General features: G+C 59.8%; 108 protein-coding genes and 3 tRNA genes (2 of these 111 only partly in view). 87 read left to right on the top strand and 24 right to left on the bottom strand.

Annotation, left to right across the window (positions count from 1 at the left end; genetic code table 11):
- Together S7S_RS10910 and S7S_RS20115 are read right to left on the bottom strand one after the other, a co-directional pair.
- On the bottom strand, positions 1 to 747 hold the 5' portion of the coding sequence (locus tag S7S_RS10910; protein WP_008735019.1) for an SMP-30/gluconolactonase/LRE family protein. The gene continues 336 nt to the left of window position 1, outside the view; the window shows 747 of its 1083 coding nt (coding positions 1-747); its start codon is at positions 745 to 747; its stop codon lies beyond the left edge, outside the window.
- Positions 748 to 842: 95 nt separating this feature from the next.
- Entirely contained in the window at positions 843 to 974 is a 132-nt protein-coding gene (locus S7S_RS20115) for a hypothetical protein (protein WP_268891054.1), read from the bottom strand.
- Between the two features lie 69 nt (positions 975 to 1043).
- Here S7S_RS20115 and rnd point away from each other — a divergent pair, with 69 nt between their 5' ends.
- The 5 genes from rnd to S7S_RS10885 all read left to right on the top strand — a co-directional run bounded on the left by rnd (position 1044) and on the right by S7S_RS10885 (position 3697).
- Complete coding sequence (rnd, locus tag S7S_RS10905; RefSeq protein ID WP_008735022.1) at positions 1044 to 2129, top strand: ribonuclease D; 1086 nt, start codon at positions 1044 to 1046, stop codon at positions 2127 to 2129.
- A complete protein-coding gene (locus tag S7S_RS10900) occupies positions 2122 to 2421 on the top strand; it encodes a YcgL domain-containing protein (protein ID WP_008735024.1) in 300 nt (99 codons plus the stop codon). Before rnd ends, S7S_RS10900 begins: the two co-directional genes overlap by 8 nt.
- Positions 2411 to 2851, top strand: coding sequence for a YcgN family cysteine cluster protein (locus S7S_RS10895; RefSeq protein WP_008735026.1), 441 nt, complete (start codon positions 2411 to 2413; stop codon positions 2849 to 2851). The genes S7S_RS10900 and S7S_RS10895 overlap by 11 nt, the downstream gene beginning before the upstream one ends.
- 61 nt (positions 2852 to 2912) lie before the next feature.
- The gene (locus tag S7S_RS10890; protein ID WP_008735031.1) at positions 2913 to 3236 is read left to right on the top strand and encodes a hypothetical protein; all 324 of its coding nucleotides are present in this window, start codon (positions 2913 to 2915) and stop codon (positions 3234 to 3236) included.
- A complete protein-coding gene (locus S7S_RS10885; RefSeq protein WP_008735033.1) occupies positions 3233 to 3697 on the top strand; it encodes an HIT family protein in 465 nt (154 codons plus the stop codon). Before S7S_RS10890 ends, S7S_RS10885 begins: the two co-directional genes overlap by 4 nt.
- Positions 3698 to 3747: 50 nt before the next feature.
- Here S7S_RS10885 and S7S_RS10880 read toward each other — a convergent pair whose 3' ends face one another.
- The 6 genes from S7S_RS10880 to S7S_RS10860 all read right to left on the bottom strand — a co-directional run bounded on the left by S7S_RS10880 (position 3748) and on the right by S7S_RS10860 (position 11768).
- Complete coding sequence (locus tag S7S_RS10880; protein WP_008735035.1) at positions 3748 to 4494, bottom strand: class I SAM-dependent methyltransferase; 747 nt, start codon at positions 4492 to 4494, stop codon at positions 3748 to 3750.
- Between the two features lie 59 nt (positions 4495 to 4553).
- The gene (locus S7S_RS10875) at positions 4554 to 6710 is read right to left on the bottom strand and encodes a TRAP transporter large permease subunit (protein ID WP_008735037.1); all 2157 of its coding nucleotides are present in this window, start codon (positions 6708 to 6710) and stop codon (positions 4554 to 4556) included.
- A gap of 237 nt (positions 6711 to 6947) precedes the next feature.
- Entirely contained in the window at positions 6948 to 7118 is a 171-nt protein-coding gene (locus S7S_RS19855) for a hypothetical protein (protein WP_159558538.1), read from the bottom strand.
- A 193-nt stretch (positions 7119 to 7311) separates the two neighbouring features.
- Positions 7312 to 9468 carry a TRAP transporter large permease subunit gene (locus S7S_RS10870; protein ID WP_035203861.1) on the bottom strand — a complete coding sequence of 719 codons (2157 nt, stop codon included), beginning with the start codon at positions 9466 to 9468 and terminating at the stop codon, positions 7312 to 7314.
- 270 nt (positions 9469 to 9738) lie between these two features.
- Positions 9739 to 10758: a putative solute-binding protein gene (locus S7S_RS10865; RefSeq protein WP_008735041.1), complete on the bottom strand. Its 1020-nt coding sequence runs from the start codon at positions 10756 to 10758 to the stop codon at positions 9739 to 9741.
- Between the two features lie 65 nt (positions 10759 to 10823).
- Positions 10824 to 11768, bottom strand: coding sequence for a hypothetical protein (locus S7S_RS10860; RefSeq protein ID WP_008735043.1), 945 nt, complete (start codon positions 11766 to 11768; stop codon positions 10824 to 10826).
- A 331-nt stretch (positions 11769 to 12099) separates the two neighbouring features.
- On the opposite strand from S7S_RS10860, the gene S7S_RS10855 reads away from it, so the two are divergent.
- The gene (locus S7S_RS10855; RefSeq protein ID WP_082027699.1) at positions 12100 to 13446 is read left to right on the top strand and encodes an ABC1 kinase family protein; all 1347 of its coding nucleotides are present in this window, start codon (positions 12100 to 12102) and stop codon (positions 13444 to 13446) included.
- 187 nt (positions 13447 to 13633) lie between these two features.
- Here the strand turns inward: S7S_RS10855 and S7S_RS10850 are convergent, their stop codons facing one another.
- The 6 genes from S7S_RS10850 to S7S_RS10825 all read right to left on the bottom strand — a co-directional run bounded on the left by S7S_RS10850 (position 13634) and on the right by S7S_RS10825 (position 19834).
- A complete protein-coding gene (locus S7S_RS10850) occupies positions 13634 to 14797 on the bottom strand; it encodes a putative solute-binding protein (protein ID WP_008735047.1) in 1164 nt (387 codons plus the stop codon).
- A gap of 85 nt (positions 14798 to 14882) precedes the next feature.
- Complete coding sequence (locus tag S7S_RS10845; RefSeq protein ID WP_008735049.1) at positions 14883 to 16067, bottom strand: putative solute-binding protein; 1185 nt, start codon at positions 16065 to 16067, stop codon at positions 14883 to 14885.
- A 270-nt stretch (positions 16068 to 16337) separates the two neighbouring features.
- Positions 16338 to 17126, bottom strand: a complete 789-nt coding sequence (locus S7S_RS10840; RefSeq protein WP_008735051.1) for a YciK family oxidoreductase — start codon at positions 17124 to 17126, stop codon at positions 16338 to 16340.
- The gene (locus tag S7S_RS10835) at positions 17123 to 17794 is read right to left on the bottom strand and encodes an HAD-IA family hydrolase (RefSeq protein WP_008735052.1); all 672 of its coding nucleotides are present in this window, start codon (positions 17792 to 17794) and stop codon (positions 17123 to 17125) included. Before S7S_RS10835 ends, S7S_RS10840 begins: the two co-directional genes overlap by 4 nt.
- Positions 17791 to 18516, bottom strand: a complete 726-nt coding sequence (gene ubiG / locus S7S_RS10830) for a bifunctional 2-polyprenyl-6-hydroxyphenol methylase/3-demethylubiquinol 3-O-methyltransferase UbiG (RefSeq protein ID WP_008735054.1) — start codon at positions 18514 to 18516, stop codon at positions 17791 to 17793. The genes S7S_RS10835 and ubiG overlap by 4 nt, the downstream gene beginning before the upstream one ends.
- Positions 18509 to 19834 carry a TRZ/ATZ family hydrolase gene (locus tag S7S_RS10825; protein WP_008735057.1) on the bottom strand — a complete coding sequence of 442 codons (1326 nt, stop codon included), beginning with the start codon at positions 19832 to 19834 and terminating at the stop codon, positions 18509 to 18511. Before S7S_RS10825 ends, ubiG begins: the two co-directional genes overlap by 8 nt.
- A 340-nt stretch (positions 19835 to 20174) precedes the next feature.
- Between S7S_RS10825 and gyrA the strand changes: the two genes are divergently transcribed.
- The 14 genes from gyrA to S7S_RS10755 all read left to right on the top strand — a co-directional run bounded on the left by gyrA (position 20175) and on the right by S7S_RS10755 (position 35290).
- Entirely contained in the window at positions 20175 to 22895 is a 2721-nt protein-coding gene (gene gyrA / locus S7S_RS10820; protein ID WP_008735060.1) for a DNA gyrase subunit A, read from the top strand.
- Between the two features lie 84 nt (positions 22896 to 22979).
- Positions 22980 to 24059, top strand: a complete 1080-nt coding sequence (gene serC, locus S7S_RS10815; RefSeq protein WP_008735063.1) for a 3-phosphoserine/phosphohydroxythreonine transaminase — start codon at positions 22980 to 22982, stop codon at positions 24057 to 24059.
- Positions 24052 to 25137: a prephenate dehydratase gene (gene pheA, locus S7S_RS10810; RefSeq protein ID WP_008735065.1), complete on the top strand. Its 1086-nt coding sequence runs from the start codon at positions 24052 to 24054 to the stop codon at positions 25135 to 25137. The genes serC and pheA overlap by 8 nt, the downstream gene beginning before the upstream one ends.
- Before the next feature lie 268 nt (positions 25138 to 25405).
- Positions 25406 to 26506: a histidinol-phosphate transaminase gene (gene hisC, locus S7S_RS10805; RefSeq protein WP_008735067.1), complete on the top strand. Its 1101-nt coding sequence runs from the start codon at positions 25406 to 25408 to the stop codon at positions 26504 to 26506.
- Positions 26507 to 26509: 3 nt separating this feature from the next.
- Positions 26510 to 28792, top strand: coding sequence for a bifunctional prephenate dehydrogenase/3-phosphoshikimate 1-carboxyvinyltransferase (locus tag S7S_RS10800; RefSeq protein ID WP_035203865.1), 2283 nt, complete (start codon positions 26510 to 26512; stop codon positions 28790 to 28792).
- Positions 28792 to 29484, top strand: coding sequence for a (d)CMP kinase (gene cmk / locus S7S_RS10795; RefSeq protein ID WP_008735072.1), 693 nt, complete (start codon positions 28792 to 28794; stop codon positions 29482 to 29484). The genes S7S_RS10800 and cmk overlap by 1 nt, the downstream gene beginning before the upstream one ends.
- 137 nt (positions 29485 to 29621) lie before the next feature.
- The gene (rpsA, locus tag S7S_RS10790; RefSeq protein WP_008735074.1) at positions 29622 to 31298 is read left to right on the top strand and encodes a 30S ribosomal protein S1; all 1677 of its coding nucleotides are present in this window, start codon (positions 29622 to 29624) and stop codon (positions 31296 to 31298) included.
- A gap of 70 nt (positions 31299 to 31368) precedes the next feature.
- Positions 31369 to 31737: an integration host factor subunit beta gene (gene ihfB / locus S7S_RS10785; RefSeq protein ID WP_082027799.1), complete on the top strand. Its 369-nt coding sequence runs from the start codon at positions 31369 to 31371 to the stop codon at positions 31735 to 31737.
- Between the two features lie 14 nt (positions 31738 to 31751).
- Positions 31752 to 31991: a hypothetical protein gene (locus S7S_RS10780; protein ID WP_008735078.1), complete on the top strand. Its 240-nt coding sequence runs from the start codon at positions 31752 to 31754 to the stop codon at positions 31989 to 31991.
- Between the two features lie 2 nt (positions 31992 to 31993).
- Complete coding sequence (gene lapB, locus S7S_RS10775) at positions 31994 to 33148, top strand: lipopolysaccharide assembly protein LapB (RefSeq protein WP_008735080.1); 1155 nt, start codon at positions 31994 to 31996, stop codon at positions 33146 to 33148.
- A 48-nt stretch (positions 33149 to 33196) separates the two neighbouring features.
- Positions 33197 to 33892, top strand: a complete 696-nt coding sequence (gene pyrF / locus S7S_RS10770) for an orotidine-5'-phosphate decarboxylase (protein ID WP_008735082.1) — start codon at positions 33197 to 33199, stop codon at positions 33890 to 33892.
- A gap of 96 nt (positions 33893 to 33988) precedes the next feature.
- Entirely contained in the window at positions 33989 to 34285 is a 297-nt protein-coding gene (locus S7S_RS10765) for a ComEA family DNA-binding protein (protein WP_008735084.1), read from the top strand.
- A gap of 194 nt (positions 34286 to 34479) precedes the next feature.
- On the top strand, positions 34480 to 34809 hold the full coding sequence (locus S7S_RS10760) for a type II toxin-antitoxin system TacA family antitoxin (RefSeq protein ID WP_008735085.1): 330 nt from the start codon (positions 34480 to 34482) through the stop codon (positions 34807 to 34809).
- Position 34810: 1 nt separating this feature from the next.
- Positions 34811 to 35290 carry a GNAT family N-acetyltransferase gene (locus tag S7S_RS10755; protein ID WP_008735086.1) on the top strand — a complete coding sequence of 160 codons (480 nt, stop codon included), beginning with the start codon at positions 34811 to 34813 and terminating at the stop codon, positions 35288 to 35290.
- A 51-nt stretch (positions 35291 to 35341) separates the two neighbouring features.
- Here S7S_RS10755 and S7S_RS10750 read toward each other — a convergent pair whose 3' ends face one another.
- Together S7S_RS10750 and S7S_RS10745 are read right to left on the bottom strand one after the other, a co-directional pair.
- Positions 35342 to 36676, bottom strand: coding sequence for a type II toxin-antitoxin system HipA family toxin (locus S7S_RS10750; protein WP_008735091.1), 1335 nt, complete (start codon positions 36674 to 36676; stop codon positions 35342 to 35344).
- Positions 36677 to 36777: 101 nt separating this feature from the next.
- The gene (locus S7S_RS10745) at positions 36778 to 37119 is read right to left on the bottom strand and encodes a helix-turn-helix domain-containing protein (protein WP_008735092.1); all 342 of its coding nucleotides are present in this window, start codon (positions 37117 to 37119) and stop codon (positions 36778 to 36780) included.
- 740 nt (positions 37120 to 37859) lie between these two features.
- On the opposite strand from S7S_RS10745, the gene S7S_RS10740 reads away from it, so the two are divergent.
- The 41 genes from S7S_RS10740 to S7S_RS10560 all read left to right on the top strand — a co-directional run bounded on the left by S7S_RS10740 (position 37860) and on the right by S7S_RS10560 (position 75858).
- Entirely contained in the window at positions 37860 to 39353 is a 1494-nt protein-coding gene (locus tag S7S_RS10740; RefSeq protein WP_035203867.1) for a capsule assembly Wzi family protein, read from the top strand.
- Between the two features lie 22 nt (positions 39354 to 39375).
- Positions 39376 to 40536, top strand: a complete 1161-nt coding sequence (locus S7S_RS10735; RefSeq protein WP_052269242.1) for a polysaccharide export protein — start codon at positions 39376 to 39378, stop codon at positions 40534 to 40536.
- Positions 40536 to 40964 carry a low molecular weight protein-tyrosine-phosphatase gene (locus tag S7S_RS10730; RefSeq protein ID WP_008735095.1) on the top strand — a complete coding sequence of 143 codons (429 nt, stop codon included), beginning with the start codon at positions 40536 to 40538 and terminating at the stop codon, positions 40962 to 40964. Before S7S_RS10735 ends, S7S_RS10730 begins: the two co-directional genes overlap by 1 nt.
- A gap of 13 nt (positions 40965 to 40977) precedes the next feature.
- Entirely contained in the window at positions 40978 to 43179 is a 2202-nt protein-coding gene (locus tag S7S_RS10725) for a polysaccharide biosynthesis tyrosine autokinase (protein WP_052269241.1), read from the top strand.
- A 143-nt stretch (positions 43180 to 43322) separates the two neighbouring features.
- Complete coding sequence (rfaH, locus tag S7S_RS10720; RefSeq protein WP_008735097.1) at positions 43323 to 43853, top strand: transcription/translation regulatory transformer protein RfaH; 531 nt, start codon at positions 43323 to 43325, stop codon at positions 43851 to 43853.
- 73 nt (positions 43854 to 43926) lie between these two features.
- Positions 43927 to 44277: a MarR family EPS-associated transcriptional regulator gene (locus S7S_RS10715; RefSeq protein WP_008735098.1), complete on the top strand. Its 351-nt coding sequence runs from the start codon at positions 43927 to 43929 to the stop codon at positions 44275 to 44277.
- 397 nt (positions 44278 to 44674) lie between these two features.
- Positions 44675 to 45076 carry a type VII toxin-antitoxin system MntA family adenylyltransferase antitoxin gene (gene mntA / locus S7S_RS10710; protein WP_008735100.1) on the top strand — a complete coding sequence of 134 codons (402 nt, stop codon included), beginning with the start codon at positions 44675 to 44677 and terminating at the stop codon, positions 45074 to 45076.
- Positions 45066 to 45479, top strand: a complete 414-nt coding sequence (gene hepT / locus S7S_RS10705) for a type VII toxin-antitoxin system HepT family RNase toxin (RefSeq protein ID WP_008735101.1) — start codon at positions 45066 to 45068, stop codon at positions 45477 to 45479. Before mntA (S7S_RS10710) ends, hepT (S7S_RS10705) begins: the two co-directional genes overlap by 11 nt.
- A gap of 89 nt (positions 45480 to 45568) precedes the next feature.
- Complete coding sequence (locus S7S_RS18870; RefSeq protein ID WP_008735102.1) at positions 45569 to 46030, top strand: phosphatase PAP2 family protein; 462 nt, start codon at positions 45569 to 45571, stop codon at positions 46028 to 46030.
- A 135-nt stretch (positions 46031 to 46165) separates the two neighbouring features.
- On the top strand, positions 46166 to 46591 hold the full coding sequence (mntA, locus tag S7S_RS10695; protein ID WP_144401644.1) for a type VII toxin-antitoxin system MntA family adenylyltransferase antitoxin: 426 nt from the start codon (positions 46166 to 46168) through the stop codon (positions 46589 to 46591).
- Positions 46579 to 46992 carry a type VII toxin-antitoxin system HepT family RNase toxin gene (gene hepT, locus S7S_RS10690; protein ID WP_008735104.1) on the top strand — a complete coding sequence of 138 codons (414 nt, stop codon included), beginning with the start codon at positions 46579 to 46581 and terminating at the stop codon, positions 46990 to 46992. The genes mntA (S7S_RS10695) and hepT (S7S_RS10690) overlap by 13 nt, the downstream gene beginning before the upstream one ends.
- A 154-nt stretch (positions 46993 to 47146) precedes the next feature.
- Positions 47147 to 48598, top strand: a complete 1452-nt coding sequence (locus S7S_RS10685; protein ID WP_008735105.1) for an MBL fold metallo-hydrolase RNA specificity domain-containing protein — start codon at positions 47147 to 47149, stop codon at positions 48596 to 48598.
- Positions 48599 to 48694: 96 nt separating this feature from the next.
- Positions 48695 to 49237, top strand: a complete 543-nt coding sequence (abiEi, locus tag S7S_RS10680) for a type IV toxin-antitoxin system AbiEi family antitoxin (RefSeq protein ID WP_008735106.1) — start codon at positions 48695 to 48697, stop codon at positions 49235 to 49237.
- Positions 49227 to 50135 carry a nucleotidyl transferase AbiEii/AbiGii toxin family protein gene (locus S7S_RS10675; protein WP_008735107.1) on the top strand — a complete coding sequence of 303 codons (909 nt, stop codon included), beginning with the start codon at positions 49227 to 49229 and terminating at the stop codon, positions 50133 to 50135. The genes abiEi and S7S_RS10675 overlap by 11 nt, the downstream gene beginning before the upstream one ends.
- Positions 50136 to 50169: 34 nt before the next feature.
- A complete protein-coding gene (locus tag S7S_RS10670) occupies positions 50170 to 50538 on the top strand; it encodes a helix-turn-helix domain-containing protein (RefSeq protein ID WP_008735108.1) in 369 nt (122 codons plus the stop codon).
- A 216-nt stretch (positions 50539 to 50754) separates the two neighbouring features.
- Positions 50755 to 51765 carry an HD domain-containing protein gene (locus S7S_RS10665; RefSeq protein WP_169745564.1) on the top strand — a complete coding sequence of 337 codons (1011 nt, stop codon included), beginning with the start codon at positions 50755 to 50757 and terminating at the stop codon, positions 51763 to 51765.
- Complete coding sequence (locus S7S_RS10660) at positions 51728 to 52687, top strand: nucleotidyltransferase domain-containing protein (RefSeq protein ID WP_082027694.1); 960 nt, start codon at positions 51728 to 51730, stop codon at positions 52685 to 52687. Before S7S_RS10665 ends, S7S_RS10660 begins: the two co-directional genes overlap by 38 nt.
- 245 nt (positions 52688 to 52932) lie before the next feature.
- Positions 52933 to 54072: a non-hydrolyzing UDP-N-acetylglucosamine 2-epimerase gene (gene wecB, locus S7S_RS10655; RefSeq protein WP_008735112.1), complete on the top strand. Its 1140-nt coding sequence runs from the start codon at positions 52933 to 52935 to the stop codon at positions 54070 to 54072.
- A 184-nt stretch (positions 54073 to 54256) separates the two neighbouring features.
- Positions 54257 to 55534, top strand: coding sequence for a Vi polysaccharide biosynthesis UDP-N-acetylglucosamine C-6 dehydrogenase TviB (gene tviB, locus S7S_RS10650; RefSeq protein ID WP_008735113.1), 1278 nt, complete (start codon positions 54257 to 54259; stop codon positions 55532 to 55534).
- An 84-nt stretch (positions 55535 to 55618) separates the two neighbouring features.
- Positions 55619 to 56809, top strand: coding sequence for a polysaccharide biosynthesis protein (locus S7S_RS10645; RefSeq protein ID WP_008735114.1), 1191 nt, complete (start codon positions 55619 to 55621; stop codon positions 56807 to 56809).
- Positions 56796 to 57539, top strand: coding sequence for an SGNH/GDSL hydrolase family protein (locus tag S7S_RS19610; RefSeq protein WP_144401643.1), 744 nt, complete (start codon positions 56796 to 56798; stop codon positions 57537 to 57539). The genes S7S_RS10645 and S7S_RS19610 overlap by 14 nt, the downstream gene beginning before the upstream one ends.
- Positions 57539 to 58375 (top strand): sulfotransferase domain-containing protein, encoded by an 837-nt coding sequence (locus S7S_RS19605; protein ID WP_144401642.1) that lies wholly within the window; start codon positions 57539 to 57541, stop codon positions 58373 to 58375. Before S7S_RS19610 ends, S7S_RS19605 begins: the two co-directional genes overlap by 1 nt.
- The gene (locus tag S7S_RS19310) at positions 58356 to 58883 is read left to right on the top strand and encodes an acyltransferase (RefSeq protein WP_169745563.1); all 528 of its coding nucleotides are present in this window, start codon (positions 58356 to 58358) and stop codon (positions 58881 to 58883) included. The genes S7S_RS19605 and S7S_RS19310 overlap by 20 nt, the downstream gene beginning before the upstream one ends.
- A gap of 106 nt (positions 58884 to 58989) precedes the next feature.
- Entirely contained in the window at positions 58990 to 60204 is a 1215-nt protein-coding gene (locus S7S_RS19305) for an O-antigen ligase family protein (RefSeq protein WP_169745562.1), read from the top strand.
- A complete protein-coding gene (locus tag S7S_RS19300) occupies positions 60201 to 61253 on the top strand; it encodes a glycosyltransferase (protein ID WP_082027691.1) in 1053 nt (350 codons plus the stop codon). Before S7S_RS19305 ends, S7S_RS19300 begins: the two co-directional genes overlap by 4 nt.
- Before the next feature lie 5 nt (positions 61254 to 61258).
- A complete protein-coding gene (locus S7S_RS19295; RefSeq protein ID WP_169745561.1) occupies positions 61259 to 62398 on the top strand; it encodes a glycosyltransferase family 4 protein in 1140 nt (379 codons plus the stop codon).
- Positions 62399 to 62485: 87 nt separating this feature from the next.
- Positions 62486 to 63526 (top strand): polysaccharide biosynthesis protein, encoded by a 1041-nt coding sequence (locus S7S_RS10625; RefSeq protein ID WP_008735129.1) that lies wholly within the window; start codon positions 62486 to 62488, stop codon positions 63524 to 63526.
- A 19-nt stretch (positions 63527 to 63545) separates the two neighbouring features.
- Entirely contained in the window at positions 63546 to 64658 is a 1113-nt protein-coding gene (gene wbjC, locus S7S_RS10620) for a UDP-2-acetamido-2,6-beta-L-arabino-hexul-4-ose reductase (RefSeq protein ID WP_008735130.1), read from the top strand.
- Positions 64659 to 64677: 19 nt separating this feature from the next.
- Entirely contained in the window at positions 64678 to 65799 is a 1122-nt protein-coding gene (gene wecB, locus S7S_RS10615; RefSeq protein WP_238582967.1) for a non-hydrolyzing UDP-N-acetylglucosamine 2-epimerase, read from the top strand.
- Complete coding sequence (locus S7S_RS19290) at positions 65796 to 67013, top strand: glycosyltransferase family 4 protein (RefSeq protein ID WP_008735132.1); 1218 nt, start codon at positions 65796 to 65798, stop codon at positions 67011 to 67013. Before wecB (S7S_RS10615) ends, S7S_RS19290 begins: the two co-directional genes overlap by 4 nt.
- 81 nt (positions 67014 to 67094) lie before the next feature.
- On the top strand, positions 67095 to 67718 hold the full coding sequence (locus tag S7S_RS19285; protein WP_082027689.1) for an acetyltransferase: 624 nt from the start codon (positions 67095 to 67097) through the stop codon (positions 67716 to 67718).
- A 29-nt stretch (positions 67719 to 67747) separates the two neighbouring features.
- Positions 67748 to 68359, top strand: a complete 612-nt coding sequence (locus S7S_RS10600; RefSeq protein WP_035203880.1) for a sugar transferase — start codon at positions 67748 to 67750, stop codon at positions 68357 to 68359.
- A gap of 139 nt (positions 68360 to 68498) precedes the next feature.
- Entirely contained in the window at positions 68499 to 69152 is a 654-nt protein-coding gene (locus tag S7S_RS18865; RefSeq protein WP_008735136.1) for a type II toxin-antitoxin system MqsA family antitoxin, read from the top strand.
- Positions 69152 to 69577 (top strand): hypothetical protein, encoded by a 426-nt coding sequence (locus S7S_RS10590; RefSeq protein ID WP_008735137.1) that lies wholly within the window; start codon positions 69152 to 69154, stop codon positions 69575 to 69577. The genes S7S_RS18865 and S7S_RS10590 overlap by 1 nt, the downstream gene beginning before the upstream one ends.
- A 549-nt stretch (positions 69578 to 70126) precedes the next feature.
- Entirely contained in the window at positions 70127 to 70330 is a 204-nt protein-coding gene (locus S7S_RS20190; RefSeq protein ID WP_008735138.1) for an addiction module protein, read from the top strand.
- Positions 70291 to 70626, top strand: a complete 336-nt coding sequence (locus S7S_RS19280; protein ID WP_236555921.1) for a type II toxin-antitoxin system RelE/ParE family toxin — start codon at positions 70291 to 70293, stop codon at positions 70624 to 70626. The genes S7S_RS20190 and S7S_RS19280 overlap by 40 nt, the downstream gene beginning before the upstream one ends.
- Positions 70627 to 70812: 186 nt before the next feature.
- Entirely contained in the window at positions 70813 to 71985 is a 1173-nt protein-coding gene (locus S7S_RS10580; protein ID WP_008735140.1) for a DegT/DnrJ/EryC1/StrS family aminotransferase, read from the top strand.
- A 15-nt stretch (positions 71986 to 72000) separates the two neighbouring features.
- Positions 72001 to 73776 (top strand): SLC13 family permease, encoded by a 1776-nt coding sequence (locus S7S_RS10575; protein ID WP_008735141.1) that lies wholly within the window; start codon positions 72001 to 72003, stop codon positions 73774 to 73776.
- A 58-nt stretch (positions 73777 to 73834) separates the two neighbouring features.
- Positions 73835 to 74473, top strand: a complete 639-nt coding sequence (cysC, locus tag S7S_RS10570; RefSeq protein ID WP_008735142.1) for an adenylyl-sulfate kinase — start codon at positions 73835 to 73837, stop codon at positions 74471 to 74473.
- A gap of 150 nt (positions 74474 to 74623) precedes the next feature.
- Positions 74624 to 75211: an Rpn family recombination-promoting nuclease/putative transposase gene (locus tag S7S_RS10565; protein WP_420795635.1), complete on the top strand. Its 588-nt coding sequence runs from the start codon at positions 74624 to 74626 to the stop codon at positions 75209 to 75211.
- 395 nt (positions 75212 to 75606) lie between these two features.
- Positions 75607 to 75858 (top strand): DUF4351 domain-containing protein, encoded by a 252-nt coding sequence (locus S7S_RS10560; protein WP_035203985.1) that lies wholly within the window; start codon positions 75607 to 75609, stop codon positions 75856 to 75858.
- A 97-nt stretch (positions 75859 to 75955) separates the two neighbouring features.
- Here the strand turns inward: S7S_RS10560 and S7S_RS10555 are convergent, their stop codons facing one another.
- Positions 75956 to 78049 (bottom strand): TonB-dependent siderophore receptor, encoded by a 2094-nt coding sequence (locus S7S_RS10555; RefSeq protein WP_008735143.1) that lies wholly within the window; start codon positions 78047 to 78049, stop codon positions 75956 to 75958.
- Between the two features lie 651 nt (positions 78050 to 78700).
- Here S7S_RS10555 and S7S_RS10550 point away from each other — a divergent pair.
- Positions 78701 to 79669, top strand: a complete 969-nt coding sequence (locus S7S_RS10550; protein WP_008735144.1) for an Rpn family recombination-promoting nuclease/putative transposase — start codon at positions 78701 to 78703, stop codon at positions 79667 to 79669.
- A 154-nt stretch (positions 79670 to 79823) separates the two neighbouring features.
- Here S7S_RS10550 and S7S_RS10545 read toward each other — a convergent pair whose 3' ends face one another.
- Together S7S_RS10545 and S7S_RS10540 are read right to left on the bottom strand one after the other, a co-directional pair.
- Positions 79824 to 81179, bottom strand: coding sequence for a PepSY-associated TM helix domain-containing protein (locus S7S_RS10545; protein WP_008735145.1), 1356 nt, complete (start codon positions 81177 to 81179; stop codon positions 79824 to 79826).
- Positions 81180 to 81181: 2 nt separating this feature from the next.
- Positions 81182 to 83335: a TonB-dependent receptor gene (locus S7S_RS10540; RefSeq protein ID WP_008735146.1), complete on the bottom strand. Its 2154-nt coding sequence runs from the start codon at positions 83333 to 83335 to the stop codon at positions 81182 to 81184.
- A gap of 377 nt (positions 83336 to 83712) precedes the next feature.
- On the opposite strand from S7S_RS10540, the gene galU reads away from it, so the two are divergent.
- From galU to S7S_RS10505, 7 genes are all read left to right on the top strand, one after another.
- Complete coding sequence (gene galU, locus S7S_RS10535; RefSeq protein ID WP_008735147.1) at positions 83713 to 84612, top strand: UTP--glucose-1-phosphate uridylyltransferase GalU; 900 nt, start codon at positions 83713 to 83715, stop codon at positions 84610 to 84612.
- 29 nt (positions 84613 to 84641) lie between these two features.
- Positions 84642 to 85913, top strand: coding sequence for a nucleotide sugar dehydrogenase (locus S7S_RS10530; RefSeq protein ID WP_008735148.1), 1272 nt, complete (start codon positions 84642 to 84644; stop codon positions 85911 to 85913).
- Positions 85914 to 85941: 28 nt separating this feature from the next.
- Complete coding sequence (gene pgi / locus S7S_RS10525; protein WP_008735150.1) at positions 85942 to 87618, top strand: glucose-6-phosphate isomerase; 1677 nt, start codon at positions 85942 to 85944, stop codon at positions 87616 to 87618.
- A gap of 27 nt (positions 87619 to 87645) precedes the next feature.
- On the top strand, positions 87646 to 89016 hold the full coding sequence (locus S7S_RS10520; protein WP_008735152.1) for a phosphomannomutase/phosphoglucomutase: 1371 nt from the start codon (positions 87646 to 87648) through the stop codon (positions 89014 to 89016).
- 536 nt (positions 89017 to 89552) lie between these two features.
- Positions 89553 to 90467, top strand: a complete 915-nt coding sequence (gene cysD, locus S7S_RS10515; RefSeq protein ID WP_008735154.1) for a sulfate adenylyltransferase subunit CysD — start codon at positions 89553 to 89555, stop codon at positions 90465 to 90467.
- A 96-nt stretch (positions 90468 to 90563) separates the two neighbouring features.
- Positions 90564 to 92231 (top strand): sulfate adenylyltransferase subunit CysN, encoded by a 1668-nt coding sequence (cysN, locus tag S7S_RS10510; protein ID WP_008735156.1) that lies wholly within the window; start codon positions 90564 to 90566, stop codon positions 92229 to 92231.
- A 227-nt stretch (positions 92232 to 92458) separates the two neighbouring features.
- On the top strand, positions 92459 to 94387 hold the full coding sequence (locus S7S_RS10505; RefSeq protein ID WP_008735158.1) for a polysaccharide biosynthesis protein: 1929 nt from the start codon (positions 92459 to 92461) through the stop codon (positions 94385 to 94387).
- A gap of 106 nt (positions 94388 to 94493) precedes the next feature.
- Here the strand turns inward: S7S_RS10505 and S7S_RS10500 are convergent.
- Together S7S_RS10500 and S7S_RS10495 are read right to left on the bottom strand one after the other, a co-directional pair.
- Positions 94494 to 94569, bottom strand: a tRNA-Asn gene (locus tag S7S_RS10500).
- 70 nt (positions 94570 to 94639) lie between these two features.
- On the bottom strand, positions 94640 to 95824 hold the full coding sequence (locus tag S7S_RS10495) for a pyridoxal phosphate-dependent aminotransferase (protein WP_008735159.1): 1185 nt from the start codon (positions 95822 to 95824) through the stop codon (positions 94640 to 94642).
- 89 nt (positions 95825 to 95913) lie between these two features.
- Here S7S_RS10495 and uvrB point away from each other — a divergent pair, with 89 nt between their 5' ends.
- The 14 genes from uvrB to S7S_RS10425 all read left to right on the top strand — a co-directional run bounded on the left by uvrB (position 95914) and on the right by S7S_RS10425 (position 108620).
- Positions 95914 to 97989, top strand: a complete 2076-nt coding sequence (gene uvrB / locus S7S_RS10490; protein WP_008735161.1) for an excinuclease ABC subunit UvrB — start codon at positions 95914 to 95916, stop codon at positions 97987 to 97989.
- 125 nt (positions 97990 to 98114) lie between these two features.
- Complete coding sequence (locus S7S_RS10485; RefSeq protein WP_008735162.1) at positions 98115 to 99653, top strand: hypothetical protein; 1539 nt, start codon at positions 98115 to 98117, stop codon at positions 99651 to 99653.
- Between the two features lie 71 nt (positions 99654 to 99724).
- Positions 99725 to 99801: transfer RNA gene (locus tag S7S_RS10480), tRNA-Val, on the top strand.
- A 149-nt stretch (positions 99802 to 99950) separates the two neighbouring features.
- Positions 99951 to 100571: a translation initiation factor IF-3 gene (gene infC, locus S7S_RS10475; protein WP_082027688.1), complete on the top strand. Its 621-nt coding sequence runs from the start codon at positions 99951 to 99953 to the stop codon at positions 100569 to 100571.
- Between the two features lie 52 nt (positions 100572 to 100623).
- On the top strand, positions 100624 to 100818 hold the full coding sequence (gene rpmI, locus S7S_RS10470; RefSeq protein ID WP_008735164.1) for a 50S ribosomal protein L35: 195 nt from the start codon (positions 100624 to 100626) through the stop codon (positions 100816 to 100818).
- A gap of 50 nt (positions 100819 to 100868) precedes the next feature.
- Positions 100869 to 101228: a 50S ribosomal protein L20 gene (rplT, locus tag S7S_RS10465; protein ID WP_008735165.1), complete on the top strand. Its 360-nt coding sequence runs from the start codon at positions 100869 to 100871 to the stop codon at positions 101226 to 101228.
- Positions 101229 to 101419: 191 nt separating this feature from the next.
- Positions 101420 to 102439, top strand: coding sequence for a phenylalanine--tRNA ligase subunit alpha (pheS, locus tag S7S_RS10460; protein WP_008735166.1), 1020 nt, complete (start codon positions 101420 to 101422; stop codon positions 102437 to 102439).
- A 98-nt stretch (positions 102440 to 102537) separates the two neighbouring features.
- Positions 102538 to 104916, top strand: coding sequence for a phenylalanine--tRNA ligase subunit beta (gene pheT, locus S7S_RS10455; protein WP_008735169.1), 2379 nt, complete (start codon positions 102538 to 102540; stop codon positions 104914 to 104916).
- A 15-nt stretch (positions 104917 to 104931) separates the two neighbouring features.
- Positions 104932 to 105234, top strand: a complete 303-nt coding sequence (gene ihfA, locus S7S_RS10450; RefSeq protein ID WP_008735171.1) for an integration host factor subunit alpha — start codon at positions 104932 to 104934, stop codon at positions 105232 to 105234.
- On the top strand, positions 105215 to 105571 hold the full coding sequence (locus S7S_RS10445) for a MerR family transcriptional regulator (protein ID WP_008735173.1): 357 nt from the start codon (positions 105215 to 105217) through the stop codon (positions 105569 to 105571). Before ihfA ends, S7S_RS10445 begins: the two co-directional genes overlap by 20 nt.
- Before the next feature lie 83 nt (positions 105572 to 105654).
- A tRNA-Pro gene (locus tag S7S_RS10440) sits at positions 105655 to 105731 on the top strand.
- A 165-nt stretch (positions 105732 to 105896) separates the two neighbouring features.
- On the top strand, positions 105897 to 106619 hold the full coding sequence (gene cmoA / locus S7S_RS10435) for a carboxy-S-adenosyl-L-methionine synthase CmoA (protein WP_052269239.1): 723 nt from the start codon (positions 105897 to 105899) through the stop codon (positions 106617 to 106619).
- On the top strand, positions 106619 to 107593 hold the full coding sequence (cmoB, locus tag S7S_RS10430; RefSeq protein WP_008735186.1) for a tRNA 5-methoxyuridine(34)/uridine 5-oxyacetic acid(34) synthase CmoB: 975 nt from the start codon (positions 106619 to 106621) through the stop codon (positions 107591 to 107593). Before cmoA ends, cmoB begins: the two co-directional genes overlap by 1 nt.
- A gap of 16 nt (positions 107594 to 107609) precedes the next feature.
- Positions 107610 to 108620, top strand: a complete 1011-nt coding sequence (locus tag S7S_RS10425) for a zinc-binding alcohol dehydrogenase family protein (RefSeq protein ID WP_008735188.1) — start codon at positions 107610 to 107612, stop codon at positions 108618 to 108620.
- 119 nt (positions 108621 to 108739) lie between these two features.
- Here the strand turns inward: S7S_RS10425 and S7S_RS10420 are convergent, their stop codons facing one another.
- Positions 108740 to 109402, bottom strand: coding sequence for a diguanylate cyclase (locus S7S_RS10420; protein ID WP_008735190.1), 663 nt, complete (start codon positions 109400 to 109402; stop codon positions 108740 to 108742).
- A 339-nt stretch (positions 109403 to 109741) separates the two neighbouring features.
- On the opposite strand from S7S_RS10420, the gene S7S_RS10415 reads away from it, so the two are divergent.
- A complete protein-coding gene (locus S7S_RS10415) occupies positions 109742 to 110065 on the top strand; it encodes a hypothetical protein (protein WP_008735192.1) in 324 nt (107 codons plus the stop codon).
- 13 nt (positions 110066 to 110078) lie between these two features.
- Here the strand turns inward: S7S_RS10415 and S7S_RS10410 are convergent, their stop codons facing one another.
- Entirely contained in the window at positions 110079 to 110825 is a 747-nt protein-coding gene (locus tag S7S_RS10410; RefSeq protein ID WP_008735193.1) for a hypothetical protein, read from the bottom strand.
- 295 nt (positions 110826 to 111120) lie between these two features.
- Between S7S_RS10410 and S7S_RS10405 the strand changes: the two genes are divergently transcribed.
- The 3 genes from S7S_RS10405 to S7S_RS10395 all read left to right on the top strand — a co-directional run bounded on the left by S7S_RS10405 (position 111121) and on the right by S7S_RS10395 (position 113278).
- Positions 111121 to 112341 carry a DUF445 domain-containing protein gene (locus S7S_RS10405; protein WP_008735194.1) on the top strand — a complete coding sequence of 407 codons (1221 nt, stop codon included), beginning with the start codon at positions 111121 to 111123 and terminating at the stop codon, positions 112339 to 112341.
- Positions 112341 to 112637 (top strand): hypothetical protein, encoded by a 297-nt coding sequence (locus tag S7S_RS10400; protein WP_008735195.1) that lies wholly within the window; start codon positions 112341 to 112343, stop codon positions 112635 to 112637. The genes S7S_RS10405 and S7S_RS10400 overlap by 1 nt, the downstream gene beginning before the upstream one ends.
- 188 nt (positions 112638 to 112825) lie before the next feature.
- Positions 112826 to 113278 (top strand): phasin family protein, encoded by a 453-nt coding sequence (locus S7S_RS10395; RefSeq protein ID WP_008735202.1) that lies wholly within the window; start codon positions 112826 to 112828, stop codon positions 113276 to 113278.
- 878 nt (positions 113279 to 114156) lie between these two features.
- Here S7S_RS10395 and S7S_RS10390 read toward each other — a convergent pair.
- Positions 114157 to 114560, bottom strand: partial view of a long-chain-acyl-CoA synthetase gene (locus tag S7S_RS10390; protein WP_008735204.1) — the 3' portion only. 1429 nt of this gene lie beyond the right edge of the window; 404 of the gene's 1833 nt are visible here — the last part of the coding sequence; its start codon lies beyond the right edge, outside the window — the gene reads right to left on this strand; it ends in the stop codon at positions 114157 to 114159.

Below are 114560 nucleotides of genomic sequence, written 5' to 3'. Positions count from 1 at the left end.
GCCGGGCAGGTTGTCTGCGAACAGGTCATCCTGGCCGGCGTTGCCGCCGCTCAGCCAGAAACGGCGGATGCGGTAGCGGAAGGTCTCGTTCACCAGCACGAAATCCTCGTCCGGCGACAGTGTCACGCCATTGGCAAAGTACAGGTCGTCCAGCAGCACACGCAGTGTGCCGGTCTCGGGCTGATAGGCCAGCAGCCGGCCGTGCGGGCGGCCTTCGATCAGGTCAAGACGGTAGTGGGAAAGGGGGAAGCGGGAGGAAGCATCGGTGAAATAGAGGGTGCCGTCTTTGCCGACGGCGACGTCATCGCAGAGGGTCAGTGGCTCGCCGTCGATCTCGTCCACCAGCACCTCTATGCGGCCGTCGGCGTCGATGCGCAGCAGGCCGCGGGCGGCATCTGCGACGATCAGGCGCCCGATATTGTCCAGTGCCATGCCCAGTGGGCGGCCACCGGTGTTGACCACCAGGTGAATGCCGCCCTGATCATCGATGCGCACGATGCGGCCATCGGCGGTGCCGCTGAACAGATTGCCGGCGTCGTCCAGTAACACGGCTTCCGGACCGTTGAGCATGCCCTGACCCAGCAGCGCGGCCCGGCGCAGATCGGTGTTTTCCATCAGCGCGCCAGTGGCGGGCGGCGGCGCTGGCACGTCCCAGCCCACCGCATCCACCGGGCCGGGCCGGGTCAGCCAGATCAGGGTCATGACCAGGATGATCAGCAGGACAACCAGCGTTTTGATCAGGCGCACGGCAATCTCCAGGGCAACGGCGGCAAAGACCGTGCAGTATAGCAGGCTGCCAGGAAACGGCCTGCGCTGACCGCCGGATCAGCCCGTCCGCAAAGTCAGACGCGATAAGCGGTTGATTTGCTGTGCTCGTCCCTGCGGCGCTGTAGCGCCGTGCAGGCTTTCGAAAACTTCGCCGGGGCTTTTTCAGTCAACTTCAGCCAATGGCCCGACAGCACCGTCATGGCCATGGGGTTCGCCGCTGTGGCATTGGCGGCCTATAATGCCGGTTCGCTATCAGTGGGCTGCACGGGATATACATGACTTATCGCTGGATTGACCGGGTCGACGACCTGCAGGACGCCATGGCCGGCCTGTCGGCACAGCAGCCGCTGTATCTGGATACCGAATTCATGCGCGAGCGCACGTTCTGGCCGCAGCTTGCGCTGGTGCAGGTGAACACCGGGGACGCCATCTGGCTGATCGACGCGCCGGCACTGGCGGACCCGACCACGTTGGCCCCCCTGTGCGCCGGGCATCCGCTGGTGATGCACGCCTGCTCGGAAGATATCGAAGCGCTGAACGTCTTTACCGGCGCGGCACCCGTGGCGATCGAGGACACCCAGATTGCTGCGGCACTGTGTGGCCATGACCTGCAATGCAGTTACCAGCGGCTGGTGCGTGAACTGACCGGCACCGAACTGCCCAAAGACGCCACCCGCACCGACTGGCTGAAACGCCCCCTTTCCCCGCAACAGCTTGCTTATGCCCGCGATGACGTGGTGTGGCTGCCGGAGTTGGCCGAACGCCTGCGCGAACAGCTTGCGGGCCTTGGCCGGCTGGTGTGGTGGCAGGAAGAGTGCCAGCGCTTGCTGGACAGCGTGCAGGCCCAGGTGCCGGCGGAAGATGCCTGGCGGCAGGTGAAGGGCGCCGGGCATCTGCAGGGCGTGGCGTTGGCCCGGCTGCAGCAACTGGCCGCCTGGCGTGACCGCATGGCCCGCGAGCGTGATCTGCCGCGGGGCTTTATCATTCGCGATCCGGCCCTGCTGGCGCTGGCACAACAGCCACCGCGTCAGGCTGAGGGCCTGCATGACCAGGGCGTGCATCCGTCGGTGATCCGCCGTGACGGCGAAACGCTGCTGGTGCTGCTGCGTGAGGCTGAACAGATGACACCGCCGGCGCCACTGCCGGAACCACCGGACGCGGCGCAGCGCGACCGGGTCAAGCAATTGCGCACACACGTCGGCAAGATTGCCGCGCAGCTCGGGGTGGAGCCGGAGGTGCTGGTACGCCGCCGCTGGCTGGAAGCGCTGGTGCGCGAACCTGAGCAGATACCGGCACCGATGCAGGGCTGGCGGCGCACGCTGGTGGCCGAGCCGCTGCAGGAGATATTGCTGAATGACTGATATGACCCGTCACCTGATCTGCTCGATCTATCGCAGCAGCCGCCAGGATGAAATGTACCTGTACGTCGACAAGCGCCGTGGCCTGGACGCGGTGCCGGAGGCCTTGATGAGCCGTTTCGGCGCGCCGAAACATGTCGCCGACATGCTGCTGCGCCCGGAAAAACCGCTGGCGCGCGTTGACGTGGACAAAGTGCGCGCCGCGCTCCGGGAACAGGGCTGGTTCCTGCAGATGCCGCCACCGCCGGAGCCGGACCTGTATCTGGCCAAGGGACATCCGGGCCGTGGTGCGTGAGCGCTTCTGGGAACATTTTCCGCTCCATGAGCTCAACAGTGCCGAATGGGAAGCGCTGTGCGACGGCTGTGGCCGCTGCTGCCTGGTGAAGCTCGAAGACGAAGACACCGGCGAACTGCACTACACCCAACTGGCCTGCCGCATGCTGGATACCGACACCTGCCGTTGCCTGGATTACGCTGCGCGGCAAACGCATGTGCCGGACTGTGTGCAGGTGACGCCCGAAGTGGCAGCCTGGGACTGGCTGCCGCGCAGCTGCGCTTATCGCCGCCTGGCCCGTGGCGAAGGGCTGGCGGCGTGGCACCCCCTGGTCAGTGGTGACGCGGACTCGGTGGTGCGCGCAGGGATTTCCATGCGTGGCCGGGTATTCAGCGAAACACTGGTGGACGAAGACGATTACGAAGACCATATCGTGCGCTGGGTCAGCTGACCCAGGTGCACCAGAGCGCCGGCCCTGGCCGGCAGATCATCGGGTAAGTCAGGAGAAACGCGTGTCTGAGCATGGATATATGATGGCCTGGTCCACCTACCTTGGCGCCGCCGTGGTGACGCTGGCCGTTCTGTGGTGGTTGACCTGGCGTTGGTCGGCGGCGGTCAAGCTGCCGCTGCGGGCGCTGGCCATCGCCTTCCTGCTCACACCCTGGCCGGTGGCGCGCGATACCGACGCGCTGGGCCCGGCCTGGGTGGTCACAATGTTCGATACGCTGGTACAGTCGGACGCGGATCCATTGCGGGCCGGTGCACCCTTGCTGGCGGCGATCCTTCTGGCGCTGGCCGTGGCCGGCGTGATCCATTACCTGCGGCGTACGCGATGAGCGATTGCATTTTCTGTCAGATAGCCACCGGGGCGGCACCGGCCAGCATCATTCACGAGGATGATCAGGCGCTGGTACTGCTGGACCTGTTCCCGGTGCGCGAAGGCCACGTGCTGATCATCCCGCGTCAGCATGGGCAATACGTCGAGGAATTCGATGATGCGTCGCTGGCGCACCTGATGAGCCTGGCACGCCGCACCATCATTGCGCAGAAAGCAGTGGCAACCAAAAACCCCGGCATGGTCATCCGTGGCCACAATCTGATCATCAACGACGGCAAGGCCGCCAATCAGCACGTCCCGCACCTGCACCTGCATGTGGTGCCACGGCAGGGCGGTGACAGCCTGGCGATGGCGCTGACCTGGGCCACGCGCATGATGAATGTGTTCGGTGTGGCGGCGCGACGCGAGCGGCTGGACCGGCTTGCCGGGTTGCTGCGCGAGCATTTCCCGGCGGAATGAGTGCCGGGGCTGGCGGCACGAACGCCAGCGAATCCTGCCACGCCGTTCTGTCAGCCCGGTTTGCGCGCCGCCCGTAAATGCAACGGCCAGCGGACCTCTCGTGTGTCGTCTCCCCAGGCCCGCGCCAGTCGTGGCGCAAGCGCTTCCAGCACGTCTTCCCCCGCCGCCCGCGCGGCGATCACCGCAGACCAGGTGTCGAGATATCCCAGCATGTCACGCCAGTGCCAGTCGTGGCGCAGCGTCAGCGCCGGCGCATCCAGCAGCGGCCACGGCAGGGGCAGATCGCGGTAGCCATTGACGACATGGGTGCGGTTCGGTGCCCACCAGTCGCGCAGCGTGTGGTCGTGGAAGGTCCGCACCAGCGGCCCGCATTCGCCGTCGATTTCGCACAGCCCGTACGTCCAGACGGCAAGCAGGCCAGCGGGGACGAGCAGCCGGGTGGCCTCGCGATGAAAGGCAGGCAGATCGAACCAGTGCAGGGCCTGGGCCACGGTGATCAGTGACAGGCTGGCCGCTGCAAACGGCAGTGCTGCACTGCTGGCCACCACGCGCCGGCAATTCGCGGGGGCCTCCAGGGCGGCCAGTTGCGCCGGCACCAGATCGCAGGCGATGACCTGCTCGAAGCGTGCCGCCAGCGGCCGGCTGGCCTGACCCGTGCCACAGCCACAGTCCAGCGCACGATGATGGCCGGGCGCCTGTGCGGCGAGCCAGTCGAACAGGGTGTCGGGATAGCGGGGGCGGAACTGCCGGTAGCTGCCGGAGTTCCAGTTGTCCGGGGTGGAGCGGGGCAATGTCATGGTGCACTCCGGGGCGGCACGCATTGTGTCCGCCCCGGATGCAACCATGTCAGGCGACGTCAATCAAGCGGGATGATCTGCGCGCTGACGTCGATCTTCTGGAACAGCCAGTCGTGCAGCCCGTCGAACAGCAGCGGCATGAAGGCGATCAGGATCAGTGCGGTAAACATCACCGCCATCGGCAGCAGGTATTTTTCATACCGCACCCAGAAACTGCCATGGCTGACCTTGGCATTTTCCACCTCGTCGTCGCCGACCACCTGTCGCGTCAATAGATGATTCAACGCCACGGGGGGTGTCAGGTACCCCAGCTCGAATGCCACCAGCGTGACGATCCAGAAATGCAGCGGCGCGATGCCGTTGGCAAAGGCGATCTGTGCCAGCGTCGCGTTGACCAGGATGACCGCGCCAAGCGGGTCCATGATCATGCCGATGAACACCAGCGTGGCCACCAGCATGGCCATGGCAATCCAGATCGACGGGAAGGCGTCGGGCACGTTTTCCATCATGCCGCTGCGCTCGATGATGCCGCCGACACAGGCGGACATCGCCATCAGGATCAGCAGCGCACCGATATGCCCGGTGGTTTCGTTGGTGGCACGACGTACCGCCTGTTCCAGGTTGCGGGGCCGGTCGATGCCTTCGGCGAGGTCTTCCTCGGCGTGCGCCTCGCGGCGGGCACGGGGTGTGAGCACGTATTCGTAGACCAGGATCGCCAGCAGCACCACCGGCAGGATGATCGGTGCGGAGAACTCGTCCAGGCGGCGGTCCAGCACGAAGCGGAAGAACAGCACCACCGCCATCAGCACGATCACATACGGAATGATCGGCTTCAGCAGCTTGAGGCTGGCCGGCAGCGCCTGCCCGAACGGCGCGATGCGAGCCGGTTCCTTGCGGGCAAACTGCGAATAGATGAAAAACAGGAACAGGGTGAAGAAGAACACCTTGATGCCGGAGTTGAACAACTCGGTGGTGGTCACCGCGTTGTTCAATGCGGCAATGATCACGACCACCAGACAGGGCCGCAGCACCACACCCATGGAGCCGGACATCGCGGTGGTGGCCAGCGCCATCTGCGGCCGGGCACCGGCACGCATCAGCTCGGCGTAGATCACCGCGCCGGCGGCGATCACGAAAATCCCTGACGCGCCGGTGTAGGCGGTGGGCAGTGCGGTCACCGCCAGTACCACAAAGCACAGCAGTTCCGGCGACATGTGCCACGGGCGGAACACGTTGAATACCAGCTGCGCCAGGCGGGTCTGCTTGAGCATCATCCCGATCCAGATATACAGCGCCAGGTTCAGGAACAGTGTGGAGAGTTCCATGATCATGCCCAGGTACACGCTGATGCCGTGGTAGTACTCATCCATGATGAAGCGCAGGCCGGCATTCAGGGCCATGAAACTGTACAGCGGGATGGTCAGCAGCGCCTTGCCCCAGCCACCGCCGGATTCCATGTTTTTCGGCGGGCGTACCAGTTGCCAGATGTTGATCGCGGCGAGCAGGGTGAAGCCGGCGATCCAGAACTGGTGCAGGTAGAAATGGCCGACCTGGATGCCGTCGGCCATGCTCATGATTTCACGCTCGCGGTAAACGATGGCGGACACGGCGAGAATGGAGTTCGCGCCAAGTTGCGCGAGCGTGGACACATAGTGATCGCGAACAGTGCGCATCGGGCGCAGCGCGATGTGGTGGCGCATCACGGTCGTGGTGGCGGCGCAGATCAGTAGCAGCAGGCACAGCAGCAGGCGCTTGTAGGCGCCCAGCTCGGTCACCGCCATGGCCACGGTGGTTTCCACTGCACGGAAGGCTTCCACGGACGGCGTGATGCGTGAGGCGACGTGCTCGTAGCGGTCCCATCGCTCCTGGCACACCTCCTGAGAGCGGATCACCGAGCGCCGCACGGCGTCTGCGTCGATATCGGTGCCCAGCAACCCGGCCAGCGGGTCGTTCGCCGCAGCGGCTTCGCGCTCGGCGATGGCCCGGGCCACGTCGGCATCGATATCCCGGTCCCGTTGGCAGGTGGGCTCACTGGGATTACTGCGCAGCAGGAAATATTCCTGCCAGCTGTTCTCACCGATTTTCAGTAACTGGGAGTGAATGATTTCGCCGGAGGCCAGAAAGATGGTGATAAGCAAAATCACCAGTGTGGGTAATGACGAAATCCATTCGCCAATCGAACGATTGGCAAGCGTGAAACGCGAGGTTGCTTCCATTTGTCACCCGGTTTGTTGTTATCGAACATGTTCCGGGGTCAAGGAAGGCCCGGAACCAGGCTCCCTCGCGGTCTTGCGCCGCAATGGGAAACAGGCAGTCTAGGCGAGCTACGCAAAGGTGCCTACCAGAAGAGGGAAAGAAAAGCAGCTTTTCCTGATTTTCAGGTCTGGGTGGGAGAGGGATATTTGGCGTTTCCGCAGGGCGGGGCGGGCCCGGGCTGCCCCGGAGTGTCGCCTTCAGCCGTAGATCATGCGGTCGACGATAAACGCTGACACTGCCACGAAAGCGACCAGTGCCGCCAGCGCCAGCATCAATCGCCACAGGGGCTTGAAGCTTGCCGGCAGGGGTTCGGTCGGGCGTTGTGAGCGCGGGGTGCGGGTGGGGCGGGTATCCGGTGTCTGGGTCATTGGGGGCATCCGAGTACGCTGGTCTGGAACGGGCATCTGCCGGTGGGCAGTGGCCACAGAAACGAACGGGCCGTTTCCGGCCCGTTCGCGTTCCATTATGACAGCTGGTGCCGCCAAAGGTTAACAGGCTATTGAGAAACAGCCTGTGCTGATGGCCTGGAAAAGCCTCCGCTGAGGCTTTTCCAGTGCGTGATCAGTCAAGCGGGATCACCTGACGGGCCACGTCGACCTTTTGGAACAGCCAGTCGTGCAGGCCATCGAAGGCCAGTGGCAGGAACGCCACGATCAGCAGCGCGGAGAGCATCACCGCGATGGGCAGCAGGTATTTCTCGTAACGGGCCCAGAAACTGCCATGGGTGAGCTTGGCGTTCTCCACTTCGTCGTCGCCGACCACCTGTCGTGTCAATAGATGGTTCAGCGCCACGGGCGGCGTCAGGTAGCCCAGCTCAAAGGCCACCAGCGTCACCATCCAGAAGTGCAGCGGGGCGATGCCGTTGTTGAAGGCGATCTGGGCAATGGTCGCGTTCACCAGGATCACGGCGCCGTAGGGGTCCATGAACATGCCGATCAGCACCAGCGTCACGACCAGCAGGCCCATGGCCAGCCAGATGGACGGGAAGGTGGCCGGCAGGGCTTCCATCACGCCAGTGCGCTCGACGATGCCGCCGACGCTCACCGACAGGGCCATCAGCATCAGCAGGGCGCCGATATGGCCGGTGGTCTCATTGGTGGCGCTGCGCAGCGCGTGTTCAAAGGTCTTCGGACGCTCGATGCCGTCCTCTGCGGCAGCACGAATGTTTTCTTCCCGTTTCGCCTTGCCGACGATCAGGTATTCGTAGATCAGGATGGCCAGCAGCACCACCGGCAGGATGATCGGCGCGGAGAATTCATCCAGACGACGATCCAGCACGAAGCGGAAGAACAGCACAACCAGGGCGATCATGATCACGTATGGCACGATCGGTTTCAGCAGCTTGATGCTGGCCGGCAGTGCCTGGCCAAACGGTGCGATGCGGGCCGTTTCCTTGCGGGCGAACTGCGAATACATAAAGAACAGGAACGCGGTCAGGAAGAAGATCTTCAGGCCGGAGCTGAACAGCTCGGCGGTGGTCACGGCATTGTTCAGGGCAGCGATGATCACCACCAGCAGGCAGGGCCGCAACACCACACCCATGGAGCCGGACATCGCGGTGGTGGCCAGCGCCATCTGTGGCCGTGCACCCGCACGCATCAGTTCGCTGTAGATCACCGCACCGGCGGCGATCACGAAGATACCGGAGGCGCCGGTGTAGGCGGTCGGTACCGCCGTCACGATCAGCACGACGAAGCAGAGCAGTTCCGGTGACATGTTCCAGGGACGGAAGACGTTGAACACCAGCTGTGCCAGACGGGTCTGCTTGAGCATCATCCCGATCCAGATATACAGCGCCAGATTCAGGAACAGGGTGGAGAGCTCCATCATCATGCCCAGGTATACGCTGATACCGTGGTAGTAGCCGTCGAGCATGAAGCGGGTGCCGGCGGTGAGGCACATGAAGGTGTACAGCGGAATGGTCAGCGGTGCCTTGCCCCAGGAGCCACCCGGTTCCATGTCTTTCGGCGGGCGCACCAGTTGCCAGATGTTGATCGCGGCCAGCAGGCCGAAACCGGCGATCCAGAATACGTGCAGGTAGAAATGGTTGACCTGGATGCCGTCAGCCATGCTGATCATCTCGCGCTCGCGGTAGATGATCGCAGAGACCATCAGCATCACATTGGCGACCAACTGGGCGATCACGGAGACGTAGTGATCACGGGTCGTGCGCATCGGGCGCAGGCAGATGTGATGCCGGGTCAGGGTGGCTGTGGCGGCACAGATCAGGAGCAGCAGGCACAGCAACAGGCGCTTGTAGCCGCCCAGCTCGGTGACGGCCATGGCAACGGTGGTTTCCACGCTGCGGAACGCCATGACGGCGGGGGTGATGCGCGACTGTACCCGCTCATAACGTTCCCAGCGGCCTTCGCACACTTCCTGGGAGCGCTCCAGCGACCGGCGAATGGCGTCCTCGTCGATATCTGTCCCGAGCAGGCCGGCCAGCGGATCATCCGCCGCGTTCGCCTCGCGCTCGGCGATGGTCCGGGCGACATCCGCCTCGATGTCCCGATTGCGTTCGCAGGTGGGTTCGCTCTGGTTGGCACGCAGCAGGAAGTATTCCTGCCAGGTGTTTTCACCGATTTTAAGCAACTGCGAGTGAATGATTTCGCCGGAGGCGAGGAAAATGGTGATTAACAGGATCACCAGAGTGGGTAATGACGAAATCCATTCACCAATCGAGCGATTGGCGATCCTGAAGCGCGATGTTGTTTCCATTGGTCACCCGGTTGTTGTTATGCGACGAACGCCAGAGGCGCGATATCGCTCCGTCCACTGAAATACCGGTGCCAAAAGAGCCATAGTCCTGCGGGCGTGCGCCGATGTCGTTGTCATTCTGGGTGCGCAACACAACCAATCTGACCGCAGAAGCCTGATGAGCAGCCGGCCGTTAAAACAAACGCCTTTCCGGGGCGCTGATACGACAAAAGCGGGGCGTTGCGGCCCCGCCTGAGTATTGCCTGTCTTATCCGGTATGGTCGCCGGTCTTTACTCGCGCTGGTCGCTGCACTCGGCGCGGGCGGCATCGAGGCGGCAACGGATATTGCGCAGCAGCGACATCATATCCTTGTTATAGATGCCTTGCTCGGTCAGTTCGATCCGGGCATCGCGCATCATTTCGTCGTAACGCAGCTTGTCCTGGTCGGCGATCTCGATCCACCACTTGTCCTCAATCTCGTTGTTGGCGCTGTTGATGATGCGCATCGCACGATCAAATACCGAGTTGAAGAAGTAGCTGCGCGACCAGGCGGCGAACTCGCTGTCGAACTTGTTATGCCGGGCAATGACCTGAAGGGTCAGCTGGCCGAGCACATAATCCACGATCCCGCCGTTGGGTTCCATCCCTTTATAGAGTTCCAGGGCGCTGTAGGCCATGACCGGTGCGAAGCAGATATCCACGCTATGGTTATTGAAGCGGCCGGCAAAATTGGTTATGTCCGACATGACCGGGGACATGCCGACGCTGGCGGCCATCTTGCCCTGGGCCGCGTCATACTCCATAACCGCGATGGACTTGCCCGCCAGGGCGTTGACGTTGTTGATCGCCTGGTCTTTCACGAACAGGTAGGCCGCACCCATCGGGGCGATCCCCATCACTTCATAGGAGCCGCTGCGCAGGTTCGGGGTGATGCGCGGGCTTTCGCTGGCCAGCACCTGGACCACGGTGCGCAGGGCGTCGTAGTTCGGAATGGCCCCGATGGAATCCAGGCTGCCGGTGTAACTGTTGAACTGTCGACCGCGGATTCCGGTGATCGCGGCGGCGTCGCACTGGCCGGCCTTGAGGTCTTCGGCGGCAATGTTCTCGTCGGTGTAGGCCTTCAGTTCGAGGTCGTACCCCTGCTCGATGGCAGCGGTCCTGTAGTCCCGCATGATGTTGTACATGTCACCGGAGGTGCCGATGATGTCGAACACGCAGAGGGTGCGTTTTTCGGCCGAGATGGCCGGGGCGGATACGCCGAGCAGCAGGGACGAGGCCGCCGCCGCGATAAGAGCTTTACCGTAACGCATGATGCTGTCTCCGTTGTACTGCCTGTCCATGGCCGGTGCCCGCAGCGGGGCACCAGCCTGCCGGGTCACAGTAGGTCGTCGATATTGATGGTGGATTCAGAAGACTTGCGGGTGTCGTCCCAGAAGGTCCCCAGGTTGCCGTAGGGGGTCCGCTTGCCGGTGGCTTCAGTCCACATGCGGTCGGAAATGCCCTTGATCAGCATGCCGGCGATCGAATCGATCATGGCGTAGTTGGGGTCGAGGTTCTTGTCGTTATTGGCAAACTCGCGAATGGCGCGGCGGACCCGCTGGTCATCCCCGACACTGTAGGCGGAGATAGCGTACAGGGCGCTCGGCAGGCGCACGCCCTGTTCAAAGCCCAGGCGCGTGGCGCGTTCAAGCTCGGCCCAGGCGTCGGCGTTAGCCGGTTTCAGCATCGGCAGGATATTCCACAGGGCGGCACGGCCACCCCGGGGCACGCCCCACCATTTCTCGTTGTCCAGGCAGGCCAGGCCGCGCTCGACCTTGGCCGCCACATCGCGTGGCACGCCCACGGCGGTATCGGCAGTGGCATCGTTGAGCAGCGACTGGACGCCGCTGATCTGGCCGATCATCCATACCAGTTCGTCAAAGTCATTGCGCAGGCGCGGGCACTTGCCGTTGTCGGCTTCGCCGAATTCGACGAAGGAGCGGCGGTAGGCCTCGTACTGACGGCGGGCGGAGATCTCGGCCAGTTCTTTCTGTCTGGAACGGGCGTCCTGTGCTTCATTGACACGGCCTTCCTTGACCGCGCGCATGTAGCGCAGCTCTTCTTCGAGCGCCATGGATTCGGTACAGGTGGCGGCCACGGTGTAAACCAGTGTGGCGAGTTTGTCGGGGTCGGAGCCTACGGATTCGAATGACAGCAGCAGCGGGGTGAGTGCCTCGCCGGTGGCACAGGCCATGCCGACGTCCTGATAGGTCATGAGGTAGGGCACCATCTCTGCGCGCCCGTAACTGACCAGCACATCGCCGGTGGTCTTGTAGACCATCCCGCACCCCGGTAAGGCGGCCAAAGCGGCGCCCAGAGCTGCGACGCGGCAGGCACCGCGAACGCGAAAACGGAACTTCATACTGCGTTCTCCATCAATTGCATAATTATTGTTCTTCCGCTCGGTCGGACGATGTGCGCAACGCCCGCCGATAATGTCAGGCCAACACTACCGAAGCACGAAAATTGGCACAAGCGCCGATTACAAAAAGTAAGGCAAGTCATTACAAATACTTGTGTTGAGTTATCATTGCCGCAACGCTGGCCGGAAGTGATCATTGATCACACGCAGGTGGGCATTTGTTCCACTCGAACACAGGATGGTTCCGGGGATGAGAAAATATACTGAGGTTGAGCAGCGACGTGCACGCATGGCCGGTCGGCGTGCCGGGCTTTTATTGGCCGAAGATACCGCGCGCGGCGGCTTGAGAGTCTTGCAAACTGCGTCGGTTCTTGCTCGCACCGGGGCCGGCTGGTTGCTCGGCCGACGGCCATCCCTGCCGGTGCTGCTGCGCGAAACATTCGAGTCACTGGGTACCACCTATATCAAACTGGGGCAGTTCATTGCCAGTTCGCCGTCGCTGTTCCCGGATGAGTATGTCGAGGAGTTCCAGAAGTGCCTCGACAAGACACCGGCACTGCCTTTCCGCTTTATCCGCGACACGGTGGAGGCAGAGCTTGGCCGGCCGCTGGAGGACGTCTACGCCTGGGTGGACCCGCAACCGCTGGCCTCGGCCTCCATTGCCCAGGTGCACGCCGCACGCCTGCACAATGGCGACGACGTGGTCATCAAGGTGCAGAAACCGAATGTGCGCAATGTCCTGCTGACCGATTTCAACTTTCTCTATTTTGCGGCGCGGGTGGTCGAGATGTTGACGCCGGGCCTGTCGCGGTCGGCGGTGTCCGGTGTGGTGGAGGAACTGCAGGGCTCGATGCTGGAGGAATGTGATTTCCGGCAGGAGGCGGACAACCTTGAACGCTTCAACGAGTTTCTCAACATGACGCAGAATACCCGTGCCGTGGCGCCGACACCGTACCGGGAATTTTCCACTGCGCGGGTGCTCACCATGGAGCGCTTCTTCGGCGTGCCGCTGACTAACCTGGAAATATTGCGCCAGCATGTGCCGGACCCGGCGGAAACCCTGATCACGGCGCTCAACACCTGGTTCTCCAGCCTGATGCTGTGCGATTTCTTCCACGCCGATGTACACGCCGGCAACCTGATGCTGCTGCGCGATGGCCGTATCGGCTTTATCGATTTCGGCATGGTCGGGCACATGCGCAAGGAGACCTGGGAAGCAATGGCCCGGTTTTTCGACGGCATCGGCCGCGGTGATCACCGGCTGGTCGCCGAAGCGATGGCCACCATCGGCATGACCCGTGAAAAGGTGGACGTGGATGCCCTGGCGCGCGACATCGAACGCTTCCAGGACAAGCTCGCCAATCTGGACCCGACCAGCCTGCTGGAAGGGGGACGCCATGATCGTGAGGTCAATCGCCTGTTGCTCGACATCGTGCATATCGGCGAGCACCACGGTATCCGCTTTCCACGCGAGTTTGCCTTGCTGCTGAAGCAGTTCCTGTACTTTGATCGTTATGTGCAGGCGCTGGCGCCGGAACTGGACATGTTTGCCGACACGCGGGTGGATATCTTCGCGACGCTGGACCAGTTGCATTGAGCGGGCTGGTGGGGGTTAGGGTGGGTAGAGCCAAAGGCGAAACCCACCATGTCCATGCAGCGCACTGCTCGCACAGAATCATCGAAACTACCCACCTCCCAAGCCGGGTGATTTCGATGATTTTGCAGGAGTGATTAACGGGCATGGACACGGTGGGTTTCGCCTTTGGCTCAACCCACCCTACGCATCATTCAACCGGGTTCGTGCATTCCGAGCGTGAGGGCTCAACCGTGCAGCGAATGCGCCGTTGCAGGGTAAGCATCTCGGCGCTGTAGTAGCCTTCGTCACGCAACTGGATGCGCGCATCCTGCATCATGGTTTCGTATTCCTGCTTGTCTTCGTCCGGAATGCTGACCCACCAGTGGTCCGGGACCTTGTCGGCTTCTTCCTGCAATCGCGCCATGATCTCCTCATAGCCTTCGAAGAATGCCTCGCGCACCAGTTGCGCCACTTCCGCCGGGAACTTGTCTTCCCTGCCGATCAGCTGCATGGTGATCTGCGCCAGTGGATAGTCAATGATGCCACCGTGCTCGCCCAGCCCCTTGTACAGTTCCAGCACTTCATAGGCCACCAGCGGGGCTGGCAGTACATCGACGCTGCCGTTGTTGAACTTGGTCGGTGCGCTGACGATATCCGACGCCACCGGCGTGGCGCCGATCTGCGCCACCATGCGCGCCTGGGTCGGATCATAATCCAGCACCGGCACACGCTTGCCGGCGGCTTTTGCCAGTGAATTGATCTTGCGGTCGTTGACGAACACATAGGCGGCGCCACCGGGGGCGATGCCCATGACGGTATACCCGTGGGTGGTCATCCGGTCCGCCAGGCGCGGGTCGACCAGCACCTGCAGCAGCATGCGCATGTGCTGGTCAGTGGGCAGGCCGCCGACGGAATCGATGGTGCCGGTGAACTGGTTGAACAGTCGCGCACGCAGGCCGGTCATCAGGGCCGCTTCGCAGCGGCCGGATTTCAGCTCTTCCACCATCACACCTTCGTTGGTGTAGACCTCCAGCTGGATATCCACGCCATACTCCAGCAGGCGCAACCGCTGGTCCTGTGCGGCCATGAAAATCGGCCCGGCGCGGCCGGCGATATCCCAGATACACACTGTGCGGCGCAGCGGTTCGGCGGGGGAGAAGCCCGTCAGCCGTTGCATCGCACGGATGCGTTCATCCACGCTCTTCGACTGGTCATAAACAATCGTCCGCAACTGGCTGACCAGTTCAGGTGTCAGGTTCACACCAGGGGCGACGCGGGCCAGCTCGGCCTGCTGGGCGGCGGTGAGTGTCACGTCGGCATTGGCCAGCGCGCTGCCGCACAACAGCATCAGACAGAACAGCAATTGCTTCATGTTTTTTCCTGATAGTTGCTATTTTTTCAGCTGCGAGCCACGAGAAAAGGCCTTTCACTCGCGGCTCGAAGCCCGCAGCTTTTTTTTATTCCTTCGGATTGGCACATTCCGAGCTGTCCGGTTCAATGCGGCAGCGGATGCGCATTTGCAGGTGCAGCATTTCCGGGTGGTAATACCCGAGGTTACGCAGTTCGATACGGGCGTCCTGCATCATGGTGTCGTATTCCTGCTTGTCTTCGGCCGGAATCTGCACCATCCATTTCTCCGGAATGCGGGATTCCTCGTTATGAATGAATTCCATGATGGCGTCGTAGCGTTCGTTGGCGGCCTCGCGTACCAGTTGCGCGATTTCGTTGGGGAATTTGGCGCGATGGCCGACCAGTTGCATGCTGATCTGCGCCAGCGGGTAGTCGATGATGCCGCCGTCCGGTTCCAGGCCCTTGTAGAGTTCCAGCACCTGGTAGGCGAGCAACGGGGCCGCCAGTACATCCACGACACCGTTGTTGAACATCCCTGGTGCGCGGGTAATGTCGGTGGACACCGGCGTGGCGCCGATGCCGGACACCATGCGTGCCTGCATCGGGTCAAAATCCAGTACCGCGACTTTCTTGCCCGCCGCCTTGGCCAGGCTGTTGATCTGTTTGTCGTTGACGAACACATAGGCGCCGCCGGCCGGGAACACACCCAGTACCACATACTCGCCCTGCACCATGCGCCCGGCGTTGCTCGGGTGCGACACTACCTTGAGCAGGGTTTTCATGTGCTCATCGGTGGGCACGGCGCCGACGGCATCAATGGTGCCGGAAAAAGTATTGAACAGCCGCGCGCGCATGCCGCTCATCAGGGCGGCGTCGCAACGTCCGGCCTTGAGCTCGTCCACCATCACGCCTTCGTTGGTGAACGGAATCATTTCCAGGTTGATGCCGTATTCCAGTGCGCGTACGCGCTCGGCTTCGGCAATGGTAAACACCGGGCCGGCGCGGCCGGCGATATCCCAGATGCAGATCTTGAACGGGGTGCGCTGATCCGGCGGCAGGTCAGTGAGGCCGGAGAGACGGCCGATGGCCTTGAGGCGGTCATCGACGCTCATGTTGGAACTGAGGGAAATTTCCCGCATCAACTCGATCAGTTCCGGCGTAATGTCCACGCCGGGGGCCAGTTGTTGCAGCATGGCCTGCTGTTCGGGTGTGAGAGACACCTCGTTTTCTGTTGCGGCGTGCAGGCCGGCCACAGTGAGAAACAGTGATAGCGCAATAATTATTTTTTTCATGGTCCCACGTCCTTCATGGATAAGCAGGCCGCCCCTGGCAGCCTGGCGTCTGTCAGCATTCTGTCGCAGGGACGATGGAAGCCGCCGTGCCATGACAGGCGCAGACACAAGAGGGTGTCGCGCGAACTGACGTGAATGCCATGTTCACTCTCGGGTTGTCAGAGGGGCTATGACCTTGTGGCAAAAAAAAGCTGCTTAAAGGTCAACATTAAAAAAGTTAACGAGAGAGGGGGAGTGGGCCGGTGCGCGACGGCGACCGGCCGGAGGGTATCAGCGGATTTGGGCGTTGAAGGCCTGCCCGGTGATGCCGGTGCTGGCCGGTCCCAGCAGCCACAGGTAGGCCGGGACCAGCTGTTCCGGCGTGCGCAGTGTATTGGCATCCTCGCCGGGGTAGGCCAGGGCGCGCATGCGCGTGCGGGTGGCACCCGGGTTGATGCTGTTGGCGCGGATGGCGGAGGTGTTTTCCAGTTCGTCGGCCATCACCTGCATCAACCCTTCGGTGGCGAACTTGCTCACCGCGTAGGCGCCCCAGAACGCGCGGGCGCGACGGCCCACGCTGGAAGAGGTGAACACCACCGAGGCGTCTTTGGCACTGCGCAGCAGCGGCAGCACGGCGCGGGTCAGGTAGAAGGGCGCGTTAAGGTTGACCTGCATCACGCTGTCCCAGGTGCCATAGCCGTAGCTGTCCAGTGGAGTGATATCACCGAGGATTGAGGCGTTGTGCAGCAGCCCGTCCAGGCGCCCGAATTCGCGGTCCAGCATGGCGGCCAGTTCCTCGAAATTGGCCGGCGTGGCCACTTCCAGGTTCACCGGCACCAATGCCGGCTGGGGGCCGCCGCGCTCAAGAATGTCGTCGTAGACGCGCTCGAGTTTGTCCTGGGTGCGGCCCATCAGGATTACCGTCGCGCCAGCGTCAGCCAGGGCCAGGGACACGGCGCGGCCAATGCCGTCTCCGGCACCGGTCACCAGGACCACGCGGTCCTTGAAGCTGCCGGCAGGACAGCTGTAGTCCAGCGCTTCCTGTTGCAGGCGGGCCAGGTCGGGGTGGATGGCGGTCATGCGGAGGTTCCTTTTTCAATATCCAGCAGCGGCAACAGCGCGTTGGCTGCGTCTATATAGTAGTCGGCGTGCCAGGCACGCGGGTCTTCGTTCGGGTCCAGGTAGCCGTACAGGGCGGCCACGGTGCGCATGCCGGCGTTGCGGCCGGCTTCGATGTCGCGCAGGTGGTCACCCACATACAGACACTGTGCCGGGTCGACGCTGGCCTGCCGGGCGGCCAGCAGCAGCCCTTCCGGGTCCGGTTTGCGCAGGGCCACATGATCGGGGCAGATCACCGGGCCGCAGCGCTGTGCCAGCCCCAGTCCGCGCAGCACCGGCACGGTGAACCGTTCCGGTTTGTTGGTCACCACGCCCCAGGGAATGGCGCGCTGATCGAGTGCATCAAGCACCCGGTCCATACCGGGGAACAGCCGAGTGTCCACGTCGAGCCGGTCGGCGTAGGCATTGAGTATCTGGTCCAGGTACTGGCCGAAGTCAGTGTCTTCCGGTGTCAGGCCAAAGCCGAGGGTGACCAGCGCGCGGGCGCCGTTGGATACCTGGCTGCGCACGGCGGCTTCACTGACCGGCGGGCGGCCGGCACGTGCCAGCACCTGATTGAGCACCACATAGAAGTCCGGGGCGGTGTCGATCAGGGTGCCGTCGAGATCAAAAAAAACAGCCTGTATCATGGCTGCCCGGCCTTCACGGCGTGCATCAGATAGTTGACCGACACATCCCGGTTGAGCCGGTAGACCTGCGTCAGCGGGTTGTAGGTCATGCCGCAGGTGTCGCGCACTTCCAGCCCGGCGTCGCGGCACCACTGCGCCAGCTCCGACGGACGGATCAGCTTGGCGTATTCGTGCGTGCCGCGCGGCAGCAGCCGCAGCACGTATTCCGCGCCGACGATGGCGAACAGGAACGCCTTCGGGTTGCGGTTGATGGTGGAGAAAAACAACTGCCCGCCGGGTTTGGCCAGCTTTGCGCAGGCGGCCACCACGGCTGCCGGGTCCGGCACATGCTCGAGCATTTCCAGGCAGGTGACGACGTCGTATTGCCCGGCGCGTTCCTCGGCGATTTCTTCTGCGGCAATGTTCAGGTATTCCACCTCGACGCCGGCTTTTTCTGCGTGCAGGCGCGCCACGGCCAGCGGTGCTTCGCCCAGGTCGATGCCGGTCACCGTGGCGCTGCGCCGGGCCATGCCTTCGGACAGCAGACCGCCGCCGCAGCCGATATCGATCACGCGCTGGCCGGGCAGGCCGGCGCGCTCGTCAATGTAGTTCAGCCGCAGCGGGTTGATGTCGTGCAGCGGGCGGAATTCCGAGGACGGGTCCCACCAGCGTTCCGCCAGTTGTTCGAATTTGGCGATTTCCTGCGGGTCGACGTTGCGGGCGGTGCGTTGTGGTTCAGCCATTGAGGTTCTCCTGCCAGGTCTGGGTGTCGCGCAGGATGCGGGCGCTGTTCAGTGTCAGCAGTTCGCGGCCGGCCATCAGGCAGCGGCCGGCGACCCAGGTGTGGGTAACCTGGTCGCGGGTCGCGGCGTACACCACCTGGGCGATGGGGTCGAACAGCGGACGGGTTTCGAGACGGTTGAGGTCGATGGCGATGATGTCGGCCTGTTTGCCGGGCACCAGCGAGCCGGTCTGCTGTTCCAGGCCCAGGGCGCGGGCGCCATTGAGGGTGGCCATCGCCAGTGCGGCGTCGGCCGGCAGGGCGTCAGCGGCGCCGGCCACACCCTTGGCCAGCAGCGCGGCGGTGCGCAGCTCTCCGATCATGTCCAGGTCGTTGTTGCTGGCGGCACCGTCGGTGCCCAGCGCCACATTGACGCCGCCCAGGCGCAGTTTCTCGATGGGGCAGAAGCCACTGGCCAGTTTCAGGTTCGACTCCGGGCAGTGGGCGACGTGCGTGCCAGTGCCCTGGAGCAGTGCGATCTCGTCGTCATCCAGCTGCGTCATGTGGACGGCAATCAGGCGCGGACCGAGCAGCCCAAGACGTGCCAGCCGTGCCAGCGGGCGTTCGCCGCTGGCGTCGGTGGCCATCTGCACTTCGGCGGCGGTCTCGTGCACGTGCATCATGACCTGCGCATCCAGTTCCTCGGCCAGCATGACCACCCGTTTCAGGGGCTCATCGGAGACTGTATAGGGCGCATGAGGGCCAAAGCCGATAGTGATCAGCGGATCATGGCGCCAGTCGTCGGCGGCCTGGGTGGCCAGGCGCAGGTAATCGTCCGGGCCCTGGCCCATCGGCGTGGGGAAATCCATCACCGGGCAGAACAGGCTGGCGCGCAGGCCGGCCTCGGTGGCGACCCGGGCAATGGCGTCCGGGAAAAAGTACATGTCGGCAAAGCAGGTGGTGCCGCTCCGGATCATTTCGGCGGCAGCCAGCCGGGTGCCGTCGGTGACAAACTGCTCGCTGACCCATTTACCCTCGGCCGGCCAGATATGCTGTTCCAGCCAGGTCATCAGCGGCAGGTCGTCGGCCAGGCCACGGAACAGGTTCATGGCCGCATGGGTGTGGGCGTTGATCAGCCCCGGCATCAGCAGATGGCCGTCCAGGCGCAGGGTTTCCGTGGCCTGCCAGCGGCGGCTGGCCTCGGCGGCGGGCAGAATATCCTGGATACGGGTGCCGCTGATGACAATGGCGTGGTCGGCGAGCAGCCGCGCCGGGCCTTCCACGGGCGCGATCCAGCTGGCCTGGATGATCAGGTCGGCGTGTGCCGGTGCTTGGGGCATGAAGACTCCTGTCTGCGGACATGTTCTGGGGCGGCGGAAGTATAGCAGGCGCGCCCGGTGGGCGCGCCTGCAGCGGCGGGTTGCGAGCGACGGGCTGCGAGCAATGCGGTGGGGCTTCAGGCTCGCCGCTCGCCGCCCGTAGCGCGCAGCAGGCGCGCAGCGCCTCGTAGCTGGCGCGAAGCGCCTTATGCTATGATCTCCGGCTTTCGGCGCTTCCCCTGTGGGGGGGATGCCAGGGTGTCGAACCGCCCCAGCGTGGCGGTATTGGCGCGTTATAGCGCGGAAATCCAGCGGGCCGCCGGATGTTGTGGCCCGTCAGGCCCTGAGAGTAAGGATCACCATGACGGATCTCGCCAGAGAAGTTACCCAGGTCAATATTGAAGACGAGTTGAAACAGTCCTATCTGGACTACGCCATGAGCGTCATCGTGGGCCGGGCGCTGCCGGACGTGCGCGATGGTCTCAAGCCGGTGCACCGCCGGGTGCTGTTCGCCATGCACGAACTGGGCAACGACTGGAACAAGGCCTACAAGAAATCGGCCCGTGTGGTCGGTGACGTCATCGGTAAGTATCACCCGCACGGCGATTCCGCCGTGTACGACACCATCGTGCGCATGGCGCAGCCGTTCTCGCTGCGCTACATGCTGGTGGACGGGCAGGGCAACTTCGGCTCCGTGGACGGCGACTCCGCCGCCGCCATGCGGTACACCGAGGTGCGCATGGCGAAGATCGCCCACGACCTGCTCGCCGACCTGGACAAAGAGACGGTCGATTTCGTCGACAACTACGACGGCACCGAGAAGATTCCTGCCGTCATGCCGACCCGGGTGCCGAACCTGCTGGTGAACGGCTCCTCCGGTATCGCCGTGGGCATGGCCACCAATATTCCGCCGCACAACCTCGGTGAAGTGATTGACGGCTGCCTGGCGCTGATCGACAACGAAGACCTCACCGTCGATGACCTGATGCAGTATATCCAGGGCCCGGATTTCCCCACCGCCGGCATCATCAACGGCCGTGCCGGTATCGTGCAGGCCTACCGCACTGGCCGTGGCCGCATCTATGTGCGCGCCCGGGCCGATATCGAGGACATGGAAAAGGGCAACAAGCAGGCGATCATCATCACCGAGCTGCCCTACATGCTGAACAAGGCGCGGCTGATCGAGAAAATCGCCGAGCTGGTGAAAGAGAAAAAGATCGAAGGCATTACCGAACTGCGCGACGAGTCCGACAAGGACGGCATGCGTGTGGTGATCGAACTGCGTCGCGGTGAAAACGCCGACGTGGTACTGAACAACCTGTACGCCCAGACCCAGCTCGAGAGCGTGTTCGGCATCAACATGGTGGCCCTGCTCGACGGCCAGCCGAAGCTGCTGAACCTGAAGGACATGCTGGAGGCGTTTATCCGTCACCGCCGCGAAGTGGTGACCCGCCGCACCGTCTATGAACTGCGCAAGGCGCGCGAAAAAGGCCACGTGCTGGAAGGCCTGGCGGTGGCGCTGGCCAACATTGACCCGGTGATCGAACTGATCAAGCAGTCGCCGTCCGGCGCCGAGGCCCGCGAAGCACTGATCAAGCGTGGCTGGGCGCCGGGTGAAGTGGTGACCATGCTCGAGCGTGCCGGCGGCCCCGATGCCTGCCGCCCGGACGGGCTGGAAGATGATTACGGCATGCGTGATGGCCAGTACTGGCTGTCGCCGGAACAGGCCCAGGCCATTCTGGAACTGCGTCTGCAGAAACTGACCGGCATGGAACAGGAAAAGCTGGTCCAGGATTACCAGGAACTGCTGGAAAAGATCATCGAACTGGGTCTGATCCTGGCCGACCCGGAACGCCTGCTGGCGGTGATTCGCGAAGAACTGAACGCCATCCGCGAGGAATACGCCGACCCGCGCCGCAGTGAAATCCAGACCTCGCGCAGCGACTTCTCCATGGAAGACCTGATCGCCGAGGAAACCGTGGTGGTGACGCTGTCCAACGGTGGTTACGCCAAGGCGCAGCCGATCGACACCTACCGGGCGCAGAAGCGCGGCGGGCGCGGCAAGGCCGCCACGGCGGTAAAAGACGAAGATTATGTCGAGCACCTGCTGGTGGCGGGCACGCACGATACGCTGCTGTGCTTTACCAATATCGGTAAGGTGTACTGGCTGAGGGTGTTCGAATTGCCGCATGGCGGGCGTGGCTCGCGTGGCAAGCCGGTGGTGAACCTGATCCCGGCATTGCAGCAGGAAGAACGCATCACCGCCATCCTGCGCCTGGATGCAGAATTTGTGCGCCAGCAGTCTGCCGAAGATGACGCTGAGGTCGAAGACGCCGACCTGGATGTGATCGACGATGCGGAAGAGGGCGAGGAGATAGTGGACACCACCTCGGGTCCGTTCATCTTCATGGCCACGTCCACCGGCATCGTGAAACGCACACAACTGTCGAAATTTGCGCGGCCACGCAGCAACGGCCTGATCGCGGTGCGCCTGCAACCGGGCCAGAGCCTGGTGAACGTGGCCGTGACCCAGGGCGATGAAGACATCATGCTGGTCGCCAGCAACGGCAAAGTGGCGCGCTTCCGCCAGGCATCGGTGCGCGTGATGGGCCGTACCGCACGGGGTGTGCGCGGCATGAAAGTGGCCGACGGCGAAGCCATGATCGCGCTGATCGTGCCGCAACCGGGCGGCCAGTTGCTGACCGCCTCGGAAAACGGCTATGGCAAGCGCACCGGCGTGGACGAATTCCCGACCAAGGGTCGTGGCACCCAGGGTGTCATCGGCATGGTGGTGAACGACCGCAACGGCGCGCTGGTCGGCGCCACGCAGGTATTCGGTGGCGAGGACCTGATGCTGATTTCCAACCAGGGCACGCTGGTGCGCACCCGGGTCGATGAAGTCAGCCAGCTCAGCCGCAACACCCAGGGCGTGACGCTGATCCGTCTCGGAGACGGTGAACGCCTGGTGGGCGTGGAGCGGATTCCGGAGCTGGAAGGTGCGGAAGAAGTGGATGAACTGGAAGAAGGTGATACCGCAGCGGTGGATGCCACCGACGCGCCAGCGGATGACGCCGACGAATAACGGATAGAAAGAACCGGCCCCACTGCCGATGCGCCGGCGCAGGGGCCTGCCCATTGCAGCCGCGGCGATGCCGCTGAGGAACCCATGAGTCGCGCTTATAACTTTTGTGCCGGCCCGGCCGCTCTGCCGGAAGATGTACTCAGGCAGGCCGCCAGCGAAATGCTGGATTACCACGGTCGCGGCCTGTCCGTGATGGAAATGAGTCACCGTTCCGACGATTACGTCGCGATTGCGGAGACGGCGGAACAGGACCTGCGCGACCTGCTGGGCATCAGTGATGACTACGCCGTGCTGTTCCTGCAGGGCGGCGCCAGCCAGCAGTTCGCCATGGTGCCCATGAACCTGATGGGCCGCGACGATGTGGCGGATTACATCAATACCGGGCAGTGGTCGGCAAAAGCGATCAAGGAAGCGAAGCAGTTCGGCAAGGTGAATGTGGCAGCCAGCAGTGAAGCGACGAATTTCACCACTGTCCCGCCGCAGGACACCTGGCAGTTGTCCGATAACGCCGCCTACCTGCACTACACGCCGAACGAAACCATTGGCGGGGTGGAGTATGACTTCATTCCGGAAAGCCGTGCGCCGCTGGTGGCGGATCTGTCATCGACGATCCTGTCGCGCCCGCTGGACGTGTCGAAGTTCGGCCTGATCTACGCTGGCGCACAGAAGAACATCGGCCCGGCCGGCGTCTGTGTGGTCATCGTGCGCAAGGACCTGCTGGAGCGCGCCGGCGATCAGGTGCCGACCATGCTGCGCTACAAGGTCCACGCCGAGAACGGCTCCATGTACAACACGCCCCCCACCTATGCCTGGTACCTGGCTGGCCTGGTGTTCAAGTGGCTCAAGGCGCAGGGCGGCCTGACGGCGATGGAGCAGCTCAACCGTCGCAAGGCAGAAAAACTCTATGGCTATATCGACGCCAGCGGCTTCTACAGCAACCCGGTGGAAAAACACAGCCGGAGCTGGATGAATGTGCCGTTCGTCCTGGCCGACGAGCAGTTCGACAAGCCGTTCCTGAAAGAAGCGGATGCGGCGGGGCTGCTGAACCTGAAAGGGCACCGCTCGGTGGGCGGCATGCGCGCGAGCATCTACAACGCCGTGCCGGAAGCGGCGGTGGATGCACTGATTGATTTCATGAAGGATTTTGCACAACGACATGGCTGAACCGACTCTCGAACAGTTGCGCGCGCAAATTGACGGCCTGGATGACCAACTCCAGACGCTGATGAACCAGCGCGCAACCCTGGCGCAGAAAGTGGCAGAAGTGAAGCAGGCCACCGACGGCGATGCCGTGTTCTATCGCCCCGAGCGCGAGGCACAGGTATTGCGGCGCGTGAAAGAGCGCAATACCGGCCCGCTCGATGGCGAAACCGTGGCGCGGCTGTTCCGTGAAATCATGTCCGCCTGCCTGGCGCTGGAGCAACGCATGAAAGTCGCGTTTCTCGGCCCGGAAGGCACCTTTACCCATCAGGCGGCGCTGAAGCATTTCGGCCACGCGGTGGAAGCCGTCTCCCTGGGTGCCATCGATGAAGTGTTCCGTGAAGTGGAATCCGGTGCAGTGCAGTATGGTGTCGTGCCGGTAGAAAATTCCACCGAAGGCGTGGTCAACCATACGCTGGACAGCTTCATGGATTCATCGCTGAAAATATGTGGCGAAGTGGACCTGCGTATTCATCATCACCTGTTGCTGGGAGAGCACACCCAGGAAAACAGGATTACGCGCATCTATTCGCACCAGCAGACGCTGGCGCAATGCCGCAAGTGGCTGGATGCGCACATGCCGACCGTGGAGCGGGTGGCGGTGAGTTCCAACGCACAGGCGGCGCGCCGGCTTAAAGACGAATGGAACGCTGCGGCCATCGCCGGTGAAATGGCGGCGGAACTGTACGGCCTGAAAATCATGCACCACAACATTGAAGACCGGCCGGACAATACCACGCGCTTCATTATTATCGGCCGCCAGGACACGCCGCCCTCCGGGCAGGACAAGACCAGTATCCTGGTGCGCATGAAGAACCGTCCCGGTGCCCTGTACCATGTGCTCAAGCCGTTCAAGGAGCACAGCGTGGACCTGACGCGGGTGGAATCGCGCCCGTCGCGCAGCGGCAACTGGAGTTATGTCTTCTTCATTGATTTCGAAGGGCACCGCGACGACGACCGCGTCGGGCGCGTGCTGGCCGCGCTGGAACAGGAAGCGATGGACATCCGTTTCCTGGGCTCTTATCCCCGCGCCGTGATCTGAGCTGCCCGGGCGGCGTACCCCTCAAGCCGCTGTGGCGGCACTTCCCTGTGACCCGGTACGTTTCGGGGTATCGTCGCGTGGGTGGCGGGCCTGGCGAACAGAAAGTCCGCAGGGTGGGGGCGTCGCCTCCTGCGAGCGGCCGGGGTACCATCCCGGCATTGCAACGAGACAGATGGCCGGGTGATTTCAACATGTCATCATCCGGTGCGCCGTGCGGCGCGAGTATTGATAACCCGCAGCCCCCGGGCTGCTTCGGAGCGTCCTTAATATGCCTGTCGACTTTATTGCCCTGGCCAATGCAGGTGTACAGAAGCTGCAACCGTACCAACCCGGCAAACCGATCGAGGAACTCGAACGGGAGCTGGGCATCACCGATATCGTCAAGCTGGCCAGCAACGAAAGCCCGCTTGGCCCAAGCCCGCGTGCCATGTCGGCCGTGCGCTCGGTGCTGGAGGATATTCACCGCTACCCGGACGGCTCCGGCTTCCGTCTGAAGGCAGCCCTGGCTGAACGTCTCGGCGTGCGGGCCGCCCAGATCACCCTGGGCAACGGCTCCAACGATGTGCTGGAACTGATCGCCCGCGCCTGGCTCAAGCCCGGTGACGAAGCTGTGTTCAGCGAGCACGCTTTCGCCGTTTACCCGCTGGTGACACTGGCCTGCTCGGCACGGCCGGTGGCGGTGCCGGCGCGTGAATACGGCCATGACCTGGATGCCATGCTGGACGCCATCGGCGAGCGCACCCGCATCGTGTTTGTGGCCAACCCGAACAACCCCACCGGCACCTGGATCAGTTCCTCGACGCTGGATCATTTCCTCGCCCGCGTGCCCAAGGATGTGCTGGTGGTGCTGGACGAGGCCTACTTCGAATACGTCGAGGAGAGTGCCTACCCGGACGGCATGACCCGTCTGGCGGCGCACCCGAACCTGGTGGTCACCCGCACTTTCTCGAAAATCTACGGGCTGTCCGGTCTGCGCATGGGTTACGGCGTTTCCAGTGTGGACATTGCCGACGTGCTCAACCGTGTGCGCCAGCCGTTCAACTGCAACAGCCTGGCGCTGGCGGCGGCGGAAGCGGCCCTGGATGATGCCGACTATCTGGAATACAACCGCAACCTCAACACCACCGGTCTGGCCCAGGTGGCTGAGGGGCTGGAGCAACTGAACCTGGAATACATTCCGTCGGTGGGTAATTTCATTGCCTTCGACTGCGGCCGTGAGGCGATGCCGGTCTACGAGGCGCTGTTGCGCGAAGGCGTGATCGTGCGGCCGATCGCCGGCTACGGCATGCCGAATCACCTGCGTGTGTCGATCGGTCTGCCGGAGGAAAACGAACGCTTCCTGGAAGCGCTGGCAAGGGTGCTGGGCTGAATCATGGGTGATGCGTCAATGCCGCTGTTTGAACAGGTCACCATCATTGGCCTGGGCCTGATCGGCGGCTCGCTGGCGGCGGCGGTCCGGTCGGGCGGGCTGGCGAAGAAAATCGTCGCCGGTTCGCGCTCGTCCCGCACGCTGGAGCGAGGCCTGTCGCTGGGGCTGGTGGACGAAGGCTACCAGGACCTGGCGCAGGCCGTGCAGGGGGCCGATCTGGTATTCGTGTCGGTACCGGTGTCGGCGATGGCGGCGACCTTCAGTGCTATCGTGCCCGGGCTCGAACGCCATGCCATCGTCACCGATGGCGGCAGTGTCAAAGGGTCGGTGATTGCCGCCGCACGGGCACAGCTTGGCGCCCATTTTTCCCGCTTCGTGCCCGGCCACCCGATTGCCGGCAAGGAAAAGAGCGGCGTGGATGCCGCTGACGCTGCCCTGTACCAGCGCCACCGCGTGATCCTCACGCCCGTGGCCGAGACTGATCCGGCGGCGACACAGGCAGTGCGCCGGCTGTGGACCGCTGTGGGTGCCGACGTGCTCAGCATGGGGCCGGACGAGCACGACCGGGTACTGGCTGAAACCAGTCATCTGCCGCACTTGCTGGCCTTCTCGCTGGTGGATACGCTGGCGCGCCAGGGCGATTCCACCGACATTTTCCGGTACGCCGCTGGCGGTTTCCGTGATTTTACCCGGATCGCTTCCAGTGACCCGGTGATGTGGCACGACATCTTTACCGAGAACCAGGACGCAGTGCTGGCTGCTGCTGACTTGTTCGCCGCCGGGCTGGCCCGCTTCCGCGATGCGGTGGCCCGGGGTGACAGCGACGCCCTGCTGGGTATCATGACCCGCGCCAACACGGCCCGGGCACGCTTCCTGGCGATGAACGCCCGTACTTCCTATACCCAGGCGCAAAGCGCGACAGACGAGCATCACATGAAGGCTGATCAGAACGCGGCACAGGCCCGCAACCCCGAATTCATCGTCCAACCCGGTGGCCAGCTCACTGGCCAGGTGCGCGTGGCAGGGGACAAGTCGATCTCCCACCGCAGCATCATGCTGGGCGCCCTGGCGGACGGCGTGACCGAGATCGAAGGCTTCCTCGAAGGCGAGGACGCGCTGGCCACATTGCAGGCGTTCCGCGACATGGGCGTGGTGATCGAAGGCCCGCACGCTGGCCGCGTGCGCGTGCACGGCGTTGGCCTGCACGGCCTGAAGGCACCGGCCCGCACTCTCTATATGGGGAACTCCGGCACCTCCATGCGTCTGCTGATGGGGCTGCTGTCCGGGCAGGCCTTTGCCAGCGAACTGACCGGCGACGAATCCCTGTCGCGCCGCCCGATGGAGCGTGTGGCCAAGCCGCTGCGCGAGATGGGCGCCGCCATCGGCACCACCGGCAACGGCACGCCGCCGGTCAGCATTCGCGGGGGCCGTACCCTCAAGGGCATCGATTACAACATGCCGGTGGCGTCCGCCCAGGTGAAATCCGCGCTGTTGCTCGCCGGCCTGTATGCCGAAGGCGAAACCCGTGTCACCGAGCCGGCGCCGACCCGTGACCATACCGAACGGATGCTGGCCGGCTTCGGCTATCCCGTGCAGCGCGACGGCGCCAGCGTCACCGTGCGCAGCGGCGGCCGCCTGACGGGCTGCCAGCTGGAAGTGCCGGCGGATATCTCCTCGGCGGCGTTTTTCCTGGTGGGCGCGGCGATTGCCGAAGGCTCCGAACTGCTGCTGCCCCATGTTGGCATCAACCCGACCCGCACCGGCGTGATCGACATCCTGCGCCTGATGGGCGCGGATATCCGCCTGGAAAACGAGCGCGATTCGGGTGGCGAACCGGTGGCGGACCTGCGTATCCGCAGCAGCGGCCTGAAAGGCATCACCATTCCGGAAGAGCTGGTGCCGCTGGCGATCGACGAATTCCCGGCGATCTTCGTCGCGGCCGCCTGTGCCGAAGGCGACACGATCCTGCACGGCGCAGAAGAGCTGCGCGTGAAGGAATCCGATCGCATCCAGGTCATGGCCGATGGGCTTGCCGCCCTGGGTGTCGAGCTGGAAACCTACCCGGACGGCATCCGCATCCGTGGCGTGGGGCAGGGCAGGCCGGCCTTTACCGGCGGCGAGATCGAGAGCCACGGCGACCATCGCATCGCCATGAGCTTCGCCATGGCCGCCCTGCGTGCCAGCGGCGCGATCCGCATCCGCAACTGCGCCAACGTGGCCACCTCCTTCCCCGGTTTCGCCGAACTGGCCGGCCGCGCCGGCCTGTCATTGCAGGTGCAGGGTTGATGGGGGGGCAGCGCGTGCCCGTCCTGACCATTGACGGCCCAGTGTCCTCCGGCAAGGGCACCGTGGCCCGCCGCGTGGCCTGCCGTATGGCCTGGCATCTGCTGGATTCCGGTGCCCTGTACCGGGTGCTGGGGCTGTACGCCGAGCGCCAGGGCGTGGCGCTGGACGACGAACCCGCCCTGACCCGGCTGGCGCGCGAGTTGCCGGTGGTGTTCCGTGAAGGCGACGGGGACATCCAGGTGCTGCTGGCGGGGGAGGATATCGGCCAGCTGATCCGCGACGAGCGGGTCGGTGAACTGGCGTCCCAGGTGGCGGTGCTGCAGCCGGTGCGCGATGCGCTGCTGGCCCGCCAGCAGGCGTTTGCCGAGGCGCCGGGGCTGGTGGCTGACGGCCGTGACATGGGTACGGTGGTGTTCCGGCAGGCGCCGCTGAAGATCTTCCTCACGGCGAGCCCGGAGGAGCGCGCACGCAGACGCTATAACCAGTTGAAGGAAAAGGGGTTTAATGCTAACCTCCCGGCCCTCATTGAGGATATCCGCGCCCGGGATGACCGAGACATGCAACGTTCAGTGGCGCCATTGCGCCCGGCGGACGATGCCATCGTCATCGACAGCACCCACCTGAGTGTCGAAGACGTGGTCGACCGGATCCTCGAAGAAGCCGCCCGGCGCAGTTTGATCGGCGCGGCGTGAATGCAATCGTCCGATTGCATTGCGGTGATTGTCCGAAGGCCGCAAACGTAAACCAGCAAGGTCTTCGTTCAGTCAGACAAGAGCTGCCCATGCCTGCTGGTTGGCATGGCGAAAATCGTTAATTACAGGTATCTCACATGACCGAAAGTTTTGCCGAACTTTTTGAAGCCAGCCTGCAGGATCTCGACGTCGCACGTGGCTCTATCATCCGCGGCACCATCGTTGCCATCGACAGCGACTGGGTGACCGTTAACGCGGGCCTGAAGTCCGAAGGCATCATCCCGCGCGAAGAATTCCTGAATGAAGCCGGCGAGCTCGAAATCGCCGAAGGTGACGAAGTCGAAGTGGCCGTTGACGCCATCGACGACGGCCTGGGCTTCACTCGCCTGTCCCGTGAAAAAGCCAAGCGTGCGGAAATCTGGACCGATCTCGAAGCAGCCTTCGAGAAAGACGAAGTCATCAAGGGTCAGATCAGCGGCAAGGTCAAAGGCGGCTTTACTGTGGATATCGGCCTGATCCGTGCGTTCCTGCCGGGCTCGCTGGTAGATATCCGCCCGGTGCGCGATGTCGCGCATCTGGAAGGCAAGGATCTGGATTTCAAAGTCATCAAGCTGGATCCGAAGCGCAACAACGTGGTGGTATCCCGCCGCGCGGTCATGGAAGCCGAACACAGTGCAGAACGCGAGCAACTGCTCGAGTCGCTGCAGGAAGGCATGGAAGTCAAAGGTATCGTCAAGAACCTCACCGACTACGGTGCGTTCGTTGACCTGGGCGGTATCGACGGCCTGCTGCACATCACCGACATGGCCTGGAAGCGTATCAAGCATCCGAGCGAAATCGTTGAAGTCGGCCAGGAAATCGACGTCAAGGTACTGAAATTCGACCGCGATAAAATGCGCGTATCCCTGGGCCTGAAACAGCTGGGCGAAGATCCGTGGCACGATATCGTCGGCAAGTACCCGGAAGGCGCACGGGTCAAGGCCAAGGTCACCAACCTGACCGATTACGGCTGCTTTGCCGAGATCGAAGAAGGTGTCGAAGGTCTGGTGCACGTGTCCGAAATGGACTGGACCAACAAGAACATCCACCCGTCCAAAGTTGTTTCCATCGGCGACGAAGTCGAGGTGATGATTCTGGATATCGACCAGGAACGTCGTCGTATCTCCCTGGGTATCAAACAGTGCATGTCCAACCCGTGGCAGGCGTTTGAAACCAACTACAACAAGGGCGACCGCATCTCCGGCAAGATCAAGTCGATTACCGACTTCGGTATCTTCATTGGTCTGGAAGGCGGCATCGACGGCCTGGTGCATCTGTCCGACATCTCCTGGGAAGAACCGGGCGAAGATGCGGTACGCAAGTTCTCCAAAGGTGACGAGCTTGAGACCGTGATTCTGTCGGTGGATGCAGAGCGCGAAAGAATTTCCCTTGGAATCAAGCAGTTGACAGACGATCCGTTTGCTCAGTATGTTGCAGCTAACGAGAAGAACAGCATCGTCAAAGGCACCGTCAAGGCAGTGGATGCCAAGCTCGTTACCATCGAGCTGGCAGACAACGTCGAAGGCCTGATGAAAGCGAACGAAATCAGCCGCGACCGCGTTGAAGATGCCACCCAGGTCTTCAAGACGGGTGACGAAGTTGAAGCGAAGATCATCGCTGTCGACCGCAAGAACCGCATCATTAACCTGTCTATCCGTGCCAAGGATATGGCCGATGAGCGTGAAGCGATGGACGACCTGAGCACCCGTCAGGAATCCTCGCCGAAGACCATCGGTGACCTGATCAAGGCGCAGATGGAAGGTAGCGACCAGTAAGACGTTCCTCCCCGGGCCGCACGCCAGTGCGGCCCGAGGGCAGGACGCCCAGGGGATCATGGTTATGGCATTGACCAAGTCTGAACTTATCGAACGTATTTCCGCCCGGCAAAAACAGCTTTCGCCGAAAGACGTGGAGCTGGCGGTAAAATCCCTGATCGAAGAAATGGCTGACAATCTCGCCAACGGTGGCCGTATCGAAATCCGTGGCTTTGGCAGCTTTTCCCTGCATTTCCGCGCGCCGCGTGTCGGCCGCAACCCCAAGACCGGTGCCTCGGTCGAACTGCAAGGCAAATATGTGCCGCATTTCAAGCCCGGCAAGGAACTGCGTGATCGCGTCAATCAGGCGATGCAGGAAAACCCGGGACAGGCTGCCGGCGAAGGCGACCTGAGCGAGGCTGAAAACATGCCCCGGTCGGCCTCTGCGGCCGGTCACTGAGCAGGCCCGCCGTCGTGCGCTGGCTGCTGAACTTCCTCATTGTCCTGCTGGCCCTGGTGCTGTTCCTGGTGTGCCTGCTGTTTCTGCTGGGTAACCCGCAGCCTGTCGCGCTGGAGCTGCTGGTCACCGCCTGGCAGCCGGAGGCTGCGCTCGGCCAGTGGCTGCTGTTGTTCCTGCTCGTGGGCGTCATCGCCGGGCTGGCCGCCGGGTTGCTGCTGGGCGGCGTATTGCGGCTGCCGCGTCGCCGGAGCTGAGCATGCAGACTTCGCTGTGGCTGCTGGCATTGCTGTTCGCGGCCATCGCGATCGGTTTTCTGCTCGGGCGCCTTGACCGCTTTCCGCGCCGCCGCAAGTCCCGTGCGCTGCCGCGCAGCGTCGACTTCCTGCTCGGCGAACCCTCCGACCGCACCCTGCGTGCCATGGTCGAGAATCTGGATACCCACCCCGACACCCTGGACACCCATCTCGCGCTTGGCAGGTTGTTCCGCAAGCGCGGTGAACTGGACCGCGCCACGCTGATTCACCAGGGCATGCTCGACAATAGCCGCCTGCCGGAAAAAGTGCGCGAAGACGTGGAACTGGAGCTGGCACGGGATTTCCTGTCTGCGGGCCTGTTTGATCGTGCCGAGCAGGTGTTGCAGCACATGGTCGATCACGACGGCAGGCATGCGGCTGTGGCCATGCGCCATCTGATGTCGATCTTCGAGCAGGAGCGCGATTGGCACAGCGCGCTGGCCATCGGCGAACGCCTGCTGCGCCGCAATCGCGACGTGGCCCCGGTGCTGGCGCAATACTGTTGCGAACTGGCTGAGCGGTTAACGGCCCAGCAGGAACTCAATGCAGCCCGGCGTCTGCTGCGCCGGGCGCTGGCGTTTGATGGCCAGTGCGTGCGCGCCAGCCTGTTGCAGGGGCGGCTGGAAATCCAGGCCGGCTATTGGGACAACGCGCTGCGCGCGTTGCGTCGTGTACGGCGGCAGAATCCGCTGTTTCTGGATCAGGTGCTGGACGATCTGGAGCGCTGCTATCGCGCGTTGGGGCGCGAGGAAGACATGTTGTCCTTCCTGCTGGATGCCTGTCTGGAAACGCCCTCCAATGCGCTGGTGGTGCGTCTGGCCGGTATCCTGCGCGAACGGGCAGGGGAGCGCGAAGCCTCGTTGTTCCTGGCCCAGTACATGAAGAAATTCCCGTCGGTACAGGGCCTCAACGAAATCATCGAGATGAACCGCGATACCACCCAGGGAAATGCCCGCGAATACCTGGACACCCTGCGCACGCTGACCCAGCGGCTGCTGGCCGAGCGTCCGGTCTACCACTGCGTGCAATGTGGCTTCCGGCCCCACGCGCTGCACTGGCAATGCCCGGGCTGCAAAGGCTGGGCAACCATTGCCCCGGTATCCGGCGCGATGGTCTAATGCACCGCCCCGTGATGCAACGCGTTCCCGAGCAAGGATAACCCCGCCATGCCAGCCTCATCCCCCATCATCGTCGCCCTCGACTACCCTGAAGCCGCCGCCGCCCTTGCCATGGCGCAGCAACTTGATCCGGCTCAGGTGCGTGTCAAAGTGGGCAAGGAGCTGTTTACCCGCAGTGGTCCGGCGGTGGTGGATGCGCTGCAGGCGCTGGGTTTTGACGTGTTTCTGGACCTGAAATTCCACGATATCCCCAATACGGTGGCCGGTGCCCTGCGCAGTGCTGCGGCGTTGGGAGTGTGGATGGTCAACGTCCATGCCAGCGGTGGCCGGCGCATGCTGGAAGCCTCCGTGAACGCCTTGTCGTCGGCGCGCCAGCGGCCATTGCTGACGGCAGTCACCGTACTGACCAGCATGGGTGAAGCGGATCTGCGTGACATCGGCATCGACGTATCGCCGCGCGAACAAGTGCTGCGGCTGGCACAGCTGACGCGCGAGAGCGGTGTGGATGGCGTGGTCTGCTCCGCGCAGGAAGCGAGCATGCTGCGCGATGCCTGTGGCCCGGATTTCTGCCTGGTGACCCCGGGCATCCGGCCGGCTGGCAGTGATGCCGGCGACCAGACCCGCGTGGTGACCCCGGCGGACGCCAGAACGCTGGGTGTGGACTACATGGTGATCGGCCGTCCGATCACGCAGGCACAAAATCCTACAAACACAGTAGCCGAAATCATACACAGCCTCGCGTAAACCGGCTAAAGCAAATGAGGGCGCAGGCTTACAAGCCTGGCGCCCCTGCTTCGGTAGGGTAGGCACTCCTAAACCAAACGCAAAGGAGTGTGACCCATGAAACGCTATCTCAATATCATCCTGTCCCTGCTGCTGGCCGGCGGCCTTGCCCTGACCTCCGGTGCAGCACTTGCCGAACCGGCGCTTACCGCTACCTCCACGGTCAACATCAACCAGGCCGGTGCCGACGAAATTGCCGAAGTCCTGTCCGGTGTCGGCATGGCCCGGGCCGAGGCCATCGTGGCGGATCGTGAACAGCATGGTGCTTATCAATCTGCGGACGAGCTGGTGCGCGTCAAAGGCATTGGGCCAAGTACGGTTGAGCAGAATCGCGGGCGGATCAAAGTGGAGTGAGTCAGCACGGGCTGGCCTGGCATACCAGGTCAGCCCGATTGGAAAGGGTCGGTTGTATGAGTGGGTCTTGGGTGTCAAATACGCATCCAGGTGACATATTGACACCAATGTGTGATTTTTACACAATTTGGGGGTTTATTAAGGCTGTGTCGCATCCAGCCCATCCATCAGCTTTGATCCGCGAGGTAACACAGATGTTGCGCAGAAGTGCGACTGATCAGCCGAAAGGCAGGATTACCGCCAGGGTGCCGGTGAGCGTTCAGGAAACTATCCAGCGCGCCGCTGAATTGACAGGAGTTCCTCTGAACGCCTACATCGTTCAGGTCGTCCACCAGCACGCCCAGGATGTCCTTGATCGTTATGAAATGAAGAACATCACATTGTCTGAGCAGGATTCGGAGTGGTTTCTAGAGCAACTGGCCAGGCCGCGTGCACCGAATGCCCGCCTGAGGCAGGCCCTGATGTCGTACAGAGAGGCCCTGGATGATAATAACGATTCGCCAACTGTCCCGATTGAGCGCTGAGATGTTGGCAAGTCGAGCGGTCTTTGATTGTGGCCAGCCGGCGTTGAATCAGTATCTTGTGCAAACGGCTTTGCAGCATGAAAAGAGAAATGTGACGCGCACCTTTTGCCTGTTACAAGGTGATGGAATAGCTGGTTTCTATTCGCTGACGAATGCCATTGTCAATGTTGGGGAGCTCACGGCTGACCTGATCAGGCACTATCGCCTTCCAACCCACGTCCTGCCTGTTGTCCGGCTGGCCAGGTTGGGTATCGATGTGCGGCATCAGCGCCAGGGATTGGGGCGGCTGCTGTTAGTGGATGCATTACGCAAAGTGATTGCCGTGGCGGAGTCATCAGGCTGTGTGGGGCTGCTTGTCGATGCACAGGATGAAAACGCGAGGTTGTTTTATACAGCCTTCGGTTTTCGGGCAGCACCCGAGAATCCCTTGCTGCTGTTTATGCCATTGCCTGACATCCAGGAGTTGTTCCGGGAGGTGTGAGCAGGTCCTGTCAGGTCACGGTGCATAGGGTAGAACGCGCAACGACATTGATCACCACTGCCGCTGCGCCTGCGCCGCCGCAATGGCCTGTGTGGTGGCCTCATCCACACCGGCCTCTGCTGCGAAAGCCGGCCACTGCCGGATCGCGGTGGCAACGCCGTCGACAATGTCCAGCGCCCGCTTGTCCATGATCGCGAAACGTCGTGCCACGGCGAGCAGGTCGTCACGGCTGAAGTGATCCCGCTTCCCCTGGATGCTCATCTGGTGCTGCTGGGTCCAGGCGCCGTCCGGGTTGTAGGCGAAGGTCACATCGAAGGCCGGGGAGAGCGACCATTCACCGCGCCGGTTCATCAGGAAGGCAATGTTTTTGGTGTGGTCATCCTGGTTGCGTGCCAGCACATTGAACACCATGCGGCGAAATTGCTCTTCCAGTGCCAGCTTGCTCAGCCCCAGGCGTTGCATTACCTGCAGGGCCTGCTCGTAGGACCAGGCGCCGGCCATATTGAAATCGTAATGGGCGATCGCACACAGCGATTGCATGTGCAGCTTCTGTCCGTCATCGGTGCGATCAAAGCGGCGGCACATGAAGTGACTGCGGCCATTTTCGCGCAGCAGCCGGCATTCCGGCATATCGATGCCGGCGGCGGTGGCCATCAGGTAGTAGGCGTATTCGATCAGGCCGAAGCCTGCCGGATCGAACCGCTCCTTGTCCCGATTATGCGTGACGCCATCGAACTTCAGCAGCCAGTGACTGAAACCGGGCGGGGCCTGTAATTGCCCGGAGCGGATCTCCTGCGTGGTTTCGTTCCATGCCACCAGTGCCTTGGCGCGGGCACCGCCAGCAGAAACACCGACCTGGATGATGTCGCGCATGGCTTTCTCATTGCGCTGTTCGTCTTCAGAAAGCCAGGTGCTGAAGCCGTCACGCTGCGCGAGAATGGCATCGGACAGTGCCGCCAGGGCACCGATATCCAGTGGCAGCGCATTACCGGTGCCCCGACCGGCTGCCGGTTCGAATTCCAGCGCGCCCATGCCGCGACGGCCGATATAACAGAGCCGTTCCACCGGGCTGAAGTCCTCGCGCGAGCGACCCTGTTCCGCCAGCCAGGCATCAATTACCGCGTTGCCGAATTTGTCCGGTAGCGAATCGGCCAGCAGGCCGGGCAGGCCGCGAAAGGTGTCGCGTGCCAGCTGCGGGAAAGCATGGATGCTGTTGTCCAGTGGCATGGTCAGCGGTGCCACCTGGATGCCGCTACGCCGAAACGCCGGCGCATACTCAAAAAAGCCGAGTTGCCGCTCAGTGTCCCAGCGCACCGCGCCAATCTGCGCACCCCACAGCACCACGCTCGCCACCAGTGTGCCGCCTTGTGTCGTTCCTTTTTTCATCAGGCTGGTTCCCTTGTGCGTAGGCCGGGGGCTGCGAGCTACGAGCTAAAAAAGCGGATGGGCTGGCAGCTCGCAGCCAGCCGCTCGAAGGCGAGCCGCCCTCATTCCGGCCATTCCCAATCGCCCGTGTCACTGCTGTCTTCACGCACACCGCTGGCGCGTTGCCGTCGGCGACCCTGCAGGCGTGCCAGGTCCACAGGGCTGATTTCTGCCGGCGGCAGCAGGGCATCCAGTTGATCCAGCTGGCCGAGTGCACGCAGTACCCGGATGAGATTGACGGTGTCCACGGGGTGGCCATTCTCCAGCCGGGACAATGTCTTGCGGGAAATGCCGGCCTCCAGGGCCAACTCATCCTGCTTGAGATTGCGATTGAGGCGCAGGCGGGCAACGCGCTGGCCCAGCTCCGCGAGGATGACATCATCGCTTGTGCCCAGATAATCCATAGTGTCACCTTTTGGTAACGTAATCCGGAATAGCGCTATTGAAGGGTTGCTTTGTGACGCATTAAGCCTGTTTCAGAAGATGTATAGTGGGTCTGTCATGTGAAGTCAAACTAAATAAGGTTACCTATATGTCCCGTAAATTGATTTTATTGTCTTAGCGAGATCTTTATGGGGCGTTACTGTGATGGTATGGTGTACAGCGCAGCAAGCTGCTGGCCGACGGAAGGAAAATCGTAAAGAAGTGATAGCACTATTGACCATGCCTCGGCCATGGGGCAACCTCAGCGCGCCGTTCAACGCTACAGGGAGCAGTATTTCAGGGATGTCAGGGCGTTTGCACGATTCTGCGTTGACTGGGTTTGTCCTTCCTTCGCACAGCATGAGCCACGCTGGCCAATACGGCTGCGGTGAGAATGTGCGGCATACCCGCTTCCTCTGTCCTGTCCCGCTGCCGGGTGACATCCTGTGTCGGCCTGCTGAGATGCCACGTCCCGACGTGCATCGTTACGCTGTAGCCAGTACGAACGCTTGCACAAATACGCTTGTCTGTGACCCGGCATGGCGACAAGGTAATGCTCTGTCCGGGATGGGGTGGTGCGCAGCCGATGTAGTCGGCGGCGTGATTGAAAACAGCGGGTAAATACGAACAGGGCCAGGGTGAGCGCCGCGCGCCGCATCCGGCCAATACCAGCTTGAAGTGGAACGTCTTCATGCTTCTGGGAGTGAGAAAGGCATCATCCGTGTCGGCCCGTCACCTACTGGCCGGCTGGCTCGCCAGCGCCTTGTTGCTGGGAGCCGCGTCACCCGCCACCGCGCGGCCATGGGTTGAGCCAGGGGACATGCGTGCGCGCCACAGCCTGCAATGGCTGGTGGACCAGGGCTGTCTGCAGGCGCCCATGAGCACCTGGCCGGTCATGTGGGCGGATATCAGCCCGGGGCTGGACAACGACGCCGCCCCGGCGCTCTGTCGCGAAAGCCTGGCCTGGCAGTACCTCCGTTTTGAGCGTGACTATCATGCGGGCGAGCGCCTGCAGATGGGCCTGTCCGCAGGCGGCGCGGGGCAGGAGGTGGTGTTCCGCGATTTCGCTGGCGGACCGCGTGAGAAGGGCGAGGTCAACGCCCGCCTGGAGTGGATGAGTGGCGGGCTGGCCATCGGCCTTTCCGGCACTTACGTTCATAACCCCCGCGACGGTGACGAAGCGCGCTACGATGGCTCTTACCTCGCCGGCACACTGGGTAACTGGGTGCTGGGCGCAGGCGCCATCGAGCGCTGGTGGGGGCCGGGTTGGCACAGCAGCACTATTCTCTCCAGTAACGCGCGCCCGGTTCCGGGCGTGTGGATCAACCGTAAGCAATCGACACCGTTTTCATGGCGCCCGGCCCGCTGGCTCGGGCCGTGGCATGCGGTGGCGTTTGTCGGGCAGCTTGAGGATGAGCGTGTGGTGCCGAATGCCAAGCTGCTTGGCGCGCGTGTCACCTTCAGGCCATGGCGCTATCTGGAAGTCGGCCTGAACCGTACCGCTCAGTGGGGTGGGGATGGTCGGCCGCAAAGCTGGTCCTCTTTCTGGGATGCTGTGACAGGTAGAGATAATGGACAGCAAGGGCCTGGCAATGACCCGAGCAACCAGTTGGGTGGCGCCGACCTGCGCCTGGGCTTTCCGGTAGGGAGCGCGGCACTGGGCATTTACGTGCAGGCAACCGGGGAAGACGAAGCTGGTGGCCTGCCGTCAAAGTTCATGAATCAGGCCGGTATGGATCTGGCCACACGCTGGCTCAATGCCGAGCAGCGCTTTTATCTGGAATACACCGACACCACGGCCGGCAGTTGGTCGAGCGAACAGCGTCCGAACGTGGCCTATGAGCATTCCACCTACCAGAGTGGCTACCGCTTCAACGGGCGCAACATCGCCTCCACATGGGAGGGGGATTCCCGGGTGCTGACACTTGGTGCAACCCATTTCTTCCGCCGCGGCAGTGATGTTTCTGTGACATTGAGCCGGGCCGAGCTGAATCGCGATGGTACACTCCCCGGTCGTCCCGCCTCAGCTGGCACGCCCGTTCTGGAGGCGGTGGACGCTCAGGATGTCGCCATACTCGCCGCATCGTACCGCCTCCCTGTGCTGGGTGGGCGCGTCACGTTGTCGGGGTACTACACTGATAAGGAAATCGAGACCGTAGCGAGGCAATGGTCCCGCACTACGGTGATGGCTGCCTGGGAGTATCGTTTTGACTGAATCACTGACAACAGGGCAAACCATGACGGGGATACGTACATTGGTTCCGCATCGTGTCAGCCTGCTGCTGGGAGCGGGCTTGCTGGCAATGATGGCGGGGTGCACTGCGATGCCGGGCTCGCATATTTCCCGCCCCGACAGTAACCCCTGGTTTGGTGGCGACCGGGAAGAAAGCGACACCAGCCTGCCGGATATCGTGCGGGTGCACCGGATCCTGCCAAATCGCGGCGCGCAGCCCGCACCGGAAACACAACCGGTATTGCCGCCGGAACTGGATATTAACCAGGCCAACTATGACTACGTGGTAGGGGCGGGCGATGTCCTGAATATCACGGTCTGGGACCATCCGGAACTGACCATTCCGGCCGGTTCCATGCGTAGCCCCTCCGAGGCCGGTAACTGGGTGCACAACGACGGCACCATCTTCTATCCCTATGTGGGTTCCATTGAAGTTGCCGGGCTGCGGGTGACAGAAATCCGGTCGCTGATTACAGAGCGCATTTCCCGCTATATCGAGAACCCGCAAGTAGATGTGTCGGTGGCGTCCTTTCGTTCGCAGCGGGTGTATGTCTCGGGGAGCGTGCATCAGCCAGGCGCCTACCCGGTGACGAATGTGCCAATGCGGCTGCTGGACGCAGTCAATGCCGCCGGTGGGCTGGATGAAACGGCCGACTGGCGCAGCGTGATTCTGACGCGTGATGGCAAGGAATATACATTGTCGCTGCGTGCCGTGTATGAGCGTGGCGACGCGCGTTACAACGTGCTCCTGAAAGCGGGCGATGTAGTGCATGTTGGCCGTGGAGACGACAACAAGATATTTGTGTTGGGTGAGGTGGCCACCCCCAGCTCGCTGATGATGGGCCGCAATGGCATGACACTGGCCGAGGCCCTGGCCGAAAGCGGCGGCCTGAACGAATTGCAGGCCGATGCGTCCGGCGTGTTTGTCATGCGGCGCACTGTGGAGGGGGAAGACAGGTATATCGACCTGTATCAACTCAATGCCAAGGATGCGACCGCGCTGGTGCTGGCAGATGAATTCACCTTGTCGCCACGCGATATCATCTATGTGACCGCAGCGCCGATCTCTCGATGGAATCGCGTGATCACGCAGATTCTGCCCACCGTGCAGACGATCTACTTCGGCGCACTGGCCCAGGACCGTCTCAGGGATATCGACCGCTGATGTTTGATTCCATCCTCGTGGTGTGCGATGGCAACATCTGCCGCAGTCCGACGGCGGCGGCAATGCTGATGCGTGATACGCAGAAGAAAGTCAGCTCTGCCGGGCTGGTCGCGCTGGTGGACCATGATATGGACGCGCTTGCCCGCGAAGTGGCACTGAGCCATGGGCTGGAGTGCCCCGCCCACAGCGCCCGCAAACTGACACGCGAAATGTGCCGCGATGCGGACCTGATCCTGGTGATGGAAGCGCGCCAGCGTGATCGCGTTGCCAACCTGGCGCCGGAAGCCAGTGGCAAAACGCTGCTCTTGGGCAAATGGCTGGGGGAACAGTCCATTCCCGACCCTTACAAGCGCCATCGTGAAGTGTACGAACAGGCCTACCAGATGATTGCCCAGGCCGTGGCCGCCTGGGCCCAACGACTTGCTTGATCGGAGTGGTCGAATGACCGAACAGGATACAAAACGGGGAATGGCAGGCCGGATGGCGGCGGGTGCCAATGATGAAATCGATCTGACACGCCTGTGGGCCCTGCTGGTGGATCACCGCTGGCAGATCGGGCTGATTACCGCCATGGCCTTCATCGTGGGCGTGATCTACACCTTTGTGGCCACCCCCATCTATCGCGCCGATGCATTGTTGCAGATCGAGGCGCGGCAGTCGGGCCTGCCCGTGCTGGGAGACCTCTCGGAAATGCTCGGCAGCGAAAGCTCCGCGCAGACAGAAATCGAGATCATCCGTTCGCGCATGGTGATCGGCAATGCCGCAGATGAGCTGCGCGCCGATATCCAGGTGCAGCCGGCATCCCTGCCCGTCATCGGCCGGTTTTTCGGGCCGGAAGAAAAGGACAATCGCATCCTGTTCGCCGGCTGGGCCGATACCGAAAAACAATTGTGGATTGATCAGCTTGCGGTGCCGGAATGGCTGCTGGGCAGCACCTTTATTCTGGAAGCCGGCGAGGGCGGCAGCTTCACACTGACCCTCGACGGCGAGCCGGTACTGGAAGGCGAGCCGGGCAAAGAAGCCCGCTCTGCAGACCAGCGCATCGCCATCCGCGTGGCCGAACTGAATGCAGAGCCCGGCACGCGTTTTGAGGTGGTGAAACAGTCTCGCCGGCGGGTGATGCAACAGTTGCTGGCCAATCTCAGCGTAGCGGAGAAAGGGCGTAACACCGGTATCCTCACGGTCAGCATGACCGGCGCAAACCCGGAAAAAGTCAGCAAGATCCTCGACGCCGTGGCCAGGAATTACTTGCTCCAGAACGTCCAGCGCCGTTCCGCCGAAGCCGAGAAAAGCCTGGAATTCCTCGATGAACAGGTGCCCGAGATCCGCGACGAGCTGAACGCCGCCGAAGAAAAACTGAACGCCTATCGCCTGGAAAGCGAATCCGTCGACCTGTCCCTGGAAACCAAGGCCGTGCTTGACCAGCTCGTACAGCTGGAAGCCAAGCTGAACGAACTGAAATTCCGCGAAAGCGAAGTCAATCGTCTTTATACCCGCGAGCACCCGGCCTACCGCACCCTGATGGAGCAGCGGCGCAGTTTTGAAGAAGAGCGCGAGCGCCTGAACAGCCAGGTCAAGAACTTGCCGGAAACCCAGCAGCAGATCCTGCGGCTGATGCGCGACGTGGAGCTGAACCAGGAAATCTACGTGCAACTGCTCAATCGCGTGCAGGAGTTGCGCATCATGAAGGCGGGCACCATCGGCAACGTGCGTATTATCGATAACGCGCAGGTGCAGCCGGAGCCGATCAAACCACAAAAGGCGCTGGTCGTGGTGCTGGCCACGCTGCTTGGTCTCATGGGGGCGGTCGGGCAGGTATTTGTGCGCGCCGCATTCAATCGCGGTATCGAGAGCCCGGACCAGCTGGAACAGGAAGGCATCCCGGTCTACGCCACACTGCCGCTGTCCGAAGACCAGATTCGCAATGAACGGCTGATCTCGCGGATCAGCCGTCGCCGTGGCACGCCCAACAAGACACACCAGTTGCTGGCCCAGACCAACCCCGGCGACCTGACCATTGAAGCGCTGCGCAGCCTGCGTACCAGCCTCCACTTTGCGATGCTCGAAGCCTCCAACAATGTGCTGATGATCTCTGGCCCCAGCCCGGAAGTGGGCAAATCGTTCGTGTCGGCCAACTTCGCCATGGTGCTGGCGCAGGTTGGCCAGCGGGTGGTGCTGGTGGACGGCGACCTGCGCAAGGGCCACCTGCATCGCTACTTCCCGTCTGACCACGCCGTCGGGCTGTCGACCTATCTGGCGGGGCGTAATTCACGGGAAGAAGTGACGCTGCACACCGATATCCCTGGCCTGGACTTTATCGGCCGGGGTGAAATCCCCCCCAACCCGGCGGAGCTGCTCATGCACCCCCGGTTCCAGGGGCTGATGGAAGAGCTCAGCCGCGACTATGATCTGGTGCTGATCGACACCCCGCCGATCCTGGCGGTGACTGACGCTGCGATTATCGGCAATCTGGCCGGTACCAGCCTGGTGGTGACCCGTTACGGCCGCAATTCCATCAAGGAAGTGGAGCAGACGCTGGGCCGTTTCGAGCAGAATGGGGTGCATGTAAAAGGCTGCATCCTCAACGCAGTGGAACGCAAGGCCAGCAATGCCTACAGTTACTACGCCTACGAGTACAAATAGATAGAGGCGGGATGTCGAGGCGGATGGCCAGGATGAAGACTGATGTCCGCCCGCCGTGGCGGGCACGACACTGAATGCACAGCGGTGGAGATGGAGCCCCGCTGCCGTGGCCAGCGGCCATGGTGAAGACGAAGGAGTGACCCATGCACAGCGCACGCCCTCAGGCCAGAAATGGCACCGGACCATCACGCTGGTACCTGATCCAGAGCAAGCCTCGTCAGGGCGACCGGGCAGAAGAGAACCTCAGCAATCAGGGGTTCCAGTGCTTTTTCCCCCAGGTGGATGTGCAGGCCGTGGTTGGCCAGCGGCAGGTGACACGCCGTGAGCCGCTGTTTCCCGGCTACCTGTTCATCCAGCTCAGCGAGGTGGCCGACAACTGGCTGCCGATCCGCTCGACCCGGGGAGTTCAGCGCCTGGTCACCTTCGCCGACAAGCCATTGCCGGTGGCCGACACCATCATTAACGCCATTCGCGACAGGCTGGCGGTGCCGGATGGCCCACGCATGCTGTTCCAGCCTGGCGACAAGGTCCGTATTACCGAAGGCGCCTTTGCCAACGTCGAGGCCATCTTTGAACGATTCAATGGCGAGGAGCGAGTGGTGCTGCTGATGAACCTGCTGCACAAGACCCAGCAGGTCTGCTTCCCGCTGCGCAGCGTCACCCGCATCGACTGATATCGAGCCGAAACAACACCATAAAGTACCTGCGGTTGCGGGTATGCCATCACCTTGCCATACTTTGTGTTCAATGATTGAACGTATAGATCCCCGCATAGTCGAAGAGGCGCATTACCGGCTGCTGGCGTTGTTGCAGAACGAGCCAGGGCTGTCGCAGCGCGAGATGGCCGAACGGCTGGGCGTCAGCCTGGGCAAGGTCAACTACTGCATGCGCGCGCTGATCGAAAAGGGCTGGCTGAAGGCAGAGAACTTTCGCCGCAGCAGCAACAAGCGGGCGTATCTGTACAAGCTGACGCCCAGCGGCCTGAGGGAAAAGGCCGCACTGACACTGCGCTTCCTGCGTCGCAAGGAAGAGGAACACGACGCCCTGGTGCAGGAGATCGCCCGGTTGAAAGAAGAGTTGGGGGCGTCTCAGGACTGACACAGGTGCCGGGTAGATTCATACCCGGACCCCGCAGCCGGCCGTGCCGGGCTGCCCGTTCTCAGGAAGCAGACGGCCAATCCTGGGGCGGTAGCGTGTCTGATGCCAAGACTGACTGCAGGGAGGGTAGAGCCAACGGCGAAACCCGCCATGTCCATGCTTCGGCTCACTCCCGTCAGTCTGACAAAATGCCCGCGCCCGAGCACAACGGTTCCCGCCTGTCGGTTGCCCAGCGTGCTCCGCAATGGGTATCCGGACAGCGCGGGCTTTCTCCGATTGGGCACACCCTGGCAACTGTGTTAGAAACGGTCCAGGTGTAGTACCGCCTGATGTGACGGATTGAGCGCTTTATGGCCTGTTCCAGTTTATGAGATCACCTGCAATGAGGTGGAATTCAATGAGCCCTGATGAAGCCCCATTACAAAAGCGACTGGCGGCGATATTCTCTGATACGCCGGGCTTATGCTTCGCCGTATTGGTGGGCAGTAGGGCCACGGGGGCAGCGTCATCCTCCAGCGACTGGGATGTTGCCCTGCAATGGGCAAAACCGGGGCTCGATATGGATACCCTGGCCTGTGAAGAGCGGCTACGCGAGCGGCTCGCACATGCTCTCGAATGCAGCCTGGAAAGCGTTGATCTGATAAACCTGTCGTCGGCTGGGTTGGCCATGCGTGCCGCCGTGGCCGAAGAGGGCGTTCCTTTATACGGTGATGCGGAATTGGCCTGGTTCCACTTCCTCAGCCGAACCTGGCGAGAGCTCGAGCAGTGGCAGTGGGAGCGTGAACATCATGCGGCTTGATCTGTACCTTGCGGAGACTCGCACCCTGGCAGCCAGACAGAAAAGTGTGCTGGACGTGGCGGCGAACAAGTTAAAAACTGGGGACCGGCTGAGCGAACTGGAGCAGAACGGCGTGCTGCATGCCCTGCAACTGCTTATTGAAAATGCTATCGGGAAAGCGAAGCATATTCTCAAGGCTCACTCATTACCCGTACCAGTTTCCGCCTACGATGCCTTCCGTGACCTTGCAGCGATGAGTCGTCCGGCCATCTCCGATCTGGAACAATGGTATGGCGTCATCGGGCTGAGAAATCGTATCGTTCACGACTATCTGAATCTGGATATGCAGCATGTGTTGCGTCTCGTCTCGAACAACGCCCATATGTTTATCTATGATTTTCTCGTGGCAGACATCGAGATATGAAACCCGGAGGGCCTTCCAACTTGCGACGGCTTTTCATTACCTTGTGCATGGTGGCAGCGAGTGGCTTGCCGGCATCGGTGATGGCGTCAATGTTGATTCAGGCGGGCGACTTCATCAGCAGCAATGCCCGTTACGTTGCGCACGCACATGCTGCTGCGCACAAGGACATCGACGGCACGCTGCAACTGATTCTGGCCAACCATGCCGGCCGCTGGACCAAAGCCTGGCTGAAGGACGAAGTGCAGCGCGGCCGCCCGGATGGCACCGACCAGCGTTCATTTCCCAGCGGCCACACCATGAAAGCCAGCGTCCCGGCCTGGTATGTGACAGAGCGTTATGGCTGGCGCGAGGGCTGGCCCTATCATGTGGGCGCGGCGGTGGCCGGCGCCGCGAGAGTAGAGCAGAAGCGGCACTATGCCGAAGACGTGATAGGCACCCACCTGCTGGCCTGGGGCGTCACCCGCCTTGTGACCGGGCGTGATGGTGCGCCGCCGCCGGTAGGCGTCACGGTCGAGCGAGGCGTGCGGCTGCATTTCTTTGGCGCCTTCTGAGCGATGTACACACGGTAGAACCACCGGGGGAGTTATTCAGAGATTCCCTCGGCTGAATATGCTACAAGGGAGTGCCTGTTGTCCGATGTTGGCCTGTACCCTTGGATAATTACTACCGGGCGTGAGTATTCCCTTATGAACCCACTTCCTGCCTCCGATGCTGAAGCCCGTTTCCGGACGGAGTTCCAATGGATACCAGCGATGCTGGCGAGGCATGTGCCGTTGCAGTTGGTGATGGTGTTTGGATCAATGGCGAGAGGTACGGCTTCTCTGCATAGCGACCTGGATGTGGCGGTGCTTGCGGAAAAGCCTCTGAATGCGGCGACCCGATATGCCATGATCGCAGATCTTGCAGAAAAAGAAGGGCGTCCAGTGGACCTGATTGATTTGCATGATGTGGGTGAGCCATTGCTGGGCGAGATTCTTCAGAACGCTATATTGCTGGCAGGAACGCCAGCGAAAAAAGCTGCTTTGCAATACAGGCACCTCGTGGAAGAGGCGGATTTTGTTCCACTGAGAAACCGTTTACTGCGCACCAGGGCCGAGTCATGGATCGGGTAGTCATCTCCGAGAAACTCGAGTCCTTGCGCCGCTGCCTGGCTCGACTCAAAGCAAAATGTCCTGATACCCCAGAGGCATTGCAGGGTGATCTGGATGCACAGGATATTGTCTCTCTCAACCTCACGCGTGCCATCCAGCTATGTGTCGATATCGCCACCCACTGGCTTGCTGATCATGATGAGCTGATCGTGCCACGTACTATGGGCGAAGCGTTTACCCGTCTCGCGGAGGGTGGGTTGATTGGCCAGGATCTGGCGATGAATATGCGGCGGGCCGTTGGTTTCCGTAATATCGTGGTGCACAACTACGGAGATATTGACTGGCAAATCGTGCATGCGCTCTGTACCCAGAGAATGGACGACTTCAGGCGCTATGCGCAGGCTATTCAGGCGGAGCTCTAGCCGAGGAGTCAGTTTGCCCATTGGCATTAAAAGTGTCTGGTGAGCAGAAATAATTGCGGTCGCAGTGAGCAGGGTCCAGACAACTGTGGCGCCAAACCATGTTGTTTCTGCATGCGCCTGATTTGAGTCGACTACCGCTTTCAGGGAAGAAGGCATGACAAACAGGTTCAACATTCTTCACCACGGCGCGGTCAACGGCGTCACCGGCTCCGCGCATGAACTGGTGCTCGACGAACAGAACAGCCTGCTGATCGACTGCGGTCTGTTCCAGGGCAGCGACAGTTCTCCGGGCGGCGGGGCGCACGCCGACAATCTGGACATCGATTTCCCGGTCCATCGTATTCGCGCCCTGATCGTCACCCATGTCCATATTGATCACGTGGGCCGCATCCCCTGGCTCCTGGCCGCTGGCTTCGATGGGCCGATCCTGTGCAGCACGCCCTCCGCCCGCCTGCTGCCCATCGTGCTGGAAGATGCCTTCCGGCTTGGCTTTAGCCGCCGCCCGCGTGAGGTAAACCGCTACCTCAGCATGATCGAAAGCCGGCTGGTGCCATTGCCCTACAATCAGTGGCAAACCGTAGTAAGCACATCCGATACACAGGCCCGCATCCGCCTGCAACGGGCCGGCCATATCCTCGGCTCTGCCTATGTTGAATGCGACGTGACGTCCGGGTTTTCGCCCCGGCACCCTGAAGCCCAGACAAAACGCATCATCTTCAGCGGCGACCTCGGTGCGCCACACGCTCCGTTGCTGCCGCCCCCGGCGCCGCCGGAATACTGCGACACCCTGGTTATCGAAAGCACCTACGGCGACCGCCACCACGAAGACCGCGCACAGCGCCGCAAACGCCTGGAAGCCGTGCTCGTCCGTGCCCTGGCCGACAAAGGCACTGTCCTGATCCCGGCCTTCAGCATCGGCCGCACTCAGGAACTGCTTTACGAACTGGAAGACATTATCCACCAGCAGCAGAACAACCCGGTGGGCGATACTGACCTGAACTGGAACGAACTGCCGATCATCCTGGATTCGCCTCTGGCCAGCCGCTTCACACAGGCCTACCGCGAACTCAGGCCATTCTGGGAACAGGAGGCGATAGAACGCGTCCTGTCCGGTCGCCGCCCCCTCGGGTTCGAGCAACTGCTCACCGTGGACGACCACGACGCCCACCTGCGCATGGTCCGCCACCTGGCAGACAGCGCGCGGCCTGCCGTGGTCATCTCCGGCAGCGGCATGTGTACCGGTGGCCGTATCATCAACTACCTGAAAGCCATGTTGGGTGACCCGCGCCACAACGTGCTGTTCGTCGGCTACCAGGGGGTTGGCACACCGGGGCGGGCGATCCAGCGCTTCGGGCCGCGCGGTGGCTATGTGGAACTGGACGGAGAGCGTTACGACATTCGCGCCGGGGTCGAGACCATTGGTGGCTACTCCGCCCATGCGGATCAGGCCGGGCTGGTGGCGTTTGCCACAGGCATGCAGCGCGGGCCGGCGGAGATTCGCATCCTCCATGGGGATGCGGATGCCAAAGGGCAGTTGGCCGCCCGGCTGGCAGCGGCCTGGTCAGGAGAAGATGTGGTGCCGGGTATCGAAGTGCCGACCGGATAAATTGTTCCGGGGTTCAAGCTCGACCAGCCTGGAAGTGGCTGTATTTCGTAAAAAGTGTACAATTACCCCCCTTTCAAAGGGTGAAATCGTGTACTTATGACCCAGGGCGAGCTACAGAAAACATTGAGCGAATGGGCTAAACGTGGCCGGTACGTCTTTTCCCGTCACGACATGCGGCGCCTGTTTCCTGATGAGTCGGAAAGGTCGCTGGAAAAGAGCCTGGCGCGCATGGTCGAGAGTGGCTTGCTGCAACGCGCCACCAGAGGGGTTTACCTGAACCCTTATGCGGGGAGCCAGGACGGCTATGCTATTGAACATATCGCCAAGGCACTGCGTCCGGGGGAATACAACTACGTGAGTCTGGAATCCGCCCTGAGCGAGTATGGCGTGATTTCGCAAATCCCCATCGACCGGCTGACCGTGATGACCACGGGCCGCAAGGGCACCTACCGTACCCGTCACGGCACCATCGAGTTCACTCACACCAAGCGGGGGCTCGACGAAGTATTGAAGAGTATGGTGCCAGTGCCTGGGCGGCCCCTGCGCATTGCCACGCTAGCCGCTGCCCGCCGGGACTTGCGGCGTGTCGGTCGCAATTGCCATCTGATGGAACAGGAGGGGGCCGGCGATGGCCAGTAGGGATTTTGAGGCGCTGGTAACCCGGGCCATGGCGATGCCCGGCCGGACCCACATGCGCCCGGTGGTGGAAAAGGAACTGCTGCATTACGACATTCTGTTTGCTTTGGACCGGCAGGGCCTCCTCGACCGGTTGACGTTTCAGGGCGGGACCAGTCTGCGGCTTTGTCACGGTGCCCCCAGGTTCTCGGAAGACCTGGATTTTGTCGCCGGCACGGAGTTCGGCGATCCGGAACTGCAGGACATCAAAGCCTGCCTGGAACAGTATCTGGGCGAGCGTTATGGGCTCCAGGTGTGGGTCAAAGAGCCCCCATCAGATGACGATACCCGACCGGGCGTACAGGTCCGGCGCTGGCAGGTCAGTATTCGTACCGCGCCGGAGCGGCCGGATCTGCCACATCAGCGGATCAAACTGGAGGTGGTCAATGTGCCCGCCTATACCCGGGTACTCATGCCGCTGCGCCACAACTACGATTTTCTACCCGATGGCTATGATGAAACCTTGGTCGGTGTGGAAACGCTGGACGAAGTGTTCGTGGACAAGCTGATCGCCTATCCGGTAACGGCGCACCCCCGATACCGCGACATCTGGGACTTGCAATGGCTGGCCCAGCGGGAAGCGAAAATGGACGAAGCCGTACTGCGTGCCAAAATCGACGATTATGGGCTTGAGGATTATCCCGGCAAGCTGGAACAGGCGATCAGGGAGCTGCCAGAACGCATTCAAAGCCAGGCTTTCAGGGATACATTGAGCCGTTTTCTACCCGAGGATACTCTGGACCGGACCCTCAATAGGGAGGGGTTTCTGGGCTATCTTACCAGCGCTGTCGGCGGTCATTTGCAAAGCGCACTGGCGGTATTACGGACGGGCTCCGAACCGGAACGACCATTCAACATGTAAGTATTATGCTGTCCGTTTCCACAATGCAGCCTTTATGCGGCTGCAGGAGCCAGTCGAGAAGGCTCTCCGCCTGTCAGCCAAGGTATATTTGGAAGGGGTTGTGAATATATGCTACAAAAACGATATTTTGAGACGTTTTGAGGTATATATTCACATGAGACTCCAGGAGTTGGGAGGCCTGTTTGCTGAGCTACGCAAGGCAAACGGCCATAGCCAACAGCAAGTGGCCGCCATGAGCGGGGTAGACCGTACCACCGTCTCTCGCTTTGAATCGGGGCGGGTCATGGAACTCGGCTTCAGCAAAATCGAGCGGTTATTCGCGCTATATGGGCAGGAACTGGCCCCGAGGCCCCGCAAAACGCCGACGCTGGACGATCTGGTGAGAGAACGTGAATGGCGATAGTGGATGACTCCTGCGCGAATGCGCGGATGGTACTGTCCATATGTCCATGTCAGAATCGAAGCCATGAACCCTGCGGTGACGCCGGCTTGCCATTTGGGGGATAAGTAGGGTGATGGAAGACAGGGTATCACGGCCAAGTTTGATCGGTACTCAGGACGATCACTCTGAAGATAACGTAATGGAATACGAATGCCGAAATTATACCTGGATCGTTATATGAAGAAGTGGATGGGCGAATGGTGCGCTGACCCGATACTGATGGGCATATTGCGTAGCCGCCCTCTTCAGCGGCTCCGGGATATCTCCTTCCTTGGGGCTATCGATTACACGGCTCTGGTGGCTGGGGAATCGAATGAGCAGAGTAATCGTTGGGAGCACTCGCTCGGCGTGGCGACCATCACCGATTTCGTCGCACGTGAACGTCAATACGATAACGAGAAACGCCGCCATCTGGTCGCCGCAGCGCTGCTGCACGACATTGGTCACGCGCCTTTGTCACACAGCGTGGAGCCTTACTTCAAGCGCCGTTTGGGAGTCGGCCATCATGATCTGGGCGAATACCTCATGGAGCACGATAAGGTATTGTCCGGGGTATTGAATCGGCATTTCGATCTGTCGCTGATCAAGGCGCTGATCGCCGGGAAAGCCGGCCAGGACTGGGGTGGCGATTTGTTCTCCAGTCCGATCAATGTTGACACCATCGATGGTATCTTGCGCAGTATGGTGCGTTTCGGGGAAGCGCCTTCACTGGATCCGTTGACCGTGGCGCATGCGGCTTTCCTGGAACCGGACCGGGCCGAGAACAGAACGATTCTGGATCAGTTTTGGAGCGCCAAAGGGCAGGTTTATACCCATTACATCACCAGCACGATGGGGGTGCTGGCGGATAGCTATTGCCAGGATTATTTTGAGTACAATCAGCGTTTGCTGACGACGGACCATTTGATGGAGACCGAGCAAGAATGGCGCCATGACTTTCCCGATCTGTTCCTGACATTGGGAGCGCTCGGGGAAGAGAGCCAGTCCCTGGCCAGGGAGAGGGGCGCGTCCATTGACTATGTCTCCCGCTGGTATTTTGTGGTGCCGGAGGAAGAAGAGATATCGGCCCGTTATCAAGTAGAAAAGACCAGAAAGAAGCTGGCCTTGTTGCTTCAAGACAAGGTTGTTGTACACCAGGAGGGGGGAAGTGATGGAACACATAGAACGGAGTCGAGACTTTACCATTGATACTTTAATGTCTTTGAGAGCGGAGTTGGAGCAGGCTCTGAGAACCAGTCCAGAGAAGGACAAATTAACCATCGTGGCCACCGGCTCTTACGGCCGGGAGGAAGCTTCGCAGGAATCCGATATTGACCTGTTTATACTTTTTGATGCCGACGACAGCGCCGAGGACAGAATTCGGGCGGAATTGAAAAGTGTGGAGGATGTCATCAAGGCCAAAGTGCCGCATATGGCGGGAGATACGGGGACTTTCGGGTTGGACGCCGTAAAGTCGTTCTCCGAGATGAAAATCAACATTGGCGGCCAGCATGATGACAACCTGAGCCTCACCAGGAGAATGTTGTTCCTGTTGGAAGGAACCTGGTTGTATCAGGAGACGAGGTTCAAGGAATATCAAAGCTCTCTGTTGCGGCGTTATGTGGAAAACAGTTCTCCCAAGGCTGCACTGCCGCGTTTTCTGCTCAATGACATCATTCGTTATTACCGCACCATCACAACGGATTTTGAACATAAAATCTCGGAAAGTGGTAAAGCCTGGGGACTCAGGAACATTAAATTGAGATTTTCCAGGAAGTTGCTGTACTTTGGCGGCATCCTGGTCGTGGCTGAGATGGCCGAAGCAGGGTATGACAAATGGGAACCACGGGCCCTGGAGCTCTTCTCAATTCCGGTACTACGACGTATTGAGCATCTCATCAAGGATGGATGTGGCGAGAAGGTGCTGATGATTTATGACCGCTTTATCGCGGGAATAACCGACAAGGCAACCAGGGAGGCACTTAGCCGGGTAACCAAGGAGGATCGCACGGGGAGCACGGAGTACCAGGGGCTTCGGGTGCTCAGCGACGAATTCTCCGCCGCGCTTTCGGAATGCCTGAAAAGCCGATATAAGCCGGAACACCCCATTCATCACGCACTGATGTTCTAGCCACTGATGTAAGGGCGGTGCCCGGATTCGCCACATCGCCACTGTGGGAGCTAGCTTGCTGGCGGACCCACGCTTCCCGGAGGTGGCATCGGCCATGATCAAGGCCTGGGAAGATGCATTGAAACAAATCGCAACCTGGTTATAACCCCGAAAAAAATAATTACCCGTAGGGTGGGAAGAGCAAAGCGAATCCCACCACACCACCCCAGGCATGTACCCCTCGGCTCCATGGAACAATGACTCAAATGACTCCACCCAAAAAAATCATGTGCGTCTTCGGCACCCGCCCCGAGGCCATCAAGATGGCCCCGGTGGTCAAGGCCCTGGACGCCGCAGAAGGCATCGACTCCCGCGTCTGCGTCACCGCCCAGCACCGCGAAATGCTGGACCAGGTACTGCACCTGTTCGATATCGTGCCGCACCATGACCTGAACATCATGGCACCAGGCCAGGACCTCTACGACATCACCACCCGGATACTGCTCGGCCTGCGCGACGTGCTCCGCGAAGAAAAGCCCGACATGATCCTGGTGCATGGCGACACCACCACCACCTTCGCCGCGTCCCTGGCCGCCTTCTACGAGAAAGTGCCCATTGGCCACGTCGAGGCCGGCCTGCGCTCCGGCAACCTGCAATCGCCCTGGCCTGAAGAAGCGAATCGCAAGCTGACGGGGGTACTGGCCAACCTGCACTTTGCGCCCACCGAAACGGCCAAAAATGACCTGCTGCGAGAAGGTGTGCCTGCTGACCGCATCCTGGTCACGGGCAACACCGTCATCGACGCGCTACTGTGGGTCAAGGCCCGCATCGACCAGGATGCAGCGCTGCGCGACCAGCTCGCCACACAGCTCCCTTACGGCACACAACACCCGATGGTGCTGATCACCGGCCACCGGCGCGAAAGCTTCGGCGGTGGCTTTGAGCGCATTTGCCAGGCCATTGCACAGCTCGCCACGGCGCACCCCGATCATGACTTTGTGTATCCGGTGCATCTCAACCCCAACGTGCAGCAACCTGTTAACCGCCTGCTGAGCGGCCTGAACAATGTGCATCTCATCGCGCCGCAGGATTACCTGCCATTTGTGTGGCTGATGATGAACGCCAGGCTGATCCTTACGGATTCGGGCGGGATTCAGGAAGAGGCGCCGTCGCTGGGCAAGCCGGTGCTGGTGATGCGTGATACGACAGAGCGGCCGGATGCTGTGACTGCCGGTACGGTGAAACTGGTTGGTACAGAAACTGAAGTGATTTATGAGGCTGCGAATCAGTTGCTGACTGATGAGGCGGCCTGGGAGGCCATGAGCCGGGCGCATAATCCTTACGGGGATGGCTGTGCAGCCCAACAAATAGCCAACATATTGCAGAAAGATGATTTTTATTATTGATGCCTAAATATAGCAGCGCCGTAAAATAAAAGAGCAAGACGCATCGCACCATTGGCCTTGAAGTGTGCTGTGCTTCTGAAGAAACGACGGGGCTCGTTTAAACGCTAAAGTCTGGCTGAACATGGAGTTCAGGCTTTCGGAGCCTGATGCGGGAATATCTAACACGTGATCATAGGGAATACAGATGACTGATTTGGGCAACATCAAGATTGCAGTAATTGGTCTGGGCTATGTGGGATTGCCCCTAGCGGTAGAGTTTGGCAAGTGCTATGAAGTAGTTGGATTTGATATTAACCAGAAGCGCATTGATGAGCTGCGTGCTGGAATTGATGTCACAAAGGAAGTGGAAGCAGGGGAAATCGAGCTGGCTGAAAAACTGGGTTTTAGCTCGGATTTAAATGACCTGGAAAGTTGCAATATCTATATTGTCACTGTGCCTACGCCTATTGATGAGCATAAACGTCCTGATTTGAAGCCGCTTATCAGGGCATCTGAGACAGTCGGACAGGTGCTCAAGCAGGGCGATATTGTGATATATGAGTCCACGGTATATCCCGGTGCGACAGAAGAGGATTGCGTACCTGTATTGGAAAAGGTGTCTGGCCTCAAGTTCAACCAAGACTTCTTTGCCGGCTACAGCCCAGAGCGAATTAACCCTGGCGACAAAGAGCATCGAGTGACCACTATAAAGAAGGTGACTTCCGGCTCGACCCCGGAAGTTGCCGACAAAGTAGACATGCTCTACAGCAGTATTATCACGGCCGGGACTTATAAAGCGACGAGTATAAAAGTTGCGGAAGCAGCAAAAGTGATAGAGAACACGCAGAGAGACTTGAACATTTCCTTGATAAACGAGTTGGCTATCATATTCAACAAGCTGAAAATCGATACTCAAGAAGTACTGGAAGCTGCCGGAACAAAGTGGAACTTTTTACCCTTCCGCCCCGGCCTGGTAGGTGGGCATTGTATTGGGGTTGATCCTTACTACTTGACGCACAAGGCCATTGAAATAGGGTACCACCCCGAGGTGATCCTGGCAGGTCGCCGCACCAATGCAGCTATGGGTAAATACGTAGCCAGTCAACTGATTAAGGCAATGCTCCACAAATCCATCCAGGTAAAGGGCAGTCGGGTACTGGTGATGGGATTGGCTTTCAAGGAAAACTGCCCCGACATCCGGAATACGCGCGTAACCGATGTAATCAACGATCTGCAAGAATACTCAGTACAGGTTGATGTGTACGATCCATGGGTGGACGTTGAAGAGGCAACGCGTGAGTACGGCGTAACGATGGTAGGTACACCAGCCCCGTCCACATATGATGCGATTCTTTTGGCAGTATCACATCAGCAGTTTCGGGCGATGGGTTCAGAAAAAATAAGATCTCTTGGAAAGAAAACCAGCGTGCTTTATGACCTGAAGTACGTTGTAGGGAAAGAAAGCGCTGATCTTCGTTTATGAATTACCAGATCGTATTGAGGTGCCATCAGATATATTCATTCCGGTTATTATTCTATAAGTGAAAAGCATTCTTCAGGGATATTTATGTTTTCCCAGGCACTATCAAAGATCATCAATAATCAGAAGTACATTTACATGCTGGTGGTACAGCTGGCTGCGCCAATAGCTCCTTTGCTATTTGTTTTCTTGGGGGGGAGAGTAATTGGTGATAATTATGTTGGCGACATAATAGCTCTGATTGCGAAGCAATACATCATTTCGTATCTTTTGTTTTTTGGATCAGAAAAAATTTTAATGAGAGAGGCTGCAAGAAGAGGAGCAACGAAAACAATAAGTTATGCAAATGGAATACTGATGAAGGCCGTAATGTTGGGTCTGTTTGTCAATATGTTGTTATCGATATGGGAAGGTAAGCCGGGCCTTCTTTTCATAAATTGCTCGATTTATACGGCTATATGCGGATTTATCGTGCTCTCTTCCGTTTTGATCGGAGGGGGCTATGCAAAGCTGGGGGTACTGGTAAAGCAAAGCTTTATATACTTGCTTGCTTTGGGCGCTCTATGCTTTGAAGATTTCCTGAGCATATTTTCTTTTGCAGCAGCCTTGGTAGCGGTGTGCTTGCTTCTGGCAATGTATATAAATTCCAAAGCATACGATCAGGCTGAAAATATGGATGAGAGCGAGAAGTCTTGGTTCTATGGAGAATCAGTTCTTATCGCTGCGCAGAGCTACGCAGTCCCATATACAATGTCTTTTTTCCTGAGTGGAGAATACGTTACGGCTTTCTTCGCCTATACAAGAATTTCCAACATAGTTGCTTTCTCTGGATCTGCGTTAGTTAACTTATTCTATAAAGATGCTGTTTTCTTGAGAAAAAAGAATATAGCTGTATGGAAGGAAAGGGTCGCCGAATCCAGAAGAATTATGGCTAAGATAGGGGCTCTGATGTTCATATTAGGGCTTGCTGCATCGTATCTTTTATTCGGCTATTTCTCCAGCACGGAATTTCAAGTGCAGTTTGCGTTGATAATCCTGGGTGCTCAACTGGTAAATATGGCAGTTGGTCCGACGGGCCTGGTAATGATCGCCGCAAATAAGCAGAAATTGAAATTTTTGATGAGCCTTTGCGGAATCATAGGGATGGGGTTTGTTATCACATTCAGCGTAATGCTAAGTGGCGCTCTGAGTTTGCTCACGTTTATCGTGGCGTATTGCTTATCCATTTTAATCCCCGCTATCTGGGGAGGTTGGGTCCTCCAAAATGAAATTCGTTGATAAATTGAAATGGAAGTTCCATAGATTGGTTGAGGAGTTGCTGCAGTTCCGTGCAATGATTTCTGCAGAGACGCTTTTGCTTGGCGATTCCCACGCGGCAGTGTTCAAGAAACCACTATTACAAAGATGTAGAGGCGGCATTAGAGTAATAAGTGTATCCGGGGCAACCGCATCCGGGATGAAGAATCCGAATTCCAGCACTAATGCTCTTAAAATATTCAAGAGCCAGATAGAAAGAAAAAAATGGAAAAGAATTATTTTCTATCTTGGTGAAGTAGATGTTGGGTTTGTGATATGGTTCCGGGCGGAAAAATACGGGCTATCTATAGAAAAGAGCGCGCAAGAAGCACTGGAAAGCTACCTCTCGGTTATTTCACATGCAAAATTGGCCTCGAATGCAGAAATAGCAGTTCTATCTGTTCCATGGCCGACCATTCGTGACGGACATCAAATGGGTGAGGTCGCCAATTTAAGGTCAAAAATCAAGGCGTCATACAGTGAAAGAAAGAACTTAACGCTGAACTTTAATGCCGATTTAAAGAGTAACAGTGTGCCACGGGAATTTACGTATATAGATTTTGATCCATGCGTATGTGATGAGAGTGGCGAGCTTTCAGTGGGGCTTTACAATAGGAATCCGGCCGACCACCACTATGACTATGATGTTTTTTCATTGATCTTATTCAATAACGCTGCGCTTAGGGAATTTATTGCAGGTGGAAATGTTTGATGAACCCAAATCTATTTATCTTAGGCTTTCCTAAATGTGGAACGACATCATTGGCAGCGATGCTGAAAGACGTTGACTACATATATACGCCGGTCAATAAAGAGCCTCACATATTCAACCAAACCTTGAGCGAAGCGAAGGCAAGGCTTGGGCTTTATACGAAGGGCGCGAAGTCTGGATGCCTGTACTATTTAGATGCTACCCCTAACTACATCAAAAATATTGACGGTTTCTTCGAGGTTGCGGCTAACCTGGGGGTTCCTTTAAGTCAGGCCAAGTTTTTAGTCTGTGTAAGGGATCCGGCAGAAAGATATGTTTCTCACTATAAACATAATTTCAATAGAGGGACAGAGCCAAGACCTATGGATAAAGTACTGGATCAGGAAGTTGATTTATATAGAAAAGGAATGCTCCACGAGGCACAGTATTTGGACTATTCATTCTACAAGGAAAAAATAGAATGCCTTGTTCAAAAAGTGGGGGGGGGCAATGTGGCGATAATTGATATCTCGGATTTGAACTCGCCGAGCCTTTTGGCTATGAAGCTGCAGCCTTTTCTTGGATTGAATCGGCAAATTGAGCTAACCAGTGCACGAGCCAATGAGGCATATAACCCTAATTCCAAGTTGTTGAACAAGATTCTTTTCTCGCAGAATCGAGTATTTTCCATTATGAGAAAGATTGTTCCAAAAAAATACTCTCAGGCAATCAAAGCGTTTTTCATGAGAATCAATAATTCGTCCAAAATGATAGTTCCTAAAGAAGATATAGGTGTTGAGACGCTGAAGACAGTATTGAAAAATGAGATGGAATTTTATGAAAGCATTGCGAAGTAACGGCCTCTCCTATGCAAGGCAGCTGATCGCATTGGGGATGGAGATTTTGCCTCTATTGAGATTGAATAGATTCAAAGTATTTCTTCTATCTCGTGCTGGTGTATCGATTAGTCCGGATACTGTCATATCAAGTACATTCAAAGTGGTTGGGTGTGGCAGGGTAAAGGTAGGTGGGCCAAGTTTTATTGGGCACAGAGTAACTTTCTATACATCGTCTGCAGATATTTCAGTAGGGCGGGGTGTTGATATCGGCCCGGAAGTAAGCATTATTACTGGCGGTCATGAAATCGGCAATGAAACGCGGCGGGCAGGGAAAGGAAGTAATGAACCAGTCACTATTAGTGATGGGTGCTGGATTGGGGCCCGTGTGTTAATTCTCGGCGGAGTCACCATAGGTGCCGGAACGGTTGTTGCGGCAGGTGCGGTGGTTACAGATAATTTAGATGGTGGGTCACTATACGCCGGTGTGCCAGCCAGGAAAGTAAAGTCTCTTGATGGAAACTATTAAATCTCATCTCCGAAATATTCTGTTTTTAATACTCTCTACCATCTCTGGTGGAAGTTCGGCATTATACCTTTCCATACCATGCTGGATACTTTCAGGACGAATATTCTTGTTATACTCGTTCTTGTTGGGAGGCTGGTTTTCATCATTTGTCAACCCTGCCATTTCGAAAGATATTGATTTAGACGCGCTAACAAAGTGGCTTCCAACATTTGCTCTGTTTTTCTTTGCTATTTATATAGCTTTGAAAAACAAAAGTGTGCCTCGCTCTGTGCTATGGATATCGGCCTTCTTTGGTTGGGGGCTATTGGCGTCATCTTTTTCTAGTGAAAGTTTCTTGATCTCGGCTTTTAAGATATTCTCTTTCTATGCCTTTATATCATCATCAATAATCATTTTCTCAAAGCCGGGCACTGACTGGACATCTGAGCGCTTCCAATTTTTGTTGGATTCATTCTATAAATTCCTAATTATAACTTCCTTGATTGCACTATTCAGTGGAATAGGATATGAGAGAAATGGTCATGGCTTTCAGGGTATCACTCAACACCCGCAAGCTTTTGGAATTGTCCTTTCTCCACTAGTCGTTGCTATGATAGCTATGAATTTTGACGAGCTTCGCAAAGCCAACCCCAGGATTATCGGCTGGGTGGGGATTGGTTGCCTTTTTATCATCATGACTGAGTCACGAACAGCGATGTTGTCGTTAGGCTTGGGCTTGGTATCTCTGATATTCCTATTCTTTAAAAATAATATAAAACGAGGTTTCGTTTATACGGCTATATTCGCTCCCGTTTTCCTCGCTGGTTTCTCCTTGGTGCAGCTGGATGAAAGCAGAAGCGCCAGATTTAGCGAGGGAATGGAAGCAATAGTATTCAAAGGATACGATGCCGTAAGCTTGGGAGAAGGCTTTTACCTGAGCAGAGGTTACATACTCGATAAATCATTTGATAATATCAGTGAAAACTGGTTGCTAGGTATAGGTTTTGGCATTCCTAGTGACAAAGACCTGAGTGGCGCTGTTTATGATCCGCTCTTTGGCCTACCGATCTCTCTTACGGTCGAAAAGGGTGTGGCTTTCATTGCGCTTTTGGAAGAAGTCGGTTTTCCAGGACTCCTGTTGTTCTGCTTTTTCTTAATATCGTTACTTCGTGCTATGCGCAGGTCGGTTAATTACTTCTTTGCCATCCCTGTCTTTGTTTCCATTCTTTCCGTAAATATTGGTGAGGCGGTGTTATTTTCTATGGGGGGGGTGGGATTCTTCCATTGGTTGATAGTGTCAGGCTTGCTTCTCAATGACGAGACAAAAAGTGAGAAGCTATGAGCCCCATTTACTTTTGGCAAAATACCTTATCAATTCACCAATCCGATCTTTTGGAAGCATTGGCCAGCAAATCTGACGTTTGTCTTATTGTCAGGGACAGTAAGATCAGTGCTAGAGTCGACGAGGGATGGTTGCCCCCGCAATTGAACAGTGTGACGGTGATCTCGTTCGATCGCATTGACGAAGAAAGTCTGGATTGGTCAGGAATTCACGTGGTATCGGGCCTGGGTGTATATCGCGATTTTGATAACGTGATGAAAAAAGTAAGCGCCGCAAAGGGAAAGCTGTATCTACTTACTGAAAAACCGAACTTAAACGGGCTGAAGGGATTTCTGAGAAATATCAAGTACTCTTTCTGGTTGAAATATAGATCCAGTATTATAGATGGTATATTTTGCATAGGTGAGAATACAAAAAAATGGGTGGAGGCTTTATCTTCTGGAGCGTACCCGGTTTATGAGTTCCTATATGCCGGGCCGACGGGAATAGAGAAGAAGAATAGCGATACGGTAGCTTTAAGGAAATTCGTTTATATTGGCCGAGTGGAGAGCCAGAAAGGTATAGATATATATCTGCAAGCAGCCAGCAATTATCCGCGTTACGAGTTTAGTGTGATTGGAAGGTGTATGGAACCAAAGTTGGCAGAAAAAATGGGCCAACTGGCGAATATAAACTACTTGGGCGTTGTGGATAATCAGGAGTTAAAGAGGCGTTTCAAGGACTATGACTGCTTGATTCTTCCATCTAGACATGATGGCTGGGGATATGTAGTCAATGAATGCTTGGCCGCAGGCATCCCTTGTCTGGTCAGCGACGCGTGCGGCGCTAAATCTGTTATTAGAAGTGGGCTAAATGGAGAAGTTTTTTCTTCCGGCAGTTATGAGGATCTTGCATCTTCCATGGAAAAGATGTTGAACATGGAGTTTCACCCATCTCAAATCATATCCTTCTTTGAACGCGCTATTTCTGCAGATGCTATCGCTGAATACTTCCTGGAATGCATCGTTTCTGATGCAGCAATCCCTCCCACAGTACCCTGGCGTCGATGAAAAGCATGCAAAAAGTTATAATGCTTGCCCCATATTTCTATCCTGCTTTTAAGGCTGGAGGGCCCGCAGTTACTTGTACATCATTGGCTCTATGCTTATCGCCGAGTATGGACGTCTCTGTCATTACGAGCAAGCGCGATATAGATAGAACACGGCTCTATTTTAACAAGAGTGACCTCGCTCCTGCCGATCTTACGTATATTTCCTGTGGGAAGTTTTCTGTTCCTTTTGTTTTGCTTTTTGAACTAATAAAGGCTAGGGGAAAGGCTACTATATCAATAAACGCATTTTATGATCCATTTTCTTCATTGATCCCGCTCCTGCTGTGTCTGTTTTTTCCCAGAGCGAAGTTGATTGTATCTATTAGAGGTCAATTATTTGAGGCGGCGGTATCAAACAAGAAAAAAACCAAGAAGATTTATATGAATGTGTTTAGGTTCTTCCTGTTCTTGATTAGAAAGCGATCCATTCTTCACCTCACAAGTGTTCATGAAGAAAATCGTGTTCGCGCTTTGTTCGGCGAAGAATTTCAATATATGGTAGTGCCGAATTTACCTGACTTTCGCTTGCTCCAGGAGAGGGATGTGTTGCCATCTGGAGAACGCGAAAGCAGAACCGTAAAAAGAGTGCTAAGTGTGGGAAGAGTCTCTCCTATAAAAAATTATGAGTTATTGCTTCATGCCGCGCAGCACTTCAAGGGTATTGCTGACTTTATCGTTGTTGGCCCGATAGAAAACAAGCAGTATTACAGCCAGCTTATGGAAATAATGTGCAGGCTGGACATTGATAATGTACAGTTTGTCGGTGAAAAGGATAGAGAGTCTTTATTGTTGTACTATTGTGGTGCAGATATCTACTTTCATCCTGCGTTGTCTGAAAATTTCTGCCATTCAGCTGTTGAAGCAATGCTTAACGGTTTGCCCATTGTCATGTCATCGGGACTTCCGTGGTTGGGCGTTTCCGATTTTGGTGGCCAGGTGGTGGACCCGGAAAATTTGGAAGAAGCCGTAGCTGCATTATCGGCTCTTTTGTGTAAGAAGAATAAAGAGCTAACTGCTATCGGTGTTAGATGCAGAGATTACATTCTTTCCGAGCTGGATCTGGATTCCTCAAGGAAAGCATACATAGGATTATTTTCTAGTTAGTCAGGTTTTTTGCTTCGGTATAATCCATGGAGTTTAATTTGTCCTGTGGCTGCCATAATTGCGTTATGGAGCGATAGGCGGGAGCGGATGATGATTTTTGATGGAAAAAAGCTTCTCATAACTGGTGGGACAGGATCGTTTGGTAACGCTGTTTTGCGCAGGTTTTTATCTTCCAGTATTGAAGAAGTAAGGATATTCAGTCGGGATGAGAAAAAGCAAGATGACATGCGGAAGCGGTATGTATCCGATAAGTTGAAGTTCTATATTGGTGATGTGCGTGATTATCAAAGCATATTAAACGCTACGCGTGGTGTGGACTACATATTCCATGCTGCGGCGCTTAAGCAGGTTCCATCCTGCGAGTTTCATCCGATGGAAGCAGTCAAAACAAACGTAATCGGCACCGAGAACGTGTTGGAGGCTGCTATTCAGAACAGTGTGAAGCGAGTGGTATGCCTGAGTACCGACAAGGCCGTATACCCTATTAACGCCATGGGAATTTCCAAAGCCATGATGGAAAAAGTCATGGTGGCTAAATCACGTAACCTCGAAGGGTTCGGCACGGTAATTTGTGGTACGCGGTATGGCAACGTTATGGCATCCAGAGGATCTGTCATTCCGTTGTTTGTTGAACAAATACGTGCAGGTAAGCCGCTGACGATTACCGACCCCACCATGACGCGTTTCATGATGACGCTCGCTGATGCTGTGGATTTGGTGCTTTACGCTTTTGAGCACGGTAATAACGGGGATATATTTGTCCAGAAGGCGCCGGCGGCAACGATTGATGTCCTGGCCAGCGCACTTACTGATCTGCTGGGGCGGCCTGATTATCCGATACAGGTGATTGGTACTCGTCACGGTGAAAAGGCCTTCGAGGCTCTGCTGAGCAGGGAGGAAATGGCTTGCGCCGAAGACATGGGCAGCTACTTCCGAGTGCCGCCGGATCTGCGTGATTTAAACTACGCCAAGTTCGTAGAGCAGGGGGAAGAAAAAATTTCCCGAAGCGAAGATTACAATTCACACAATACACAGAGACTTGATGTAGCTGGCATGCAGGAATTGTTGCTGAAGCTGGACTTTATCCGGGCAATTCAGCGCGGCGAGCATGCCACCCCCGAAGAATGAGTGCAATGGAGTGCATCCAGTGAAGATTCTGATAACCGGCTCAGAAGGTTTTCTAGGCAAGAATCTGTCCGTCTATCTTTCAGAACGAAAAGATATAGAAATTCTCACCTTTAACCGCAACTCTTCGCCGGCAGACCTGCCTGGCCTGGTGGCGCAGGCAGAATTTGTTTTTCATTTGGCTGGTGTCAACCGCCCTCCGCAGGAGGAAGGCTTTCAGGAGAATTTTGACATCACTGCGTCACTGGCTCGGGCGCTGGAAAGCGCCGGGCGTAAGGTGCCAGTGCTTTATACCTCCTCAACACAGGCGGCACAGGACAACCCTTATGGCCATAGCAAGCGTGCCGCAGAAGAGGCCTTGCTGGCCTTGCGCCAGGACGGTTTTCCGGTACACATCTATCGTCTGCCGAATGTGTTTGGAAAATGGGCAAGGCCGAACTATAACTCGGCGGTAGCCACTTTCTGTCATAATATCGCTCGTGATTTGCCTATCCGTATCAATAATGCCGAAGCACAGATTACCTTGGTTTACGTTGATGACGTTGTGGATGATTTTGTGGCGGTAATGGAAGGTAAGAAATCCGGCACTCCTTTTGCGGAAATTTCTCCTCAGTATCGTATCACCGTGGGCGAACTGGCGGCGCAATTGGAAAAATTCCGGGATAGCCGGCATAGCTTGACTACTGAGCCGGTTGGCTCTGGCTTGGTTCGAGCACTATATTCAACCTATGTCAGTTATCTTCCACCGGAAAAATTTGACTACCAGGTACCGAGACATGCGGATCAGCGTGGTGTGTTCGTTGAAATGCTAAAAACCTGGGATTCAGGTCAGTTCTCATTTTTTACTGCGCACCCCGGTATTACGCGTGGGGGCCACTACCACCATTCCAAGACCGAGAAGTTTCTGGTAATCAAAGGGAAGGCATGCTTCCGTTTCCGCCATATTCTGTCCGGTGAGTTTTATGAACTGTTTGTCTCCGGTGAAGAGTCCAGAATTGTAGAGACGGTCCCTGGATGGACACACGATATTACCAATGTCGGCGATGATGAGATGGTTGTCATGCTGTGGGCCAACGAAATCTTTGACCGGGAGAAGCCAGATACCTACGCCTTGCCGGTGGGTACGGCACCCTGAGGAGCTTTACGTGAAAAAGATGAAGGTAATGACCGTGGTTGGGACGAGGCCGGAGATTATCCGGCTTTCTCGTGTCATGGCTGCTTTGGATAGGTATTGTGAACACATCGTGGTTCATACCGGACAGAATTATGACTATGAATTGAATCAGATTTTTTTTGATGATCTTGGCATACGAAAGCCTGACTACTTCCTCAACGCAGCCGGAGCTAGCGGGGCTGAGACCATCGGCAACGTTATTATTGCGGTGGACCGCGTGTTGGCGGATGTTTCGCCGGAAGCTCTTTTGGTTCTGGGGGATACCAACAGCTGTATGGCTGCTATTCCTGCGAAACGTCGCAAGGTTCCTATCTTCCACATGGAGGCTGGGAATCGTTGCTTTGATATGAGAGTTCCCGAGGAAATTAACCGCCGCATAGTCGACCATACCGCCGATATCAATTTGACTTATAGCACCATTGCCAAAGACTACCTCCTGCGTGAAGGTTTGCCTCCGGACCAGGTCATCAAAACCGGCAGCCCAATGTTCGAGGTGCTGAATCATTATCGTGACCGGATAACCCAGTCAGATATACTGACGCGCCTGGAGTTGGAAGAAGGGCGTTACTTCCTGGTGAGTGCTCACCGGGAAGAAAATGTGGATTCAGACAGAAACTTTACTGGATTAATAGAAACACTAAATGCTGTCGCAAAGACATACGGGTTTCCTGTCATTGTTTCAACACATCCGCGAACGCAAAAACGTATAGATGCGATAGGGGTGGATTTCCATCCTCTTATTCGCCTGCTCAAACCCCTAGGTTTCACTGATTATAATCGCCTCCAAATAGCTGCTAAGGCGGTGTTGTCCGATAGCGGCACGATAAACGAGGAGTCTTCCATTCTTAATTTCCCAGCTTTGAATCTGCGGGAGGCGCACGAGCGCCCGGAAGGTATGGAGGAAGCCGCGGTCATGATGACCGGGCTTGGGGCAGAGAGAGTATTGCAGGCTCTGCAGATACTGGAACACCAGAAAAGTGGCGATCATAGGACCTTGCGCATCGTGGGAGACTACAGCATGCCCAATGTCAGTGAAAAGGTTGTCCGTATCATATTGAGCTATACGGATTACGTGCGGCGTGTGGTGTGGAAAGAGTTTTGAAGATACTTCTGATTACACAATGGTATGACCCGGAGCCAACCTTTAAAGGGCAGGCATTCGCTCGGGAGTTGGTCAGACAGGGGCATGAGGTCCAGGTTATTACTGGATTCCCTAATTACCCTGGAGGGTCGCTTTATCCAGGTTACAGAATGCGCGTGTTACAGCGACAGTGCATTGAAGGTGTGGATATTTGTCGTGTTCCGCTTTATCCAAGCCATGACGGTTCTGCTGTTCGGCGTGCCTTGAATTATATAAGTTTCGCCATTTCATCATTGGTATTTGGTATTTTCGGGACACGTAAGGCAGACGTCATATACGCATATCATCCGCCTTTGACAGTCGGCATGTCAGCGGCGTTGGTCGGATTCTTCCGTCGAACACCGATTGTTTACGACATCCAGGACATGTGGCCGGATACGCTGAAAGCGACCGGTATGCTTAATAACCAGCGGGCGCTGTCGGTTATTGGCTGGATCTGTAAATGGGTGTATCGACGCGCAGCTGCTCTGGTTGTGCTCTCTCCAGGTTTTAAACGGCTCCTTGTGGACCGGGGAGTTCCAGAGGAAAAAATTCACGTTGTGCATAACTGGTGTGACGGGGGGGCTTTGTCACTCCCTGATGCCCCCGAATTCCCGGCGTCTCTCGTAGGCCGGTTTAATATTATCTTCGCTGGTACTATGGGAAAGGCGCAAGGACTGGAATCCGTTATCGAAGCCGCAGCGCGTGTCGCGACGATTCAGCCGGAAATTCAGTTTGTTTTCGTGGGCGGCGGAATTGAGGTCGAAAGGCTGAAGGATGTCGCTGCCCGGGTGTCTCCTTCAAATATCCTATTTTTGCCGAGAATGCCTATGAATCAGGTAGGCAATGTCCTGGCGGCAGCAGATGTACTGCTTGTTCATTTGCGGGACGACCCGCTTTTCAGAATCACTGTACCCTCAAAAACCCAGGCATATATGGCTATTGGAAAGCCTTTGCTTATGGCGGTCCGTGGTGATGCGGCGGATCTTGTTGTTCAGTCGGGTTGTGGCGAGGTGGCAGAGCCGGAAGATGCGGTATCAATTGCGGATACGGCATTGCGCTTCTATCGCGTTCCCCCTGAGGAACGTGCTGCAATGGGACGCCGTGGAATGGATTGGTATAAAAATAACCTGGCTTGCGAAGTGGGGGTGAGACGTTTTGTTGAAATTTTTGAAACTGTTGCTAAAAGTAGATGACTTGCTCTGAACCTCTATCGGAGCATATAGCCTGTCTATCGATAAAGTCCTGAATCGGATTCGGCCTGATGGGAGTATCGCATGAAGAGCCTTGCATTGCTTGGTGCAAGCGGTCACGGCAAGGTTGTTGCTGATATGGCAGAACTTTTGGGGTTCCGTGTGTCATTCTTCGACAATATCTGGCCCGGTATCACCCAAAGCAGCCATTGGCCCATTGAAGGCAGCCTGGACGAGTTGAACCATCGCCTGGATGAGTTCGATGGCATCGTCGTGGCCATCGGCAACAACCAGGTCCGCGCCGAGCGGCTGCTTGAACTCGAGGCCAGGGGCGCCAAGCTTGCTACACTGATCCATCCCTCCGCACAGATCAGCCGTTATGCCACGTTGGGTCCGGGTACGGTTGTCTTTGCCAACGTGGTGATCAATGTGGATGCCACTCTTGGCAAAGGGGTGATCATCAATACCGGCGCCACGGTGGACCATGATTGTCGGCTGGATGACTTTGTGCATATCAGCCCTGGTGCTAACCTAGCGGGCAATGTGTCTGTGGGAACTCATTCTTGGGTGGGGATAGGCGCAGTGGTACGGCAAGGGACTGTCATTGGTAGTGACGTTACAGTGGGCGCTTGTGCGGCGGTGGTATCGGATATACCGCCAGGTTCCTGTGTGGTGGGTGTGCCAGCTAGGCCAAGGGCTCGCGGATAGATTATCTCTCTCTTTAAGGGTTACCAGAAGTGAAACGGATTTTTGACGTTGCTCTTATTCTTCTTTCTGCGCCGTTGATCATGCCCGCCGGTTTGCTCATTGCGTTGTGCGTTGCCTTGAAACTTGGCCGCCCAGTCCTGTTCATCCAGACCCGTCCTGGGCTGAATGGCAAACCCTTCCGCATGTACAAATTCCGCACCATGACGGACGAGCGCGACGCCAATGGCCAGTTGCTACCCGACCACGTACGGCTAACCCGCTTTGGCCGTCTCCTGCGCTCCACCTCCCTGGATGAACTGCCCGAACTGCTCAACGTCCTGCGCGGTGAAATGAGCCTGGTCGGCCCGCGTCCGCTACTGATGCAATATCTTCCCCTCTACAACGACCACCAGCGCCGCCGCCACGAAGTCCGCCCCGGCATCACCGGCTGGGCGCAGATCAACGGCCGCAACGCCATAAGCTGGGAACAAAAGTTTGACCTAGATGTGTGGTATGTCGACAACCGTTCGCTGTGGCTGGATATCCGCATTTTATTTCTGACGATCTGGAAAGTCTTCAAACGAGATGGCATCAGCCAGGAAGGGGAGGCGACCGTCGCGCCGTTCGGGGGGAGCGACAGAGGGCGTGGCAAACGGGATTGATGGGTTGGGTTGGTGCCGGCCTCCGCTCTGGTCGGCCTGCGATTGCACTGCGTTTCCTTGTTTGTAAAAGGGGGTGCATAGGGGCCAGGCAGATGCTGATTTACATGGTTTCTTGTCATACTTCTTCGTGAGGCTGCATATGACAATAAATAAATGCCTTGTGTGCGATAGCGATCAGCTCGTCGAAGTGGTGGAGGATGTGGCGCTCAAGGCGGGCGAATTTATGAGGACGCTGCCGATTCGTGCTACAGAGTGCGCATCGTGCGGGTGCAGTTTCCATACCCCCGAGCAAGAGCGCGACAACAAGCGACAGCGCTTGGCCTTTCGCAAGATGGCGGAAGGCTTATTGACAGGCGCCGAGATCAGGGCCATACGCGAGCGGCACGGGCTGAGCCAAAAGCGGGCCGCCGAGGTTTTCGGCGGCGGACCAGTGGCTTTCGCGAAGTACGAAGCGGACGATGTGGCTCAGTCACAGGCGATGGATCGTTTGTTGCGTGTGTTTGATGCGGTACCTGAGGCGAGGGTAGTTCTGTCGGGAGAGACACCTGAGCTAGTGCTGACTGAGAGCGTTTCCAAGCCGGACATCGCGATACTTGACTCGCTTGGGAAAGATCTGGTGTTTTATGTGTCCATGTTGGACGGTTTCACTGCCTTCAGGCGACATATGAATGAAGAAGAGGAGGTGAGCGAACGCCTTGTTGCCATGTTGAGGCGTATCGGGGAGCCACCCCGAGCGACGCGTGCCGTAGAGTGGCGACCGGTTGAGTGTAGCGCGCCGGAGTGGAGGCACTGATGCAACTGAAACTCGTGGATATCGCTCTTCGTGGGCATGTCCTGGCCATGAAAGATGATTTTTTCCCGGTAGTAGCTGATTGGTCAGAATACAGGATTGAGATGAAAGCAGGGGTCAGATCCTGCACTTTGTTGCCTAAGGAAAACGACCGCACGCTCGTCCGCTATATAGTGAGTACAGGGCTCAGATGGACCCTTGCTTCAGACGAGAAGAATGTAGCGGCTAGTGTCGAGGCAGACTACGGGTTGGTTTTTGTGGCACCAGAGAGTTTTGATATTGAGGCTCAAGGGGCTGAGACCCTGCGCCAGGTTGTGTTGACTGCCTGGCCTTACTGGCGACAGGATTTCTTGCAGATGGCCACCAAGGCCTCCCTGCCGCAGGTTGCCATTCCGACTCGTCCTGATTTCGAGAGCGAAATCTTCTGACGTGTGTTCCAGGCAAGCAGCGGCGCTACGAAACCTTTTTTTCAAGCTGGTGATCACTTTTTATGCTAATTGGAGTTTTGACAGAAATTTCCTGCTCCGTATTTATTTTACCAACCCAACGGGCTCACAACCTTTCATAGGTCGCGCGCCTGATGTGATGGTATATTTTGCCTGATACCTCCGAAAGTTCGACATAAGGGCCGTTTCTGTTAATTATGCGTAGATAGTCGGATATTTTCCGATTAACTATGCCTATATGAGCTGCCTGAGTGTTTCTCTTGTGGGCGCGGCGCACTACTGTCCTTGCTGGCTGCGCATCGGCGGCCGCATGGCAAGTGTAGCGCGTGCTTCTATCAGGAGGGTTTGATACTAAATTCAGCAAGGTCAGCAAGGCCTGTATCGGGTGGGCATCTTTTGTGGGGGAGCCGGTCTGCTGCCGATTGGTCAGAATTCGAATGGCGCTTGTATTCCAGCAGCCGGGGGGGCTGGTTAGGTCCACTGAGTATGCGGTAAGATTCAGGTATGCTTGTGTGATATAAGGGATATCCTATGGAAATTCAATCTCTTACAGTGTCTGAACGAATTCTGCTCGCGGAGGCTTTGTGGGATAGCGTCGTTGCGGAAAATGCAGATATCCCTCTCTCTGAGGCTCAGAGGGAAGAGCTTGATCGTCGGCTCTCCGAGTTCGGAATAGACCAGGACGAAGGCGATTCATGGTCGGAGGTCAAGGCCCGGATATTGTCAAAGAAATGATGTACAGGCTCACTTTCCGGAAAGAGGCAGAGTTTGATATTGACGCATGTTTCGATTACTACGAGGAAAAAAGAGAAGGTCTTGGTCACGATTTCCTGCTTTGCCTCGAAGAGGCGCTGGGTAAACTGAGAAGAAACCCACTGATATATCAACCGATTCATAAAGAAATAAGGCGTATTCCAATCAGGCGCTTTCCTTATCGGCTATTTTATCTGGTTAAACATGATCGTGTGATTATTGCCGCAGTTTTTCATGCCAGAAAGGACCCGCAAGCATGGCGTAAACGTTCTGGCTAACCTCGATGCTTCCCAAACAGAATGTCCTGCCGCATTAAACGAAAGACCGTGCTGTGCCAAGCGGCGACTATGCAGCATGTATGGTTTTGGAGTCGAAGTGACGCAGTAACGTTTTCAGCAATGAGTATTCTTAAAAGCTGACCGAGAGATTCTTGTTTTACTACCCGATACCTGACGGATTCCACCATGCTCAACACCCCATTCTCTCCCTGGCCTTCCTTCACTCAGGAAGAAGCCGACGCGGTATCCCGTGTCCTGCTCTCGAATAAAGTCAATTACTGGACCGGTCAGGAATGCCGTACCTTTGAAAAGGAGTTTGCGGCGTTCGCGGAAACCGAGTACGCGATAGCGCTGGCCAACGGCACCGTGGCGCTGGATGTGGCACTGCAAGCATTGGGCATCGGGGAAGGGGACGAGGTGATCGTCACGCCCCGGACCTTCCTCGCTTCAGTGTCTTCCGTGGTCAACGCAGGCGCCGTGCCGGTGTTTGCAGAGGTGGACCGCGATTCCCAGAACATTTCCCCGGACACCATCAAGGCCGTGCTCTCGCCCCGGACACGGGCCGTCATTTGTGTGCACCTGGCCGGCATGCCCTGCGACATGGACCCGATCATGGCGCTGGCCAGTGAACATGATTTCAAGGTCATCGAAGACTGCGCCCAGGCCCATGGCGCGCGTTACAAGGGGCGCGCCGTCGGGAGTATCGGCCATATCGGCGCCTGGTCGTTTTGCCAGGACAAGATCATGACGACCGGCGGGGAAGGGGGCATGGTCACCACCAATGACCGGGCGCTCTGGTCGCGCATGTGGAGTTTCAAGGACCACGGCAAAAGCTGGGAGGCGGTGTATGAGCGTGAGCACCCGCCGGGCTTCCGCTGGTTGCATGAAAGCTTCGGCACGAACTGGCGCATGCTGGAAATGCAGGCGGTGATCGGGCGCATTCAGTTGCAGCGTATGCCGGCCTGGCAGGCGCAACGCGCCGCGAACGCAGAGCGCATCTGGACAACTGCCCGGGCGCTTGCAGGCCTGCGAGTGCCTGCCGTGGCGGATGACATCGTTCATGCTGCGTATAAGTGCTATGTGTTTGTGGAGCCCGACCAGCTCAAGCCGGGCTGGGACCGCGACCGCATCATCGCCGAGATCGTGGCCCGTGGCGTGCCCTGTTATTCAGGCTCCTGTTCAGAGGTCTATCTCGAAAAGGCGTTCGATGGCACGCCCTGGCGGCCAGCGGAGCGGCTGCCGGTGGCGCGTGAGCTGGGGGAAACCAGTCTGATGTTTCTGGTGCATCCCACGCTTACAGAAGCCGAGATTGCCAGGACCTGTGACGTGTTACGCGCTGTCATGGCTCTTGCGGTATGACCGGGCCGGGCCTGCATGACGTTTGATATCGCAGTTTCCCTGCTGAGCGTACTGGGTGTGCTGGCCTTGCTGGCCACCAATCGCCTCCCCGCCGACCTGATCATGATGGCTGCACTGGCCATGTTGTTGCTCACAGGCGTGGTATCACCCGCGCAGGCATTGTCGGGCTTTGCCAATCCGGGCCTGATGACGGTCGCGGCGCTGTATGTGGTGGCAGCGGCCCTGCGTGACACTGGCGCGATCTATTGGCTGGCCCATCGGTTGCTGGGCCAACCCTCGACGCTCGGGCGTGCGTTAGGGCGCGTGGTGATGCCGACGGCGTTACTCAGTGCGTTCCTGAATAACACCACCGTCGTGGCGATGATGATTCCCGCAGTGCAGGAATGGGCGCAACGTTTGAAGCTGTCGCCGTCACGTCTACTTCTGCCGTTGAGTTATGCCGCGATCCTCGGGGGCACCTGTACGCTGATTGGCACAAGTACCAACCTGGTGGTGGATGGCCTGGTACAGAAAAACGGGCTGCCAGCGTTTGGTATCTTTGATATTGCCTGGGTGGGTGTGCCGTTGTTGCTGGTCTGTGGCGCTTATCTGGTGTTGATCGGCCATCGTATGCTGCCGGCCCGTGACGGCCTGATGGAGCAATTGGAAAACGCGCGCGAATACCGTGTTGAAATGAATGTGGCGCCCAAAAGCCCACTGGCGGGGCGGAGCATCCGTGAGGCCGGGCTGCGTAATCTGGCCCATGGCTACCTGACGGAGGTTGAGCGCGGTGAGCATCTTTATACGGCGGTGTCGCCGGATATGTCGTTGGCGGAAGGGGATCGGCTGGTCTTTATCGGTGCGCCGGAGTGTGCACGAGAGCTGCAGCGCATCAATGGCCTGGTGCCGGCCGGTGGTGTGCACAAGCTGAAGCTGCGCAATCACCAGCGCTGTCTGGTGGAGGTGGTGCTGGGCCGTGAATTTCCCGGAGTAGGTAAAACCGTGCGTGACAGCGCCTTCCGCACGCATTACCAGGCGGCCATCCTGAGTGTAAACCGCCATGGTGAGCGGCTCAGCGGCAAGGTCGGCGACATTGTATTGCGGGTGGGTGACACATTGCTGCTGGAAACCGGTCAGGCGTTTGTCGAACAGTACCGTTATCGACGGGATTTCATGCTGGTGAGCCCGTTGCATGATTCGGCGCCGCCGGATTTCCGCAAGGCACCGCTGGCCGTGTCCATTCTGGTCGGCATGGTATTGCTTAACGTGCTGGGCTGGGTATCGGTGCTGGAGTCGGTATTGATTGCCTGTGGCCTGTTGCTCGGGACGCGCTGTGTGACGGCGAACCGGGCGCGCATGATGGTCAGTGTGAATTTGCCGGTGCTGGTGGTGATTGGCGCGTCGTTTGCGCTGGGCGAGGGGATGAGCAGCAGCGGCGCTGCGCAGTGGCTGGTGGGTGGCGTGTTCAGCCAGCTTGATGCGTCGCCCTGGTTGGCGCTGGTCCTGGTGTATCTGATTACAGTGCTGGTGACGGAGCTGGTCACCAACAACGCCGCAGCAGTATTGATCTTTCCCCTGGCGCTCAGTATTGCCGAGATGGCAGGGGTTAGCCCATTGCCATTTATTGTCGCGGTGATGTTTGCGGCCTCGGCGAGCTTCATGACGCCACTGGGGTACCAGACCAACATGATGGTAATGGGGCCAGGTGGATATCGACTGGCTGATTACCTGCGCCTCGGCATCCCCATGAGCGTGTTGGCCGCGTTGGTGTCGCTGAGCATTATTCCCCTGATCTGGCCTTTTAACCCCTGAGTTCAGCTTTTGTACGCGTTATGGCAGTATGCCCGCGCCCAGACAAAGGACTTGTGTGATGAAAACCCCATATGAACAGCGTGATAACGACAGCCCGGCAGAGGTGGTTTGGCACCAGGGTAGCGTCTCCCGCGAGGATCGTGACCGCCTTAAAGGCCAGCGCGGCTGCTGCCTCTGGCTGACCGGCCTGTCCGGCTCCGGCAAGTCCACCCTGGCCAACGCGCTGGAAGTGGCCCTGTTTGAACAGGGGCGCCACACCTACCTGCTGGACGGCGACAATGTGCGCCACGGCCTGAACAAGGACCTCGGCATGTCCGATGCCGACCGCACGGAAAATATCCGCCGCGTCGGTGAGCTGTCGCGGCTGATGGTGGATGCCGGGTTGATCGTGATCAGCGCTTTCATTTCGCCGTTCCGTGCAGACCGCGATGCAGCGCGTGCATTGTTCGCTGAAGGCGAGTTCATCGAGGTGTATGTCAACGCCTCACTCGGCAAGTGCGAACAGCGCGACCCCAAGGGGCTGTACAGCAAGGCGCGGGCGGGGCTCATCCGCGACTTCACCGGTATCGACAGCCCGTACGAGGCCCCCGAGCGCCCGGAGATCAATGTCTGCACCGACAGCGCGACGGTGGAAGCCTGCGTCGCGCAGATCCTGGAATACCTCACCGCCCGTCAGCGCCTGATGCCCGACGCCTGACCCTGCCGCTAAACTTCTTCTCTTTATCCTTCCTCTCTGGCTGACCTGAATCAGCGCCGATGGCTTACACCGCTGTCGGCGTTGGCTGACAGCTACGCCGTCCCCTCCTGGTCATACTCTCTGCTCACGTACAGGAGCGGCGGAGCGATCATGGATGATCACGACACCAGCTATCGATTGTTGTTCTCGCACCCGGAAATGGTGCGTGACCTGTTGCTTGGGTTTGTGCCGGGTGAGTGGGTCAGGGAGCTGGATTTCGATTCGCTGGAAAAAATGAACGGCAGTTATGTCACCGATGACCTGCGCAGCCGGCATGCGGATACCATCTGGCGGGTCCGCTGGGGCAGCGACTGGCTTTATATCTATCTGCTGCTGGAGTTCCAGTCGACAGTGGATCGCTATATGCCGGTGCGGATACTGTCGTATACCAGCCTGCTGTATCAGGATCTGATCAAGCAGAAGGCGCTGGGCGAGGAGGGCAGGCTGCCGCCAGTGTTGCCGATAGTGCTGTATAACGGCGAGGCCCGTTGGCGGGCGCCCACCCGGCTGGCTGATCTGGTCCAGGGCTGCCCGGCAGGGCTGGAGGGTTTTCAGCCGGACCAGGCGTTCCTGCTGCTGGATGAAGGGGCCTTTGATCCTGATGCCCTGAGCCCTCTGCATAACCTGGTGGCTGCGCTGTTCCGGCTGGAGCACCGACGCTCGCTGGACGAAGTGACAGAGGTCCTGGCGCTTCTCTAGGGCCTGTTGATACTCAATCCATCGGCCCTGTTGAGCCTGAAAACGCGCCGATCAAGGCGCAAGGAAGCGAGTTTGGTGGCGCCAAACGACTGACGAGCAACGCGGAGCGGCGCGTTTTCAGGCTCAACCCGAAGGGCTGGCCCTGTTTTGCCGCCCCTCTGCGTTAGCCTCTGCTAATGTGGGCCCACCACACTACGCATCGGCTGCCTTGATGGGCGTCAAAACAGGGCCAGCAGGGCCGATGGATTGAGTGTCAGCAGGCCCTGGACTGGCTGGCTGCACCGGAACAGGACGGCCTCCGGCGAGGTTTTGTCGAATGGTTGCGCAGACGGCTGCATCATTGGGTACCGGACACCGTGCTGCCGGCAATGCATGATTTGCAAGAGGTGCATGATATGACCCAGAACATGGCAGAGATCTGGAAAGAGCAGTACCGACAGCGTTTTCTGCAGGAAGGCCGGCAGGAAGGCCTCAGGGAGGGAGTTCAAAAAGGAGAATTCGATCTGCTTTCCCGTCAGCTGACCCGCCGCTTTGGCGAGTTGCCTGAGGCGGTCGTGACGCGCTTGAAAAGCGCTGATTCAGAACTGCTGGCATTATGGGGCGAGCGGGTGCTGGAGGCGTCGTCGCTGGATGAGGTGTTTCGCTGAGCCAGGTCGACAGGTGGGTCTTTCACCGGTGACCGGCCCATCCTGGCAGTGGCCCCGCCGCTTTTGCGCAGCAGGGCGGACAGCAACGCGCTTTTCCTCAGAAGAAATACTTCACTCTCGCCAGATATGTCCGGCCTTCTTCACGCAGCACGCCGCTGAAGGAGCCGGGTGAATAAATCTCCTCATCGGTGACATTGTTGGCCAGCAGGTCCAGCTGCAGGTTGTTGTTGATCACGTAGTAGGCTGCCAGGTCGAAGCGGGTATAGCTCGGCAGGTCGAAGCTGTGGGTGGGGTCACCAGCGCGTTCACCGGCGTATACCAGGGTGCCGCCGAGGCTGACGCCCGGCAGGGTAGCCAGGTGGTAACGGGTTTGCAGTGACGCGGTGTGCAGCGGGACGTTGGCGAACGGATTTCCCTCCACAGCGGCATTGTCGCTGCGCAGTACTTCGGTGTCGGTATAGCCGTAGCCGAGGCTGAGGAACAGGTCCTGTGACACATATCCGCTGAGCGTCAACTCGCCCCCCCTGGAACGCGCCTTGCCCTGGGCCAGCACCGAGCCCGGATTGGCCGGGTCGCTGATGGCAGTGTTGTCCTTGGTGATCACGAAGCCCGCAGCGTCCAGCTGCATGCGACCCATAGCGACACGGACTCCGGTTTCATACTGCACGCTTTCTTCCGCTTCCACCGGCTTCAGGCCGGAGGTGGTGCCGGATTGGGGCACGAAGGAATCGACGCGGCTGACGTAGACGGAAGCGCTGTCGTTGAGGTCGCGTACCAGGCCCAGTTGATAGGTCCAGGCCGTCTCGTCCAGGGAGGCCGGCGTGGTGGTGCCCGCGAGCAGATCGCGGTTGACCTGGGATTGTTCGGAATCGGTGTAGCGGACCCCGGTCAGCAGGTGCCAGCGTTCCTTGAAGGTCATGCGGTTCTGGGCAAAGCCGGCCAGCACTTTGCTGTCCTGATCAAAATCACGGTCGCGCAGCAGATTGCCCGGGCTGAGATCCATGCCGTTGTTGACCGGCACATAAATATCCACCGGATCGGCGCCGTACAACAGGGTGGGGCGTGCCAGGTTGCTGTCGCGGTAGTTCACGCCGGCGACGAATTTGTGCGACACAGCGCCGGTGGTGAGCTGGCCACTGAGATCGGCGATGATCTCATGGTCCGTCTGGCTGGTGTCGTCGCCGACAAAAATGGCGCGGTTGAGCGTGCGCTGGTCAGCAGCCAGCCCCAGCGGCGCGTATTCCTGCCAGTCACCTTCGTTGCGTGTGTAGGCATAGCTGAGCCGTGCATCGATGTGCTCGGTCAGGGTATGGGTGAGGCGGGTGTTGATGTAAGCGGAGTTGCGTTCGGTGGTGGCGTCCCGCCAGGCGCTGTTGAAGCTGGCGCGATAGTCGCCGTTCGGGTTCGGCAGCAGCGCTCCCTCCAGCGGTGCGCCGCCGGGGAGGGCGGTCCATTCGTTGCCGGAATAGACGGCTTCCACCGTCAGGTTGGTGCGCTCGGTGAGATCCATGGTGACGGTGGGGGCCACCAGGACGCGGTTGTATTCCCAGTAGTCCAGCGAGGCCTTGCTGTCCTGGTAGGCCAGGTTCAGGCGTGCCCGGACTCTGTCATTGAGCGGGCCGGTTACGTCCAGGGTGGTGCGGTGATGGTCGTAATGGCCGTACTCGGCCGTGGCTTCAGCCTGGTAGTAGTCCAGCGGTTGCTTGGTCACGACGTTGATGGTGCCGCCGGGCTCCATTTCGCCGTACAGCACCGATGCCGGCCCCTTGAGCACTTCCAGGCGCTCCACGTTAGCCAGATCGGAAGGGTGCTGGCTGCGCTGAAAACCAAGCCCATTGACCGCCTGCTGTGCATCGAAGCCGCGTATCAGGTAGCTGTCCGAGAACATATCACGGCCCGAACCTGAGCGGCTTGCGCCGGGCGTCAGCTGCAGCACGTCGCCTACTGTTGTCGCAGCGGTGAGGCCGAAACTTTCCTGATCATAGACATTCACGCTTTGCGGGATGGCCTGGACGCTGTCTTCGGCATGGCGTCCGTAGACGGTGATGGCAGTCAGGGTGGCGGTGCCGCTTTGCGGCGCTTCGTTGTCCTGGCGGGTGTCGTCTTCCGGGGGCGGTGCAGATTGCGCGTGTGCGGTCGCGATGGAGCATGCCAGCAGGCTTGCGAAGAACAGGCGGTGTTGAGTGGTCATTGAGTCCTTCCCGATGGTCTGTGGGGGCCGGTATCGTCCCTGCCGCCCGGGTGTGTCATGCGCAGCGGGAGGCTCAGGCGGGTTGGCCGGCTCAGGCGCCGCAGAGTATTATTTATTGAACCTGAAAGCGCAAATCATTCCCATTTATCATTGCGAAGTCCCGCCGGGCGGCAAGGTACTCTCTATGGCCGGGGTGCCCAGGCTATGGCCAGGTGTCCAGGCGGGCGGACTATCGCGCTGGCCTGGTTTGTCGTCAGCCCGTTATCGCTGTCATGGCTGGGGCCGTGATGATGGGATATTTCCAGCGCCTTTTCTTCCGGCCCACCGTGCGCTGGAGTAAGGGGCGGGCATGTAGTGTGGAGGGCGCTGCACCGTACCGCTGGTGCATGGTCGGGATGGGTACGACAGCGGCGGTGGAACTTCTGCCGACAGTGACAGCATTGATGATGCGATTACATTCTGGGGATTTCGCGGGCTTGCCATCGAATGTTACTGCCGCTTTTTCTTCGGGGTCGACACGCCTGTCTTGCAGCCAAAGGCTTATCTCGCAAGGCGCCAATCGCTTACAGCACCGTCGGTGCTGACTGACAGCCAGCACCTGTCCTTCATGGCCATAATGCCTGCTTGCCGACAGGAGGCAGTGGACAGGTCATGGATGATCACGATGCCAGTTATCGATTGCTGTTTTCGCATCCGCAGATGGTGCGGGACTTGCTGCTCGGCTTTGTGCCGGGCGACTGGGTCAGAACGCTCGATTTTGATTCGCTGGAAAAAATGAACGGTAGCTATGTCACTGACGACTTGCGTAGCCGGCACGCAGATACAATCTGGCGTATCCGATGGGGTGGCGACTGGCTTTATATCTACCTGCTGCTGGAATTCCAGTCGACGGTGGATCGCTTTATGCCGGTGCGGATACTGTCGTATACCAGCTTGCTGTATCAGGATCTGATCAAACAGCGGGCGCTGGGTAAGGATGGCAGGTTGCCGCCGGTACTGCCGATTGTGTTATATAACGGCGAACCTCGATGGCACGCGCCCACGCGGCTGGCTGACCTGGTTCAGCGCTGCCCGGCCGGGCTGGAGGGCTTTCAGCCGAACCAGGCGTTCCTGCTGCTGGATGAAGGGGCCTTTGATCTTGATGCCCTGAGCCCGTTGCATAATCTGGTGGCAGCGCTGTTCCGGCTGGAGCATCGGCGCTCGCTGGACGAAGTGACAGAGGTCCTGGCGCTTCTGATAGACTGGCTGGGTGCGCCGGAACAGGACGGTCTCCGGCGCGGCTTTGTGGAATGGTTGCGCAGACGGCTGCGTCACTGGGTGCCGGATGTCGTGCTCCCGGAAATGCATGATCTGCAAGAGGTGCATGATATGGCCCAGAACATGGCAGAAATCTGGAAAGAGCAATATCGGCAGCGGTTTCTTCAGGAAGGCCGCTTGGAGGGCCGCCAGGAAGGTCGTCAGGAAGGAGAATTCGGCATGCTTTCCCGTCTGTTGACGCGCCGCTTTGGTGCGCTGCCCGAGGCAGTCGTGGCGCGCATGCGGAGTGCCGATTCGGAACAGCTGGAATTGTGGGGCGAGCGAGTGCTGGACGCCTCTTCGCTTGACGACGTGTTTCGCTGAGGCGGGTGCGTCCAGGGTGCCGGCGCCCAGGCACCGCACTGATCGCTCGCAAACCTGATGCCGCCGTCGCACGCCTGGCTGAAGCGCCTCTGGTGCGGCATAAAATACACCGCCCGAGCCGGTTTAAACGAAGCGAGGCCGGGTTCAGAACATTCTATGCGGTGGGCTGGGCACGACAGCGAAGACGACGCAGCGCTGCTTCGACCACCAGCACCACCGCCAGGCTTGCCCCCGCCAACGGAAACAAGACCAGCATCCCTGCCGTCATGCCCACCAGCAACCGCTTGCGCGGCGGCGCCAGTGCACGCGGCGCGCCCAGGCCGGTGTGCGGTCTGCGGCGCCACCACATGATCAGCCCGGTAATCACCAGTGCGATGATGGCCAGGCAAGTGAACAGCATGATTATCTGATTCAGCCTGCCGAAGTAATTGCCCATATGAATCGCCACACCCCATTCAACGGCCTTTGCGATGGCGCCGTAGTCTGCGAAACGGACGTCGCCCAGCACTTCGCCGCTATAGCGGTCCAGATGAATGGTGTGTTGTCCCTCCGGCTGCGCCGGGTAGGTGTAGGCACTGTAGACGTCGTTGCCGTCTTGCGGCAGTGACAGGCGATAGGCGCTGTCCATGCCATGCGTGGCAAGCAGCGCGGCGGCGGCATCGACGCCGATGTCTTCGCCGGTGCTGTGGTGATGGGGAGCATGGTCGCCAGAGTGGGGCAGGGGCGCCTGCTCCAGTGCCCAGGGCGCTTCACCGAGTGTGTCGACCAGGGTTTTCTGGTGGCTGCTGTCGTTATGGTGCCGCAGGTGGACGGGGTAGCCGAGCCCGAGCGCATTGCTCACCGGTTGCAGGACCTGGCCGCCCCAGACCGAGGCCCAGGGCAGGCCGCTGAGAATCAGAAATACGATCAGCAGTGCGGTATAGAGCCCCGTAAAGCGATGGATGTCGCGCCAGAATTTGCGGCCGCGCAGCGCCAGCTTCGGTGCCCAGCGTTGCTGGTTGCCCCGTGGCCACCATAGGTACAAGCCGGTGGCGATCAGGATCAATCCCCAGCAGGCGGCGATCTCGACAATGGCATCGCCCACGTCGCCCAGCATCAGCGAGCCATGGAACACATCCGCGAATCCCACCAGCGTGCGCGTGTAGACGAAACTGCCGAGCACCCGGGCCGTGCCCGGATCAACAAAAGCCCGTAGTGGCGCGCCTTCAGCGGGCGTGACATACAGCATTGCGCTGCGCCCCGGTGCGGTCGGCATATCGACGCGTGTGACAGTGCCGCCGGGCCATGCGGCGTCGGCGGCGGCGATCCAGTGCGAGGGAGGCAATGCCGGGGCATCGCTCTGCGCAAACCGCAGCCCAGGATAAATCAGGTCGTTCAATTCGTCGTTGAACAGGTAGATGGCGCCGGTGACCGACAGGATCAGCAGAAACGGGGCCGTGAACAATCCGGCATAGAAATGCCAGCGCCAGAGGGTGTTGTACAGCGGGCCGCTGCGTGATGTGTCGGCCATGGTCAGAAGCGGCCTGTCCAGCCGAGTTCCACTGTGCGCGGTGCGCCGATGTAGACCTGCGTGGCGCTGTAGCCTGACCAGTCGGCATAGAATTCATCGGTCAGGTTGCGGCCGCGCAGGGTCAGTGTGCCGCCGGCCAGCGGGTAGCCGACCCAGGCGTCAAGCAGGGTACGGTCCTGTACACGGTACTGGTTGCTGTCGCTGGTGTAGAAATCCCCCGTGTGCTGTACCGCTGCGCCGAGTGTCAGCGGGACCTGGACCAGCCGGTATTGGCTGCTCAGTTGCCAGAGAACGTCCGGCACATTGGTGGGCCGGTTGCCCGAGAGGTCATTGCCGGCGCCATCGGTGAGGCGGGTGTATTCGGCTCTGGCCAGCATGCCGTTGGCGTTGACTTGCCACTGCGGCGTCAGTTGCAGCTGCAGGTCCAGTTCCACGCCCCGGGTTTCGCGGGTGCCGCCCTGCACGGTGAGTGACGGGTCATTGACGTCGCGGGTAAGGATGTCGTCCTGCCGGATGCGGAATGCCGAGGCGGTGAGGGTGGCCTTGTCCTGCCACAGGGTGCTGCGCAGGCCGGCTTCCATGGCGCGTCCGGTGGACAGATCAAACCCGGCACGGGCCATGTTGCTGAGCAGGAATTGCGTGATCGGTGAGCTGGCGCGATTGTACTGGGCAAACAGCTGCGTGCTGTTGCTGAGGTCGTACACGGCGCCGACACGCCAGGCGAGATCCTCAAAGCGGCGACCAAAGCGGTCTGCCGGTGCGCCGAGCGGATATTCCACCGTGCGGTCGAGATCAATGTAGTCGTAGCGCAGGCCGGTGATCAGCAGCAGGCGCGGTGTCAGGTTCAGTGCATCTTCGATGAACAGGGCACGGCTCTGCACCTGGCTGTCGAAATCCTGTTGGGTGGGATAGTTGGCCGCCGTGACGGCAGGCAGGCGGCCGCGTGCCGGGTTGAACGGGTCCACCGAGGTCGTGCTGCCAAAGCGGCGCTCGCTGGCAAAATCACTGAACTGATATTCCACGCCGACGCTGGCGCGGTGTTGCAGGCCGAACACCTGCCCGGTGTGGCTGGCGTAGGCACGCTCGGAGATGAACTGATGATTGTGGCTGATCAGGGTCGTGCCGCGATCAAGCAGGCCGGAGACGCTGTTGTAGGTGAAGTCCTCGGCATTTTCCCAATCGCGTTTTGCGTTGTAGAACCCCAACTCGTTGATCAATTGCCACTGCTCATTGAGCTGGTACACCGCACGCGTGCGCAGCCACTGGCTGTCGGCTTTCATGACGCCGTTGTCGACGTTGTAGTTATTGTCACGAAGGCGCTCGTCCAGTACCAGACCGTTGCGGCTGTGCACCACCCGGCTCGGGTCGCGTGCCACGCTTGCCGGCAGTAACGGGGTGCCCTGGTACGGCGTCTTGAAGCGGTCGCTGTACACATCAAGGGCGGTGGTCAGGCTCAGCCGGTCGCTGGCGCGCCACAGCAGGCTGGTGGTCAGCGCAGTGGCGGTGGATTCGGTGTCATCGACATAGCCGTTGCTGCGGGCATGGCTGATATCTGTGCGCAGTGCAGTATCAGGGCCGAGCACCTGGTTGGTGCCGAGGCCGATGCGGGTGCTGTCATGGCTGCCCAGGCTCAGTGCGGCGTCGTAGCGGGCGCCGTCGAGGCTGGGCTGGCGTGGTACGAGATTGATGGTGCCACCCAGGGCGCCGGTGCCCTGGATCACGGAGGCAGGGCCTTTCAGGATTTCCACCCGTTCGAAGTTCCAGGTGTCCAGATTGCGGGAGATCAGTGCCGGGTCTGCCGCGCGTACGCCGTCGAACAGGTAGCCCACATCACTGAAACCGCGCATCGCCACGGACGCGGGGGAGCCGGGAATATTGCCGGCGGTGACGCCGGGTGCGCTGCGGTACACCTCGATCAGATTGCGCAGACCGAGCATCTCGATGGTGTCGCGGTCAATCACCTCGACGGTGGCCGGCAGCTCGCGCTTACTCAGCCCGAGCCGGCTGGCCGCAGGTGGCGTCGGGTGTTCGGCGGCAGCGCTGGCGCTGATGGACACTGCATCCAGTCGGGCGGTGTCAGCGTATGCGAAGGAAACGCCGAGCAGGGCGAACGTCAGCATAGAGACAATCGACGCGGGCCGAAGGGCATCGGACATCAGGCTCTCCGTAGCAGGACAGGAGGAGGATTCGAACGCCGGTATTGTAGGGGTATGGGCGTCACGATACCTGCGGCATAATGTCGCAGGGGCGCGGGTCTGCGCTGGTTGTGATGCAGAGCACCAACGTTCAGTATGCGCACGATTGTTTTACTTTCTTTGACCGGAGTCAGACGGGCGCTTTGCATACTGTATAAGGGCATGCACAGGCGCGGCGGCGCGCTGCGGAAGTTATTGGACAACCGTTGCGCGGGCATGCGCGGACAAATGAGCGTGATGTCGGCTCGACAAGACCGTCAGGCATGCATTTACTTGGCGCAGGTGATGCTTCTACGCTACGGATACTGCGCACAGCCACAGGGACAAGAGCCAGGATGATGGTACGCAAGGCAATTATGCCGGTGGCGGGGCTGGGCACCCGCTTTCTGCCGGCCAGCAAGGCAATTCCGAAAGAGATGATCACCGTGGTGGATCGCCCGGTGATCCAGTACGTGGTCGCCGAGGCGGTGGCCGCCGGGATTCGCGAGATTGTGCTGGTCAATCATGCGGCCAAGGCCGCCATCGAAAATCACTTTGATGTGCACTACGAACTGGAGGCCGAGCTGGCCCGCAAGGGCAAGGAGGCGTTGCTCAGGGTGCTGCGCGATATTGTGCCGACGGAGGTGCGTGTGATCAGCGTACGCCAGGGCCGCCCGCTCGGTCTGGGGCACGCGGTGCTGTGCGCCCGTGAAGTGATCGGCGATGAGCCGTTTGCCGTGATGCTGCCGGATGTGCTGGTGGATGCGGTGCCCGCAGGTGCTGCGGTCGAAGCAGAAAATGACCTGGCACGCATGCTGGCGCGTTTCGCCGAGGGAGGTCACAGCCAGGTGATGGTCGAGGCGGTACCCCGCGAGCGGGTCGACCAGTACGGTATTGTCGACCTCGCCGGCGCGGAGCCGGCCGCAGGTGAAAGCACGCCGATGCAGGGCGTTGTCGAGAAGCCGTCTCCAGAACAGGCACCCTCGCAATTGTCAGTGGTCGGACGCTATGTGTTGCCGCCGCGCCTGTTTGCGCTGCTGGCGGAAACCGCACCGGGGGCCGGCGGTGAAATCCAGTTGACCGATGCGATTGCCGCCCTGATGCAGGAGCAGCCGGTGGCGGCCTATCGCATGCTGGGCAAGACGTATGATTGTGGCAGCAAACTCGGTTATCTGGAGGCGACGCTCGCCTACGGCCTGAGACACCCCGAACTGGGCGAGGGCTTTCGTGATCTGGCGCGCCAGGCCCTGGCGCGCTGATCGTCATCGTATCGGAACAAGCGAATCCTATGCATATCGACGTTTATGGCAGCACGCTCTGTGCTTTGGTGACCGCAGGCACGCTGGCGTCCACTGGTCACCAGGTGACGCTGCGAGTCCCCGAAGGCGACGTGGCCGGGCAGCTCGAACGGAACGAATGTCCGTTTCGCGAGCCGGGATTGCCGGAGCTGCTGTCGGAGCAGCGTGCCGCAAAGCGGCTGAAAGTGGGGCGTCTGGTGGACGTGCCGGCGACGGCCGTGTCGACGGTGTTCCTGGCGCTGGAACTGGACGACGTTGAACTGGCGCACGATATCGTCGCGCGGCTGGCTGATCTCAAGCGCCAGTTCTGGTTGCTGGTCAATCAGTCCTCTTTCCCGGTGGGCACCACTGACAAACTGCAGCAGACACTGGGTGATGTGGGTGCCGTGGTCAGCCTGCCGGATCTGTTGCAGGAGGGGGTTGCGGTGCAGAGCTTCATGCGGCCGCCGCAGTTGCTGCTGGGCAGTAACGATCCCTACGCAGAATCCCTGGTGCGCGAAATCCTGCGTCCGGTCAGCCGCCTGCGCGACCAGTTCCTGGTGATGACGCCGAAGCAGGCGGAATTCTCGAAGTTTGCGGTCATGGGCATGCTCGCCACGCGGGTAAGTTTTATGAACGACATGGCCAGCCTGGCCGATGCGCTGGAGGTGGACATCGAGCCGGTGCGTCAGGCGGTAGGCGCGGACCCCCGTATCGGCCAGGCCTATCTGTATCCGGGCTGCGGTTTTGGTGGTCCGAGCCTGTCGCGCAACGTCATGGACCTGGCCAGCACGCTGGCGTCCAGTGGTGTCGGTTCGGAACTGCTGGATCAGGTGCTGCGCATCAATGAGCGCCAGAAGGAAGTGATGTTCCGCAAACTCTGGCGCCACTACCACACCCGCCTGGAAGGCAAGGTGGTGGCTATCTGGGGCGCAGCGTTCAAACCCGGCACCGGGCGCATCGACAATGCGCCGGTGCTGCGGCTGCTGGAAGCGCTGTGGGCGCAGGAGGTCGCGGTCCGGGTACATGATCCGCAGGCGCTGCCGGTGCTGCATCAGCATTACGGTACCCGGGATGACCTGGTGTTGTGCGAGGACGCCTACGACGCCGCGCGCGACGCGGACGCCCTGATACTCGTCACGGAATGGAAGCAGTACTGGAACCCGGACCTGGTGCGTCTGAAGACGCTGATGCGGGCGCCGGTACTGCTGGACGGACGCAATATCTATGACCCGCAGTTCGTGCGCCGCCATGGCTTTGCCTATTACGGTGTCGGGCGTTGAACGGGCGGTGGACACAGGACGAGACGGTATGATCTGGGACAACCTGCAACAGCACGCCGATACACTGCGCGGCCGCCATCTGGCCGATCTGTTTGCAGACGACCCGCTGCGTTTTCATAGCCTGCACCGGCAGGTGGGGCCATTGCTGTTCGATTTCAGCAAACAGCGGCTGACCACCGAGACGCTGGCACTGCTGGCGGAGTTTGCCGATGCTCGCGATCTGCGCGGCTGGATCGACCGGCTGTTTGCGGGCGAAAAAGTCAACGGCACGGAAAACCGCGCGGCAATGCACTGGGCGCTGCGTGCCCGTGCAGAGGGCCATATTCCGGAGCCGGTGGCCGGTCTGTTTGGCGAGGTGGCGGATCAGCTCCAGCGCATGGAACGTATCGTCAACAAGCTGCATGCGGGGCAATGGCGTGGTGTAACCGGTGAAGTGATTACCGATGTAGTGAACATCGGGGTGGGCGGGTCCGATCTCGGGCCATTGATGGTGAGCCGGGCACTGGAAGATTATCAGGTCAGCACGGCACAGCCGCTCAACCTGCACTTTGTGTCGTCCATGGACGGCAGCCAGTTGTCACACCTGCTGCGCATGCTGCGGCCACAGAACACGCTGTTCATCATTTCATCAAAATCCTTCACCACGGTGGACACGCTGTACAACGCCAACACCGCACGCAGCTGGCTGCGCGATGCGCTGGGGCGAGACCCGGCGGTCGTCGACTGTCACTTTCTTGGTGTCTCCGCCAGTGACACCAAAATGGCCGAGTGGGGCATTCATGAGGACAACCGCCTGCGTTTCTGGGAGTGGGTAGGGGGCCGTTTTTCGGTCTGGTCCGCCATCGGCCTGCCGGTGGCCCTGAGTATTGGCATGGGCGCCTTTCGCGACTTTCTGGCCGGTGGTCATTTCATGGACACGCATTTTCGCAATGCGGCCTGGCTGGATAACGTGCCGGTACTGATGGCGCTGACCGGCCTGTGGAATACCAATCTGCTCGGGATCAGCGCCCAGGCCATCCTGCCGTATGACGCACGGCTGAAGTACCTGCCGTCGTATCTTGAACAACTGGAAATGGAATCCAACGGCAAGTCGGTCACGCGTGATGGCGAGCCGGTGGATTACAGCACCAGCCCGGTGATCTGGGGTGAAGTCGGCCCGAATGCCCAGCACGCGTTCTATCAGTTGTTGCACCAGGGCACCCAGGTGGTGACCTGTGATTTTGTCGTCCCGGCGATGCGCTATCACGAGACGGACCGTGCCCAGGTGACCGGCACACTGAGCGGCCAGCATGAACTGGCGCTGGCCAACTGCCTCGCGCAATCGCGCTTGCTGGCGCTCGGAGAAGCCGCCTTGCCACAGCGCGAACAGATGCCGTTCTACAAACGCTACAAGGGCAATCAGCCCAGTTCGACGCTGATGCTGGACGAGCTGACGCCGTTCGGGCTGGGCGCGTTGCTGGCGGCCTATGAGCACAAGGTCTTTACCCAGGCCGTGCTCTGGCAGATCAATCCGTTTGACCAGTGGGGCGTGGAACTGGGCAAGAAGATCGCGCTGGAAACACTGTCGCTGATCCATTCCCGCGAAGACAGTGACGACATCAGCGAGCAGATGCTGGCGACCCGGTCCGCTGCCCTGCGTGACAGCATGGATGGCTCGACCGTCGGCCTGCTCGATTTTATCAAACAACAGCGACGTGGTTTCTGATCCGCGTCCGCAAGAGGGCATGCTGAAATGGACGTGACGATTTCACCGCTGATTTTTCGCGCTTACGACATTCGCGGCATTGTCGGCGAGACACTGAATGAAGGCATCACCACGTTGATTGGCCGCGCAATCGCCGCCGAAGCCCGTGATGCCGGTGAAACGCGCATCGCAGTGGCCCGGGATGGCCGTCTGTCCGGGCCGGTGATCAGTGCTGCGCTGATCGATGGGCTGCGCCAGGGCGGGCTGGACGTGGTGGACATCGGTATGGTGCCGACACCGGTGCTGTACTTTGCCACCTGTCACGTGGACGGTGTGCGCTCCGGCGTGATGGTGACCGGCAGCCACAATCCACCGGACTATAACGGCTTCAAGATTGTCATTGGTGGCCAGACGCTGTCCGGTGAGCGCATCAGTGCGCTGCACACGCGCATTCGCGAAGGCCGCCTCAGCGAAGGGCAGGGGCGGCTGAGCCAGCTGGACCTGCGCGAGGCGTATCTGGAACGGATTGTTTCCGACGTAAAGCTGGCGCGGCCGATGAAGGTGGTGGTGGATACCGGCAACGGGGTCGGCGGTGAACTGGCGCCGGAACTGATGCGGCGGCTGGGTTGCGAGACCATTCCGCTGTTCACCGAGATCGACGGTCGTTTTCCCAATCACCATCCCGATCCGGGTGACCCGGAAAACCTGCATGAACTGATCCGTACCGTGACGGCGGAAAAAGCCGATCTGGGATTGGGTTTTGACGGTGATGCGGACCGCGTCGGCGTGGTCACACCCAGTGGTGAACTGATCTACCCCGACCGGCTGATGATGGCCTACGCCGAGGATGTCCTGTCACGGGTGCCGGGCGGGCGGATCATTTTCGACGTGAAGTGTTCCGGCAATCTGGCCCGGGTGATCAGCGACCTGGGCGGCGAGCCGGAGATGTGGCGCACCGGGCATTCACTCATCAAGGCGCGCATGAAAGAGACGGGCGCGCCGCTGGCTGGCGAGATGAGCGGGCATATCTTTTTCCAGGAGCGCTGGTTCGGTTTCGACGATGGCCTGTATGCCGCCGCCCGGCTGCTGGAAATCCTGTCACACACGGCGCTGGATGCGGACTGTTTCTTCGCCCGTTACCCGCAATTTCCCAGCACGCCGGAGATTAATATCGCCGTGCCCGAGGAAGACAAGTTCGCGGTGGTGGAGCGGCTTATCCGGGATGGCGACTTTGGTGAAGGGCGCCGCAGCACCATTGATGGCATCCGGGTGGATTATGACGATGGCTGGGGGCTATGCCGGGTGTCGAATACCTCGCCGAAGCTGGTAACCCGCTACGAAGGGGTGACCGAGGCAGTTCGGGACCGGATCCGCGCCCTGTTCGAGGCAAATATCCAGCGGGCTATCCAGGGGCGCTGAGGCGACCAGGGGAAACGTAAAATATGCCAATGTGCCTGGTGCCCACTTGGATAAGCACGCAATCTGATGACATAATGCCATCATTCTGTGACGAAAGTCACATATTGCAGATACATAAGTTATCAGATTGTTTATCCACTGCGGCGGGAAGGTATGACGGATTACGACGATCTTGCCCGGTTCCGGAGCAAGTCAGGCAATGCCCACTTCGAACTGCGTCCGGTGCCGTCGTTGGCGTCTGGACAGACGGGCAAGGGGAGTGTCTGTCCAGCCAGGATTACTATTCCGCGTCGCTGACCATGCTGGCCCGTCAGGCGATGCGGGAACGGTCCATCGGCAGCGGCCGGCTGCTGGCTTGCCATACCGTTCCCTGAACCCGGGGTGTCTCCCGCTGCGCCTTGCTGTATCATCCCGGCCCTGAATTCCGTTCCCCAGGGGTGCAGGGTTTCCCGACACTCTCCCGGACAGGCCCGACCGGCCGGGAGACCGTCGCGACAGACCCTTCCCGTAACGCCTGTAACGAAAGAAACGACACTATGGTGCTTCCAGAACATCGCATGACCCACCTCCAGGAACTGGAGGCCGAGTCCATTCACATCATTCGTGAAGTGGCTGCCGAGTTTGATAACCCGGTGATGCTGTACTCGATCGGCAAGGATTCCTCGGTGATGCTGCATCTGGCCCGCAAGGCGTTCGCGCCGGGCAAGCCGCCGTTCCCGTTGCTGCACGTGGACACCACCTGGAAATTCCGCGAGATGATCGCCTTCCGTAACCGCATGGCCAAAGAAGCGGGCATGGAACTGCTGGTGCACACCAACCAGGACGGCGTGGCGGCGAACATCAACCCGTTCGACCACGGCAGCGCCAAATACACTGACATCATGAAGACCCAGGCGCTGAAACAGGCGCTGGATCTGTACGGTTTCGATGCCGCCTTCGGTGGCGCCCGCCGTGACGAGGAAAAATCGCGTGCCAAGGAACGCGTCTATTCCTTCCGTGACCGCTTCCATCGCTGGGACCCGAAGAACCAGCGCCCGGAACTGTGGAACCTGTACAACGGCCGTATCAACAAAGGTGAGTCGATCCGCGTGTTCCCGCTCTCCAACTGGACCGAGCTGGATATCTGGCAATACATCTACCTGCAGAACATCGAGATCGTGCCGCTGTATTACGCCGACGAACGTCCGGTGGTGGAACGCGACGGCATGCTGATCATGGTCGACGACGAGCGCCTGCCGCTGGCGGAGGGTGAAGTGCCGCAGCAGCAGAGCGTGCGCTTCCGCACCCTGGGTTGTTATCCGCTCACCGGCGCTGTGCCGTCGAAGGCGAGAACCCTGCCGGAAATCATTCAGGAAATGCTGGTGGCCCGCACTTCCGAACGCTCCGGCCGCGCCATTGATCACGATGAATCCGGCTCCATGGAAAAGAAAAAGCGCGAAGGCTATTTCTGATCTTCCTGACAGACTGCCGGACGCCTGCTGGCCAGGCACAGTTCAACGAGTTGAAAGGATGGCGGCGCCAGTGACGCCCCATCGGAGAGACGGGAAATGTCTTACGAAGCACCGGAAATCGACAACATTGAAGACTATCTGCGACAGCATGAAACCAAGGACATGCTGCGCTTCATCACCTGCGGCAGCGTGGACGACGGCAAGTCAACCCTGATCGGCCGCCTGCTGCACGACAGCAAGGTGATTTTCGAAGACCAGCTGGCCGCCATTACCAAAGACAGCACGCGCCATGGCACCACCGGCGAGGCTGTTGACCTGGCGCTGCTGGTGGATGGCCTGCAGTCGGAACGCGAGCAGGGCATCACCATTGATGTGGCCTACCGTTTCTTCGCCACCGACCACCGCAAATACATCATCGCCGACACGCCGGGGCACGAGCAGTACACCCGCAACATGGCCACCGGCGCGTCCACCGCGCAGGTCGCCATCTTGCTGATCGACGCCCGCTACGGTGTGCAGGTACAGACGCGCCGTCACAGCTTCATCTGTTCGCTGCTCGGCATTCGCCACTTCATCATCGCCATCAACAAGATGGATCTGGTCGAGTACAGCCAGGCGCGCTACGACGAAATCCGCGAGGAATACGCCAGCTTTGTGGCGGCACTGAATGTGCCGGATGTGCGCTACGTGCCGATGTCCGCGCTGACCGGCGACAACGTGGTGCATGCCAGCACCCACATGCCCTGGTTCCAGGGCGAGCCGCTGCTGACGCTGCTGGATCACATGCCGGTACAGCGTGATGCGAAGCTGGACACGCTGCGGTTGCCCGTGCAGTACGTCAACCGGCCCAATCTGGATTTTCGCGGTTATTGCGGCACGCTGGCGGCGGGCGTGGTGAAGCCGGGCATGCCGGTGCGCGCGCTGCCGTCCGGCAAGACCTCGACGGTCAAGGCCATCGTCACCTGGGAAGGAGAACAGCCGGAAGCCCTTGCCGGGCAGGCGATCACCCTGACCCTGAACGACGAGATCGATATTTCCCGTGGTGACATGCTGGTCGCGGCGGATGACGCGGTCACGCTCGGCCATGCTTTCATGGCCCACGTGGTGTGGATGCACGATCAGCCGCTGCAGACCGGCAAGACGTATGACTTCAAGCTGGGCACCACCTTTACCAGCGGCCAGGTGACAGAGATCGTGCACCAGATCGACGTCAACACACTGGCGCAGCACGCCGCCGAAGACCTGCCGTTGAACGGCATTGCCCTGTGCCGGGTGCAACTGACCCGTGCCGTGGCATTCGATCCGTATGACGTCTGCAAGGCGACCGGCAGCCTGATCGTCGTCGACCGCCTGAGCAACGTGACGGTCGGTGCGGGCATGGTCGTGTCCGAAGCCGAGCCTGTAAAAGGCGGTAAAAGCTTACCGCCGGTCACCGCGGAATCACGTGCCCGTCGCCTGGGTCAGCAGGCCGCGCGCCTGGTGGTCAGCGGGCCTGATCAGCAGTTGCTGGCCGGGCAACTGGAGCGCGTGCTGTTCGCTGCCGGTGCTTTGCCGGTGGTGGTGGGCGGCGATGAAGACGTCCTGGCCGAACGCCTGCAGGCCGCAGGATTGCTGGTGATCCAGCCGGGCGAGGCAGATGGTGCCCGTCGTCTCCAGATTCTTTGTGGCGCGCGTGACATCGCATTGTCATCGCTGGAAGCGGAGAATGGGGCGGCAGCGGAAACCGTGCTGGCCGCGCTGCGGGAGCACCATATCCTGGGCTGACGTGCCACAGGCGTCGCTGCTGCCGGACGCCGGGTGCGGGTTGCAAAGTGCCATTATCTGCTGGACACTTTTCGTCCGCTGAGTATGATGACCCGGTGTTTTCCCCGGCGACAGCCCGGAAGCATGGCAGATCCACTGCTCCAGGGATGGGGTGGCAGGCCGGTTCAACCGTACCAAAATCTGGTCAGCAGGTGCCTGTAAGGACCGCACGGAGGCGAGTGAGACTGATGGAGCAGTTCGAGCGTTATCACCACTGGTTGCTGGGCCTGCCACGTTCCACCAAACAACTGATTCTTCTGCTGGGCGATCTGCTCGCGCTTTCTCTGGTGTTTGTGCTGGCTTACGCGGTGCGTGTTGGCTCCCCCTTCCCGAACATTACCCAACCCTGGCTGATCCTGGCTGCGCCGCTGCTGACCGCGCCGTGCCTGTACCTGCTGGGTTTCTATCGCGGCATGGTGCGCCATCTCGGCGGCGATGCAGTGTTGTCGCTGGCGGCTGCCATGAGCGTCGGGGCGATTGCGCTGGCCGGTGCGGCCTACATGCTCAACGCCTACGGCACGCCGCGCTCGGTGTTCATCATCTATTGGGCGCTTGGCATTCTGTATCTTGGCGGCAGCCGCTTTATCCTGCGCCGCTATCTGTTCTGGGCGGTGCATGGCCGTCATCACCGTGTGCCGGTGGCGATCTACGGTGCCGGCAGTTCCGGTATCCAGCTTGCCACGGCGCTGAAAAACGGTAACCAGTTTCAGCCGCTGGCGTTTGTCGATGACCGGGTGGCGGTGCAGGGCACCACCATCGAGGGTTTGCCGGTACTCAGCCGTGAGGGCCTGACCCGTTACGTGCGCCGGGGGCGGCTGGCCACGGTGCTGCTGGCGATGCCGTCGGCGTCGCGGTCGCAGCGGCTGCGGGTGATCACCTATCTGGAAAAACTGCCGGTGCAGGTCAAGTCAGTACCTGCCATGGGGGATATCGTGGCGGGGCTCGCCCGCATCGAAGAAGTGCGCGATGTGGCGATCGAGGATCTGCTCGGCCGTGAACCGGTGCCGCCACGGGAAGACCTGCTGCACGCCTGTATTACTGGCAAGAACGTGCTGGTGACCGGTGCCGGCGGCTCTATTGGCAGCGAACTGTGCCGGCAGATCGTGCGCCTGAAGCCGACCCGGCTGGTGTTGGTGGAGCACAACGAGTTCGGGCTTTACAGCATGGAGAAAGAACTGCGCGAGCTGGCGCAGGACGAGTCACTGGAGATCGTTTCGGTGCTGGGGTCAGTGGTGAACCGTGGCCTGCTTGAGTCTGTCTGCCGTCGTTACGATGTGCACACCTTCTACCATGCTGCGGCGTACAAGCACGTGCCCATCGTGGAACTGAATCCCTCCGCCGGCGTGCGCAACAATATTCTCGGTACACTCACCGCCGCCCAGGCAGCGGAGACGGTGGGGGTCGAACGCTTTATTCTGATTTCCACTGACAAGGCGGTGCGGCCGACCAACGTCATGGGCGCCACCAAGCGTTTTGCAGAACTGATTTTGCAGGCGCTTTCCGAGCGTGGCGGCAAGACTGTGTTTTCGATGGTGCGCTTCGGCAATGTGCTGGGTTCATCCGGCTCCGTGGTGCCGCTGTTCCGCGAACAGATCCGTTGCGGTGGTCCGGTGACGGTGACGCACCCGGAAGTGACCCGTTACTTCATGACGATCCCGGAAGCCGCGCAGCTGGTCATCCAGGCGGGTTCCATGGCACGTGGTGGCGAAGTATTCGTGCTGGATATGGGCGAGCCGGTACGTATTTATGACCTGGCCTGCGCCATGATTCATCTGATGGGTTACTCGGTGCGCGATGAACTGCACCCGGACGGTGATATCGATATCAACTACACCGGCCTGCGCCCGGGCGAAAAGCTCTATGAAGAACTGCTGTTCAGTGACGATGGCTTGGGAACAGACCATCCGATGATCATGCAGGCTCGTGAAGACTGCCTGGCGTGGTCACAGCTGGAAAGTGCGGTGGAATCGTTCCGCTACGCGCTGGAAGATGGTGACGAGGAAGCCATGTGCGCGCTGCTGCGCCGTTATGTGGCGGGTTATGTACCGAACGAGCAGGATGCACTGTCGGTGATTGACGCGCAGAAATCGCAAAAAGAAGGCGCCGTACTGCATTGAGAGGTTTGCCGTGCGTGATGTCGATGACATCACGTGGGGCCTCGCCAATACGGCAACACATAAACAAAAAGCCCGGTGTTCGATGAACACCGGGCTTTTTGCTGTTTGGCTCCGCCTGCTGGGCTCGAACCAGCGACCCACTGATTAACAGTCAGTTGCTCTACCGACTGAGCTAAGGCGGAATGTATGCAACGGCGCGTATAGTAGTGAGGCCCTCAGGGTCGGTCAATACCCTGAGGGCGCGTTTGCTGCTTATTTGGTCAGTGCCGCCTCAATTCGCTGCACCGCAGCTTTCAGCGTGTCCAGACTCACGGCGAAAGACAGGCGCAGACAGCCTTCGGCACCGAAGGCAGAGCCGGGCACCAGCGCCACACCGGCTTCCAGCAGCTTGTCGGCCAGCGCCAGGTCGTTCTCGAAGCCGCCGGCCTTGATGGCACCGCTGAAATCCGGGAAGGCATAGAAAGTGCCATCACCGGCCAGGCAGGTCACGCCCGGCAGGGCGTTGAGCGCTTCCACCAGCCAGTCGTGGCGTGCCTTGAACGCCTTGACCATCTCGGCCACGCATTCCTGCGGGCCGTCCAGGGCCGCCTGGGCGGCTTCCTGGCTGATCGAGGCCGGGTTCGAGGTGCTCTGGCTCTGCACTTTCTTCATGGCGCCGATCAGCTTGGCCGGGCCGGCGGCATAGCCGATCCGCCAGCCGGTCATGCTGTAGGCCTTGGAGACACCGTTGAGCACCACCGTGCGGTCGTACAGGTCCGGGTTGGCGTTGACGATGTTCACGAACGGCTTGCCGGTCCAGAGGATGTGCTCGTACATGTCATCCGTGGCCACCAGCACGTTCGGGTGCTTGCGCAGCACATCGCCGAGGGCTTTCAGCTCTTCCTCGGTGTAGGCCACACCGGACGGGTTGGACGGGCTGTTGATCACGAACAGGCGGGTCTTCGGCGTGATCGCGGCTTCCAGCTGGGCCGGGGTGATCTTGAAGCGGCTGTCCACAGTGGTGTTGAGGATCACCGGCTCACCGCCGGCCACCAGCACCATGTCCGGGTAGGACACCCAGTAGGGCGCCGGGATGATCACTTCGTCACCGTCGTTGAGCAGCGCCAGGGCCATGTTGAAGAAGCTCTGCTTGCCGCCGCTGCTGACCAGGATCTGGTTCGCTTCGTAATTCAGGCCGTTTTCACGTTTGAATTTCTCGATGATGGCTTTTTTCAGGCCAGGAGTGCCGTCCACAGCGGTATAGCGGGTCTTGCCGGCCTTGATCGCTTCAATGGCGGCATCTTTGATATGATCCGGCGTGTCGAAATCAGGCTCGCCGGCCCCCAGGCCGATAATGTCCTTGCCCTGGGCACGCAGTTCAGCGGCACGGGAAGTGACGGCCAGGGTGGGGGAGGGCTTGATGCGTTGTACGCGGTCGGAAAGCTGCAGTTCGGACATGCACTCCTCGTTCATTCGAGTGGTGGGTTAAGGGCGCGCTTTTGGCGCACGCGGGCGGCCAATACTACCTGATCCGGGGACCCGGCGGAATGGCATCAGCTTCTTCACGCGACTCATCTGGCACCACCTCTGGCCCCTCCGGCAAGGACGAAGGCTTCCGTATCCATGCCGGTTATGCGCCCGCTGGCGACCAGCCTGCGGCCATCGCCGGGCTGGTCGAAGGCATTGAGGATGGCCTGTCGCACCAGACCCTGCTCGGCGTAACCGGCTCGGGCAAGACCTTCACCATCGCCAACGTCATCCAGGCGGTACAGCGGCCGACCATCGTCATGGCGCCGAACAAGACCCTGGCGGCGCAGCTGTACAGCGAATTCCGCGAGTTCTTCCCGGAAAACTCGGTGGAATACTTCGTCTCCTACTACGACTACTACCAGCCGGAAGCCTACGTGCCGTCGTCGGACACCTTCATCGAAAAGGATTCCGCCATCAATGAGCACATCGAGCAGATGCGGCTGTCAGCCACCAAGGCGCTGATGGAACGCCGCGACACCATCATCGTGGCCTCGGTGTCCGCGATCTACGGCCTGGGTGATCCGAACAGCTATATGTCGATGCTGCTGCACGTGGTGCGCGGCGACCGGATTGACCAGCGCGCCGTGCTGCGCCGCCTGGCGGAGCTGCAGTATACCCGCAACGAGATGGACTTCCGTCGCGCTACTTACCGGGTGCGTGGCGATGTGATCGATATTTTCCCGGCTGATGAAGACCGTGAAGCGGTGCGCCTGGAGCTGTTCGATGACGAAGTCGAGAACATCAGCATCTTCGACCCGCTGACCGGCGAGATCCTGCGCAAGGTGTCGCGCATTTCCATCTATCCCAAGAGCCACTATGTGACCCCCCGCGAAGTCGTGCTGGAGGCGATCGAGAAGATCAAGGACGAACTGCGCGAGCGCCTGGAGCAGTTGCGCAACGCCAACAAGCTGGTCGAAGCGCAGCGGCTGGAACAGCGCACCCGCTTCGATATCGAGATGCTGCAGGAGCTGGGCTATTGCAACGGCGTGGAAAACTACTCGCGCCTGTTCTCCGGCCGCGCACCGGGCGAAGCGCCGCCGACCCTGTTCGACTACCTGCCGGACGACGCGCTGCTGGTGATGGACGAATCCCACGTGACCGTGCCGCAGATCGGCGGCATGTACAAAGGCGACCGCTCGCGCAAGGAAACACTGGTTGAATACGGCTTCCGCCTGCCCTCGGCGCTGGATAACCGGCCTCTGAAATTCGAGGAATGGGAAGGGCTGGCGCCGCAGACCATCTTCGTCTCCGCGACGCCCGGCCCGTATGAACAGAAGCACGCCGGCCAGGTGGTGGAACAGGTGGTGCGCCCCACCGGGCTGGTGGACCCGGTCATCGAAGTGCGGCCGGCGCTCAGCCAGGTGGACGATGTGCTCGGCGAAATTCGCGAAGCGGTACAGCGCGACGAGCGGGTGTTGATCACGGTATTGACCAAACGCATGGCGGAAGACCTGACCGAGTTCCTGCAGGAGCATGACGTGCGTGTGCGCTATCTGCACTCGGACGTGGATACCGTCGAACGGGTAGAGCTGATCCGCGACCTGCGGCTGGGCAAGTTCGACGTGCTGGTGGGCATCAACCTGCTGCGCGAAGGCCTGGACATGCCGGAGGTGGCGCTGGTGGCCATCTTCGATGCCGACAAGGAAGGCTTCCTGCGTTCCGACCGCTCGCTGATCCAGACCATCGGCCGCGCGGCACGGAACCTCAAGGGCCGCGCCATCATGTACGCCGACAAGATCACCGGCTCCATGCAGCGCGCTATCGAAGAGACGGATCGCCGGCGCGAAAAACAGATCGCCTTCAACACCGAGCACGGCATCACGCCGACGGCCCTGAACAAGCGCATCCGCGACATTCTGGAAGACACCTATTCCACGGGCGTGGGCGGCAAGCACGGCAAGAGCCGCAAAAAAGGCGTGGGCGAGGACAGCGGCGAGTATGCCGTGCCGGCGTCGCCAGCAGAGGCCACCCGCGAGATCGCGGCGCTGGAAGCAAAAATGCTCGAGCATGCCCGCAACCTGGAGTTCGAGCAGGCAGCCCGCCTGCGCGACCAGATACAGAAAATCCGCGAGAACAGCTTTCTCGCCGGCTGACTGCGTACCTGACCCAGCGGCGCGGGCAGCCGTCTGCACAGGCAAGGATGCGTGATATACGTGCGTGCACAATCGTGCCAGCATCAGGGGACATAGCGGCCCTATATCAGACAGGGAGGTTTGCCATGCGGAGATTCTGGCTGTGGAGTGCGGTGCTGCTGTCCTGTCTGCACAGTGCCCAGGCACAACAGGCCGTGCCGGATGCCGTGATGGAGCGGGCCTGGCGCCCGCCCGTGATCCTGGCCGGCAACGGTGACCCGCAGGTGGCAGTGGCGCGCATGTACGACTATGCCGCCTTGCGCGACCTGCTGGTGCATCACATCGAATATCACGATGACACCCGCGATTTCCTTGACCAGTTGCGTGCCTCGCTGGAGCGCTTTGATCTGCGCGGCTTTCATCGCCTGCTGCCGGAAAAGCGGTCAGGTGATGAGCGCGAACTGTTGTTGCACAACGTGGCGGCCGGGGATCACTACTACGTTGGGCCGCCCCGAAAACAGCCGGCGCCCGGACTGGCTGGCGGTGCCACCTTTCCCCTGGGAGATATGCTGCTGCGGGTCCGCTCGCGGGAAATGAGCGATCAACCCCACGGTACCCACTATCTGCTGCGCGGAGAGGCCCGCCTGGGCCTGGGCCCCATGCGCTGGTCCTCCGTGCTGGCTGCCAGCCAGGACGTGTTGCGGTTGATGGGCGGTGGAGACGCCGACTTCGAGCGCGCCCTGCCGGAAGGGGAATACCGTGCCCGCGTCTGGGGAATGAGCCCCACATTGGGAGCCCATGAAGTGGATGCGCTGGCACCGCTCTGGGCAGCCTATCCGGCCATCTGGGAACTGGCGGCCGGGTTGGGTGAGATCGAGCGGCTGGTGGTGGCAGGCCAGCCGGGTGACCCTGACCGGCAGGTGGATGCCTCGGTGCGGGTCAATGGCCAGCGCATGGCGCGTCATTACCCGGCACTGCGCGCCTACCTGGACCGGCTTGGCACCATCCTCAGACTTGATATCAGCATCGGCGATGAATACGGCGAAGTGGCCCGCATCCTGGTGAACTCCGCCACCCAGCGCGCCGAACTGACCATGCTGCTGCGCGACGGCCAGCCGGTCGCGACCCTGAACGGCAAGCCGGTGGCGGGGGCTCGCCCGCACCTGGACGGCAGCGCGCGGCGCCTGCGGGTGGATGTGGATGCCTGGATCGAGATCTACGGCATCCTGGCCGAAGTCACCGGCCTGCGAGGCGATATTGCCTACCAGCCGACCCCTGACGGTGCCCTGATAACCGGCCAGTTGACGGATATCCCGGCGGTGCGGACCAGCGGCAAGGCGCTGGGCATCATGCCGGCCGGGGTGATCAACTTCGTGCTGCCGCGCTCCATCGATCAGCTCGCCATCGATTTCCTGACTGTGGCAGCGCAAGGCAACGAGGGTGAGGGCATCAGCGGCAAGGCGCGCTTCCGTCAGCCCGGGCCGGGGGAGCTGGCGGAGCTCCAGGCCAGTGGCGCTTTCGAGGCGCTGGACAACTTCATGGTGCGGCTCGGCATGCGCATCGTCAGCGACCGCCTGATTCCGGACGAGGCTGGCATGGCTGACCTGACCAGGCTGATCAGCGACGTGCAGGCCGCGTTCATTCGCGACCTGGACCGTTTTGCTGCCCGCGTACCGGGGCGGTAAATCACGTCAAATCAGGTGGTTGAAATCGTTTGACAGCCCGCTGCCCGGCTGTAGAATAGCGCCCTCGTAACAGGCACGTAGCTCAGTTGGTTAGAGCACCACCTTGACATGGTGGGGGTCGGTGGTTCGAGTCCACTCGTGCCTACCAGTTTTCACAGTACGTCCTTCCGCAGTCCCTTCCCGCTGATTCTGGCGCTGGCGTAGCGCCATCGCAAAGCTCGTAAAAACAAGTGATTAGCGGTTGTCTGGGGCTTGTCTCGCGGCAGGGTGCTCTATACAATTCGCGGTCAGCCGAAAATGGCTGAAGGGTCGGTGCCACGAGCGCTGCAGGCAGCAGGGCTTGCGCCGACGAAGAAAGATGAACCGGAGGTAGCCACCATTAAAAGTGCTGGCAAGGGCGGTGATAAACGCGCCCGCATTAACGACCAGATCCAACTGGAGAACGTTCGCCTGATCGATGAAAACGGTGATCAGGTGGGTGTGGTGAGTCTGGAGGAGGCGCTGGCGGCAGCCCAGTCCAAAGATCTCGACCTGGTGGAAATTTCGCCCGACGCGGAGCCACCGGTCTGCCGAATCATGGATTACGGCAAACACCTGTTCGACCTGAAACAAAAGGCGAAAGAAGGGCGCAAGAAGCAGCGCCAGACCCAGGTGAAGGAAATGAAATTCCGCCCCGGCACCGACCAAGGCGACTACCAGGTGAAACTTCGCAACCTGGTGCGCTTTCTCGAGGCAGGGGACAAGGCCAAGGTAACCGTACGGTTCCGTGGCCGCGAGATGGCGCACCAGGAACTGGGGCTGCAACTGCTCCAGCGCGTGGAAGCGGATCTCGCCGAGTGGGGTAATGTCGAGCAGCGTCCGAACATGGAAGGCCGACAGATGATCATGGTTATCGCGCCCCAGCGGAAAAACAAGTGACCGAATTCCCGGTTGCTTGAGCCAACGTAACGCAGCTTAAGAGAACTGAACAATGCCGAAGATCAAATCAAACCGCGGGGCAGCCAAGCGTTTCAAGAAAACCGCCTCCGGTTTCAAGCGCAAGCAGGCTTTCAAAAACCACATCCTGACGAAGAAATCCGCCAAGCGGATTCGTCAGCTCCGGCCGAAGACCGAAGTGCATGCTTCGGATATCGCGCTGGTGAAGCGCATGCTGCCGGGCGTCTGAGCCCTGCATTCCTAACGCTGGATAACTGAAACGGTTTTTGGAGAACTGAAATGGCTCGAGTAAAGCGTGGTGTGCAGGCCCGTCGCCGGCACAAGAAAATCCTCAAGCAGGCCAAGGGCTATTATGGCGCCCGCAGCCGTGTCTATCGTGTAGCTATCCAGGCGGTCATCAAGGCCGGCCAGTATGCCTACCGTGACCGCAAGGCGCGCAAGCGTCAGTTCCGTCGCCTGTGGATCGTGCGTATCAACGCCGGTGCACGTGCCAACGGTCTGTCCTACAGCCGCCTGATCGACGGCCTGAAGAAAGCGGCCATCGACATCGACCGCAAAGTGCTGGCCGATCTGGCCGTGCGCGATGCCGTGGCGTTTGGTGCGCTGGCCGAAAAGGCCAAAGCGAGCCTCGCCGCCTGATCGTCTGCGCATGAGTGCATGACACGTCGCCGGGTTTGCCCGGCGACCCAAAACGGGGGAAGAGCTCGCGCTCTTCCCCCGTTTTTTTATTTGTGCAATGCGGCCTTCACTCCGTCACCGGCCGCGTGCAGTATTGATGCCCTATTCAAGCCCGTTAGCGGGGGAGTGCCTGATCAGGCCGGAGAACACGCATGGAAAACCTGGAGACATTGACCCGCGCCGCGCTGGACGCGGTGGACGCTGCCGCAGACCTGCGCGCGCTGGATGAAGTGCGGGTCAATTATCTCGGCAAGAAGGGCGAGATCAGCCAGTTGCTGAAAGGCCTGGGCAAGTTGTCTGCCGAAGAGCGCCCACAGGCCGGTGCATTGATCAATGAAGCGCGTGATGCCGTGCAGCAGGCACTGGAGAATCGTCGCGAGGCGATGGAGCAGGCAGCGCTGAACGCGCAACTGGCGGGCGAGCGCGTGGACGTGACGCTGCCGGGCCGTGGCGAACTGCCCGGCAATTTGCACCCGGTCACCCGTACACGTCGTCGCATCGAGGACTTCTTTGCCGGCCTCGGCTACGACGTCGCCGAAGGCCCGGAAGTGGAAGACGACTTCCACAACTTCGAAGCCTTGAATATTCCCGGCCACCACCCCGCGCGCGCCATGCACGACACCTTCTATTTCGGTGACGGCCGTCTGCTGCGCACGCACACCTCGCCGGTGCAGATTCGTGTGATGGAAAACGGCAAGCCGCCGTTCCGCATCATCGCACCGGGCCGGGTGTACCGCTGCGACTCCGACCTGACCCACACCCCCATGTTCCACCAAGTGGAAGGGCTGCTGGTGGATCAGAACATTACCTTTGCCGATCTGCGCGGCACAGTGGCGGCGTTTTTGCGCGCCTTCTTTGAAGTGGACGATCTGGCGGTGCGTTTCCGTCCGTCCTATTTCCCGTTCACCGAGCCGTCCGCCGAAGTGGATATCGGCTGCACGCATTGCGGCGGCAATGGTTGCCGTGTGTGCAAGCAGACTGGCTGGCTGGAGGTGATGGGCTGCGGCATGGTGCACCCGACAGTGCTGCGCCACGGCGGGGTCGATCCGGAGCAGTACAGTGGCTTCGCCTTCGGCATGGGCATTGAGCGTCTTGCCATGCTGCGTTATGGCGTCAATGACCTGCGCATGTTCTTCGAGAACGACGTCCGCTTCCTCAGCCAGTTTGCCTGAGACGATCAAGCGGCTTTTTTAGCACGCCGTCCCAGGGCGGTGGAGATAAATGACAGCGGCGCATCCGTGCGCGCTGCGGAACAGGGATCGAGGTAGCAATGCGTTTCAATGAATCCTGGCTGAGAGAGTGGGCCAATCCGGCACTGGACACCGGGGCGCTGATGCATCAGCTCACCATGGCCGGCCTGGAAGTGGACGGTGTCGAACCGGCAGCGGCGCCCTTTACCGGCGTGGTGGTGGCCGAGGTGCGCGAGACCGCACCGCACCCGGATGCCGACAAGCTGACCCTGTGCCAGGTGTTTGATGGCAGCGGCACCTTCCCGGTGGTCTGCGGCGCGCCGAATGTGCGCCCCGGCCTGCGTGTGCCGTTCGCCCGCGTCGGCGCCGTGCTGCCAGGTGATTTCCGCATCAAGTCCGCCAAACTGCGTGGCCAGCCGTCCGAAGGCATGCTCTGCGGTGCCTCCGAACTGGGTCTGGAAGACCTGATCGACGGCTTGCTGGAACTGCCGGCCGACGCGCCGGTGGGCACGGATATTCGCGAGTACCTGAGCCTGGATGACAACATCATCGAGGTGGACCTGACCCCGAACCGCGCCGACTGCCTCAGCGTGCGTGGCATCGCGCGCGAGGTCAGCGTGCTGAACCGCGTGCCGTTCAACGAGCCGGCCATTGCGCCGGTGCCGCCGACTCTGGACGACACCTTCCCGGTCACCGTGTCCGCGCCGGAGGCGTGCCCGCGCTACCTGGGGCGTGTCATCCGGGGTATCAACCCTGCTGCGCAAACACCGCTGTGGATGGTCGAGCGGCTGCGCCGGGCCGGCTTGCGTCCGATTGATCCGGTGGTGGACGTCACCAACTATGTGCTGCTGGAACTCGGCCAGCCGATGCACGCCTTCGACCTGGGCAAATTGAACGGTGCTGTTGATGTGCGCCTGTCCCGCGAAGGAGAAAAACTGGCGCTGCTCGACGGCCAGGAAATCACCCTGCGCGACGGCAGCCTGCTGATCACCGATGCCTCTGGCCCCATTGCCATGGCCGGTGTCATGGGCGGTGCCGGCAGCAGCGTCACCGACGCCACCCGCGACCTGTTCCTGGAGGCTGCGTTTTTCGCTCCGCTGGCCATTGCCGGCAAGGCGCGCAGCTATGGCCTGCACACGGATTCCTCACACCGCTTCGAGCGGGGCGTCGACCCGGCATTGCAGGCGCTGGCGATGGAGCGTGCCACGGCGTTGATCCTGGACATTGCCGGCGGTCAGGCCGGGCCGGTCACCGAAGTGGCTTCCGGGGCACACCTGCCGCAACCGGCGGAGATCGCCCTGAGTGCCGGGCGCGTGGAGGCACTGCTGGGCATAGCCCTGCCGGTGAGCGATATCGCCGATATCCTTGAGCGCCTGGGCATGCATATCAACGAGACCGGGGCAGGGCAGTGGACTGTGCGGGCGCCAAGCTGGCGCTTCGACATGGCCATCGAGCAGGACCTCGTGGAAGATCTCGCGCGCGTATACGGCTACGACCGTCTGCCCAGCCGGTTGCCCGCCATTCAGGGCGGCGGCGCAGCGCAGACCGAAACACTGCTGTCGGCCCGCCACCTGTCAGACCTGATGTGCGCCCGGGGCTATCTGGAAGCCATCACCTATACCTTCGTCGACCCGGCCATGCAGCAGGCCCTGGCGCCGTCATTGCCGCCGTTGGCGCTGGCCAACCCGATCTCCAGCGAGCTGGCGGTGATGCGCACCACGCTGTGGGCCGGCTTGCTGACCACGGCCCAGCGCAACCTGAACCGCCAGGTGGCGCGCCTGCGCCTGTTCGAACAGGGGCTGCGCTTCGTGCCACAGGGCGGTGATGCGCTGCTGCAGGAGCCGATGCTGGCCGGTCTGGTATACGGCAATGCCCGTCCGCAACATTTCGACGACAAGGCCCGCAAGGCCGACTTTTTCGACGTCAAGGCAGATGTGGAAGCGCTGCTGGCCGCCGGTGGCCGCACAGGCTTCCGCTTTGAAGCGGCCGACAACGACGTGCTGCACCCTGGCCAGAGCGCCCGCATCAGCCTTGATGGCGAAGAGGCCGGCTGGCTCGGGCGGCTGCATCCGGCGCTGGCCGCGAAGCTTGACCTGCCGAAGGATATCTATCTGTTCGAGCTGCGAAAGGCGGCGATTGAGCAGGCAAAAGTGCCGAAGTTCTCCGAACTGTCCGATCAGCCGGCAGTGCGTCGTGACCTGGCCTTTGTGGTGCCGGAAGAGGTGCCTGCCGGTGCCTTGCTGGAGGCGGTACGCAATGCCTGTGACGCGCGCCTGCGCGAGGTCCGGCTTTTCGACGTATATCAAGGGGATGGAATTGAAAAAGGCCGTAAGAGCCTGGCCCTGGGCTTGACCTTCCAGGAGCGTTCGCGCACCCTTAGGGAGGCTGAAATCAGCGACCTTATAGCGGGGGTAGTATCCCAGCTAAAACAAGAATTTAACGCGTCTTTAAGAGAATGATTCGAGGGATTGTCGATGGCGGCGCTGACCAAGGCAGATATGGCTGAAAGGCTGTTCGAGGAACTGGGCCTGAACAAGCGGGAAGCCAAGGAAATGGTGGAAATGTTCTTCGAGGAAATCCGCCGTGCCCTGGAAAATAACATCCAGGTGAAGCTTTCCGGTTTCGGCAATTTCGATCTGCGCGACAAGAGTGAGCGGCCGGGCCGCAACCCCAAGACAGGCGAGGAAATCCCCATCACTGCGCGTCGCGTCGTGACCTTCCGTCCGGGGCAGAAACTAAAACAACGAGTTGAAGCTTATGCTGGAACCAAGCAATAACGACCAGCTCCCTGCGATTCCCGGCAAGCGCTACTTCACCATCGGCGAAGTCAGCGACCTGTGCGATGTGAAGCCGCATGTGCTGCGTTACTGGGAACAGGAATTCCCGCAACTCAAGCCCGTGAAGCGGCGTGGCAACCGCCGCTACTACCAGCGCCAGGACGTGCTGATGATCCGCCAGATCCGCAGCCTGCTGTACGACCAGGGCTACACCATCGGCGGTGCGCGCCAGCAGCTCACCGAAGGTGCCAACGGCGAGCAGGCCACCCATTATCACCAGCTGATCCGGCAGATGATCGTCGAGTTGGAAGATGTGCTCGACGTCCTGCGTGCCTGAACACATCATTTCGTTATTGTTTTCATACCGGCAGGAATCCGTTATGATTCCCGCCGCTTCGAGCCTGGCTCGAAGCAGATTTTCGGGGCGTAGCGCAGCCTGGTAGCGCACTTGCATGGGGTGCAAGGGGTCGAAGGTTCAAATCCTTCCGTCCCGACCAGTTTGATATCCAGAACATGAAGGCCGGTCAGCGATGACCGGCCTTTTTGTTTTTCCGCCGTGGCCTGGCCTGCCGTTAGGGGTGTGGGCCGCATTGGGTTAAAATGTGCGCATCTTGTTGCACTGCGACGGCCGTGTGTTCCGGCCCGACACTTCCGGACAGTTCATGAAAGACGATCTCTACGCCCAGGCCCGCGATGAAGTTGCCCGTTTCTGTTTTGACGAACAGGTCGCGCGCGTCTTCCCCGACATGATTCGCCGTTCGGTGCCGGGTTACGGCACCATGATCGACATGATAGGGGTGTTTGCCGCGCGCTATGCCAGGCCTGGCACACGCCTGTATGACCTGGGCAGTTCGCTGGGCGCGGCGACGCTGGCCATGGCGAAGCTGGTGCCGCACCGGGATTGCGAGATCATCGCCGTGGACAATTCGCCGGCCATGGTGGAGCAGGCTGCCACGATTCTGGCCTCGGAAGTGCCTCTCGTACCGGTCACACAGCGCTGCGAGGACGTGCGCACCACGGTATTGGAGAACGCCTCCGTGGTGGTGCTCAACTTCACTTTGCAGTTTGTACCCCTGGAAGATCGCGACGCGCTCATTCAGCGTATCGCCGATGCACTCAGCCCCGGTGATATTCTGGTACTGTCGGAAAAAATCCGCTTCCCCGATGACGAGGAAGACGCCCTGCAACAGGCGCTGCACCATGCTTTCAAGCGCAACAATGGCTACAGCGATCTGGAAATCAGCCAGAAGCGCACGGCGATCGAAAACGTGCTGATTCCGGAAACGCTCGCGGCCCATGAAGCGCGCCTGACACAGGCCGGCTTCAGCCGTGTGCATGTCTGGTTTCGTTGCTTCAATTTCCTGTCGCTGGTGGCGATTCGCTGATGCACGCCTACGTTGACGCCTTGCAGGCCGCGCTGGCGGCTGCCGCTCTTTCTCCCTGGGATACCGAAAGTGGTGTGCTGGCCCGGCAACGGCTGGTCGAGGCACCGCACGGCGACCTGCCAGCCTGGCAGTCATCGCTGGCACGCCTGCCTCCTGGCCCGGCGCCGGTCGAGTTGAAGACTGATACGCTGCAAATTGGTGAGCCTGGCAGCCTGCCGGCCACGGGGATGGTGGAGCTGGAAACGGCACTGGCTGGCCTGATGCCCTGGCGCAAGGGGCCGTTTTCGTTCTTCGGCCTGCATATTGACACCGAATGGCGTTCGGACTGGAAATGGCAGCGTGTGCTGCCGCACCTGGCACCGCTGGCCGGCCGGCGTGTGCTGGATGTGGGCTGTGGTTCGGGTTATCACTGCTGGCGCATGCGGGGCGAGGGCGCATCGTTTGTGCTGGGCATCGACCCGACGCTGCTGTTCCTGATGCAGTTCCTGGCGGTGCGCCGCTATCTGCCGGAGGCGCCGGTATGGTTGTCGCCGGTGCGGCTGGAAGAACTCTCGCCGGGCGTGGAAGCCTTTGATACCGTGTTTTCCATGGGGGTTCTGTACCACCGCCGCTCGCCGCTGGACCACCTGCTGGAACTGAAATCGGCGTTGCGCCCCGGCGGTGAACTGGTGCTGGAAACACTGGTGGTTGAGGGTGACGCGCAGCGTGTACTGATGCCTGCGGACCGCTACGCCGCCATGCGTAATGTGTATTTTCTGCCCAGCGCTGCCATGCTGGTGCTGTGGCTGACCCGCTGTGGTTTTCGCGATGTGCGGGTGGTGGACGAGGCGGTGACCACGCTGGAGGAACAGCGCGCCACGCCCTGGATGCGTTTTCAGTCCCTGGCGGATTTTCTTGACCCGCAGGACAGCACCCTGACCCGCGAGGGCTATCCGGCGCCGCGCCGCGCCGTCGTGATCGCGGAAAAACCCTGACCCCCGGGAGGAAACCATGAAAGCCGTTGGATACCGGAAATCACTGCCGATCGATGACCCGTCCTCATTGCAGGACATCACGCTTGATGTGCCGCAACCCGGCCCGCGAGACCTGTTGGTGAAAGTGAGTGCCATCGCGGTGAACCCGGTGGACACCAAGATACGCCTGAACACCGCCCCCGAGGCTGGTGACTTCAAGGTGCTTGGCTGGGATGCCGCCGGCGTGGTGGAAGCCGTGGGCCGCGACGTGAGTCTGTTTCGTCCCGGCGACAAGGTCTGGTATGCCGGCGATGTGACCCGGCCGGGCACCAATGCCGAATACCAGTGCGTGGACGAACGCATTGTCGGGCGCGCGCCGGACAACCTGAGCATGGCCGAGGCGGCCGCCATGCCGTTGACTACCGTCACGGCCTGGGAATTGCTGTTTGACCGGCTCGGTGTGCAGCAGGGCAAGGGCCACGGCAGGACATTGCTGGTGGTCGGTGCCAGTGGGGGTGTTGGCTCGGTGCTGGTGCAATTGGCACGACAGCTTACCGAACTGACAGTGATTGGCACCGCGTCACGCGATGCCACCCGTGACTGGGTGCTCAGCCTCGGCGCACACAAGGTCATTGATCACAGCAAGCCGCTGACCGAGGGCCTGTCGCAGATCGGTGTCAGTGACGTGGACTATGTCGCCAGCCTGACGCACACCGATGAGCATATCGACCAGATTGTCGACGCACTGCGACCGCAGGGAAAGCTGGCGCTGATCGATGATCCGCTGCAACTGGATGTGCGCAAGCTCAAGCGCAAGAGCCTGTCGCTGCACTGGGAATTCATGTACACGCGCTCGTTGTTCCAGACCGATGATCAGATCGAGCAGCACCGTATCCTGATGAAAGTGGCGGAACTGGTGGAGCAGGGTGTGCTGCGCACCACCGTGGCGGATCACTATGGTGTCATCAATGCCGAAAATCTGCGCCGTGCCCATGCGGTGATGGAAGCGCATCAGGCACGCGGCAAGATTGTGCTGGAAGGTTTTTGATTCTGCACAAGTGCTACCTGAAAGACTGCTCGGCGGGGTGGGTGTCGCATTCGTTCTGCTCACCCTGCGACCCCGGGATTTTTTCCTCTCATTCGGGCCTCCTGCGAGGCCCGTCGCCGTCAGGCCCGTGTCGACGCCAATAACAGTTCGTCCACCAGGCTCAGGCGTTGTTGTTCGCTCAGGCGACGCATCATGGCGCGCAATTGCCGGGTATCGGGTGCACCGTCCGGGTTGGTTGCCGGCACCGGCGCATCGTAGGTCGCGTCGGGTTGACCGAGGGCTTGCTGCATCGCGGCACTGAGGTTGACCGGCTCGGCGCCGTGGCAGGCTGTGTGCAGTGTGCGCATGATCAGTTTGCGGCTGTCCTGGCGCAGGTCTGCGTCACGCTGCGGGGCCACACTGTGCAGGCCAAGGCGTACCGTAAAGCGCAGCGTGTCGCCGTTGTAGCGGAAACTGTGCTGGCCCAGTTGCTGCGCCAGCCGTTGGGCGAGATGGCGCGTGCCGCGTGCGGAAGTGTCCGGCAGCGAGAACACCATGCGCCCGTCACCCCAGGCGCATTGCCAGTCTTCTGCACGTTTCAGTCGATCAATTTCCTGTGTCAGGCGTTGCTGCATGCGACGGGTCAGTGCGTGGCCATAGACATTGGCAAGCACTGGAAAATTGGTCAGTTCAATGGCGAGCAGGTGCAGCGGCAGGCCGCGCCGCAGGCAAAAGGCGATCTGCCGGGTCAGTGCCTGATCGAACATGCGCAGGCGTGTGCCCGACGGAATGGATGTGCTCATTCTGAGGCCTTTTCATCAGACCGTGAGTGATGATTTCTTCGCCCCATGAATGGGCAGCCTCAGAGGATAATCAGCGCTGGCCCCGGCAACCAGAGGCGGTTTCAGCTCTTAACAAAGCAACAGCATGCGGTAACGATCCGCGCGTCAGCGCAACCGGGATTGGCACCACAAACCGATATACGGTTGCCCATCAGCCATTGGCGGCTGGCAGGCTTGTGCGCATAATGCGCCGCCATATCCGGCAGGTGTTTTTTGCACGGTCAGTGATGCTTGTCCTGTAGGGCCGGTGCCCTGTATCAATGATGGTGTGGCACGCGGTGAGCTCTGGGAGATGACGTAATGAACTGGCTGATGGTGGCGGTGACCGCAGTAATGTCGTCCATGTGTACGCTGCTGGCGGTGGCACTATGGATGAATCTGCACGTGCGGCCCAGGGTGGCGCAGGATCTGGAAACGCTGTTGCGTGAACAGGCAGAGCAGGCGGCGGACCTGATGGCGGCCAAGGTTGAAGAAGCGGTGCGGCGCGGGATCGTGGACGGCGTGACCTCGCTGCCGACCCGCGAAGTGCTGCAGGGCACCACGCGCAACATTGCCCGCACCAGTGTCGAGATTGTTGAAGATCGTCTCGGGCAACTGTTCGGCCGTCGCCGGCCGAAGGAGTGAGACAGGCGCCTGGTCAGTGTGACAGGAGCCTGGAAACCAGCAGGGTCAGCCCCAGGCTGCCCAGCAGCAGGGCCTGCGTGGTCGCGCTGATTGCGGTAGCGACCGGCAGCAGGCTGGTCAGTGTGGCGAGCGCCGCGAGCAGCAACAGCAGCCCTGTGACGATGCAGGTGGCGTCCAGGCGCCGGGCGCGTCGCATCTCATGCCGCAACTGGTGCAGTTCGCTGAGAATGTCTTCCTGCAGCAACCGCTGGCGCGCCAGCTCAATGGCCAGGCCGTCCATCTTTTCCGGCAGGCCCTGCAGGCGGCTCAGCCATTGCGGATCTTCGCGCCGCAGCAGGGTCAGCAGATCGTTGAGGCGAACGTGATCATCCAGCCAGTTGCGGACCACGCCCCACAGACTGAATTCGCTGATGGCGGCATTGAGCAGGGCGATACGGTCCTCGGGGCCCAGGATGCGGATACGGTCTTCTTCCGGCAGCGGTGCGTTGGGAGACAGGACCCATTGCAATACGGCACCGAGCGTGCCGCGGACACGCACATGCACATAGCCCTCGAAGTCCGGCAGCACTTCCACGCCGTCTTCGTAGACCAGCACGTAAAGCACCATGTGCGGGCGCTCGGTGCGAACTCTGATGGCGGTGCCGTGCAGGCGCTGCAACCGGTCCCGGGCACGCGGTTCGTGCTCGATCGCCTGGTTGATCAGGGTTTCCAGGGCGCCAAGCACCAGGAACCGGGTAACGGATGATGAATGTTGTTCCATGGTTATCTGCCGGGAGCCCCCCGAGGCTTCAGTGCATCAGGCTTCATTGTACACACAGCTTGTCGGATCAACCCACAGATGGCGCAAAATCCGGCGCCGATGCCTTAACTTGGGAGTCCATGCAGCTATACTACGTGCAGTCCCGGCCGGGTCATTGGCCGGAGTCACCGGCGCCAACGCCGCAAATGCTGCCGGGGGAAGCGGGCGATGAGAGTCGGCGCCGCCTGCACGGCAGACAGGATGCCCGCGCCGGTCTGTCCGGTTTGTGTCCTCGGGAAGGGGAGCCTGTTTAGGTATGCTGGAATCGATGTTTTCGCATCCCGACTTCTGGAAGTATGTCAGTATCCCTGTGCTTGCCGGTGTCATTGGTTGGGTCACCAACTGGATGGCCGTGCAAATGACCTTCTATCCGTTGCAGTTCATCGGTATCCGTCCGTTTTTCGGCTGGCAGGGGATTATCCCGTCCAAGGCCGAGAAGATGTCCGGCATCCTGGTCGACCAGACGCTCTCCAAGATCGGCAGTATCGATGAGTTCTTCCAGCAGATGGAGCCGGAAAAGATCGCCGCCCATCTGACCCGCAGTGTGCAGAGCCGCATCGAGGAATACACCGATGAGGTCATGACCGAGCGCAACGCAGTGCTGTGGGAAAACCTGCCGCTGCTGGTGCGTCGCCGGGTCTACAACCGGGCCCGCCGTGTGGTGCCCGAGGTGATGGACAACATCGTCGATGACATCAGCAAGAACGTCGAAGAGCTGGTCGATCTCAAGTACATGATCGGCTCACAGATGCGAGAAGACCGCGCATTGATGGTGAAGATGTTCCGTGAAGTCGGTGATCCGGAGTTCCGCTTCGTGATCAATTCCGGCTTCTATTTCGGCTTCCTGTTCGGTCTGCTGCAGATTCCATTCGTGCTGTACCTGCCGGGTAACTGGGTCATGCCGGTGTTCGGTTTCATCATTGGTATCGCCACCAACTGGGTGGCACTGAACGTGATTTTCCGGCCATTGAACCCAGTCAGGGTAGGGCCTTTCCGGGTGCAGGGCCTGTTCCTGAAGCGGCAGAAGGATGTGGCAGAGAGTTTCGCCCGCCTGACCACCACGGAAGTGGTGACGCTGCGCAACATCATGTATCAGGTGATCAATGGACCGCGTGCCGACCGGACCAAGGCGCTGATCAAACGGCACATGCGGCCGTTGCTGGAAGGCGGGGTGGTGCGCACGGCAGCCCAGCTGACAGTCGGGCCGGGAGGCTATGCCGACCTGAAAAAGGCGGTGGAAGAAAAGGCCGTCGACCTGGCGGTGCTGCCTTTCGAGGACCCGCAGTTCAACCGTGAACGCGGGGCCATCGTCGAGCGCATCATGCGTGAGCGCATGTGCGAGCTGTCCTCGGAAGAGTTCCAGGCCCTGTTGCGGCCTGCATTCCAGGAAGACGAGTGGATTCTGATTCTGGTCGGTGGTGTGCTTGGCATGGCTGCCGGCTTCATCCAGTTGTTCCTGGTTTTCGGGATGAGCTGATGGATACGCAGACGCTGTTCTGGTGGATGCTCGGGGCGGCGCTGCTGTCCTCTGCGATTACCCTGACGGTGGTGTTCCTGGTCGTGCATTTCTATTCTGCCCCCCGGCTGGAGCAGAAGGTGGATGACCGGCTGCAGCAGGGAGCTGCCGACCTGGAAGAGAGGCTGCGCCGGCGGGTGCTGAATCTGGTGACCGGCGGCAAGGCGGTAAAGGACCTTGCCCGGGGAATCGGCCTGTTTGGCGCCCGCCAGAATGGCCGGGATCTCCCTGATGATGATGACCTGCCCCCACGTTGATACCGTTTATGACATTGGCGGGTGTCAGTGTCGTATTGTAGGACAACATTCCGCGTGATTTCTCTTGCCCGCTCCTATACTGTGCTCACTTTGATATTGCGCTGATCCACTGTTGTTGTACTTGTTTGATTTTGTTTTCTGTTTTCCGCACTGCGTTGGCTTGTGGAATTGCATCCTGGAGATAAGTGATGTCAGACCGCAAGCAAGATGATCTGCAGAAAGAGGACAAGAGCAAATCCATCCGCTTGGGTGGGGGCTCCCTTGATCTGCGAAAGTACACGCACCAGATATGGCTGGCCGGTCTGGGCGCCTTCGCCAAGGCGGAGGAAGAAGGTGGCCGATTTTTTGATGCCCTGGTCGATACCGGGCGTGACCTTGAATCCAAGACCCGTGATAAATCCGAATCGCGGGTCGAGGAGATCAAGGAGCGCGTCCGCAACCGTACCGGGGAGACCATGGAAAAGATGGAAAAGGCGTTCGACGAGCGATTGAACAAGGCCTTGTCGCGTCTCGGAATTCCCAACAAGCGCGAAGTGGAAGCGCTGCAGCAGCGAGTTCAGGAACTCACCGCTGCGCTGGATGAAATGTCCAACTCCACGCCTGCGGAGCCTGGCAAGGGCAAAACCAAGGGCAAAGGGTAACGATGTTGTAGCGCACACCGCTATCCCCTTAGTGGTGTATTTTCCGGGCCTCACCCTCTGAGGCCCTTTTTTTTTGGAACAACGACGCGCTGCAAAAAAAAAACCGCTCCCAAAGAGCGGTTTTTATTTGCTTGTAGCGCACAAGCTGTCCCGGAGGCTGGGCCTCTCTTGTGGGTTGCCATGCTATGGCAATGGTGCATTTTCCGGGCCCCATGTGTTCGCCCGACGGGCGATGCCATTTTGGCACTGAGGTCTTATGCGAAAGTGATACTACCGTGTTTATTCACGCCTGCAAACCAGTCGACAAAGTGCGTATTTTCGTTTCCTTCCAGACGGTTTGTGGTGTGGCCAGGGAATGGGTTCATTTTGCGATCAAAAAAACGTCAAGGGGGGAGGGGGCCTGTTTAATCATGGTTCCACGGCTTTAGGCATCGCTTTTCAACAAAGTTGTCCACAGAATCTGTGGAAAAGAATTGCAGCGAAGCCCCCTTTTTGTGCACTTGTGCACAGCGGTCTGTTTCGAGGCAGGTGAACGAAGGTTAGGGCGCCAACCTGATCTACTGCCTGCATATGTGCATATAACTCTATGAAAAATATGAGTTGACCATTGGCGGGGTTGACAGTGTCACTTTTCGTGACAGTGACAGGTAGCAGTTACGAAATCCTTTTGCAGTAACTATGCACAAAGTTATCCACAGGATATGTGGCAGAGGTGTTACGCTCTGACAGGTTTTATCCAGTAGTTGTCGGGATTGTGTACGTGAGTCCCTGTCATGCAGGGGCGTGATACTGCAATGGGGGCATTCTGAAGGCATCTGTGACGGGGGCAAAACGCAAAAGCCCTCCGCAGGGGAGGGCTCTTGTGTGCCTGGGCGGGATCAGAAGCGGTACTGGCCGCCGTCGATGCCTTGCTGGATCTCGGTGGTCAGGCGCTGGTAACAGCGCTCACCTGGCAGCAGGACATAGACAGGATCTTCATGCTTGCCCAGATCGTACTTCTCTTCTTTCAGCTTGTTCTTCTGGTGCTTGAAGGTGCCGGTGGTGTCCACCGGATGGTTGGCGATGCGCAGGAAGACCGGGATCGCGTACGGTGGCAGCTCGCGCTGCAGGTAGTCGCACAGGGCCTGGAAGTCGAACTGCTCGTGCCCGGTATCCAGGCGTATCTCGGCCATGCCGGCACGGCCATTGGTGTTCGGGATTTCCACCCCGTACACGACGGTTTCGACCACACCTTCGGCGCCGTCAAGAATCTGTTCCACTTCCGTGGTGGAGACGTTCTCGC

Origin of the sequence: Isoalcanivorax pacificus W11-5 (genome assembly GCF_000299335.2) — a bacterium.
GTDB lineage: Bacteria > Pseudomonadota > Gammaproteobacteria > Pseudomonadales > Alcanivoracaceae > Isoalcanivorax > Isoalcanivorax pacificus.
The sequence above is the reverse complement of the archived record's forward strand: the minus strand, read 5'-3'. Positions and strand labels throughout refer to the sequence as shown.

What these genes read in the sequence shown, in the direction of transcription:
- cmoA (WP_052269239.1), top strand. Translation starts at nt 105,897, where the DNA reads ATGAAAGACGATCTCTACGCCCAGGCCCGCGATGAAGTTGCCCGTTTC.
- S7S_RS10395 (WP_008735202.1), top strand. Translation starts at nt 112,826, where the DNA reads ATGTCAGACCGCAAGCAAGATGATCTGCAGAAAGAGGACAAGAGCAAA.
- S7S_RS19605 (WP_144401642.1), top strand. Translation starts at nt 57,539, where the DNA reads ATGAACCCAAATCTATTTATCTTAGGCTTTCCTAAATGTGGAACGACA.
- S7S_RS18865 (WP_008735136.1), top strand. Translation starts at nt 68,499, where the DNA reads ATGACAATAAATAAATGCCTTGTGTGCGATAGCGATCAGCTCGTCGAA.
- pheT (WP_008735169.1), top strand. Translation starts at nt 102,538, where the DNA reads ATGCGTTTCAATGAATCCTGGCTGAGAGAGTGGGCCAATCCGGCACTG.
- S7S_RS10625 (WP_008735129.1), top strand. Translation starts at nt 62,486, where the DNA reads ATGATGATTTTTGATGGAAAAAAGCTTCTCATAACTGGTGGGACAGGA.
- S7S_RS19300 (WP_082027691.1), top strand. Translation starts at nt 60,201, where the DNA reads ATGAGCCCCATTTACTTTTGGCAAAATACCTTATCAATTCACCAATCC.
- S7S_RS10420 (WP_008735190.1), bottom strand. Translation starts at nt 109,402, where the DNA reads ATGAGCACATCCATTCCGTCGGGCACACGCCTGCGCATGTTCGATCAG.
- cmoB (WP_008735186.1), top strand. Translation starts at nt 106,619, where the DNA reads ATGCACGCCTACGTTGACGCCTTGCAGGCCGCGCTGGCGGCTGCCGCT.
- S7S_RS10575 (WP_008735141.1), top strand. Translation starts at nt 72,001, where the DNA reads ATGACGTTTGATATCGCAGTTTCCCTGCTGAGCGTACTGGGTGTGCTG.
- S7S_RS10675 (WP_008735107.1), top strand. Translation starts at nt 49,227, where the DNA reads ATGGCCAGTAGGGATTTTGAGGCGCTGGTAACCCGGGCCATGGCGATG.
- S7S_RS20190 (WP_008735138.1), top strand. Translation starts at nt 70,127, where the DNA reads ATGGAAATTCAATCTCTTACAGTGTCTGAACGAATTCTGCTCGCGGAG.
- pyrF (WP_008735082.1), top strand. Translation starts at nt 33,197, where the DNA reads ATGCCAGCCTCATCCCCCATCATCGTCGCCCTCGACTACCCTGAAGCC.
- wecB (WP_008735112.1), top strand. Translation starts at nt 52,933, where the DNA reads ATGACTCCACCCAAAAAAATCATGTGCGTCTTCGGCACCCGCCCCGAG.
- S7S_RS10875 (WP_008735037.1), bottom strand. Translation starts at nt 6,710, where the DNA reads ATGGAAGCAACCTCGCGTTTCACGCTTGCCAATCGTTCGATTGGCGAA.
- lapB (WP_008735080.1), top strand. Translation starts at nt 31,994, where the DNA reads ATGCAGACTTCGCTGTGGCTGCTGGCATTGCTGTTCGCGGCCATCGCG.
- S7S_RS20115 (WP_268891054.1), bottom strand. Translation starts at nt 974, where the DNA reads ATGGCCATGACGGTGCTGTCGGGCCATTGGCTGAAGTTGACTGAAAAA.
- S7S_RS10665 (WP_169745564.1), top strand. Translation starts at nt 50,755, where the DNA reads ATGAAGAAGTGGATGGGCGAATGGTGCGCTGACCCGATACTGATGGGC.
- rpmI (WP_008735164.1), top strand. Translation starts at nt 100,624, where the DNA reads ATGCCGAAGATCAAATCAAACCGCGGGGCAGCCAAGCGTTTCAAGAAA.
- serC (WP_008735063.1), top strand. Translation starts at nt 22,980, where the DNA reads ATGAGTCGCGCTTATAACTTTTGTGCCGGCCCGGCCGCTCTGCCGGAA.
- S7S_RS10645 (WP_008735114.1), top strand. Translation starts at nt 55,619, where the DNA reads ATGTTTTCCCAGGCACTATCAAAGATCATCAATAATCAGAAGTACATT.
- S7S_RS10840 (WP_008735051.1), bottom strand. Translation starts at nt 17,126, where the DNA reads ATGACCGCCATCCACCCCGACCTGGCCCGCCTGCAACAGGAAGCGCTG.
- S7S_RS10745 (WP_008735092.1), bottom strand. Translation starts at nt 37,119, where the DNA reads ATGGATTATCTGGGCACAAGCGATGATGTCATCCTCGCGGAGCTGGGC.
- cysD (WP_008735154.1), top strand. Translation starts at nt 89,553, where the DNA reads ATGGTGCTTCCAGAACATCGCATGACCCACCTCCAGGAACTGGAGGCC.
- S7S_RS10850 (WP_008735047.1), bottom strand. Translation starts at nt 14,797, where the DNA reads ATGAAGCAATTGCTGTTCTGTCTGATGCTGTTGTGCGGCAGCGCGCTG.
- S7S_RS10560 (WP_035203985.1), top strand. Translation starts at nt 75,607, where the DNA reads ATGACCCAGAACATGGCAGAGATCTGGAAAGAGCAGTACCGACAGCGT.
- S7S_RS19295 (WP_169745561.1), top strand. Translation starts at nt 61,259, where the DNA reads ATGCAAAAAGTTATAATGCTTGCCCCATATTTCTATCCTGCTTTTAAG.
- cysC (WP_008735142.1), top strand. Translation starts at nt 73,835, where the DNA reads ATGAAAACCCCATATGAACAGCGTGATAACGACAGCCCGGCAGAGGTG.
- S7S_RS10520 (WP_008735152.1), top strand. Translation starts at nt 87,646, where the DNA reads ATGGACGTGACGATTTCACCGCTGATTTTTCGCGCTTACGACATTCGC.
- S7S_RS10885 (WP_008735033.1), top strand. Translation starts at nt 3,233, where the DNA reads ATGAGCGATTGCATTTTCTGTCAGATAGCCACCGGGGCGGCACCGGCC.
- S7S_RS10800 (WP_035203865.1), top strand. Translation starts at nt 26,510, where the DNA reads ATGGGTGATGCGTCAATGCCGCTGTTTGAACAGGTCACCATCATTGGC.
- hepT (WP_008735104.1), top strand. Translation starts at nt 46,579, where the DNA reads ATGGATCGGGTAGTCATCTCCGAGAAACTCGAGTCCTTGCGCCGCTGC.
- S7S_RS10565 (WP_420795635.1), top strand. Translation starts at nt 74,624, where the DNA reads ATGGATGATCACGACACCAGCTATCGATTGTTGTTCTCGCACCCGGAA.
- mntA (WP_008735100.1), top strand. Translation starts at nt 44,675, where the DNA reads ATGAGCCCTGATGAAGCCCCATTACAAAAGCGACTGGCGGCGATATTC.
- rfaH (WP_008735097.1), top strand. Translation starts at nt 43,323, where the DNA reads ATGCACAGCGCACGCCCTCAGGCCAGAAATGGCACCGGACCATCACGC.
- wecB (WP_238582967.1), top strand. Translation starts at nt 64,678, where the DNA reads ATGAAGGTAATGACCGTGGTTGGGACGAGGCCGGAGATTATCCGGCTT.
- uvrB (WP_008735161.1), top strand. Translation starts at nt 95,914, where the DNA reads ATGGCATCAGCTTCTTCACGCGACTCATCTGGCACCACCTCTGGCCCC.
- S7S_RS10415 (WP_008735192.1), top strand. Translation starts at nt 109,742, where the DNA reads ATGAACTGGCTGATGGTGGCGGTGACCGCAGTAATGTCGTCCATGTGT.
- pheA (WP_008735065.1), top strand. Translation starts at nt 24,052, where the DNA reads ATGGCTGAACCGACTCTCGAACAGTTGCGCGCGCAAATTGACGGCCTG.
- S7S_RS10505 (WP_008735158.1), top strand. Translation starts at nt 92,459, where the DNA reads ATGGAGCAGTTCGAGCGTTATCACCACTGGTTGCTGGGCCTGCCACGT.
- S7S_RS19285 (WP_082027689.1), top strand. Translation starts at nt 67,095, where the DNA reads ATGAAGAGCCTTGCATTGCTTGGTGCAAGCGGTCACGGCAAGGTTGTT.
- S7S_RS10760 (WP_008735085.1), top strand. Translation starts at nt 34,480, where the DNA reads ATGTTGCGCAGAAGTGCGACTGATCAGCCGAAAGGCAGGATTACCGCC.
- S7S_RS10405 (WP_008735194.1), top strand. Translation starts at nt 111,121, where the DNA reads ATGCTGGAATCGATGTTTTCGCATCCCGACTTCTGGAAGTATGTCAGT.
- S7S_RS10555 (WP_008735143.1), bottom strand. Translation starts at nt 78,049, where the DNA reads ATGACCACTCAACACCGCCTGTTCTTCGCAAGCCTGCTGGCATGCTCC.
- S7S_RS10880 (WP_008735035.1), bottom strand. Translation starts at nt 4,494, where the DNA reads ATGACATTGCCCCGCTCCACCCCGGACAACTGGAACTCCGGCAGCTAC.
- S7S_RS19310 (WP_169745563.1), top strand. Translation starts at nt 58,356, where the DNA reads ATGAAAGCATTGCGAAGTAACGGCCTCTCCTATGCAAGGCAGCTGATC.
- hepT (WP_008735101.1), top strand. Translation starts at nt 45,066, where the DNA reads ATGCGGCTTGATCTGTACCTTGCGGAGACTCGCACCCTGGCAGCCAGA.
- abiEi (WP_008735106.1), top strand. Translation starts at nt 48,695, where the DNA reads ATGACCCAGGGCGAGCTACAGAAAACATTGAGCGAATGGGCTAAACGT.
- ihfA (WP_008735171.1), top strand. Translation starts at nt 104,932, where the DNA reads ATGGCGGCGCTGACCAAGGCAGATATGGCTGAAAGGCTGTTCGAGGAA.
- S7S_RS10860 (WP_008735043.1), bottom strand. Translation starts at nt 11,768, where the DNA reads ATGGTCTACAAGACCACCGGCGATGTGCTGGTCAGTTACGGGCGCGCA.
- S7S_RS19610 (WP_144401643.1), top strand. Translation starts at nt 56,796, where the DNA reads ATGAAATTCGTTGATAAATTGAAATGGAAGTTCCATAGATTGGTTGAG.
- S7S_RS10445 (WP_008735173.1), top strand. Translation starts at nt 105,215, where the DNA reads ATGCTGGAACCAAGCAATAACGACCAGCTCCCTGCGATTCCCGGCAAG.
- S7S_RS10530 (WP_008735148.1), top strand. Translation starts at nt 84,642, where the DNA reads ATGCATATCGACGTTTATGGCAGCACGCTCTGTGCTTTGGTGACCGCA.
- ubiG (WP_008735054.1), bottom strand. Translation starts at nt 18,516, where the DNA reads ATGGCTGAACCACAACGCACCGCCCGCAACGTCGACCCGCAGGAAATC.
- S7S_RS10870 (WP_035203861.1), bottom strand. Translation starts at nt 9,468, where the DNA reads ATGGAAACAACATCGCGCTTCAGGATCGCCAATCGCTCGATTGGTGAA.
- S7S_RS10670 (WP_008735108.1), top strand. Translation starts at nt 50,170, where the DNA reads ATGCGGCTGCAGGAGCCAGTCGAGAAGGCTCTCCGCCTGTCAGCCAAG.
- S7S_RS10845 (WP_008735049.1), bottom strand. Translation starts at nt 16,067, where the DNA reads ATGAAAAAAATAATTATTGCGCTATCACTGTTTCTCACTGTGGCCGGC.
- S7S_RS10410 (WP_008735193.1), bottom strand. Translation starts at nt 110,825, where the DNA reads ATGGAACAACATTCATCATCCGTTACCCGGTTCCTGGTGCTTGGCGCC.
- pheS (WP_008735166.1), top strand. Translation starts at nt 101,420, where the DNA reads ATGGAAAACCTGGAGACATTGACCCGCGCCGCGCTGGACGCGGTGGAC.
- cmk (WP_008735072.1), top strand. Translation starts at nt 28,792, where the DNA reads ATGGGGGGGCAGCGCGTGCCCGTCCTGACCATTGACGGCCCAGTGTCC.
- S7S_RS10715 (WP_008735098.1), top strand. Translation starts at nt 43,927, where the DNA reads ATGATTGAACGTATAGATCCCCGCATAGTCGAAGAGGCGCATTACCGG.
- S7S_RS10855 (WP_082027699.1), top strand. Translation starts at nt 12,100, where the DNA reads ATGAGAAAATATACTGAGGTTGAGCAGCGACGTGCACGCATGGCCGGT.
- S7S_RS10735 (WP_052269242.1), top strand. Translation starts at nt 39,376, where the DNA reads ATGACGGGGATACGTACATTGGTTCCGCATCGTGTCAGCCTGCTGCTG.
- S7S_RS10580 (WP_008735140.1), top strand. Translation starts at nt 70,813, where the DNA reads ATGCTCAACACCCCATTCTCTCCCTGGCCTTCCTTCACTCAGGAAGAA.
- rplT (WP_008735165.1), top strand. Translation starts at nt 100,869, where the DNA reads ATGGCTCGAGTAAAGCGTGGTGTGCAGGCCCGTCGCCGGCACAAGAAA.
- rpsA (WP_008735074.1), top strand. Translation starts at nt 29,622, where the DNA reads ATGACCGAAAGTTTTGCCGAACTTTTTGAAGCCAGCCTGCAGGATCTC.
- rnd (WP_008735022.1), top strand. Translation starts at nt 1,044, where the DNA reads ATGACTTATCGCTGGATTGACCGGGTCGACGACCTGCAGGACGCCATG.
- S7S_RS10900 (WP_008735024.1), top strand. Translation starts at nt 2,122, where the DNA reads ATGACTGATATGACCCGTCACCTGATCTGCTCGATCTATCGCAGCAGC.
- tviB (WP_008735113.1), top strand. Translation starts at nt 54,257, where the DNA reads ATGACTGATTTGGGCAACATCAAGATTGCAGTAATTGGTCTGGGCTAT.
- S7S_RS10685 (WP_008735105.1), top strand. Translation starts at nt 47,147, where the DNA reads ATGACAAACAGGTTCAACATTCTTCACCACGGCGCGGTCAACGGCGTC.
- galU (WP_008735147.1), top strand. Translation starts at nt 83,713, where the DNA reads ATGGTACGCAAGGCAATTATGCCGGTGGCGGGGCTGGGCACCCGCTTT.
- S7S_RS10660 (WP_082027694.1), top strand. Translation starts at nt 51,728, where the DNA reads ATGGAACACATAGAACGGAGTCGAGACTTTACCATTGATACTTTAATG.
- hisC (WP_008735067.1), top strand. Translation starts at nt 25,406, where the DNA reads ATGCCTGTCGACTTTATTGCCCTGGCCAATGCAGGTGTACAGAAGCTG.
- S7S_RS10550 (WP_008735144.1), top strand. Translation starts at nt 78,701, where the DNA reads ATGGATGATCACGATGCCAGTTATCGATTGCTGTTTTCGCATCCGCAG.
- S7S_RS10545 (WP_008735145.1), bottom strand. Translation starts at nt 81,179, where the DNA reads ATGGCCGACACATCACGCAGCGGCCCGCTGTACAACACCCTCTGGCGC.
- cysN (WP_008735156.1), top strand. Translation starts at nt 90,564, where the DNA reads ATGTCTTACGAAGCACCGGAAATCGACAACATTGAAGACTATCTGCGA.
- S7S_RS10590 (WP_008735137.1), top strand. Translation starts at nt 69,152, where the DNA reads ATGCAACTGAAACTCGTGGATATCGCTCTTCGTGGGCATGTCCTGGCC.
- S7S_RS10485 (WP_008735162.1), top strand. Translation starts at nt 98,115, where the DNA reads ATGCGGAGATTCTGGCTGTGGAGTGCGGTGCTGCTGTCCTGTCTGCAC.
- S7S_RS10495 (WP_008735159.1), bottom strand. Translation starts at nt 95,824, where the DNA reads ATGTCCGAACTGCAGCTTTCCGACCGCGTACAACGCATCAAGCCCTCC.
- S7S_RS10750 (WP_008735091.1), bottom strand. Translation starts at nt 36,676, where the DNA reads ATGAAAAAAGGAACGACACAAGGCGGCACACTGGTGGCGAGCGTGGTG.
- infC (WP_082027688.1), top strand. Translation starts at nt 99,951, where the DNA reads ATGGCTGAAGGGTCGGTGCCACGAGCGCTGCAGGCAGCAGGGCTTGCG.
- S7S_RS19855 (WP_159558538.1), bottom strand. Translation starts at nt 7,118, where the DNA reads ATGACCCAGACACCGGATACCCGCCCCACCCGCACCCCGCGCTCACAA.
- pgi (WP_008735150.1), top strand. Translation starts at nt 85,942, where the DNA reads ATGATCTGGGACAACCTGCAACAGCACGCCGATACACTGCGCGGCCGC.
- S7S_RS10400 (WP_008735195.1), top strand. Translation starts at nt 112,341, where the DNA reads ATGGATACGCAGACGCTGTTCTGGTGGATGCTCGGGGCGGCGCTGCTG.
- S7S_RS10725 (WP_052269241.1), top strand. Translation starts at nt 40,978, where the DNA reads ATGACCGAACAGGATACAAAACGGGGAATGGCAGGCCGGATGGCGGCG.
- S7S_RS10865 (WP_008735041.1), bottom strand. Translation starts at nt 10,758, where the DNA reads ATGCGTTACGGTAAAGCTCTTATCGCGGCGGCGGCCTCGTCCCTGCTG.
- S7S_RS10730 (WP_008735095.1), top strand. Translation starts at nt 40,536, where the DNA reads ATGTTTGATTCCATCCTCGTGGTGTGCGATGGCAACATCTGCCGCAGT.
- gyrA (WP_008735060.1), top strand. Translation starts at nt 20,175, where the DNA reads ATGACGGATCTCGCCAGAGAAGTTACCCAGGTCAATATTGAAGACGAG.
- S7S_RS10540 (WP_008735146.1), bottom strand. Translation starts at nt 83,335, where the DNA reads ATGTCCGATGCCCTTCGGCCCGCGTCGATTGTCTCTATGCTGACGTTC.
- S7S_RS10825 (WP_008735057.1), bottom strand. Translation starts at nt 19,834, where the DNA reads ATGCCCCAAGCACCGGCACACGCCGACCTGATCATCCAGGCCAGCTGG.
- S7S_RS10765 (WP_008735084.1), top strand. Translation starts at nt 33,989, where the DNA reads ATGAAACGCTATCTCAATATCATCCTGTCCCTGCTGCTGGCCGGCGGC.
- S7S_RS10425 (WP_008735188.1), top strand. Translation starts at nt 107,610, where the DNA reads ATGAAAGCCGTTGGATACCGGAAATCACTGCCGATCGATGACCCGTCC.
- S7S_RS10755 (WP_008735086.1), top strand. Translation starts at nt 34,811, where the DNA reads ATGTTGGCAAGTCGAGCGGTCTTTGATTGTGGCCAGCCGGCGTTGAAT.
- mntA (WP_144401644.1), top strand. Translation starts at nt 46,166, where the DNA reads ATGAACCCACTTCCTGCCTCCGATGCTGAAGCCCGTTTCCGGACGGAG.
- S7S_RS18870 (WP_008735102.1), top strand. Translation starts at nt 45,569, where the DNA reads ATGTTGATTCAGGCGGGCGACTTCATCAGCAGCAATGCCCGTTACGTT.
- S7S_RS19280 (WP_236555921.1), top strand. Translation starts at nt 70,291, where the DNA reads ATGGTCGGAGGTCAAGGCCCGGATATTGTCAAAGAAATGATGTACAGG.
- S7S_RS10835 (WP_008735052.1), bottom strand. Translation starts at nt 17,794, where the DNA reads ATGATACAGGCTGTTTTTTTTGATCTCGACGGCACCCTGATCGACACC.